The following is a 115,343-nucleotide window of genomic DNA, read 5'->3' as shown; positions in this document are numbered from 1 at the left end:
AGCTTCGAGTCAAACTGCCTGCGCAATAACAGGAGCAAGGACAATAACAGGAACAACCACAGCCAAATGCCTCAATCGTGTCGCCTACATTCGTGCTTCTTTTCACAAGCTTACGCATGTTAAACTACTCCTCCCATTCATGATATGATTTAAAAAGGTGTTCACCTATACTAATTCCGTACATGGTGTTAAATCACACTATGAAAGCGTTTGTTTTTTTCATCATTTTATGGAGACCTCTTCTTCCCCTAATACCCATCCTCTGTATTCTGCATGACAGGTCATAAAATGGGAGTGTGATCCTATTTGGGCTGGTTCGCCGTTCTCCAACAAAATAACTCTATCGACATGCGCCAATATCTCACTGCGATGTGTAACGATGATTACGGTCTTTTCACGCAACCGGGTCTTCAACAATTGCTGAACATTTAGCCTAGCTGCTGTGTCTAGATTGGAGGTCACCTCGTCGAGAATAAACAATGGTGCTTCCCTGATCAATGCCCGGGCCATAGCAATTTTCTGTCTTTGCCCACCCGACAATCTGGAGCCATTCGAGCCTATAGGGAAGTCATCTGCCGAGTTCTGAACCAATTCTTCCAGACCAACCTCCGCGATAATGGCCTCTATTGCATCATTAGTGACTTCTGTGCCTATGCGGATATTGCCAAAAATAGTAGTATCAAATAAATACACCTGCTGACTGACCAAAGCTATTTGACTTCGATACTCATCTATTTCATAGCTTTGGATGTCAATGCCGTCATAAGTGATTATCCCTTGATCAGGCTGGCTGAATCTCATAATCAGATCCAGCAACGTAGACTTCCCTACCCCATTTGCTCCAATGATAGCTACTTTTTCCCCTCGGGCAATCCTAAAGCTCACGTGGGGCAGTACGGGTTCATCCTTGGTATAGGAAAAAGAAACATTATGAAATGCAATGTGATCTTCGAATGGCGGCTCAGTTAGTATAGACGCTGGAGTGACTGAATTAGATGTTTCTTCCTCTGCCCAATCCAAGAACTGATAATATCGAATGGCGGAGGGAACGACTTCAGCCAGCATGTAGCCAATGTTTAAAATAGCGAAAACAGGAGTGGTAACATAAGCACTGTAAGAAACAAAGGCAAAAATACCCCCTACAGTGAGCTGTAAACGAAAGATAAGATTAGCACCCACAACGTACAAAAGCATCATTAGAAGCTGAATTAAAATAGATTCCGAAGCGATATTCCAGGCGTCCAGAAGTGATAATTTTCGTTCTGATTCTACAATTCGACGCTGCTTGGATGAGAACTGCTGATGCTTATGTGGAATAAGACCAAACATTCGCTGCTCCTTCATGCCCCCGACAGATTCCCCAAACCACTGAGCAAAATCACTACTGCCTTCAATTAACCCCCTCACCAGTTTTTTTCTACGCTTCACAAAATACTTCACCACAACATATTTGATGGGTAAAAAGCACAGCACGATTACAGTCATTTTCCAGTTAATGAGCAGCAAACCACATATACCACCAATCATGCTGAACGCCTGCATAATGACAAAAAATACTCCACTATCTGTGATCCTCGATACATTGCCTACATCCGTGCCAATTTGGTTCAGTAGCTCCGTTTCATTGGTTCGGTTAAAATAGCTCATTCGTACTCTTGTCAGATGTAGATACGCCTTTTCAAATAATGAAAAGGTAACCTGTGCGCTTAAGCCTGCCCGAAAGGTTTCTTTACACACATTCAACAGCTTGTCCAAGCAAACGATTAAAAACGCAGCAGATGTGTACAGGATTACAACCTGCATATTCCCTTTCAGAAGACCTTGGTCCACAATAATCTTGCTTGTTAAAGGCAATAATATATTCAAGCCCGCTGATAGGATGAGACATATCAAAATGATAGTGACCGTCTTCAGATAAGGTCTAAATGTTGCTGCCAAACGTTTATATACTATGGATTCTTTCATCCTTCTCCCCCTTTCACCTGATGCCCCTTCTCCCCTTATTAACTAATTCCGTATCAGAATCAAAATCACCTTAAAATATCTTTTAACTGTTCTAGTAATTCCACATTTACGAGATTAAATATGATTTATGTCATTCTTGAAAATTGGAATTAATGTATATGATTGGTACATACAAAAATCATTTATTTTTTTATCCGTCCAAAGGGGGCTTGAACAAATGCCGACTACGATGGTTATCGACTGTTGCAAAGAGGATCAGTGCAGAGGTAGTTCCAGATGCTTTTACAGAAAAATTTGTGAACTTTATCTGAGTGAGGTATATCGTTTCTGTATGCATTTAATCAAGAATCAGTCTTGCTTTAAATTTATGGCAGAAGAATGTACACAAGATACTTTTGTAGCGGCAAGACAGCAATTGGTCAAGCTCAAACATCACCCCAATGTAAAGGGTTGGCTATACCTTACGGCTAAAAATCTTATATATAAATCATTTAGGTGCTACTATACACAAAAAAAGCATGAAACTACGCTTGAATGTGAGAAGATCTGTAGTTTTTCAAATTCGGTAGAGGAGGAGTGGGAAAATCGTAGATTGGGAGATGTGGATACGGTTATCGTTAATATTCTAATGCAGCTTTCCAACATTGAATATACACTCTATGAAGACTACTTTTGTCGACAACTGGCTGTGCCCCTGCTCGCTATCAAATATAATATTTCGGTTACGGCTACAACGACTCGAATCTACAGACTGAAAAGAAAACTTCGCACATTGTCCCATCAATATTGTCTAACTCATATATAAATATATCTATGTAAAGTAAAAACAGCGGAGCCCCTCTCCCAAAGAGAAGCTCCGCTGTTCGTTCTTGTGACTATGATTCGTATTCACACTACACTATTACTTAATCCCCGAAATCGTATAGTTCTCGATAATATACTTTTGGAAAACAATGAAGATAATCATGATCGGAACGACCATGAAGGTTGAGCCTGCCATTTGAAGGGCAAATTGACTTTCGTTCTGCCCCTTGAGCAGTGACAGTCCAACGGACAAGGTGTATAGCTTCTCATCGTTCGCAATAATGAGCGGCCACAGGAAGCTGTTCCATCCGCCGATAAAGGTTAAGATGGCCTGTACCGCGATAATTGGTGTTGAGATAGGCAATACAATTTGTAAAAAAGTGCGGAACTCCCCTGCTCCATCAAGACGGGTCGCCTCCAGCAGTTCTTCGGGGATATCGGACATGAACTGCCGGAACAGGAAGATCGCGAACGCGCCTACCAATCCAGGCAGGACAATCCCCATCATGGAATTGGTCAATCCCATCTGGTTCAGAATCAAATAGACGGGAATCATCGTCACTTGACCTGGAATCATCATCGTTGCCAATACCAGATAGAAGAGAAACCCTTTGCCTTTAAATTGGAATTTGGCAAAACCATAACCCGCCATGGCATTCAGGAATAATCCAAAGAAGGAAGCTAAAACAATGATCAGCGTATTCGTCAGATAGGTACCAAAAGCCATGCTATCGAATAGTAATTTAAAATTATCCAGTGTAAAATGCTGCGGCCAGATGGTCGGAGGAATTTTGGTTACCTCACCCTCTGTCTTAAAGGAGGATAGAATCATCCACGCAAAAGGCAGCACCATCAACAGACCTCCCACGGTCAGGAGAATCGCCACGAACCATTGAAATGTTTTTTCACCACTGCGCGTATTGGCGCGGGCTTGCTGAACAGCTGTTTTCACGTTCATCACCTCTCTCTATCAGGACTCCGCTTTATTTTGCAAACGGAACTGAATCAGCGTCACCGCGATGATCGCGAAGAACAGAATGAACGATCCCGCCGCGGCATACCCGAATTTACTAAATTGGAAGCCGTTATTGTAAATGAACAGGGATGCCGTCAGCGTACCGTCGAGCGGTTTCCCTTTGGTCATGACAAACGGTTCCTCGAAAAATTGCAGCCAGCCGATCATCGTCGTGATGGACACGAAGAAAATAGCGTAACGAAGCTGCGGAAGCGTAATATAACGAATTTGCTGCCATGTATTGGCACCGTCAAGCTGAGCCGCTTCATAATAAGAACCCGGGATCCCTTTAATAGCCGCAATAAAAATAATCATGTTTAAGCCGATGCCCCGCCAAACTGCTAACACAATCAGTGAAATTTTTGCTACTGTTGGATCGGTCAACCATGGGACGGGGCCTAAATTCATCAGACCAAGTACATAGTTGAATAATCCAAGCGTCGGATTATACAGATAGCTCCAAACCACTGCGACCGCAACCACATTCGTTACGGACGGCAGATAGAACACGACGCGGAATACTTTGAAAGCACGTGATTTACCCATGTTAATCAGAATTGCGATGCTGAGCGAAAATATCAGCACTAGCGGAACACCAATGATGACGAAGAACAGAGTATTACCAATGGACTTCAAAAAAGAAGGGTCCAAAAGCACGTTCGTGTAATTTTCCAATCCTATAAAGCGAATACTATCATAATTAACGAGTCCGGACAGATCCATATCCGTGAAGCTGATCACGAGCGCCAGTAGTATCGGCAACAACGAAAACAGCGTTAACAGAATGATGGAGGGACCGATAAACAAGTATGGCGCAAGCTTCTGCGAGCTTCCTTTCATGCCTTCACTCCCTTTGACAATGACGGATATGGATCATTATTTTTTCATAATACTTGCAGCCTGCTGATTAAAGTCATCCATTTCCTTCTGTACATCGGCATGACCACGGTAAATACGTTCGAAGCTCTTGATGAATTGTTGAGAAACCTCTTCCCATGCGGCCAGTTGCGGCAATGCTGCGGAATGATCCAGCTGTTTGCGAATCGTCCGAAGCATCGGATCACTCTTAAGCTTGGCATCTTCCCACGATTTAGTAGTCGCAGGCAAGTTACTGGACAGATCCATCCATTTCAGCTGTGTTTCTGGTTTGCTCATGTAAGCCAGGAATTTGGCCGACTCCTCTGGGTGCTTGCTGAATTTCATAATTGAAAGGTTGGCTCCACCCAAAACGGACAGGTTGTTTACTTTGCCAGGAAGCTCCGCTATATTCCACTTACCTTCCAATTCTGGTGCCTTGCTCTTGATTTCTTTAATCATAAAAGGACCGCTGATAAACATCGGAACGATACCCTCGCCTTGCAAACCTTGAACGGAATCAATTCCAATATCCACTGCGTTAGAGCCATTTTGGAAAAAGGTATTCACATACTTCACAGCATCCACAAACGGTGGTTGATTGAACAGCGGATTGCCCTGCTCGTCAACCAGCTTGGAACCGTTCTGGAGAGCAAACATAAAGCCCATAGACTGCTCCTTTGCACTAAAGGAGATGCCATATTTGCCTTTGCCCCGAGCCGCCAGCTTTTGAGCAGCATCGGAAAGCTCTTCCCACGTTTTAGGTGCTTCATTATATCCGACTTGTTTCAGTAGGTCAGAACGATAGAACAAAACTCTCGTTTCAGTGTACCAAGGCACACCGACTGGTTTCCCTTCAAATTTTGTCGTACCTACAGCACCCTCGAAGAAATTCTTCGATTCCAGTTCAGGATACTTGCTGATATAAGGGGTAATATCCGTCAATGCACCCGCAGACGCAAGTTCGGGAACCCATGATGTACCTAACTGAACCACGTCCGGACCGGATTTTGAAGCAACTGCTGTCAGCAGCTTATCGTGAGCGTTATCCCAAGGCAACGCCTGTACATCAACGTGAATATCTGGATTTTCTTTCTCAAAATCTTTTACAATTTCAGGCAGCAGTTTTCCTTCTGCTCCCATGCCCCACATGGTGATGGTCGTCTTGCCGTTCGCATCTTTGCCAGACGAATCATCCTTGGACGAGCAGCCTGCCAGCGCGCCCCCCAGTAATAAGGTACTTGCCAAAATGATCCCCAACGTTCTTTTCATCATACGAATTCCTCCCGAGATGATCGGTTTACGATCATGCAATATGATAACGGATTCAAACAACGAGGATTTTGCGAAAATACAATTAGCGACTTCCAATGAACAATATATAGAACGAAATGGTCTCGTTCATCTATATATTGCATTTTGGAGCGACTGGAATCGAATCTTGCAAAATCCTGATGCATGTAAATACATAGCGATTAAAGCATACCGCTATAACACTTATGTTCAAAGCACAAGGACCATACCCGTCAATAGAAACGTTTCGATAGTCATTATAGAACAAATTGAAACCGTATTCAATAGAAATATTAATTTTTATTTGCTCGGAATCCTGACTTTTTTTCGTTTTTATCATCTTTATTACGCTATTCAGCCTATAAAAACCCGCTGAATTGGATTTGACTCTCCATTTGAAAGCGTATATAATCCAACTGAGTTCAACAATAGAAACGTTTCGATTAATAATACGACAGAATATTATGCTTCTATACTAGCTATTAGCCTGTTCAGCACTTTTTTGAATCATCTTTATCCAAAAAATCTCATGAATCTGAAAAAGAGAGCTGTCCACCAACAATACAGCTTATGGAGGATTATGATGGAACAACACCTGAATTCCTATTTAGAAAACATGACGCTTGAAGAAAAAGTCGATCAACTGCTACAGCTTGTGGGTGCCTTCTTTGAAGAAGCTGGAACGGATAGTCAAATTACTGGCCCCATGGCTTCTCTCGGCATCACAGAGGAAAATGTCCATAACGTCGGTTCCGTGCTTGGTATCGCAGGGGCCAAGGAAGCGATTCGTGTTCAGCAGGCTCATTTGAGTAAAAATCGTCTGGGTATTCCGCTTTTAATTATGGCAGATATTGTACACGGCTTCAAAACGATTTTCCCTATCCCGCTGGCCATTGGTTGCTCATGGGATATGCAACTTGCAGAAGAGAGCGCTACCATTGCAGCCCGCGAGGCAGCTGTATCCGGTGTTCACGTCACATTCGCTCCTATGGTCGATCTGGTGCGTGACCCGCGCTGGGGCCGTGTGATGGAATCTACAGGGGAAGACCCTTACCTCAACAGCGAATTTGCTCGTGCGTTTGTGCGCGGGTTTCAGGGTAAAGATCTGACGAACGATACCGACCGGGTGGCCGCATGCGTGAAGCATTTTGCCGCATATGGAGCTGGCGAAGGCGGACGGGATTACAACACTGTAGATGTATCCGCCTGGCAGCTGCGAGAGTATTATCTCCCCTCCTACAAAGCTGCTTTAGATGAAGGCTGCGAAATGGTGATGACGTCCTTCAATACCGTAGAAGGCGTAGCCGCAACGGGCAATAAGCGCCTGATGCGTGATTTGCTTCGTGATGAATGGGGCTTTGATGGTGTGCTCATCTCGGATTGGGCCGCCATCAAGGAGCTTATCCCTCACGGCATCGCCGAGGATGAGCGCGAGGCAGCGAAGAAAGCACTGCTGGCTGGCGTAGATATTGAAATGATGACCTCCTGCTATAACGGGCATCTGCCTGAGCTGGTTCGCAGCGGACAACTGGATGAAGCGCTCATTGATGAAGCCGTGATGCGTATATTGAAGCTCAAGCAAAAGCTGGGCTTGTTCGAAAATCCGCTACGCGGCGCAGACCCTGAGCGTGAACGTGAAGTTGTGTTCTGCGAAGCTCACCGTACGGTTGCCAAAGAATTAGCTATTAAATCTTGCGTGTTGCTCAAAAATGATTCCGTTCTTCCATTGAATCGCAATCAACATATTGCGTTGATCGGACCTTTTGCAGAGAGCGGTGATATCCTGGGCTCTTGGTCGTGGAGCGGTTCACAGGAGGAAGCTATTCGCGTTGTCGACGGGTTCCAATCGAAAATATCCTCCTCGCTGCTCACGGTTGCGGCAGGTTGCTCTATCGACGATATAACTGAGGAGCAATATGCGGAAGCTCTGCAAGCAGCCAGCCAAGCAGAGGTTATCGTGTTGGCGCTTGGTGAGCGCTCCGATATGAGTGGTGAAGCAGGCAGCCGTTCCAATATTCGCCTGCCACAAGCCCAGTTGGAACTGGTGAAGCGCCTGAAGACGCTGAACAAGCCTATGGTAGCCGTATTATTTAATGGTCGTCCGTTGGATCTGCACGGTGTTATTGAAGAAGCAGACGCCGTATTGGAAGCCTGGTTCCCTGGTGGTGAAGGCGGCGCGGCGATTGCCGATTTGTTGTACGGTGATGCCGAACCTACGGGTCGTCTGACCATGTCCTTCCCGCAATCGGTGGGACAGGTGCCCGTGTATTACAATCATTTTAATACGGGACGCCCGCAGTTAGATCCGAATACAAAAGAACGCTACGTGTCCCAATATCTAGACGTACCAAACGAACCTTTATTCCCGTTCGGCTATGGACTGAGTTACACCGATGTAGCCTATGACAGCGTACAGCTTTCCGGCGATACCCTTATACCTGGTCAGGAACTGACCATTAAAGTGCAGGTAACGAACACAGGAACACGTCCGGTCGAGGAAACCGTCCAGTTCTATGTTCGTGATATCAGCGGCGATACGGTTCGTCCAATGAAAGAACTGAAAGATTTCTGCAAAGTCCTTCTTGCCCCAGGCGAAAGCCGGGAAGTGGAATTTGCATTGACCGAGCCTCAGCTGCGCTATCATCATGCAGATTTGAGCTTCAGCAGTGATAGCGGTGAATTTGCCGTCTTTACAGGACCTAACAGCCGAGATACTAGTGAAATCCGTTTTCGGTTAGTGAAATAAACAGGAAAGTGAGGCGTTCCCTTTGATGAATACAAGTCTGGATCAAAATATTTTGCTACGGGCCGGCGACCTGTCTTTTACCTTCTTGAGCAGCGGTGATGTGTATAAGATCGCTCACGGCTCAACGATGATCAACCAGCTGTTGACCAATTCAGTCGACGGTTCCTTGAACAATCTGTACTTGAGATTGTACCGTCCGTCCGGTGTAAGTATCACTCCCCTGCTTGGAGTTCGCTCACCGGGAGTCATCCGACAAACGGATCAGCAGATTATTTGGGAAGGTTTCACCGCTGGTGTAGGCTATCAGGTGACCTTCACGCTAAGCCGCCTGGGAGTATGGTTCTGGGATGTAACCCTACAGGGCGATGACGTGGAAGCAGATGTCGTGTACGGTCAGGATATCGGCATTGCCGATACCGCTGCTGTGCGCAGTAATGAAGCTTATTTGTCTCAATATATTGACCACACCGTCTACCATGATGAACAAAGAGGCTACACCGTTTGCTCACGTCAAAACCAACCTCAAAGTCAGGCGTTCCCATACATTCAACAAGGCTCGTTAACCCGCACTGTTGGTTACTCGACTGACGGATTTCAGTTCTTTGGACTTTCGTACAAAGAAACGAATGAGCCGGAAGCACTCCGTCGTGACTCGCTCGCCAATGAAGTGTACCAATACGAATTTGCCTATACCGCGTTGCAATCTGAGCGGGTGAAACTGGCTGGGGAAGCTCGCTTTACTTTTTACGGTCTGTTCCAGCCGAATCATCCAGCCGCAGTGACAAAGCTGGAGTATCAGGAACTGGTGACAAAAGCACGTGACGAAGTAGCTGCCATTCTAGTGGACGCTTCCGAGACCATCATACCGGTACGCGCGGCAAGTGATCTTCAAGCAGGGCGTGTGGCTCCAGCTCAAACCATCGGTGAGCCGCTGCGCACGCTGGACTTAACCGATGCCGAAGTGAATCAACTTTTCCCGAAACGGCAGGAAGAAGAACGGGATGGAGATGAACTACTTTCCTTTTTCACGGACAGCTATGAGCATGTCGTACTCAAATCCAAAGAGCTTCGTGTAGAGCGTCCCCATGGGCACATTTTAATGGGCGGGCATTACTCAGGAGGTAAGGAAGAAACCATTACAACCACCTCCTATATGTACGGGGTGTTCAATTCCCAGCTTGTGATCGGCAATACAAACTTCAACAAAATGATCACCAACGCGCGTAATGCGCTCAATATTCCCAAGACATCCGGTCAGCGTATCTATGTCGGAATCCAAGGGAAATACCGCCTGCTCACGATGCCTTCCCTGTTCGAGATTGGCTTCAATTATGTGCGCTGGTATTACAAAACGGCTGACGATACATTCATGATTACAAACCATACGAATGTCGATAGCCCAGAAGTGCGGCTTCACATGCGTGCGGCGAGTGGCAAAACCTATCCGTTCCTCATCACTCAGCAAATGTCTATGCATGTGAACGAATATGAGCTTCCGTTTCATATGGAACGTGAAGGTGACGCCCTGCTCTTCCGGGCAGACTCCGCTTCCCTGAGCGCCGAAGCCTACCCAGACCTGCTGTACCGAATGCACATAGAGGGCGCTCCATTACAGCAGGTGAGCGACGCTCACGTACTGCTACAGGGGAAAGCTTCTCCTGATGCGTCACTGGTTGTGCTGGAGCTGGGTGACAGCAGCGAATGGACCTGCACCGTGCAGGGTTGGCTGAATGGGCTTTCAGCTGGTCAAGAATCAGCGCACAAAGAGCGTCACGCTTCCTTTGAAGATGAGCTCGAGCGCTATCGGGCATATTTTGCCGAGCTTATGAACGGTTTCCATCTGTCGCTGGGTCAACATGAAACGAGTGAGCTCTTCCGTGTGAACGCAGTGGCTTGGTGGTACACCCACAATATGCTCGTTCACTACTCTGTGCCTCACGGTCTGGAGCAATACGGCGGTGCAGCCTGGGGAACACGTGATGTGTGTCAGGGGCCTGTGGAATATTTCTCAGCTACGCAAAAGTTCGACGAGGTTCGTTCCATTCTGCTGACTGTTTTCAGCCATCAGTACGAGGACAGCGGAAACTGGCCGCAATGGTTTATGTTTGACAACTATACTCACGTGCAGCAAGAAGAAAGCCATGGGGATATTATCGTCTGGCCGCTCAAGGTACTGGGCGATTATTTGACCGCAACCCGTGATTACAGTATTCTGGAAGAAAATGTACCTTACACCCATCGGCATACTTTCGATTATACCAAGCAGACGGCGACTCTCATGGAACATGCCCTGAAGGAAATCGAATATATTCGGGAGAATTTCCTGCATGATACGTATTTGTCGGCCTATGGCGACGGCGATTGGGATGATACCCTCCAGCCAGCCAATGCACAGCTGAAGCAATACATGGCGAGCAGCTGGACGGTTGCACTCACCTACCAAGTTATTAGTAACTTTGCTGCTGCTTTGGAGCAGGTCCCCGTAGATGTAGTAAGCGAAGCCGACAACATCGCACAAGATCTACATCAGATGGCCAATGGCATCCGTAAAGACTTCAACCGCTACATGCTGGAGAGCGGGATTATTCCGGGCTTTGTGTATATGGAAGAGCCCGGTCAACCCAAGCTGATGCTCCATCCGTCCGACACCGAGACGGGAATTCACTACCGCTTGCTGCCGATGACACGCAGCATGATCAGCCAGCTGCTCACGCCTGAGCAAGCATTGGCTCATGAGCAACTCATCCGTGAGCAGTTCCTCTGCCCGGATGGCGTGCGTCTGATGAACCGCCCTGCACAGTATGATGGCGGTGTGAGCTCGCACTTCAAGCGTGCAGAGCAAGCGGCCAACTTCGGACGTGAGGTCGGGCTGCAATATGTGCATGCCCATATCCGCTTTGCGGAAGCGATGGCCAAATTGGGACGCAAGGATGACGCTTGGCACAGCTTGAAGCTCATCAATCCGGTCGGCATCCGTGCGTCCGTACCGAATGCCGAATGGCGCCAAAGTAACGCCTATTTCAGCAGCTCGGATGGTAAATTTAATACCCGCTATGAAGCACAGGAACGGTTTGGTGAACTGCGTGAAGGAGCCGTACCCGTCAAGGGCGGCTGGAGAATCTATTCCAGTGGTCCAGGAATCTATATGAATCAGCTCATATCGAACGTCCTTGGTATTCGTCAGTCGGGCGAAGATCTGATCCTAGACCCCGTGCTGCCGGATCATCTCGACGGATTGGAATTTGAATTTTCCTTTGCAGGAAAACCAATTACCTTCGTCTACCGCATGCTGCAAGAGCATACTGGCGGTGAGCAGGGCCGTACAGTATTGAACGGAACACCACTGGAAAGCGTGCCAGCCGATGATAATCGCTACCGCTCCGGTGCCTTGCGCATCAAACGCGAGATTTTCGAGCAAGCCTTGGCAGAACATGACGGTGTACACCGTCTGGAGATTATTTTATAAAGCGTTTTTAATGCTAAATCTGGTATAGGCAACAAAGGGATGGCGATCTTGCGGGATCGCCCTTTGCTGCTTATGTGTAGGACTAAGACATTTGGAATAGATATGTGGTTAATAATGAATATACAATAGCAATTATAAGATGGACGACAAGGAGGTGACGATGTGGTCAGCATTAAAGATATCGCCAAACAGGCGGGCGTTTCCATATCTACCGTTTCATATGCCTTGAATGGTAGCGATAAGGTAACAGAAGAAACTTGCGCACGTATTTTAGCCATTGCCAAAGAGCTTAACTATGTGCCCAATGCCGCCGCACGTAATCTCAAGAAAAGGCAGACCAAAATTATTGGCGTTTTCCTGACTGATTTCCGTGGGGACGTTTATGGAGATTTACTGTATGGCATCAAGGAAATTTTGAACCGCAAGGGATATGATCTCATCGTATGCAGCGGTAAGCAGTCTCACCGAATGCTGCCGGAACGCATGATCGACGGCGCCATTGTGCTGGATCAGACGTTTGATAGTCAGGAGCTACTGAACTACGCCGAGCGAGGACATAAAATTGTCGTGTTGGACCGTGAACTGAATCATCCTAACATTAACCAGGTGCTGCTGGATAACAAAGCGGGCGCCGCTCTCGCAATCGAACATTTATTGGAGTTGGGACACCGTAAGCTATATGTGGTTACCGGACCAGAAGGTTCTTACGATTCATGGCAACGGATGCAGGCGGTCAAGCAGACCATTGAGCGTAGCGGCGTGGCTGAAATGATCGAAATTGACGGCGATTTTGAGAAATCGGGCGGTGAACAGGCGGCTGAGATCATTTTGCAGCAACACGTTAGCCCGGGTTTGGAACCTGTAGCCGTATTTTGTCTCAATGATGAAATGGCAGTGGGCTTTTACAATCGAATGGCTCAGTCAAAGCTGACGATTGGCAAGGATATTCATATCGTCGGCTTTGATAATATCGAGCTGGCGCAATATATTCAGCCCCGTCTGACAACGATTGACTATTCCAAGCGTAAATGGGGCGCTGTAGCTGCCGAACAAGTTCTCAAAATCATTGCTGGGGAAGACGTGGAGCATGAACGTTTATACGTTACGCTTGTCCAAAGAGAATCGGCAGGCGCAGCATTCATCACCCAAGATCAACAGAATCTGTGATGAACAACGCAGAAGTAACCTGCTCGCCAGCCTCCTCCCAAAAAAAAAGAACTTCCACAGGCCCAAAACACGGGGTGGAAGTTCTTTTGGTTATACTTATTTAACTTAACAAATCCTCAATTGAATTCGACAACGACCGTAAGGGATTACCAATCGTTTGCCCCGTCTCCAGCTCCACCTGTAACGCAGCATCAACCATAGACAACTGTGCTACAGCCAGCCCTCTGCTTGGATCAACCTCCCTTAGCTCATACAGCGAACGAACCAGCAATTCCTTATACTCGTCTTCACGTCCCTGCATAATCAGTTCAAAAGCGTCCTCCACCACCTTAACCTCTATCCAAGAAGAGATATCCGGTTTGCCTAACAGAGCAGCCGTATGATAAAGACGCTTCATCGTTCCCTCTACAGTAGCCGGATTCGTGAATACCAAGGTCCGTGGCCGCAAATCATCGCATATCTCATGAAAAAAGGGCTCATCCAGCGCAATTACTGGTGTAGACAGGGTCAATTGAGCTTTTTCTGCCAAAACGATATAATTCGTGCACGTTATCAAAATAACATCTATATCGCTTTGAGCAATCCATCTCAGTTGCTCTTCTACCTTGCGACTGGCATCGTCCGCAGAAAAATGTGGGTCTGACGAGATCCGGCGCATAAGCCCAGGGTCCACAAAATGTATCAGCTCCACCTCATAAGAAGCAAAAGCTCGTTCCACATAGGCTATGTTCGAGTGATGTGCATGCAGGCAGCCCACACGTTGCTTCAAGCCTTCCATCGTCCAACCTCCTGTTATAAGTTTGCATCATTTTAACAGGAACAGGACGATTAGGAAAGCATGCCGATCACGCCATACCACAAACGCATTTTCTTAAAACTTGCCGTTTGTATTTTTCCACTCTGTTTTAGCTGGAACCTCCTGAACTACGTCCCAATGTTCCGCTACCTTGCCATTCTCTACCCGGAACAGATCATAGACAGCGGCTGAAGTTCCCTTAGACGATGTCAATTCACTCACAACCAGCACAAAGTTGCCTTCTCCAATGACCATGTGAACCTGATCATATCCAAAAGAAGCTCCTTGGCTTCCCGCTGCGGAAAATGCTTGTTTCAAATTGGATACACCGTCACCAAAAAGAGGATTATGTTGAATGTAATGGTCACCGTTATAGTAGCTTTCCAATGCAGCACGATTTTTGCCAACCAGGACATCATCCACAAACTTGCGGATCAGCGTTTTGTTCGTCTCAGTTTGGTTGAGATCCGTGATCTGTGTTGTTCCATCAATCATGGTGTGTCCGCTTGGATTGGCTGGAGCCGAGTCCTGCATGTTGTCCCAATGCTCAACAATTTTACCATTGCTATCGAAGCGGAAAATATCAAAAACAATGCTCGTTTTCCCTGCAATGGACTCTTTATAATGAACTGCTACATCATTACCATCCTGAATTACACGTTGGATTTCAACCTGTACATTGGCTCCCTTCGACTGGCTAATCCCTTGCAGCAACGCATCTCTTCCGCTAGCAAAGCTCAGATTGTGCTGAATGTACTGATCCTTGCTGATCCAAGTCTCGGCCGCTTTCGTGTCTCCGGTTTCAAAGCTTTTCACGATTTCAATGACCTTATCCTTATTACTCACCCCGATTTGTACCGTTTGGCTGGCCGGGTCCCAAATCACTTGCTTGCCCCATGCTTCTTTGACGACATCAACCGGTACATAGGTTACCCCCTGCTTGGTCAATAGAGTCGAGGTGGATAGCGGTACCTTAATCCCGTTGATTTGCGCTTCCGGACTGCCAGACACCAGTACAACCGTCGCCTGATCATATCGGATGGTCGTGCTTTGTCGCGCCGTATTGAACGTAATATGTTTGGCATCCATCGGAATTCCCAAACTGGAGGCCAATTGTCTCAAGGGAATTAAGACCTGCTTATTTCTCACGATAGGCGCAATTTTGTAAGCTTCCTTCTTGCCATCTACCCAAACCTGAATACCCGTAGTAGGTTTTACCTCGGCTGCTAAAGCCGGTACAGCAGAAGACAGAACAAGCAAACCAGCGAGTGCAGCAGTAACCGTATGTTTTTTCATGAATGTGAACCCCTCTCAACATGTAAAATAAAATGTGGAAAACAATTTCCTTTTATGTAACTAATATAGTTACACCTAATCGCAAGAAGCAACTTTTCCCCGCCTATCTAACTTTAAACCCCATTTAAATCTTTTGAAACCTCAATAACCCTCCTTTCAAAAATTTATAATTGTACTGCTACAATGCAAGCCACAAGCCTTAGAATAAAGGATATGGGGAGCAATAACAATGTGTGATAACTTGCTAATGCCAAAACTCAAAAAAAGCGGCTCCTATCGCCAAGCGAATGAACGCTTTTTGAATAGTAAGCCGTTGTGTTAACCCCATTGCTATTGTTATACGGATAACGTCCTCCGAAACTTGATAAAGCTCCCGATTCGCCAGATTGAGATATACACCAGCGCCATCGTAATCGCCAGCATGCTAATTTCGGTCGTACCCAAACTACTGAGATACTGGGTCAAAACGACGCGAATCAAGATAATAGCGATAATAATATATTTAAAATATTGGTTCGGCTTGGGATAAATAAGACCGTCATCCCGTCTTTCATACGCTGTATGCAGCAAGATAACATAGCCAAACAGAGCCCCTAATAGCCCGGCAACCAGCAGTTCCCAAAAGGCGGGGAGGGCGTACGTTTGACCGGGAATATGCATTAATTGGTACACAGACATCATCATAAGCGGGAATGCGATAAACAAGGGGAGCAGAATCCGGATTCCGTTTCCTTTTACCGGTCCCCTTCGTCTCTTGGTCCTTAGCCAGATCATCAGCCCCACCAGAACAGCCATCAATACATATATAAATATCGTCGTCATGGTGTAGTAACTCCTTCCTCATAGATCCTGTAGATACGCTAGCCTAAATCGACAGTTTTTTCTCCAGCAGATACGCGCTCAAGCGGATTAATACATACGCAACAATCCAACTCATCAACACCGCAATCGGGAAATGCCAGGTAAATGGAAACCATTGTCCTGTTTGAGCATGGTCAAACTGCTCATAAAGCCCCTGATCGCCCGACCAATAAAAGACACTCCCGCCACCCATCAAAAGAATCCACAGTATCGGGTTAAGCGGCCGCAAGGTGCTGTATTTGGTACTGGCCGTCAATAGACCCAGCGCAATAACCAACGGTGTGAAGGCGATAATCATCACAAACCAGTTCAATCCGGCTACAATAAAAGACGCTGCATCCGCAAACGTATAAGGCTGTATGGTTGATGAGATGAACAACGCGTACAGAGAACCCACCACAAACAAAAGCGATATTACGACCATGGTTTGTAAAATAGCCGCAATCCATTTGGCGCTAATCAGCCATATGCGCGGATAGGGAAGGGTCAGCCACCATCCGTAGGTGTCATTTTCCCATTCTCTTCTCAAACTTCCCACACCCATAAAAATGATCATGTACGGCAGGCCCAGGGTGACATACCACAGCCTTGTCAATTCGAGCTGGTTGTGAAGTGCGAAGTACAAGGAAATAGCGAACGCCGCAATTAGAAATAATGAGAAATACACGAGTCTCCACGATCTCGGTAGTCGATTGCGACTTTGCTTTCTCCAGCTTCCTTTATTTCGAAATTCATGGCGTATCAAATCTTTGAACAGCCCTGATGAATTCACGCCTTCCACTCCTTTTTGTACAAATTGCGGAACACCTGATTCAGCGAGCCATGCTCTGCACGCAGATCATCCGAATCACCAGACCATATGATCCGTCCGCGGTCCATCATGACCGTGTAGTCAAACAAGCCTTCCACTTCCTGAATATCATGCGTGCTAATGAGTATCGACTGCTGCCGCCCCTCCAAATAATCAATAATCCCGGCTACAATGGCCTCTCTGGAGAGGACATCAATACCCGCAAACGGCTCATCTAGGATCATGAGTGGAACCTCACGTGCCAGACATAAAATCAGTAGCACACGTGCCTCCTGTCCGCGACTCAGCCCAGTCATTTTAAGTTCCAGCTCGACGTCCATATGATCAGCAAGTTTATACGCATCTTTTATATTGAAACCAGGCAAAAAAGACTTCCCCCATTCCAGCGTCTGCTGAACTGTATGATGGGGGTACCAGCGTGCCCGGTCAGGAAGATAGGATATATCCCGGTTGGTTTCCCAACCAGGCTGTCGGCCCAACACCTGAAGCTCGCCCCCATCTGGCTGAATCAATCCGGTGATTGCTCGAAAGAAGCTGGACTTCCCACAGCCATTGGGTCCAAGCACGCCTACAATACGTCCTGCCGGAATGATGACATCTAATTGATCCAGTGCTTTTTTACTGCCGTATTGCTTCACCAGATGATTCGCAACCACAACAGACTCCGTCATGCCTTATCGCCTCCTTCCTTGCCATTTCCGTCCTGTTTGCTTCGTATATACTGCTGTACATCTTCCCACGATAACCCCAGGCTACTCATCTGTCCGAGAAACTGATCTATATATGTTATAGCCAATTGTTCCCGAAAGCTGGCAATCCGTTCACCGGACGAAGTAACATAAGTGCCTAACCCGCGCCGCTTCTCAGTCAATCCGTCCCGCTCCAGCTCCTGATATGCCCGCATCACGGTATTCGGATTCATGCGTAATTCCTGCGCTAAATCACGAACAGATGGCATTTTGCTTCCCATTTCGATCTCCCCTTTAGCAATGGAGCTTCGTACTTGATTTAATATTTGTTCATATAATGGCTGGCTAAAGTCAATTAAAAATCGGAACGAGCCAACCCGTTGTTCTTCCATGGGTGTTTCCCCCTAATCGGCTGCATCTATCGTGCCTGTAGTGTATTATATCACTTAATACACATAATACAAGTTTATTTTAGCTGAAATTTTAGTCATGCCACCCAAATTTCATTCAGTAAATGCTCAGCTTGCGCTCAGATAGCATTCAAGTTGATCCCTTATGATGTATCACGTACCAAACAAACCACAACCGAAAGGTGGAAAATGAAGATGAAGAGCACCAAGAAAGCAATTTTGGCTGGAACGATGGCCTTGGCATTTTTAGGAGGCGGGGCACTGTACTCCACAAGCGCAGCCCATGCTGCTTCAACTACACCTGAGAAGGCTCCCATCGCAGACAAAGCACAGGCACCTAAGGGGAATCCCGGCGATGCTAATGGCCCTAAAATCGCAGGAGGTAACTATGCTGAGAACAAAGCTCTCCTGAAATTATTGAAATTATCCTCCAGTCAGTTGGATACACAGTTGAAAGCAGGTAAATCCCTTGCTACGATCGCCAAAGCACAGGGCGTGAGCGTAAATTCCGTTATTGATGTAATGGTTTCAGATATGAAAGTGAAACTGGCTACGGAAAAACAAAACGGCAAGATTACGGCAACCGACTATAACCAACGTGTCTCTAATCTGAAGCAAATGATGACAGATATGGTGAATGGCGTGAAACCATCCAAACCACCAGTAGATGGCGGTAAAGCGGATGCAGGTAAAGCTCCTACTCAAGGAGATGCAGCCAAGGCTCCTGCTAAAACCAATGCAGCTAAAGCCTCTGCTAAGCAGAAATAGCCACAACTTCCGTTTTCCAAAAGCTGTAGCTTGTATAATAGATCTCCATCCGGCTTCCCTGTACGGATAGAGAAATCAATTAGGCCTGTCCCCTGCTGCGATACAACAGAAGGAGACAGGCTTATTTGTCATGTAAACAAGATAATATGTGGTAGACTAACATGATCCAGAGGTCATTTTTCACTCTAATTCATAATAAGGAGAATGTAATGAAAATAAATAAACAGGAATTTGATGTGCAAGGAATACACTATACGATCAGATCAGCCATAATTCAAGATGCGAAGAATTTGTCTGAAATCCGCTTGCTGATTGATGGAGAAACTGAAAATTTAGATAGAGAGAAGGGAGAAGCGTTTATAAGTACATCCGGTTTTGAACAGCTCATTGAATCAGATACAGAGAATAACAGAAACCTATTTTTAGTTGCGGTAGTTCATGAAAAAATCGTCGGATTTTCAAGATGTGAGGGCCATGTTCTGAGCAGATTCTCTCATAAAGTTGAATTCGGCGTATGTGTACTAAAGGATTTTTGGGGTTACGGGATCGGGACGAATCTTTTAAAAAAATCTATTTCCTGGGCTGACTCCAATGGCATCAAGAAAATAACTCTACAAGTTTTGGAAACGAATGATAAAGCCATTGAGCTTTATAAAAAACATGGATTTGAAATCGAAGGGTTATTAAAAAACGATAAGGTTCTTTCAGATGGCAAATACTACAACACCATAATCATGGGGAGATTTCATAAATAAAAAAAAGACCCTGTTCAACAGGATCTTTCATCTTTGCATCGCCACACATCCCCTAGTAGCGATAATCATCATAAGGATTGCGATTACGATACTGATCACGCGGCTGCTGGGCTGCGGTAATCATCAAAAATATGCCTGAGAGCAAATGCATCAACCAGCCCACAATCGGAATCCATCCAATAACCGAGGTCACGATCCCTAAAATAGATCCATAATAAGACTCTCTATTCGTCACCGATAGCACCAACGTAACAATGTGGAAAATCAGCATAAAGAACAATATAGTATACGCGGAATTTACGATGAGCAGCCCGCCCAAAACAGGAATAGCTAAAAATAGCTCCAATCCGCCTGTAATCCATTTTAATGTTTTTGATGGTGTCATTGTTCCACTCTCCCGATGCTGTTTCATTCCATAATTATATCCTATCCCTATACAGGATGACATACATTTTTTTACATATTATATGCTTATATCGTGACAGACTCATCCCTTTTTCGAATGAGCTAAGCCCTGGCTACATATATGTGAGAGAGAATGAAATGACGTGATTTCTAGAGGGGTGAACACGATGGGATATTATATTGAGGTGGAACGCGGCGTGAAGCTGTATGTCGAGGATATTGGAGAAGGCATCCCTGTTCTGATGGTGCACGGCTGGCCGCTGGATCACCGAATGTACGAATACCAGGTCGCCTTGTTGCCTGCTTACGGGTATCGCTGTATTCAGGTTGATCTTAGGGGGTTCGGCAAGTCTGATCGACCATGGCATGGATACAATTATGATCGATTGGCGGACGATCTGCTGGCTGTGATGCAGGCACTTCAGTTAAACCAGGTACGGCTGATCGGTTTTTCCATGGGGGGAGCTGTGGCTACACGCTACATGAGCAGGCACCGGGGATTTGGCGTCAATCAGTTGATCTTGATCGGAGCAGCTACGCCTCGATTCACCCCAACCAGCGACTTTCCTTATGGTACTCCTGTCACAGAGGTAGATAAACTCATTAAACAAGCCTATACAGATCGTCCACAACTGGTAACTTCTTTTGGCGAAATGTTGTTTGCCAATCCCGTCAGCCAGAGCTTACGCGACTGGTTACGTGATCAGGGCTTTGCGGCTTCAGTTCATAGCATGGCTTGTACTTTGTATTCACTACGTGACTCTGATTTGCGCCCTGATTTGCCATGTATACACGTGCCTACTTGGATTCTACACGGCAAGCTGGATCGGGTCTGTCCTTTCCCCCTGGCTGTCCAAACTCAAAAAGGAATTGCCGGATCAAAGCTTATTCCTTTCGAACGTAGCGGCCACGGTGTATTTTACGAAGCGCTACCTGAATTTAATTCTATCTTACTGAGCATACTAGCCCCATCCTCCACACCATAATTGAAAGCCTGTTCATTCTTATGTATAATTTATATTTATAAAAAACAAAAAGACGCCTCAGCGCCGTTAATGGCTATGGGGCATCTTTCACTACAAACATTAATCCGCTTAGGATTGTTTGGTATGATTGAAGCTCGTATTATTTAAAACAGCCAGCTTTTTCTCGCCCTTCACCATGGCAGAACCGCAAATGGGGCATGTCGGCTCGACAGAAAAAGCGAAGTTATCCCGCATCCAGCCGTTACATGTATCGCTGGCGCAATTCCAGACAGTTGTAATTTCCTCAGGAATCTCATCCATTGGCTTTTTCCGTGAATTGTACATAAACATCCCTCTTTCTTCATGATTTATAAAGCGATAAGATGTAATCAGTTCAAAAACGGTCTTGTGAACAGATAAAAACAAATGCCCCAAACGCTATGTTCGGGGCATCTGAAATAGGCTGTAATTTTAAATTACAGTTTTACAACGTTCTCAGCTTGTGGTCCACGGTTTCCTTCAACTACGTTGAATTCTACGCGTTGGCCTTCGTCCAAAGATTTGAAACCTTCGCCTTGGATTGCGGAGAAATGTACGAATACGTCGCTTCCACCTTCAACCTCGATGAAACCGAAACCTTTTTCTGCGTTAAACCATTTAACTGTACCTGTTTGCATGGAATTACCTCCAAAATGTATTTATATGACCTTTATTTTTTACAAATAAAAATTCACATATTGCACAAGGTTATTTCAACCTAAAACAATAGCCCTCTACAATATGCGAATCTCAGGTCACAATCTCAATATACTCATATTACCATAAGTGTATTGAAAACGCAAGCACTGGTGAATTTAATTTATGCAGAGTGCTTATGTTCTCTATTGCTGCTTCAAAGCTGTGTTCATTCGGCGGGAGTGAGTCATTAACGCCTACTTAAAACATTATATCCGCAGTTGCTTCCTATTATACCAGCAATCAAGAAATAAATATACAAAACATTGTGCAGGAGACGAACTTCTTACTAAAAGCTCATCTCCTGCGTTTATTTGCTCATTTTAGTTCATTTGAATTACAACCCCGCCAGCGCTTTAATTTCCTCTGCTGTCAGCGCTTTGTTATACAATTGAACTTCATCCAGGCTGCCATTGAAGTAAGCATCGGCGGCAAAACGGCTTTTGCCGAGATAAGCCTCGCTCGTCAGCAACTCATCGGGATTGAAGGTAATGCTGTCATTAACAGCTACTTCCTCACCATTTACATACAGCTTTCCTGTATTCCCTTCCAGTGTAACCGCTACATGCGTCCACTGGTTTAGAGGTAATGATGATTTGGAAAGCAAGCTTTGGTCCGTACCCTCATGGATTGTAAACTGGAGTACACCGCTTCCTTGGGAAGGGGTAAGAAACATATGCCGGGCTTGGCCGTTGCCGAAGTCAAAAATCCGTTGCCAAGCTGCACCGCCCTTCCAGTTCACCCAAGCGGAAAAGGTAAAATCCTTCGCATCTGTTACTGTATTTGGCAGTTGCACGTAACCATCCTTACCGTTGAGGACAAGCGCACCACCAAGCTTCCCGTCTTTATCCCATGCTGCCCCACCATAGGTCTTACCATCGAATTGATTGTATGTGCTGTCGACAACCGAAGTTCCTTGATCCTCACTCCACGAATAGCGTGCGAGCTGAGGACCTCGGGCCTGCCCGGGAACAATGGCTGTAAAGTTTTTCTTAGCTGTGGCTTTGTCCTTTTTGATGGTCGCCGTCAATGTAACTGTTACAGGCTGAGAACCGGCTTCTGGACGGTATACTTCACCTGTCACAGAAATATTCTCCGGGTGGGTGGACTCCCATGAAATAGTGGTATCTTGTGCTGCTTGAGTAGGTAGCGTCAGATTATAAAGAACATTGCTCGTATCGCCCAGGCTCAGATCCTTCTGCACAGCAGCTACAATCTTGCTGGCCTTCAGGTCAGGCTTTAGCGAACCCCATACCGCAACACCCTTGGAGGACAACGCGGTAAAAGCAAGCGTCTTGGCACCTGTGTCTGGATCATGGTGCCGCAGGAATACACCTTTGTACTTCGTGCCCTCTGCTGTAATTTCCAGCTGATTGCCTGCCCCCAACTTCCAAGTACCGTTCACTTCACCAGACAGTTTGCCGCCGCTATCCAGACTGACGTTAACGGCTTGCTTAATATTTGCCGAAATTTCCTTCCCGTGATTTACATACGAATATTGACCGAGGACATCCTTTTCTGACAGCTCTTTCAGTGAATCCTCATCTCCCGAATAACGATAAGGAGCAACCACAGGCCAACCGTCAGCGTTCATGAACATTTCATGTACCCGCACTTCATACTGTTCGCCTCTCCCCGGGAAACGGGAATGGAAAATGACAAAATGCTTTTTCGTCTTAGGATCATAATAAGCCGAGTTGTGTCCGGGCGACACATAACCTGCACCTAGTCCAGTACCCGGATCACCAATTTCTCTTGGAATCAGGTAATTACCTATCAGTTTGACACCGTATGGTTCAATGGAAGCGTCATCAAAAAGTGGTTTATCCGGATTTGCCTTGACCTTGATCATATCATTGCCTTCAGCATCGTAGAAAGGGCCATCCGGTGTTTTGGACCGAGCCACCCGCAAGTTGTATCCGCCATCCGCTGACAATCCACCATAGGACAGGAACAAGTAATAGTAGTCCGTTTGCGGACTGTATTGTATGTACGGCCCTTCCATACGAGCATGGTTACCGCCTGTCAGCTTTTTCCCGTAGCCTTGGCCAGGGAGCGGCTTCCCTGTTTTTTCATCCATCTGCATAATGAAGATGCCTCCTGAGTAGGAGCCATATACCATCCAAAGCTTGCCGTTCTTATCATAAAAGGTGTCCGGGTCCACGGCATTCGGATGCTTGGTTGCGTCATAGATCGTCCCATCCTCACTCGGTTGGTCCCACATACCGGATTTTAGAAAAATGCCTTTATTCTTATAAGGCCCTTCAATTTTATCAGCAACTGCTAGGCCCATTGCTGAACGCGGAGAGTCACCCTTGCAAGCGTTATAATACATATAGAACTTGCCATCTGCCAGTTGAATGACATCTGCTGCCCACAGCGTGTCTGTCTGCGCCCAATCCAGTGCTTCCTTTAATTCTTCTTTGACATTAGGAATCAATGCATTACCATTCGCCACTCCTGTAGCAATCGTATCCCAATTCATGAGGTCTTTGGACTTGGCAGCCGCCAGATGTGAGCCAAAAATGTAAAATGTGTCTTTCACTTTCAGAATGGATGGATCATGTACGGAAGTCTCCTTGAAAGAGACAGCCTTTTTACTTTGAATTGAAAAGTTTTCTAGGTCTTGAGCTTGAAGGGAAGTTTGCCCTACATTTTGAATTCCATCTGTATCTGAATTGAGTGTTTGCTCCGCGCCTACCAAAGAAGCAGGCAACAACAGCGCGCCTGCCAGTGAAGCTGCCGTTATTTTACGAACGAATGTTTGCTTCATAAATCAATCTCCTCTCATTTTGAACATCCCTGATAACATAAAACAATATTGAGAAAGCGGTCAGGATTATGTTTGTATTAACTTCTTCAGCCTCAAAATTAAAGTTGCTCATCCCTCCTGTTTTTAATTAAAGCGCTTTCAATTGATTTGAAAAACAAAATCACCTTCGGTTAAGAAGGACGATTCAGACCTGGCGGCTAACCGTACCTCTATATTATTCAAATAATATGGAAAATTCAATATGTAATTTTATGTTTTTATAAATTATTCATCGAATTATTAACATTAATAAATGTATTGCGTAAATTTCTAGTTTAAAGTTATAATTTTACAAGTAAAATTCTATATGTTTCCTGCCGATATACCTACAAGGACAACTTTACGGATACTGTAAAGCAACTTTTAGATTTTATAAGGAGGTGAAAAATATATGCAATGGTATTTAAATGCATTAAAAAACTATGTAGGATTTCAAGGTAGAGCAAGACGTACAGAGTATTGGATGTTTATCCTATTTAGTGTAATCGTTAGCTTTGTAATCAGTCTGATCGATAGTCTTGTTGGCTTATCACCGATATTGACTTACATTTATTCTTTGGCTGTCCTGCTGCCATCCTTGGCCGTCCTGGCCCGTAGACTGCATGATACAGGCAGAAGCGGATGGTGGATTCTAATCGCTCTGATTCCTCTGGTAGGGTCAATTATTTTGATTGTATTCACATGCCAAGACAGTCAGCCTAACGACAATAAATATGGGAAAAACCCTAAATTGTAATGGTTGTAGATGTCTAAAACCTCTTTCACTTTTGTGAAGGAGGTTTTTTTCATATCCGCATCTCCCCCATCGAAATTTCAGCAGTAAGTTTATCTAGAGCCCCCGGCGTCCATACTGGATTAAAAAGTATCCTCAAAGAGAGGGAGAACGTGCATGCGTTTTCGGAAAAGAACCCCCCCTAACAAAATTAAAAAGCCGCCAGTCCAGCACAGCGAAAGTAAGTCTGAGCATTCAGGAGAGCAGCTCAGTGCGAATATCGGAAGCAATCTTCAGCAAATCAGACAAGCACTCGGTAACAGCACTGACATCATCATAAGAGAAATTCGTATCGGCAAGGATGGTGACCAGCTCATTGCAATCCTCTATACGGACGGTTTGGCGGACAAAAATATAGTCTCCGACTTCATTATGGAATCGATGATGCTGGATAGTAGCTTGTCCAGAGACGTAGAGTGCAGGCTCCAGAACTCCTCTAGTGTCATGCAAGTATTGAAAGATTATGCCCTAACCATCGGAAGCATCCGGGAGATTATCGACTTTGAAACCTTATATAATGCGCTGTTGTCCGGGGATGCTGTCATTTTGATTGACGGTGAAACACAGGGAATAGTAGCCAGCGCACGTGGATGGAAGGATCGCGGGGTCACCGAGCCTGCCTCGGAAAATGTCGTCCGTGGGCCGCGGGAAGGATTTTCTGAGACGCTGCGCACGAATACGGCCTTAATTCGGCGTAAGATTAAAGATCCGAATTTGTGGCTGGAAACCCAACAAATCGGTCGTGTTACCCAGACCGAAGTCGCTGTCATGTATATCAAGGGGATCGTGAACCCAAAATTGGTCGAGGAAGTGCATGAGCGATTGAATCGCATTGATGTGGACAGTATTCTCGAAAGCGGGTATATCGAGGAATTAATCCAAGACGAAACTTTTACGCCTTTTCCGACAGTATACAACTCCGAACGCCCGGACGTGATCGCCGCCGAGCTGTTGGAAGGAAAAATCGCGATCCTGGTGGATGGAACCCCGTTTGTGCTTGTCGTGCCTGCGCTGTTTGTTTCCTTCCTGCATGCCGCGGAGGATTATTATCAGCGTGCAGACATTAGCAGCTTCATCCGGGTTCTTCGTTACACCGGAGTTTTTATCTCCCTGCTCGGTCCGTCCTTATATGTTGCCATCACTACGTTTCATCAGGAAATGCTGCCGACCTCACTGTTGATCGGTCTAGCGGCACAGCGGGAGGCTGTTCCCTTCCCTGCCTTTATTGAAGCACTCATGATGGAACTGACTTTTGAAATATTGCGGGAAGCTGGCGTTCGTATGCCGAAGTACATCGGGGCAGCCGTCTCTATCGTGGGCACACTCGTCATCGGACAAGCTGCCGTCGAGGCGGGCATCATATCTGCTGCGATGGTTATTGTCGTATCGATTACCGCGATTTCCAGCTTTGTACTTCCTGCCTATAATATGTCCATCGCTTTTCGTATGCTGCGGTTCCCCTTGATGGGACTTGCTGCCTCATTTGGGCTGTTCGGGATTATCGTTGGAGGCATTGCCCTGATCCTGCATATGTGCAGCCTTCGTTCGTTCGGCGTCCCCTATATGACTCCTTTTGCACCTCTAATACCGACGGACACCAAAGATACCATATTTCGACTCCCTCACTGGATGATGATTTCACGTCCCCGGTTAGTCGATCAGAAGAATGTCAAACGTCGAAACAGCACTCCGCCCCGAAAATCAAGGGAATAGAAGAAAAGAGAAACCGTCGGAAAGGAGTGGATAATCATGAAGCGGAAGAAAGCGATTCTGTTCCTGATTCTTGCACTCGTTTTACTTCTGACGGGCTGTTGGAATCGCAGGGAGTTGAATGAGCTCGCCATCGCCGTTGGTATGGGGATTGATAAACAAGGAGATCAGTTCCGGGTCTCTCTCCAAGTGGTGGACCCTGGAAAAGCATCGGCCAAAAAAGGAGCAGGCGGCGGTGCTCCAGCCACCTTGTATACAGAAGAAGCGGATACCATATCTGAAGCGATCCGAAAAATAACAACGATTAGCCCCCGGAGAATGTATTTTTCTCATCTGCGTATATGTGTAATCGGTGAGTCGATGGCTACCGAAGGAATGGCGAAAGCTTTAGATTTACTCTCTCGATATCATCAGTTCCGAACCGATTTTTATATTGTAGTGTCCAAGGGCACTAGTGCGGAGGATACATTAAAAATTATGACACCTTTAGATCCGATTCCCGCAAATGACCTTTTCTCCTCTCTGGAAACATCACAGAAAAATTGGTCGCCCACTACGACAGTAACTTTGGATGAATTGGTATCAGCACTCACCAGTGAAGGAATGCAGCCTGTCTTGACAGGACTCCGGATCGTTGGCAATAAAGAAATGGGAGAAACCAGCGGCAATGTGCAAGAGATCGCCCCATCCGCCCGATTACAGTATTCCGGACTTGCTGTATTTAGAAAAGACCGATTAATCGGTTGGTTAAATGAAACTGAAAGTAGAGGCTACAACTTCATCCTCGGCAAAGTGCAGAGCTCTGTCGGCTTTGTGGCTTGTCCAGGAGGCGGCAAAGTCGTCTCGGAAATCATTCGAACCCAAACTGCTATAAAAGGGAGCGTTTATAGGGGGGAGCCTCAGATCAATATTAAAATGCAGGTTGAGGCCAACGTGGGAGAAGTTGAATGTTATGACCTGGACCTGACCCAGGTGGGGACGATTTATGACCTTGAGAACAAAGAGGAAGAAAAGATAGAAGAGATTATGAACTTGGCTGTCAGAAAAGCTCAAAAATCATACAAAGCTGATATTTTCGGATTCGGTGAAGCCATTCACCGTGCTGACCCGAGAACCTGGAAATCCATTAAAAAAAATTGGGATTATGAATACTTTACAGAATTACCTGTACATATCAAGGTGGATTTCAAGATTCGGCGCTTAGGTACGATTGGCAGCTCATTTTTGAATGATATTAAGGAGTAAAATCCCTTACCCTACAAAAGAAGGTGTTTTCCAAGATGCTGTCTCATATGGTGAACGTTTTGGGTATATTACTGATCGCTGCTGCAATCAGCTTGGTCGAGGTCCCCTACATGTGGAAAAAGGGATTAAAAAAAGAACTTTGGTTATTTTCCATCCTTCTCTTTGTTGCGGTCGGAATCAGCTGCGCCAAGGCATTACACTGGCTTATTCCTACTCCCCTGGATTGGATAACAGCCGTATATAGGCCATTTAGCGATTTCCTGACCCATATCGGTCTAATCAGATAAGATGAGGTGAACATTGGTGCCCGGACAGATTAAAATTTCAGCACGCCAAATTATGATATTAACAACTTTATTTACGGTCGGGAGTGCAATCCTCATCATCCCTTCAGGCATGGCATCGGTAGCCAAACAAGATGCGTGGATTGCCGCGCTCGTTGGAGTCGGGGCAGGGCTCCTTATCTTGTATATGTACAGCAAGATTGCATCTCTGTATCCAGATATGACCCTGATTGGGATTATGGAAACCCTGCTCGGAAAATGGTTAGGCAAAGCCGCCGGTCTTCTGTTTTTCATCACACTATTCATCAATGCCCCTGCACCCGTTTTATTTTATATAGGGAATTTTATGACTACTCAAATGATACCGGAAACACCGATTCTAGCGGTAAATATTCTCTTTGCGCTTATTGTAGTATTAGCTGCTCGACTGGGTCTCGAAGTGCTGGTCCGTTCGGCTGAACTGCTATTTCCGTTATTTACTCTGCTTTATATTTCTTTTGTAGGTTTAGTGGTGTCCAATATTAAGCTGGAAAATGTTCAACCTGTATTGGAGGCGGGAGTTGGACCTATTTGGCCTGCTGCCCTGTCCTTTTGTAGCACTGTGTTTATACCTCATATTATTTTTCTCATGATCTTCCCGGATTCTATAAATCGTTCCGATCAAACTCGTAAAGCCTTTTTCCTAGGCAGCCTGATTGGCGGATTGATGTTGGTCGTGGTGGTTGCATTGGCAATTTTGGTATTAGGTCCTGAATTAACGGCAAGAAATATATATCCTAGCTATGCGTTAGCCAAAAAAATTAGCATCGGCAATTTTCTACAGCGCATCGAAGCAATTATGGCTACTATGTGGTTTATTTCGCTCTTCTTTAGAATTACGCTGTATATGCACACCACGGTGACAGCAATAGCCCAAATCTTCCGTTTGAAAGAAGACCGACAATTGGTGCTTCCTCTCGGAATGATTTTAGTCGTCATGTCCATCATCGTATATCCCAATGTCCCTTATCAACAAACCTATGATACAAAGACGTGGGTTCCTTATGCACTATCCATCGGGTTGTTGTTCCCCTTCCTGCTGCTCTGTATTCATGGGATACGAACAATGTGGTCAAAGAAAAGGGCAGAATCCAAAGGGTAAACCTATCCATTATTCGCATCCGTGAATTTTTTTTGGCTTTACCTGTTTACATCCTCCTCTTTTAGTTTATTTTAAACGAGTATTAAGCTGGCGCTAAGATTGGGTGTGTATGATGTATATTAGAATCTGGTAACTACATAAGCCGGATCGGCTAAAGGCATAAACATTACTCCCGTTGGATATCCATATAAGGCTCCACCTTGTCAGAAATTGAATGAAACACAAAGGAGATTTACACTTATGAATCGAAAACGAATGTTGGTCATCTGTACACTGTTGCTGGCGTTATCTATTGGGCAGTCTTCTACTTGGGGAAGTCGGGCTAATGCTGCTACACTGGCTCCAGAGAGAGCCCCTCAGGTACAGGATAATGAAGCTTCCAAGGATGATAAGCTTTTGGAAACACTGGGCGCATCCTCGGATGAGCAATTGTATGAAGCGTTATATAACGGTCAAACCTTGGCAGATATTGCACAAACCAATAAAAAGGACGCACAGGCTGTTGTTGATTTACAGGTAGCTCAGTTAACGGAGCAGTTGGATCAACGACTGGCCAATAAGAGCATTACGCCTGAGCAATACCAAGCCCATAAGGCAGAATTGACACAGGTCGTTGCTAAAAGTGTGTTCGGGCTGTAAGTTAGTGACATGACAGAATGTGAAAAAGGCGCTGAACCCCTGGGGGCCAGCGCCTTTTGGCTTGTCTATATTTTGTTGTAAATTACACTTGATATACTCGGATCAAGTTAGTGGTGCCCGCCTCGGCGACAGGAACACCTGCTGACAGGACTACAGTATCGCCTTTATGGATATATCCTGCATTCAGCGCGTTACGGATGGAGGATTCGAACATTTCATCCGTTGTTGCTACTTTATCCCCCTTGATCGGGAATACGCCGGACAACAGGCAGATTTTAGCGAATACCGTATTATTCGGAGTAACCGCAATAATAGGTGCCTTCGGACGATATTTGGATACCATACGTGCCGTGAATCCGCTGGCAGTCGATGTAATAATTGCTTTCGCATCCAGCTCCAGGGACGAACTCACTGCACCCTGACTAATCACTTCGGTAATGTTGGTGCTTTGACGTGCTCTGCGCTTATCGAACTGCTCCTGATAATCGAATTGCGATTCTGCTCTGGCAGCTACAGCGGCCATGGTCCGTACAGACTCGACAGGATATTTACCCGCAGCTGATTCGCCCGACAGCATAACAACATCGGCTCCTTGCATAACGGCATTAAACACGTCACTAACTTCGGCTCTCGTCGGACGCGGGTTCACCTGCATGGATTCCAGCATGTGGGTAGCTACGATAACGGGCTTGCCGACCAGATTACACTTGTCGATCATTTCTTTTTGCATCACAGGCACATCTTGAATCGGCACTTCGACACCCAGATCGCCACGGGCTACCATAATGCCATCGGAAGCTTCGATAATATCATCCAGGTTTTCCATGCCTTCAGCATTTTCAATTTTGGAATAGATTTGTACATGCTCAGCATGATGTCCCTTCAAAATCTCACGGATTTCACGGATATCGTCGCCTTTACGCACAAAAGAAGCCGCAATAAGCTCAACACGCTGCTCCACCCCAAATTGGATGTGCCTCACATCTCGCTCCGTCACGCCTGGAAGGGTCGTATGAATCCCTGGCAGGTTTACACCTTTTCTCGGCTTCAAAATACCGCCGCTTACAATATTACAAATCATTTCCGTACCTTCGATGGAGGTTACAGTCAGATCAACCAAACCGTCGTCAATGAGAATGCGGTCGCCTGGTTTGATGTCCTTCGGCATATCCGGGTAATTCACTGAAATACGATGCTCGTCCCCTAGAATCTCTTCTGTGGTCAGAATGAGCTGGCTACCTGGTTTCAGCAGACAAGATGCCTCTCTCAGCTTGCCAATCCGTATTTCCGGTCCTTTAATATCCATCATGACAGGTATAAAGGTATTCATTTCCTTCGCAGCCTGACGCACATTTTCGATACGTTTAACGTGATCTTCCAGCTCACCGTGAGCCATATTCAAGCGGGCTACAGTCATACCAGCCTGGATCATTTCTTTTAACAAATGAATGGAGTCACAGGCAGGTCCCATAGTACAAATAATTTTCGTTTTAAGCATAGTAATGTCATCCTCCTGAATGTCTTTACTGTATGGTTTTCTATTCCACTTTGCTTCTCTATCTACATTAAACTTATATAGCTCTATTCTACCTGTACCCGTGCACCAAGACTATGAACTATAGTATGATGAATGTACTACAGTATAACGAAAGTTGAAGACTTCGGGGAGTGAGTTTCGTGATTACATTGATGGATATACGGCAGGATAACGGTGTGGACTGGTATGAAAAGGCTGGTGCAAATAGCGACAACGATGACTTACTGTTCATTTTGGTCACCTTTGGCAAATGTGTATATTGGGTGAACGATTGCAAATTCATTCTCGGTAAGGGTGAAACACTGCTTTTACCCGGTCATCTGGATTACTATGGCAAGAGCATTCCTACGCTTTTTCATACCAAGTATGTGATACATTGCCGCAAAACATGTACGAACAGCACACTTCCCATCCTGAATACTGACAAGCCGTTGTTGATCAAACCTGGATGCTACGATATGCTGCATGAACGGATTAAATCGATGTACTATCAATGGACTGAACACCCAAGCTACTACACCATGATGGCTGACTGTTTGCTGACCGAGGCAATGATATATATGAATCAGGAATGGGACAAAGGCGCCATTTCTTGCGATCGAGAACGACATGTGGAACATATGAAACAGTATATCCAGAACCACTACCGGGAAAAGGTAACCAAGGAGGAGCTTGGCGACGCCATCCGTAAAACCCCCAATTATGCCGCGACGCTGCTGCGTGAGGTAACACGCCAAACGATCAGCGAGCATGTACATACGCAACGCATTAAAACCGCCATCTACATGCTGACCGAGTCCCGGCTAACGATTCGTGAAATTTCGGAGTATGTGGGATATAGTGATGTGTCCTATTTCCATCGAATTTTCAAACGGTTGACAGGCTGCTCGCCGTCCGAATTTCTGGATGAACGTTCCTCAATCGTATAGGTGTGTCTTCAAGCTATAAATAAAGACTAATTATTAGTGAAATAAAGTTGTGGGAAGACAATAAAAACACGATCTTGGTGCATCTTCAGAAAGAGAACGCTCACTTAGCCATTCACGCCTAGATACAATGTGGTTGCGACTCGTTTTCCTACAAGGAGCCGTCGGGCAAAATGCTCTTTAACAATATTGAACGTCTAATATCATGCAATTTAATCACGATCTGGTTGGCTTGAGTTTGGGAATATACTCTAAATAAAAAAGAACGCTCATTTTTATGAGCGTTCCAGGAAAAATCAGTTTTTCCCATCTTTTTTTTCGTAAACAAAATTATTCACGATAACTTGCTTTGTCTCAGCTGTTATCTGCTCTTGATTATCCCGATTTGCAACTTCATCACTTGGATACTCATTCGGAACTTCGACAGGGAGAAAATCCCCATGTTTTGAGTGTAAAATTTCCGCTGGTGAAGAAAACACTTTTTCATTTATTTCCTTCTTTTTTTCAGGCGTTAGCCAGTCAGGCTCATTGTTAGTTTTGGTTTGAAGCGTACTACTGTCTGCAAAAGTCTGACTTTTGATGACGGCAACCGCCCCTCCGACAACGACAGTTAGACTTAAGACAATAACAACCGTTCTGAATCGCTTGTTCACTCTCACTCCTCCCTTCTAAAAGTAATCTAGTTAAAAAAATTAATAGCCAATGAATCCATTTCCAGAAATAGTGTAGTCATTTAAATTATTTACTAATATTTGATATGTCCCAGGTCCTGGTGCTTTGATTTCAAACTTTGTATTTGTGCCTGTATATCTTCCGGAAACCAAGTGAACCTTGCCCAAATAATCTTTATTCACAAGTGTATAACCTACATCGGGTTGTGACCAAGAACTATCATCTCCCCACTGCACCACATTTATAGGCATAGTTATTGCATAATCAACATAAAACTTATCAGTCCAATATCCATCGTGCTTAGCAAGGTGGTCAAATGCCCAAGATGTCAGGGCCATGGGAGAAATCTTCTCGATTGATTGAGTTTTATCGCTTTCGCTTTTTACAATTACTGACTCTAGTGGTACTGCATTTGTTATAGCTTCATTATACTCTTCAAGCGTCAAACCGCTCAAGAGCGTATCAGAATTAACAATTGAAGAATACGGCGGGAATAAGGACTGGTTAGAAGAGTCTTTAGCAGATGAGGATGAATCTGCATAAGAACTTGAAGGATTCAGCCCGATTGCTACCAACATAACAACTAGCATAGTTACAAGAAATTTTTTCACAAATAACTGCCTCCCAATGCTAAATTTTAACAACTATTGTATAATAGCACAATCAACCTCCCTTGAATATATATCTTTTGAAATTTTTACATTAATGTTACATTTTTTTGAATATTCGAGATTCTGATGATACAATACATTCAATTCCACACATAAGCAAATACCCAAACTATCAGTTGTTGGCCAAGCATATAGGGGTCATCTGTTTAACTTATAAAATTATCAAACAGGAGATGAAGAATAAAAATTGGGTACAATCTTATATCAATAATTAGATGATGCAGCACTACTGCATTGCAATAAAAGGCCTAAATTGCGAATAACCATCCATGCTTAATGGAAAAATGGTCGCTCCACTTGGAACCCTGCTCTAGCAGTCCTTTTTGATTAGGGACCAAGAGCGTTCCATATAGAACGACCATCATATTTATAATTACGCGTATAAATCTGCGTGTATTCGCATTACTTGGGTGATATTAATTAGAAGAACCCGCTGTTTTGACCTCTTCCAACATTTTATCGTTGTAGCCAAACATCCAGGTCAGGACAAAAGCTACAACCATAGCAGCCAAGTTCGCCAAAATATAAAGCGGAAGCTGATGATTCATGTAGAGCAACGTGCCTGGAATGACCGTAACTGCCATACCTGTAGCCGCCAAATGGAAGACCGAAGCGATAAAACCGCCAACCGCCCCACCGATGAGGCCCATGACAAAAGGCTTCATATATCTCAGGTTGACCCCGAAAATAGCCGGCTCCGTAATCCCCAGAAAAGCAGACAACGAGGAAGGAAGTGCCAACGCTTTCAGCTTGCTATTCTTCGTTTTCAGTCCAACCGCCAGACAGGCAGCACCTTGAGCAGCCATAGCGCAGGTAATGATGGCGTTAAAGGCGTTTACGCCGTTCTTTTCAAGCAGTTGAATTTCCAAGAAATTAAATATATGATGCACACCTGTAACGACGATAATCTGATGCAAGAAACCGATGACAATCCCTGCAATACCGAAAGGCAAATCCAGCACAAACGTTGTTCCGTGCAGCACCCATTCTTCGAGTGAATGGAAAATCGGACCAATGGCAAACAATCCCAAAGTGATCATGATCAACAGTGTTAAAAACGGTGTGAGAATCAGATCTAGCGCTTCAGGCACCCGTTTGCGCAGCGCTCGCTCCAGCTTGGCTCCGATCAAGCCCACGAAGAAAGCTGGCAATACCGAGCCTTGATAGCCCACTACAGGAATGAACCCGAACATCGTCAACGGATGGGCTGAGCCGTCCGCAACACTATAAGCGTTGGGCAAGGCCGGGTTTACCAGCATCAGACCGAGAACGATACCCAGCACTGGACTACCGCCGAATACTCTAAAGGCTGACCATGCGACTAACGCTGGCAGAAAAGCAAAGGCCGTATCCGTTAATACTTGTGTGTATAATAGAAAATTGGGTGAAATGTCCTGTGGCGTCATGCCGAGTAGAGCGAGAATTTGCGGCTGAGTGAGCAAGCCACGTAGCCCCATGAACAGCCCCGTAGCAACCAGCACAGGAATAATGGGTACAAACACATCGCCAAAGGTACGAATGGAGCGTTGGAAGACGTTACCTTCCTTTTTCGCCTGACTCTTCACCTCTTCTTTAGATGAACCGGTCACGCCAAGCTTTTCGACCTCTTCAAAAATTCGATTTACCGTACCTGTACCAAAAATAATCTGATATTGCCCGGAATTGAAGAAAGCACCCTTGACCTTGTCGATCTCCTCAACTTTTTTCTGATCAATCTTCTCCTTGTCATGCACCATAATCCGCAAGCGCGTCGCACAATGAGCAAAAGATGCAATATTTTCTTGCCCACCGATTGCCTGGATCACTTCTTTAGCTATTTCTCTGTTTTCCGCCATGATGTTCATCCTCTCGTTCATCCCGTTATGTTTGATGATTAACGAACCACTTGATGTTTTAGCCTACTCATGTAAAATCCCATTTTACCGCCTGGAAGAGAGCCTCTCCCTTGTCGGCAAAAAAGCGTATTTCGTCACTCTCTGGATGCGGAAAAATACGACTGGTGAACACCTCTTCCCCATCGTTGACGAAAATCTCAACTGAAGACGCATCTACAAACAAATGTAGTTTGATATGATCTTTATCCCATGGACACTGCCGTACCTCACCATACGAAGTGGCTACAGGCTCACCCGATTGCGAACGGTCCAATACAAGTTTGCGACTGACGGCATTATATTTAATCACCGTCTTCTCAGTCTCACTCGCACGGAATTCAATACCAAACACCTTAGCGCTCAAAAGATCTACCTCACAGATCAGCTCATAGGCCGTACCTGTAAATCCTTCATAGGTTTTGCTCTCTGAAAATAACGTGTCAGCTACCCGATCCTCACGATTTCTACGCAGCGTAGTCAGCTCAGGGATCGGCCGCTGCAAGAGTTTGCCCTCATGAAGCGTAAGCTCCCTTGGTAATGTCAGACAATGAGCCCATCCGTTCGGATCTGTGGGATATTCGATATCCGGCAGGCCCATCCATGCCACCATAATACGCCGCCCCTGTGGGTCAATCATCGTCTGTGGCGCATAGAAGTCAAAGCCTCTATCGAGCTCGTGGAATGCACCGTGCTCCAGCGTTCTTGTTTCGGTATCCAACGGCTTGCCGATTACGTAGCCCGATTGATAAATATTGCGATTTTCATCCCCAGAAGGCTCCAAGCCCTGAGGAGAAAAGATCAAGACTCCCGCTTCGTTCAGTTCAAAATAATCCGGACATTCCCACATGTAGCCAAACGACTCCAGGCCTGTGCACAATTCTCCCTCAAACTCCCACGTACGAAGGTCGGTTGATCGGTAGAGGACGGCACAGCCTGTTAAATTCGTTCTCTGGGCACCAATCACACAGTAAAAGCTATCGCCGTCTTTCCATAGCTTGGGATCACGAAAATGGTCTGTATACCCTTCTGGCACATTGGAAATAACGGGGTGCTCCCATTTAGTAATGTGACCATTCTCGTCCATAACAGCCATGCATTGATAAGGATGTCTGATCCAGTCTTCATCTCGTGCATTTCCCGTATACAGCATATATAACTTGCCCTCATGCTCCAGTGCGCTGCCCGAATAAGCCCCATGTGAATCAAAATAATCCCCAGGTGCGATGCCAATACCCGCACTATTCCATGTGACCAAATCATTGGATTTCAGGTGATACCAATATTTCATCCCGTGATCCGTTCCGAGCGGAAACCACTGATAAAATAAGTGGTATTCACCTTGGTAATATGAAAAGCCATTGGGGTCATTGAGCAAACCTGTCGGTGGTTGGATATGAAATGCCTGCCGCCAGTGACATTGCTCCACTTTCTCCTCCAAGCCGGCTATTTCACCGGGCTCTGCCTGCTCGATCATTCGATACTTTTGTTCTCTTGTCATTTTCATAGTTGTACCTCATTTTTATTAAAACTTCGCTTCGGGAACCGGTTCCAAATTAATGAAAAAAATATTTGATCGGAACCGGTTCCTATACGATTAAAAAAATGCTATCTATGGATTTGCAACCGATTCCATTTGTGCCCGAATGCTATGGAACCGGTTTCGTAGAAATTATAATCCACTTGTTCAGCGTTTGTCAACGCTTTCTCTTTCGATAAGAGAATAATTCATGACCGTCACTTTTTCTACCGATTTATGTTCTACCAGCCGCATAATATTTTGCGCTGCTACACGTCCAGCCTCCATATACGGATATTGAACGGTTGTCAGGGCAGGGTGAATGACCTCCGTAATATCGTATCCCCCAAAGCCAGTTACCGACAAATCCAACGGGATAGCAATCCCTCTGGAATAAGCCGCATTGATTACGCCCAGCGCGATATTATCTGTAGCACACACCATTAACGTTGGCTTGAAATGGTCCAAAATGGCGGATGCAGCAATCCGTGCATCGGACATTTTAAATCCGGTCTCATAGTATCTGATATCATACCCTGCTGCTCGCATCGCATCGTCCGTATGAGACTCAGCAGGCAATGCATCGCGAACAGCCTGCCTAAAGCCCTCCTTGCGCTGCACACCGACGGCAACATCCTTTTCAGTAACACCAACGTAGGCAATTTCGCGGTGTCCCTGTGACAAAACGTACGTGCCGATATCATATCCTGCACGATAGTCATCATGGATAAGACTATGAAGCTGCTCGTGCTGCTGGCCCACCAGCAACACCGGAATACCAATGTCACGAATCGCGGCCAGATGGTCGTCTGTAATTTGAGCAGCCAGCAAAATGATGCCCGAAATCTTTTGTCTTCCCAGCTCATAAATGGCTTCGATTTCACGCTGTACATCCTGGCTCGTATTAGAGATCAGCATCTGATAATGCTGAGAACGCAGTTCCTCATCAATCCCCATCAGCGTATGAGATGTCGCAAAAGAATCCAGACGCGGCACAACGGTGCCGATGATGTTGGTCCGCTTCGCCTTAAGACTCTGGGCAAAGGCATTGGGCACATAGCCCGTGGCTTTAACCACTTTTTCAATTTTTCGTTTCGTATCCACGCTGACAGACCCGCCGTTCAAAAAACGGGATACCGTGCTCTTGGATACGCCAGCCATTTGGGCTATATCTGCAATCGTCTTATTCATGAAGTCCCCCGGTGATTTTTCGTATTCACAAGCTTCCAAAACATCTCTTTTCATATAACCCTATAATACCATATGGCGGGATTGGATTGCTGTAGCCCCAGACCCATCATGCACAAACAAAACGCCGTCCCTTCAGTGAAGAAGGAAACGGCGTCTTATGATGAACGTGATTTTTTAAAAATCAAAGTTATCCGGATCTGGACCTACCCGAAGATCGGCATTTAAAGCCTGGATTCGATCCATATCCTCGCCCGTCAGTTCGAAGTCAAAAATGTCGGCATTTTCGACGATCCGATGCGCCTTGGTAGACTTGGGAATGGTGACAACTCCCTGCTGCACATCCCAGCGTAAAATCACTTGCGCCACCGATTTGCCGTACTTGGTCGCTATGTCTTGCAGTACCGGATGATCGAGCAATTGGCCTTGCATTAACGGAGACCAAGCTTCCATTTGAATGTCGTTCTTTTGACAGAATTGCAACAGCTCGGCTTGCGTTAATTGTGGATGGAATTCCACCTGATTGATCATGGGCTTAATTTCGGCATCCTTCATGAGATCCTCCAAATGATGAATCTGGAAGTTGCTGACTCCAATGGCCTTAATCCGTCCTTCTTTATATAAGGATTCCAACGCTCTCCAAGCTTCTTTATACTTTCCTTGAACTGGCCAATGAATCAGATATAGATCCAGATATTCCAGACCCAGCTTGTCCAGACTGGCTTCATAAGCTGCTCGTGTCTCTTCATAGCCTAAATCTGCATTCCACACTTTGGACGTGACGAACAGTTCTTCTCTGGGCAGATTATTTTCCTGAAGGGCTTCCTGAATAGCCTGCCCTACACTGCTTTCGTTCGCATAGATTGCAGCTGTATCTATACTGCGGTAGCCATGCTTTACAGCAGCCTTTATAGCATCGACCAGCTCCGAACCTTCTTCCACTTTAAATACCCCGATGCCAAACCAAGGCATGCGAACTCCGTTGTTTAACAATGTTGTGCTTTGTAAGTTTTGTGTCATTTTGAATCTTCCTCTCTATTTTTTAAAAGCTTTAACCTGTAATGGGGGTTGTATCCCTTTTTTCGAGCATACGACTCCAGCCTGTGAGCAAAACCGCAACGAAAACCATAATGCTCCCGATCCAGGCCGTATGAATGAGACCGAGTGAATCCGTTACAATCCCGCCTACATAAGCTCCGATTGCTATCCCTGCGTTGAAAGCTGCAATATTAACAGCAGAGGCAACATCGACAGCTTTGGGTGCAAACCGTTCGGCTAACATGACGACATATACCTGTAGCCCGGGCACGTTCATAAACGCAAGCAATCCCATAAAGAAGATCGTAATCAGTCCTGCCGTTTTAAAAGGTGCCGTGAACAACAGGAGAAACAGGATCACTGCTTGAATCAGAAACATGTAAAACAAAGCTGAAAGCGGCTTGCGGTTTGCTGCTTTTCCGCCAATAACATTCCCGATGGCAATCGCAATTCCATACAGCAAAAGTATAAACGTTACCGTACTTTGCTGAAATCCGGTTATGTCGTGAAGTAATGGAGATAAATAAGTAAATACCACAAATGTGCCTCCATACCCCAAAGCTGTAATGATAAATGCGAGTAGCAAGCGACCATTGGTAACCAGTTTGACCTGCTCGCGGAAAGGAGTCTTGTTCCCTTTGCGCAGCGTAGATGGCAGCAGAATCAGATTGGCGATGAGTGCCACTACACCGACGACCACAATCGCCATAAATGCTGCCCTCCAACCCCATTGCTGCCCAATGTAGGTACCCAAAGGTACGCCTGTAACCGTGGCTACGGTCAACCCGGAGAACATAATGGAAATCGCACTCGCTCGCCGATCATCCGGCACAAGATCGGCCGCGATGGTGGAACCGATGGACATGAACACCCCATGAGCGAACGCCGAGATCACACGTGCAATCAGCAGCAAGGCAATTCCGCTAGAGACCGCAGCGAGGCTGTTGCCTGCAATAAATATAATCATGATCCACAGCAGCAACGTTTTACGGGGAACACTTGATGTTAATGAGGTCAAGACAGGTGCCCCGATGGTGACCCCTAATGCATACAGCGTTACAGTTAGTGCAGACATCGTTACAGATATGTGCAAGTCTTCAGCAATCAGGGGAAGCAGTCCCACGCTGATGAACTCAGTTGTCCCAATCGCAAAGGCGCTTACGGCTAGAGCCAGTAATGGCCAGATACTTCGTTTTGATTCTGGCGACATGTTTTTCACTCCTATCTATAGAAATCTTCGACCAGCAGATGTTATTATGAGTTATTCAAGCAAATATGAACAGTACGTACTTTTTAGTGATATAGGTACTAAAAAGTACCCTAAATAAAGTTCTTTTTAATCAAAACAGGCTGTTAAGGTATGTATAACAGAAGCGATACACATGGGGGGATCGGCATTGGGGAAGAAAAAATACAATATCTCTGTTGAGGCGACGTTAGAGGTGATCGGGGGGAAATGGAAATGCGTCATTCTGTGTCATTTGACACATGGAAAGATGCGGACAAGCGAATTAAAACGGATGATGCCTTCCATAACACAAAAAATGCTGACTCAGCAGCTTCGTGAATTAGAGGAAGACGGCATTGTCAATCGGATTAGCTATAATCAGGTTCCACCCAAGGTGGAGTACGAGCTTAGTGAATATGGATGTAGTCTGAAAGGCATTTTAGATTCTCTTTGTGCTTGGGGAGAAAGACATATTATTAAAGAATACGGGGATAAATCTGCGGTTTTGGAAGATAACATTCTGAATAATTTGTAAAGCCAAAAAGAGCGCCCGCAATACATCAGCAGGCGCTTTCTCTCTCTCCGAATTCCAAGGGTTACGAATTGGACATCATTTTAATTTGTGAAATCAATGACCATGCGTCCTTGAATTTTGCCCTGCTCCATCTCCTCGAAGATCTCATTAATGTCTTCGAGCGGACGTTTTTGTACAAGAGGGACGACTTTACCTTCTGCAGCGAACTGGAACGCTTCTTTAAGGTCTTCACGAGTGCCGACCAAGGAGCCAATAACTTGAATGCCGTCCAGAACCAGGCGTGGAATGTCCAGATCCATCTTATCGGTTGGGAGACCTACAGCTACGACACGCGCGCCGGCCTTCACAACGTCGATGGCCTGGTTGAAAGGTGTTTTGGCAACAGCAGTAACCACGGTTGCATCCAGACCAGCACCGTTTGTTAACTCCTTAGCTCGAGCGACCGGATCTTCTTTCATGCTGTTAACGATATAGTCAGCACCAATTTGTTTGGCCAGTTCTAGTTTTTCATCACTGATGTCAAAGGCTACAACTTTAGCATTGAATACATTTTTGGCGTATTGCACAGCCAGGTTACCCAAGCCACCAATGCCGAAGATACCGATCCATTGTCCTGGTTTGACTTCACTTACTTTAACTGCTTTATATGTGGTAACCCCTGCGCAAGTTACACTACTTGCAGCGGCAGGATCAAGACTATCTGGTACTTTGACCGCGTAGTCAGCTGTGACAATACATTGCTCTGCCATTGCACCGTCTACCGTATATCCGGCATTTTTAACTTCACGACACAGCGTTTCCCGCCCGGTTAGGCAATATTCGCAGTGACCGCAGCTTTGGAACATCCAGGCAATACTTACGCGATCACCAATCTTAAGACTGGTTACTCCTTCACCTAATTCAATGACTTTCCCAATACCTTCATGCCCCAGAACTCTGCCTGTGACATCACCGAAATCTGCATTTTTTACATGTAAATCTGTGTGGCAAACTCCGCAATACTCGACTTGGACTAACGCTTCCCCATGCTTCAGGGAGCGTAAAGGTTTCTCTTCTACACTGACTTTCTTGTCTTTTGTAACAATTGCTGCTTTCATGTAGATCTCTCCTTTAAACAATATGGAATTATTTTGTAATGCACACTCCATTATTATAGTAACTCTTGCCCAAAAAGGACAAACATAAATCTAACTTACTAACTTAAAACTATTTAATCGAAAAATGCTTCTTTCTAAGTCCTTGGACCCTTGTAGGAACTTTGTACAATAATTTACAATGTAAAAAGTTTCACATACTCTATTTGGAAGAAGGATAAAGAAACATGAAAAAAAACTGGAAAGGTTGCCTGTTCAGCATATTTGCCATTATCTTGGTTGTGTCAGTAACAGGATGCAATTCACAGCCCGCCATTTCTAGTACCACCAGCACTTCATCCTCATCAGCTACCAACGCTCATGCGGTTGTTCAAAAAGGCCCGCACTGGTCTTATGAAGGAGATCAGGGACCGGAGCATTGGGGAGAGCTGGAAAAAGATTTTGTTGCTTGTGGTAACGGCCACGAACAATCTCCTGTCAATATAGAGCATACCCATTTGGAAGCATCGCAAACGCAGCAACCGCTGCAAGTTCATTACACTAATACGAAAGCATCCATTTTGAATAATGGGCACACTGTGCAAATCAATGTTGCCGATGCCAGCAATAGCATCATGCTGGACGGTACTAAATTCACTTTAAAGCAGTTTCATTTTCATCACCCGAGCGAACACCAAATAGATGGTAAAAATGCTGAGATGGAGCTTCATTTTGTCCATCAAAGCGACAACGGAAGCACAGCTGTCTTAGGAGTCCTTATCCAAAGTGGCAAAGAAAACAAGGCTTTCAACCGCATTTGGTCCAAACTACCGAAGGATAATTCCCAAGAAGCGACGGCTCTAGATGAAGAAATAGATCTCGCTGCGCTGCTGCCAAAAGACCTGCACTCCGTTCGGTACAATGGATCGCTGACTACCCCGCCATGCACAGAACATGTAAATTGGACAGTGCTGGAGCAGCCTATTGAAATGTCCGCAGACCAAATCAACCAGTTTGCTGCCATTTTTCCGGATAACCATCGTCCTGTACAACAACTGGGAACCCGGGAACTGACTGCCGATAAATAATAAAATAAAGTGCCGTAAGATGTAAGGTGCATTCTATATATAAATACACCCCAAAAGCCCCCTCTATTCATCTAGTTAGAGGGGGCTTTTCGGTATTACATTTACTGCTCATTACAAGCGCACCAGTTCCTCCACCTTCACCGGTTGACCTGTACGCATAGAACGGTTGGCGGCAATGCCTGTTAAAATGGACCATGCACCGTCCATATGTGAGGCCGCACGATGAAACCGATCCTCTGCCGGCTTATCGAAAATATCACGCAGCATAACTGGATCTCCTCCGCCATGACCACCCTGGCCTTCCTCTACTTCGACTTCATAAGGCGCTGCAAAGTGGGGATAGATGGTGATGGTCTTCTCTTTTAGCGCACCCTCATCTGCCTTGCTGCCACCGGAATTAACATAGGATTGCTCGGATACCCGAACCTCCATCCGTCCCTTCGTGCCGTTAAATACGATGATAAAGCCCTCCCAAGGCATGTAAGCATTCAGCGAATAGTTCATTACCGTCTTGTTCTGATACTTCACCATGACACTCAGCGTATCTTCAATGCTGATATTGTCGCCAAATACGCTTTGATCCCGCACATAGCCATCCTCATGCTCAGCATCCAGATACATGCTTTTTAGATGCTCGTTACGGTCCAGGTGTAGCGCAAAGGGGTCATTTTCCGCTGCCTTGCTGCCGTAAGCCCGTTGATAAAACTCCGTCACGCCACGCTGCTCCGCATTTTCCCGGCCGTAAAATTTCAGATCTCCCATCGCATACACCGTCTCCGGTTTCGAGCCAAGCCAGAAGTTCATCAAATCAAAATGATGCGTCGATTTATGCACCAACAGACCGCCGCTATTGCGCTTGTCCCGGTGCCACCGACGGAAATAATCCGCGCCATGCTGTGTATTCAGCAGCCATTCGAAATTGACTGACAGCACCTCTCCGATCGTTCCGTCCATGATCAGCTCACGGATTTTCGTATTATGCGGCGCATAGCGGTAGTTAAAGGTGACGCGTAGCTTCCGTCCCGTGCGGTCTATGGCATCCAAAATGTCTTGGCATTTATCTTCATCCACCGTCATCGGCTTCTCGGAAATGACATCACAGCCCAGCTCCATCGCCCGGATAATATACCGATGATGCACCCGGTCAATGGTCGTGACAATGACGATATCCGGCTTCGTCTCCGCGATCATCCGATCAAACTCGTGAGCTTTATAGGTCGGAATCGGCTCATGCTCGTATTTCTCCTGCAGCAGCTGATTGGCATAATCCATTCTCGTCTGATTGACGTCACAGAACGCGATCAGCTCCGAGGTATCTTTGAAAACGGTAACAACTTCACCGTAAAAAAATTCGGCTCTTCCTCCAGTACCCACAAGTGCATATTTGATTTTAGCCAATTGGTTCACACCCTTTACATGAATTGCTTTTATTTTATAGTATAAGAAAGAGCAAAATCTTCGCTTTTATTATGATTTTTCCCGTAAAGTATACATATATTATCCTTATGTATTCCTTCATTAAAGGAGACTATCGATATGATCGCTACACCCCGTTTTGCCATCGAGCAAGCGTTGCGGAAAGTGCCATTCAGCATGTCCGCCGACCATGTCCACCAAGCGCACGAAATCTATTATTTGCTGGCAGGAGAGCGCTACTACTACATTAATCAGCGGGTATATGCGCTCCAGAAGGGCGATCTGATTTGGATCAGCAAACATGATTTTCACCGTACGAGTAACAAGGGTAGCGGTAGCCATGAACGGATTTTGATTAACTTTGATGAAGAATTTGCAGCCTCGTCAATAACCGTCTCTCCCTCCAGCGATCAGAACCAGCTTCTTCTGCCAGAGAAAAGCTTTCTGCTTCGCCCCTCCGCGGAAGAACAATGCGAGCTGGAGCACCTATTCCGGCAAATGCTAGATGAATACCACCAAGAACATGCCTACCGCCAGCTATATCTCCAGAGCTTGCTACTCCAGCTCCTTATCCGCATCCGGCGCATACAATCGGCCACTGCCGATACCATTGCACCGGAACGTAGCGAAAAGCAGCAGCGCGTGTACTCGGTCATCGCATACTTGCATGCTCATTATGACGAGAGCCTGTCGCTAGATCAGCTGGCTGAGCATTTTTATATTAGCAGCACGTATTTATGCCGTATTTTCAAGCAGACAACAGGTTTTACCTTAGTAGAATATCTTCAGGATGTGCGGGTCCAGCAGGCTCGGGCGTATTTAAGAGAAACAAGCTGGAAAGTGACTTCCATTGCTGAAAAAACGGGTTTTGACAGCATCGCTCACTTTGGTCGTGTATTCAAGCACCTTACCGGGCACACCCCACTACAGTACCGAAAAAAATACAAAAAGGAGTAGAGAGATGCCCCTACCCCTTAATTCCCGTCAAGGTGATGCCTTCAATAATTTGCTTTTGGGCAATGATGTAGACGATTAGCACCGGGACGACAGAAATGGTGGTACCCGCCATCATCAGTGACCAATCGGCGGTATATAACCCTTTGAAATTGTTAAGTAAAAGCGGAACCGTGAATTTCTCCGGTGTATTGAGATAGATAAGCGGATCAAGAAAGCTGTTCCAGGCACCCAAAAAGGTGAAAATCCCTATCGCCGCCAATGCCGGACGAATGAGTGGCAAAATGACGCTCCAGTAAATACGAATGTAGCCCGCCCCATCCATTACCGCCGCTTCCTCTAGATCGCGTGGGATACCCATGACGAACTGGCGGAGCAGAAACACTGCGAATGCATTAAACAAGGCTCCAGGTACGATCAGCGACCAATGCGTATCCAGCCAACCGATGCGATCCATCACCAAATATAACGGAATCATCGTCACCTGCTTGGGCACCATCATCGTAGCGAGGAACAAGATAAACAGTATATTCGAGCCCGGAAATCGGATTTTAGCAAAAGCATACGCCGCCATAGACGCGCTAATCAGTGTCGCTGTCACGATGATCACCGTAATGTAAAAGCTGTTCATATACGCCTGCACGAAGGGCATCGCCTCCAGCGATGCCGGATAGTTGCTCCATACGAACGGATCAGGAATCCATTGAGGTGGGACGACGAAAATTTGAGAAATATCCTTCAGGGAACTTAGAACAGTCCACAGGAATGGAAAAAACATGACTAAAGAGCCGACAGCGAGCAGCACATGGCGCAGGAATACCCTACCTCTGGAACTAATCTCCATAGTGCACCCACCTCTTTTGCATTTTAAATTGCAACAGTGTAAATACGAGAATGATCACGAACAAAATCATTGCTGCCGCGGCACTTTCTCCCATCGTGAAGTCAATGAACGCCTGATCATAAATGTGGTACACCAGTGTATAACTTGCTTTAGCTGGCCCTCCATTCGTCATGACAAACGCCTGATCGAACACCTGAAAAGAACTGATGACCATCATGATGGTCACAAAAAAGGTCGTTGGTGACAACAGCGGCAATGTAATATACCTTAGCTGCTGGAACTTGCTGGCCCCGTCAATTTCCGCTGCCTCGTAATAGCTTTTGGAGATACCCTGGAGTCCTGCCAGAAAAATGACCATATTATATCCCAGTCCCAGCCATATGCTCAAAAGCGCAATCGACGGAATCACCCACTGCGTATCGGTAAGCCACATCGGGCCTGTAATCCCAATCGCTCGCAGCAGATGATTTAAAATGCCAAATTCGCCGTTCAGTATCCACATCCAGATGACACCAACCGATACCGAACTGGTTACGACAGGCATGAAAAAGAACAAGCGATAAATTTCCTTGCCCTTCACTTTGTTGAGCACGATGGCTACGAGCAGGGCCAATATAATCCCCGCCGGAATGACCAGCACCATATAGTACATCGTATTGATGAGTGCCTTCCAAAAATCAGGATCAGATAATTGGCCCTTGAAATTGTCCAAGCCGACAAACAAGGGTACGCCAAATCCATCCCAGTTTACAAAGCTTAAGTAAAGCGCATATAGCAACGGCAACAGCGAAAAACATAACAGACCCAAAAACTGGGGGCCAATGAATAGATAGCCCCACAGCGCTTGATGCTTTTTCTGCATCTTGTCACCTTCCTCCCCGGTCACGGCCCATCCCGTGCCTACTTGACCGCCTTGGATATGATCTGATTCAACTTTTCAATGGTTGCCGCAGCATCCTGCTTGCCCAGGAACATCAGGTCGATGGTTTCCGTGATATCCGAGTTCAGCCCTGGCACCTGAGCATCATAGGCCAGTGCAGATCCATGAGCATGCCCTATGTTACGTCCTTCGGTCAAATAGCTTGAATGCTCAATGGTCGCCTTTTTCATAATGCTCTCATCTGCGGCAGCAAGCGTACCCATGGCATTCCCACCTTCAACCAGCCGGGCCTCCTGCCCCTTCACAGAGACGTAGAATGCTGCCAACTTCATGGCCTCTTGCACATGCAGACTATTTTTGTTTACAGCTACATAGGCAACCGGAATGGCAACGGGCTCATTCTTACCGGTATTGGATGGCCAGTAGATATAATCGAAGTCGAGGCTTTTATTTTGGCTAAACAAGGGTTCCAGCCATCTTCCCGCCGCCAGCATACCGACTTGATTGGACATGAACATCGCGTCAGCCCCTTGCCCTTTGGGAAGCGAGCCGAGATATACCGCATTTCCCTTTTTCACCATATCGTACATAAAACCGAAGGCTTCCTTGCCCTTTTCATTGTGGTCCAGCACATATTTGCCTTGTTCATCAAAGATCTGACCGCCATTCGACCACACCCATGAATACCAGTGAGCCCACCAGTTTTCCGCAATATAACCCTGCTTTCCGGCTGCCTTCAGCTTGGATGTAACCTCTTCAAAGGCGTCCCAATTCCACTTGCCTTCGTCATAGTATTCTTGCGGCGTCTTCACGCCTGCTTCCTTAAATACCTTTTTGTTGTAATACATGACCATTGGGTTTGAGTCGGGAGTGACCCCATAAATTTCCCCATCACGCTTTGCCGGTCCCCACAATCCTTCCGGAAAATCCTCAGCCTTCACATCACTCGCATCACTTTTTAAAAACTCACCCAAAGGCTGTACCTGCTTCGCCCCGATCAAACGCGCAATCGTCGATTCATACGAATAAAACACATCCGGTCCGCGACTTCCCTGAAGCTGTGTCAACAGCTTTTGCTCATATTGGTCTCCCGGTACAGGCACCAGCTTAACCTCGATATTTGGGTTTTCCTTTTCAAATGCATCCAGCGCCCGCTGATACACCTTCACCTCCGCAGGATTACCCCAAGCCTGCATTGTAAGTCGCACTTTTTGCCCTTCTGTCTCCTCTATTTTGGGAGAGGTACTGCATGCCGCTGCAAGTAAAAACAGAACGCTGAGGAAAAATCCAATCTTTATCCAGCTCATGTAATTGTCCACCTTAACCGCCTCCTGTAGCTTCGCATGGTTGTATGTCGCTCTTCTTTTGAAGCGCTTACAAAACTTTCCCTATCATCATATGTAGAAGGGGGAGGCGCGATATCCCCATTTTCATTTTTATATAATTTTTTCTTTTGGGGGCTCTGATATGACAGCGACCAAGAGAAAGTAAAGGGCTATACAGCAAAAAAAGAAGAATGCAGATCACCTGCTTCCTTCTTTCGTATTCCTTCAGTATGATTCCGTTTTCTATGACTTTATTAGCATCTTTTCAAAAATATTATAGCCGTTCGTTTCGCCTATATACGTATAACCGCATTGTCTGTAAAACTCACTAAGCTTGTCATTGCCCGCAATACAGTCTAAACGGATTCGATCCTTGCCTGTGAAGTGGATGCCTTGTTCAATCCATTGCATCAGCTCACGGCCTAGCCCCTTCCCGGTGCTATCGCGATCCACAACCAAACGATGCAAATATACTGAGGTTCCTCCTTCAGAATCCGTTTCGTCTAGTCCCCACAACTTACGGTCCCATGCACTGGGCTGCTGCTGTAAGATCACTGCGCCTGCCAAGCTATGATCCTCTGATGCTCGGAAAATAACCACTTCTCCGCGTGCAATAGCGCCGCCTAGGTTATGATCATCTTTACCTTTTAGTAAGCGTCCCCATTGCGTAGAGCCTTTACTGTGCAGCCATCTGGCCGTCTTTAAAATTAACTCCTGAACCTGCTCCTGATCTTCAGTGCTTGCCTGAAAAGCCATTAATCCTGGTTTGACGGATGATTCGACAATATTCATTGATGTCATGCTGCACCTCAACTCTCAAATTTTCCTTATGTATAAAATATAGCATAAAAAATGAGCGTCTGATGATCTGGCAGAGCGTAAAAAATATGAATACTACTATACTCTTATCGGTCATTTATGGTGAAAAATGTAACCTTTCTAATCATTTCAACCGATGATATCCGTATGAGAACAGTTGGAAAGGTTGTGAATGAGGTGCCAAGCCGTAATCCATATCTCCTCAAAAAGATATTTGGCATAAACAAAGAACGTATACTCATCTTCGCGCTGCTGCTGATCCCCGCTATCGCTGCCTTTATTGGAACAAGGCCTATGCCTGCGCAGTATATTTTGCAGGGAGAAATGCATCCGGTCAAAGATCTTGGCGTTCAGGGAAGCGTGTTTTTTGCGTCTGTGCAAACGGGTATTGCTAACAATCTCCTGGAGCGTTGGAATGTATATTCCAGTGAAAATGTATCTGGGGGAGCGATTAAATTTGAACCTCTTGCCCCTGATGAAGTGGACTCTTATTTGAAGGACCTTACAGAGACGGACACGCTAAAATATTCTGCCATGCAAGCCGTACATGCAGCGACGGAATTAAGCGTAGACAGCGACACAGCTGGGGCTACGGCGACTTTCTCGAATCTTAACAAATTGGAGGATGCTCGCTATGCGGAGCTATTGACTCATTTGCAGGATCTTTCGGGAAATTCCTTGGGTCTGATGACAGGTATCGGACTGTATGAGGAAGCCAATAATATCGACTTTTCAGATGGCGGACGTCACAAAATCGCAGGCTCTGGCACGATGGAAGAATACGGAGATGTCGGATCGGTCGGTGGGCTGGAGCAAAAGCTGCTGGGAGCCGAGGCGGCAAAGGTTGATCTATTCTTCGTACCGGCAGATTATGAATGGTACGGTGAGGAAGGCAACGAAGCAGAGGCTGCCCGAGTTCAAAAGGAGCATGGACTCAAGTTACGCATTATCCCCGTAGAAACACTGGAGGATGCTATCGTGTATTTGAAGCAACTAGACTGGGAGGAAGTACATCTTGAATGATCCAGATTCCAAAGCATTCCCATCTAAGACAGCTGGCAGCGTACATCAAGCCTTACTAGCAGTGGGCACTATAGGCGAATTTCTCATCCTTATTTTTACATTAGTGTATATCTACGCAAATGATTTTTATTATGATCATCTATACGAGCTGGAGCAAAAATTTACAGTTTTTAGCTTTGTGCTGTACTACTTGTGTTTTGTAACCTATCTGATCTGGCTAGTTCAAGTACATAAAGCCATCCGGCAAAAGCATTCCGATTATCCGATTCGTACCGTGGGAGCCATTGCTCGCATGATTCCTTTTATTAACTTGTGGGGATTCTCTAATACATTCACCCATATTTACAGGTACTTTGCGCTCCACCCCGAATTGGAGCGCAAAGCCCGTTATATTCAAAAGATGATTGTTCCGCTATATTTTGTCTGGTTTGGTGAAGGAATTATTAATCGGATTCTTATCCGACACTTTTCCGATATGGAATCGATGTCCATGTTGTTGGGAGCTATAATGCAAACCGCCAGAATGGCCTGCTTTTACTGCATGACACGGGTTATTCACAATAGTCTGGTTATGCTGAATAAAAAAGATGAAGAAGGATTGCATTAAAAAAAACGAGCTGGCCTTCACGGTCAGCTCGTTTCCATTTCTGGTGAATGGTGTTACTCCATCCCCATGATTTAATTCGTCTGTGCAGCAGGCACGATTCGGTATAATCCTGAAGTCTCGCCCGCCGCGGGATGTACTTCCTGGATGAACCATCCTAACGAAAGCACTCTCTCCAGCCGATCATACTCAGCCTTCGTCAGTTCGGATGTAACGGCTTCGCTTCCTTCCTCTAGTGACAGCTCAGGCTCCCGCCCGAACGCAACGGCAATCCACGAACGAATGCCCCGGATCGTATTGTACTTGATCTGATATCCGTCCGTTACCGTGCTGACAAACACCTCCGGCTCTTGGGACGCCAGCCCGGTGACAAGCTCTGTATAATCAAAATCGGATGGTCCGTCCGTTGGCAGCTCATTTTGCTGCACGCGACGGATTAATTCCTCTTGGGACCAGCCTAAAGAGCGTAATGATTCCAGCAAGAGCGCGTCCCATTGGGAAATACGTACTCTTTTCGTCGATTCAGTCATCGTTTTTTACCTCCTTTGGGTCATGCACATCATACAACCGATCTTAACCCTAAAGGTTAACCGGGTATGCTACATAATGGCCGGGACTGATTTCTCTCAGCTCGGTTGCACTGTTGTTATCCTTGTCCCATACTAATGAACCGTCTGGTTGGGCCAAGCCTCCTCCCAGTCCCCCTTGCTCTCCGACCGCTCTCGGATCAGGCACAGGGATGGAGGATAGCAGCGCCTGCGTGTAGGGGTGAGCGGGCTGCTCATACAGTTCATCTGCATCGGCTACTTCTACCAGTCGCCCATGGTACATCACACCGATTCGGTCTGAAATATGCCGCACCATCGACAAGTCATGGGCGATGAACAGGTACGTCAGCCCGAACTCCTGCTGGAGATCCTCCAGCGTGTTAATGACCTGCGCTTGGATGGACACATCCAGTGCCGAAATCGGCTCGTCACAGACGATGAACTCGGGGTTCACGGACAGAGCACGAGCGATGGAAATCCGCTGGCGCTGCCCGCCGCTGAACTCGTGCGAGTAGCGATACAGATGCTCCCGCTTCAGCCCTACCTTCTCAAGCAAAGCCACTACAGCATCCTTACGCTCACTGCCCTGATGCAGTCTGTGAATATCCATCGGCTCACCGATCAGGTCAAGCACGTTCATACCCGGATTAAGAGAGGAATATGGGTCCTGAAAAATGCTCTGAATGCGCCGACGCAGCGGCTTGAGCTGTTTATCGTTCAGCTTGGAAATATCCTGACCATCAAAGCGCACCGTACCTTCTGTATAATCGTATAATCGCGTCAGACAGCGTCCAACCGTTGATTTCCCACTACCTGACTCACCGACCAGTCCAAACGTCTCGCCACGCCTGATTTGAAAGCTCACGCCATCTACCGCTTTGAGCACTTCAGAGCTACGCCCTAACAAATCCTTTGCGGTCACAAAATGCTTCTTAAGCTGGTGTACCTCTACCAAGGGCTGATGCTCACCCAATCCATTATGTGCTTCACTCACCGTTATTCCCCCCTTCCGCATGGTCCGCTTCGGGCGTCTCGTAGACTCCAGCAGGCACGGCGTCCGGCTCGTTCAACCAGCAGGCTGCTCGCTGATCCGGGCGCAGCTCCACCATCGGCGGCCGCTCTACACAGCGGGCAAACGCATGCGGGCACCGTTCCATGAACGGACAGCCCGATGGCGGGTTCAGCAGGTCCGGCGGCGTGCCCTCAATCGGCACCAGCCGCTCGCGGAAGCCGTTCGTACGCTGGGGCACAGAACGCAGCAGGCCCTGCGTATACGGGTGGCCCGGACGATAGAAGATATCGTCCACACGCCCCTCTTCCATTACCATACCGCCGTACATCACGATGACACGGCTACACACCTGAGCGACGACGCCCAGATCATGGGTAATCAGAGCAATGGACATGTCGGATTGCTGCTTCAGTGTCTTGAGCAGCTCCAAGATTTGCGCCTGAATCGTCACATCCAGCGCTGTAGTCGGCTCATCTGCAATCAGCAGCTCCGGGCTACACGAGAGCGCCATGGCAATCATCACCCGCTGACGCATCCCGCCGCTGAATTGATGCGGGTATTGGTTCATTCGGCGCTCCGGCTCGGTAATGCCTACTTGTCTCAGCAGTTCTACAGCTGCTTGCGTAGCCGCTTCCTTGCTCAGTCCTCGATGTCTGCGAATCACCTCGACCAGGTGATAGCCCACCTTTTTGACCGGATTTAGTGAGGTCATCGGGTCCTGAAAGACCATTGCAATCTGGTTTCCGCGTATTTTGCGCCATTGCTTTTCCATCAGAGCGGTCAGACTTTGTCCCCGGTAACGGATATCGCCATTCAGCCGCTTACCGGGTGGTGCAATCATCGACATGATCGCTTTCGCTGTAACACTTTTGCCGCTCCCGGATTCTCCTACGATTCCTACCGTTTCTCCAGCATCAATATGAAAGCTAACCCCTCGAACTGCCTGATTTTCCCCTTCACGAGTGAAAAAGGAGACCTCCAGCTGTTCGACGGACAGTAGATGTTCTGTCATTGTGTTTTCGCTCCTTCCTGTCGCTCCTGGAGCCATTTGTAATGGACCTGTACTATGAATCTATGAATCATCGTTTTACTAATTTGGGTTCAAAGCCTACACGCAGCACATCTCCCAAAACATTAAAGCTCAACACAGTCAGTAAAATAAGTAGACCCGGAAATAATGCCATATATGGGGCCTGTGCAATATATCCTTGGGCATTATTCAGCATACTGCCCCATGTAGCGTTCGGCAGCTGAACACCAAAGCCGAGGAAGCTCAGTGACGATTCCATCATAATCGCTGAAGCGATATTGTTCGTCGCCCCTACGATAATTACCGGAATCAGATTCGGTACGATATGCTTCATAATAATACCCAACGTACTTTGTCCCGAAGCTTTGGCGTATAGTACATACTCCCGTTCGCGCAACGTCATTGTCTCTGCACGAACCACACGGGCAATGTTCATCCACATGAGCAGGGCTATAATGACAATGATATTGCCGACGCCCGGCTTCAAAAACACACTCAGCAGCAAAATAACCAAGAAAGACGGAATTGACATGATCAGCTCCAAAACCCGCATAAGCAGATTGTCGATCCATCCTCCAAAATACCCGCTCACAATCCCTACCACTGCACCAATACTGGTCGCAATAATCATGGACGCGAAGCCTACCAGCAATGATACACGTCCGCCGTACAGTGCTCTTGTAAAATAGTCCCGCCCATAATCATCCGTCCCAAACCAGTGTGCCGCTCCCGGTGGTTGGAGACGCTCCAGCACGTTCAACTTATTCGGGTCCTGCGGCGATAAAAATGCGAAAATCGCCCCCAGCGAGAATACGATCAATAGTATGAGAGCGACGGCGCCCATTTTGCTCGTCATCAGCTCGATCCCGATGTTGCGCCATTTGCTCCGATTCATGAATTCACCTCGTTGATTTAATTCTCGGGTCCGCAATGCTGTACAAGATATCCGCAAGCAGATTACCCAGGATCAGCAGCAGAGCGGAAAATAAAGTAATCCCCATGATGACGGGATAATCCATCCCTTTTACCGCCGTCATGCCCAGCGAGCCAATGCCCGGCCAGGAAAATACCGTCTCCGTCACAATGGCTCCAGCCACCAGGTCCGCAACCGACATTCCGAGCAGCGTAATGATGGGCAACAGCACATGCTTAAGCACATGTCGAAACAAAACCAGTCTTTTTCCAGATCCGAACGCGTATTGAATCTGCACATACTCTTCCTTGAGCTGCGTAATCGTGCTGGAACGGATGTACCTCACATACACAGACAGAAAGCCGAAGGCCAGTACAAAACATGGTAAAATCCCATGCTTGATTACATCTAGCACCGAGTCCGTACCGATGGTACGCATTCCTGTACTCGGAAGCCAATGCAGATAAATCGCAAACAAATAAATAAGTAAAATACCGAGCCAAAATAGCGGAACAGAAATTCCGATGTACGACATCAGATTAATGAGCTTGTCGATCCAGCGATTCCGATTAGCCGCAGCCGTCAAACCGAGTGGAATCGCAATTAGCACAGCCAGTATGATGGAGGCGCCCATTAACCCGGCTGTAGCCGGCAGACGATCGAGAATCTGATCCAGCACAGGCTGGTGATTAATTAGCGAGTAGCCGAGATCACCCGTCAGGCTCTTTTTAAGCCATAATATGTACTGCACATAAGCAGGCTGGTCCAGCCCCAAGCTATGCCTCATTCGTTCAATGTCTTCCAGATGCATATTCGGTGTAACAAAAGAGAGAACCGGATCACCTGGAGCCAGCTTGATCAAGCCGAAGCAGACGATGGACACGAAAAATAGCATCGGTATAACTTGCAGCAACCTTCTGGCGATGAGTTGTCTCATACGTTTCCCTTCCCCTTGCTGTTTTCGAAAAAAATAAGCTGGTGAATCCCAGCTTATTTTTGAAAACCCTGTCTTATTTGTGATAAATTTTGGACAAATCCTCGAAAATCACGACCGGCTTTAACACAGCCTGATCAATACCGCCATACTGCTTGTCGAAGGCTACAATAGTCTTGGTGTAAGCAATCGGGTAGATGACAGCATCCTCAGCCAGCAGCTCTTGTACCTTTTTATAAATTGCTCCACGTTTAGTCGTATCCGACTCACCCGCGCCCTCTTCCAGCAGCTTATCCACTTCTTTATTTGAATAATGCGAATAGTTGGAGGATGATCCGGTGCTATACAAAATACGATATGCGTCAGGGTCATATCCCATGATATAGCCGCTGATCGCCAGATCGAAGTCCTTGGCATTCGTATCGACGAATTTTTGCGACCATGCCGAGGAATCCATGCTGTTCACGTCCAGCTGAACGCCTATGTCCTTTAACTTCTGCTGGATATAGAGCGCCTGTGCTTCTTGTACCTTGTTGCCGCCCGGAATGATAATGCGCAGCTTCAGTCCTTCAGCGCCAGCCGATTTCAGCAGCTCTTTTGCCTTGTTCACATCATTATTAAAAAATGCAACGTCGTTCGTGTGATACAGTACATCCTGTGTCAGAGCAGATTTTGCAGTATCTGCATAATCCTTGGAGCCATAGGATACCTGGATCAATTCATCCTGATTCAATGCATAAGAAAGCGCCTGACGTACTTCTTTTTTGTTCAACTGCTTCGTATCACTGTTTTCATTAAACATCAGATAAGCCAAGCGACCTTCGCTGTAAGGGAAAATGTCAAACTTATCTGTTGCTTTAATGGTCTCCACATTTTGCGGATCGAGATAGTTTACATTGATCTCACCATTTTGAAGGGCCAAATTCGCAGCATTTGAATCTTTAACAATCCGGTATGTTACTGAATCCAGATGCGGCTTTCCGCCAACATAGTTATCGAACCGTTCGAGTGTAACGTACTCACCGGTTTTGTACTCTTTAAATTTGAAAGGACCAGATCCAATCGGAGAGTTGTTTTTTGTGCTCTTCTCAATATCCGCTTCATTCTCGAAAATGTGCTTCGGAATCGGGGATACCTGTACCAGTGCTGCCTCAAAAGCAGGAGCTGGCTGAGGAAGCTTGAAATCCACCGTTGTATCATCAACCTTGCTCGCCTGAACCGGTTTGCCATTAACCATAAAATTACTTCTCAAAAAGCTGTGCTGCTTCTCGTCCAAAATTTTGTTAATGGTGAAAACAACATCGTCAGCTGTCAGCTTCTCGCCATCATGCCAAGTCAGATTTTTTTTTAGTTTTAGTGTATAAGTCAGCTTGTCTGCTGAAGGAGTCAGACTGTCTGCCAAATAAAATGTCTTTTTGCCATTGTTCACTTGAAACAATGGTGCGAATATCGCCTGATCTATCGTCAGACTTACCCGATCACCCGCATAGTTCGGATTCAGCACCACCGGATCAGCTTGTACGCCAATGATCAGGCTGCCGCCATCTTTAGGCTGTCCGTTATCAGCTGTTGTGGTAGCTGTACCGGGTGTATTCCCATTCGTCTCAGACGTAGATCCAGAATTCCCGCCGGAGCATGCACTTACAACCAACATCAATACAATAAATACCAATACACCAGTCAAATTACGACGCATCGCTCTAGCCCCCGTGTCCACTTAGTATGTAATAAATTTATTATAAATCGGAATAGTCGGATATACAATCGGTCAAAAACTGTTTATTCCCCTTGTCATTAGCATTCCAGACATTATGTGATCGAATATAGAAAAAAGACACCCGTTAAGGGTGTCTTCAGGCTGTCGAGAAACCCCCTGTTTTTTTGCAGGGGGTTTAAAACTGTCTTAGTGGTCTAAAAACTAGGGTCCTCAGATCGTTTTAAATCGATTTTTGTTTTAAAAGATGCGTCTCCCCATATAAAAATAGAAGTGTCGAAAAGTCCTCTGGACTTTCTCGACACTCTGAAGACACCCGTTAAGGGTGTCTTCAGAGTATCCACAAACTGATTAGTGCCAGGATGGCAGGCAGGCCTTGCTTTAATAAAATAGACTTATTGGCAGTTAATGCACCATACAACGCAGCCACTACCACACAAATGACAAAGAATAATTGGATTTGTCGCCCGAACACAGTATCCGGATAGAACAAGCCCCACACCAATCCGGCTGCCAAAAAGCCGTTGTACAGCCCCTGATTTGCAGCCAAGGATTTGCTTGCTTCCGCCAGCTCCTTCGAGGTGCCGAACGTACGCATCGCCCGCGGAGTCGTCCACAGAAACATTTCCAATATTAGAATGTACACATGCTCCAGAGCTACAATTCCGACCAATATTGAACTAAGTAAGCTCAAGTATATTCCTCTTTTCCACATAAAGTTACTATGAGGTGATTTTTAGATCTATCCTCGAAAAGTATAGTTCATCTTCCAAAAACAGTAAAGAGACCGAGCCTAAGGCCCGGCCTCATTTCTACATGAAGCCTTACATCGTTCTTGCAAAATCCAACAAAGCTTTGGACATGCTGTTGATCTCGTCTGTAGATGCATTCACTTGTTGCGTTAGCGCGGCTTGTGTTTGTGTCAGCGTAGACATATTACCGATATTGTGCAAAATCCGCTCAATGAGTGTCTTCATTTCGTCCAGACTGGTCTCGATATTTCCGGTCGCATCAGCACTGTGTATGGCGAGTTTTCTCACTTCATCTGCAACTACCGCAAACCCCCGTCCCTGCTCGCCCGCACGCGATGCCTCAATGGCGGCATTCAGACCCAGCAGATTCGTTTGATTCGCAATCTCTTTAATGAAGTTGGAAATGTTTTGGGTCTCTTCTGCACTGACTTTGGCTTGATTCGCTGCCTCTGTCGATTGCTCCTGAGCCGTTGCCAGCTCCTGCGCCTGGTTACTAACCGAGTTAACGCCGTTCACCATTTCCGTAATGGAATCGGAGAGATGCTGAATTTTGAGCGTCAGCTCATCCGCGACAGCCTGCTTTTCCTTTTCGACAGTAATATCACGAATGGTACCCGCAATACGAATAGGCACTCCCTTGCTATCGCGTATGCTTCTTCCACTGTTTTGATACCAGCGATATTCGCCATTTTTACTTTGCAAGCGACATACCATGTCATATGGCGTACGATCTGAATAGTCATTTAAATGGTCAACTACAGCCTTAAACGCATGCTCGGCATCGTCAGGATGTATACGCGAGCTCCAACTGCTTAGTACACTCGGGAAGTCCTGCTCATCCTTAAAGCCCAAGGTGTGGCGGAATTGCTGGGACCACCAAAATATATTATCCGGGTTCTCGATATCTCCATCAGCCAGAATGACGTCATATGGAGCCTCCACCAAAACACGATTGATGAGATCATATCTTGTAACTAGAGCCTGAAGCTCCTCGGACTTAATCTTCTGGTCGTGCACATCCAATAGAGCGCCCGCAATCCGAAGCGGCACTCCCTGCTGATCGCGGATCGTCGTTCCGGTAGCCCGGAACCAGCGGTATTCTCCATGCTTCAGCTTCAAACGATACTGTACGTCATAAGGCGTCTTTCCCGTAAAATCCAGCAAATGATCCGACAATTCGGTCAATGCTCTGTCATGATCTTCGGGGTGCAGCCGGGATGCCCAGCTGTTTAATACATTGGGGAAGTCCTTTTCGCTCTGATACCCCAGCATAGCACGAAATTCTTCTGACCATGTGAACGTATTACTTGGATTGACGGGATCACCCGCAACCACCTCCATGTCCCATAAGCCAATCTCTATAGCCTTGGTAACAAGCTTCAGACGGATGTCAACATGTTGAGCATCATTTTTCATGGACTCAAGCGCTTGATTTACATTGTTTGCGATTTCTTGAACCTCGGAAGATTGGGATGAAACTTGTATTGCGGCAGAATAATCCCTCTGCTGTATTCTTTGTGAAAGTTTGCGGCTTTCTTCTACTAAAGGAGCAAGTGAGTGGGTCTCATTTTTTTTAAGAAACATATATGCTCTTCCCTTCTAAGCCAATATATAAAACGATATAGTTTTAATATCGGAATTTTATTAAGAATCATTATAAATAAATCTAAAATTGCATAGGTAATAAGAATCATTTTTATGTCCATATACCTATATATTCATACAAAAAACATCGAAAAATGTCGAAAAGGAAGGGGCTTAATAAGTCTGGAAATGAAAAGAACACCTTCGCATTACTTCGCAAAAGTGCTCTTTCTGGCAACTATTCAGTTTGTTGCATCTTATTTAATTGAAGCGACGTATTCTTCGCCCTTTTCTTTATCATATTGGCCTTCCCATTTGGACATGACCACAGCGGCAAGCGAGTTACCTAATACATTGACTACCGTACGCGCCATATCCAGAATGCGATCAATACCAGCGATAAAAGCCAAACCCTCCAGCGGGAGGTTCACTGCTCCAAGTGTAGCGAGCAAAACGACAAAGGAAGCACCCGGCACCCCTGCAATACCTTTGGATGAAATAATCAAAACTAGTACCAGCGTGATTTGTGTCGTGATTGGCAGGTCAATACCATACATTTGGGCAATAAAAATCGCAGCCAGTGCCTGATACAGGGTGGAACCGTCCAGATTAAAAGAATACCCAATCGGAATGACAAAGGACGTAATTCCTTTAGGACATCCGAACTTCTCCATCTTCTCCATGATCTTAGGCAGTACACTTTCCGAACTGGCCGTCGAATATGCAAGCAACAGCTCACTTTTCAATATTTTAACCATGGTCCAGAGTCGGGTACCGCAAAGCTTGGCAATAATTCCAAAAACAATCACAATGAACAGTATCATGGAGCCGTACACCGACAAAACAAGCTTCAATAATGGCCATAACGAGGCCAATCCAAACTTGGCTACTGTCGTTCCAATCAGTGCAAATACACCGAACGGAGCCAGGCGCATGACCTGATTGGTTACCCAGAACATGGCGTCGGCTACGCCTTCAAAGAAATTCAGCACAGGCTTGCCTTTGTCACCAATCGCCGCTACCCCTAATCCAAACAGTACGGAGAAGAATATAATAGCCAGCATATCTCCCTCGCCCAGGGCGTGAATAACATTGGTAGGAACAATATGCACAATCGTATCTATAAAGCTATGGCCTGACTTCTCTGCAGTCTCTACATAGGAATGGATATCACTCTTGGCCAGGTGGGACATGTCCACGCCGTCACCCGGTCGAACCAGATTGGCAACAAGCAGTCCGAAAAGGATGGCGATTGTCGTTACAATCTCAAAGTACAGAATAGACTTTCCGCCGAGTTTACCCAGTTTTTTCATGTCGCCCACGCCGGCAACGCCGATAATGAGTGTTGAGATCACAATAGGCACGACAATCATCTTGATCAAGCGGATGAAAATATCGCCGATTGGCTTTAAGTAGACTTCCACCCCTGAATTGCCGTAAAATAAGGCACCAATAATAATACCTAAAGCCAGACCGATAAAGATTTGCATCGTCAAATTAATCTTTTTCACTTCGTGTCCCCCCTGGCTGATTTGTATATTTTTGCAGTATGCTGTTCTTAATATTCAAATGATGTTATTTATACTACAATCTGATCTATAAAAAACGACAATTATCTACAGCTGCATTTATTTTTTTCTATAAATTCACAAACTTTAACGGCGAGCCTGTGAATTTAGCTCACATTGCCTTTCTGACTGAATACCCAGGAGGTGAATATGGATGAAGTTGAATACGCTCCTTTTCCTGCTCATGCTTGTATTTGTACCGCTCGCAGGTGAGCTGAATATTCACCCGTTCGCTAATACATTCCGTCTCAGCTTTGGTACGCCTGTATTTTTTTTCTTTCTGTTATCTATTCGTCATATTCCGCCTGCATTATCGGGAGTGCTTACAGGGATAGCGGTAGTCGCCTTTCGCATCTTACTCAATCATTACACTCAGCCCGGCCTTCCCTTCGAAGAGTTGCTGACACTGCACGGCCCTACCTTTTTTTATTACATGGTCTACGGCCTGCTCTTCCAGGTCCTTAACATTAATGCTGAGCCTTACCGCGCACTCCGCGTGGGCATCCTCTCTGTAGGGATTGAGGTTGCCGCAAGTGTGTCTGAACTTAGCGTCCGGTGGAGCATGGACGGCGATTTCTGGGACATCATTAAGATCAGCAAAGTAGCTTTCATGGCTATGATCCGCAGCTTCTTCGTGCTTGGATTTTATAATATGATTCGGTTAAATCAATCGGTCCAGCATGAAGAGGCACAAAGGCAGCAGACGGAGCGAATTTTACTCCTTGTATCGGACTTGTATGAGGAGTCGGTCCAGTTAGGCAAAACGCTGTCACATGCAGAACAAATCACTCGTGAAAGCTACGAGCTGTACCGTGAGCTGCAGCAGGATGAGTCTCTGAAGGACAGAGAACATTACGCCAGACAGGCACTTCGTATTTCTGGACAGGTTCACGAGATCAAAAAAGACAGCCAGCGGATTTTTGCTGGTTTGTCCAAGCTGATTGATGCCGAAAGCGGAGTGCATTACATGGCCTCTCAAGAGCTTGGGGAGCTAATCATCCGAACGAACAGCAAATACGCCCAATCGCTAGACAAGTCTATTCGTTTTACCCTAGATGTCGATCCATTGTTACCCAAGCTGCATGTTTATACCGTTTTGACACTTATTAATAATCTGACAGCCAATGCGGTTGAAGCAATGAAGAACAACGGAAGGATTGACGTTTCCATTCGCTGTCTACCGGGAAAAGAGGATATAGCTTCCTTTAGTGTTACCGACAACGGTCCGGGGATTCCTCAACGGAAACGGGAAATGGTCTTCACACCAGGGTATACGACCAAGTATGATGAGGAAGGACAGCCGTCGACCGGTATGGGATTGTTTTATGTACGTGAGGTCGCGGAGAGCCTTGGAGGAACGATTGAACTGCAACAGGATGAAAAAGAGAATACAGATAGATTACAGACCACTTTTAGAATTACATTGCCTTTACGGAAACTGACGGAGAAAGGAAGGTAGCCCGGATGCGTTTTTATATTGTGGATGACGATCAGGGAATTCGTTCTATGCTGGCAGACATTATTGAAGACGAAGGTCTAGGAGAAGTCATCGGGGAAGCAGAGGATGGTACCTACGTGAATAGCGGCCTCCTGGAGCTGAACCGGATTGATGTATTGCTGATCGACTTGCTGATGCCGCTTCGTGACGGCATTCAGACCGTGCGTGCACTCGGCGATCAATTCAGCGGCAAAATCATTATGATTTCTCGCATCGAATCCAAAAACATGATCGGCGAGGCATACTCGCTCGGTATTGAATATTATGTGGCCAAGCCTTTGAATCGACTGGAGATTATTGCAGTTATTCATAAGGTGGCTGAGCGTCTGCGCATGCAGCAGTCGATTACGGATATTCAGCGCACGCTTCAAGGGTTGTCGATGTTCACAACGAATAACCCAACGGCAACAATTGAACCGACCCGAAACATCGTAACTTCCGGGCAGTTTCTGCTCTCCGAAATGGGGATGATCGGCGAAGCCGGGAGTATGGATTTACTGGACATGCTGGAATTTCTGGACCAGTATGAGGAGGAAACAGGCAATCTATCTCCCTATCTGTTCCCGTCGTTGAAGGATATATTTGCTAATGTAGCGTCCAAACGGTTAGGGGCTTCAGCCTCAGCAGTAGAGCTGAGTAAGGAAATCAAAGCATCGGAGCAGCGTGTCCGCCGCGCTATTTTCCAGACACTAAGCCATATAGTATCGCTCGGATTGACCGACTATACCCATCCTAAATTTGAAAATTATGCATCCAAATTTTTTGATTTTACAGAAATCCGCAAAAAAATGTTGGAGCTGCAAAACAATGTGGAGCCTTCACTGTCCCAAGCCCGCATTAATACGAAAAAGTTCGTACAGGTGCTCTATATGGAAGCAAAACGGCTATTACACTAAGCATTTTGCATAAATCCCAAGAGTATTCACAAATCAGCAATATATAGATCGGAACGGGTTAGTCCGTCTATATATTGTGCCCTCGAGCGTTGGGAATCGAATTATGCAAAATGCTGACATTAAAAGAAAAGCACCTGCATCTCCCCATGTATCTATTACTTGGAGATTAACAGGTGCCCATCGTTGATGATTCGATATCCCTTTAGTCCAGACTCTTGCCCTGCCACTCCATAGCTTCCAAGAGATCTACACCATCGGACAGCAGACGTTTCAAGACATTCAGATCTTCCGAGCTATAACGATTTAAAAATTGAAATAACTGCTGCTGTACCTTAACATGCAGTCGTTCATGCACAAGAAAGAGTCTTTTCCCCAACGGGGTTAACCGAAAATAAATTTCTTTCTTGTTGTCGTTAAGCTGGGTTCTGCGAATCCAGCCTTCCTTGAGCAGCTTGGTGCTGACTTTCGAAACTGTACCCTTGCTCAGCTCAATTCGATCCGCTAATGTCGTAACATTAATCGGCTCATGCCTCCCAATACAGTCAATGACGTGCACATCCGTCAGATTGAGTGAAGCAATTCCATCAAAATGCTCGTGGATTTCTTCGAGAATAGTCATGCTCTCTCTCTGCTGATGCTGCTCCAGCTGGTGATTCATCTTAATGAGCAAATCATAAACATGCTGAACTGATGTCGCTTTCTCCATACGAAAAAATGGTCACTCCTTTGGCATACTCCTCCTTTCATTATAGCTCATTTTTGTTTCATAGAAAACAATATATGCATACGGAAAGCTCCCCTTTAACATTTCCGTATATATACAAAATATATCTATTGTAGATACTTTGTTTCCTTTGAAACAATATTATTTTATTATAATCGAGAATGATTATCAACTGCTTTTAAAAATTATTTTTGTTTCTCTTCATACTACGTGGGTATTTTTATTTTGAAAAATATAATTGTATAATCGTAAAATGAGAATAAGCTAGAAACAAGTTCTCCATAGAAGGGATGATGATACATGTCGGATGCAAACCAATTATTCGGTCAAGCACTGGTTAAATCACTGGTTGGGGAACGTGGACATATTCGAGTAGCTCGGGCTTTACCAGACATCGACGTCGAGCTGGCAGGGAAGAAAAATGCAGAAATGCCTTACAGCATTTATCAACTGCTGAAGCATATGATTTACTGGCAGCAATTCATGCTGGAGCATTTGGAAGGACGGAAGCCCCAGCTTCCGGGCAATGTCATGGAGAGCTGGCCCGAAGAGACTGGACCGCAGAGCGAAGAGGCATGGCAGGCTGTCATTAACGAATTTTTACAGGGCGTAGATCAGGCTGTGCAGATTGCCGAAACCGCACAACTGGATGATTCACTAGCTCATTTTCCAGGTGAAACGAAAGCAGGACTGCTGCGGAATATCGCTTCCCACAATTCATATCATTTGGGTGAAATCGTGCTGCTACGCCGGATTTATGGAGCTTGGCCACCACCAGGAGGCGGCTTTCCAGCCTAAAGGCAACACCACGTTCTAATCAAGCTTTCCTCCATCCGCTGCTCCATACCTCCATCATTGCATTGGGATTTAGGCACCGCGAGGAACTCGCTTGCGTACCCTATATGGGAACCCGCTAACTCGACCTGAAGCCGTTTATCCGTAATCAGGTGCAATCCGAATAACGGTTCCTATGATGCAAGATCAAAGAGAGGTTTCGAGGTTATGGTGAGACACTTATATTTAAATCGTAATATCGCCTGTATGATCGTGATCAGCCTTATTGCTAACATGAGTGGAAGTATGATCCTTCCACTCTTTGCTATTTATGTAGAGCAATTCGGGATATCCATACTCGGCATGAGCATTTTATTTTCTCTATTTTATGTAGGTAGATTTCTTGGTGGAGGCTTGGCAGGACGAATTTATAAAAAGATTGGCGCAAAACGCTTGGGGTTGAGCTTACTTATTGCTGAAATCGCTTGTATGCTCCTGTTTCCGATTGCAACAAGCTTCATCATTCTATCCCTACTGAGGCTCCTCCAAGGCTTGGTAGCCATAGGGCTAACCGTCTTTGTAAGAGTCACGATCAACCATATGAGCACCGCAGAGAATCGAGGTACGCTCAATGGATATATCAGCAGCAGTGAAGGTGCCGGTATGATTTTAGGGCCTCTTATGAGTGGAGCTATTGTTTCTTATTTTTCTTTATCCATTCCGTTTTATTTCGTTGCTATTTTCTCATGTATATCCTTCGTTGCCGTTTCAAGAATGACTTTCCTCAGTTCTCCCTTAAAGCCAAAAGAACAGCATTCGCTCCCTCTGAAACCCAAAGGAAAAACCATGTTAACGAAACAGTTACTTGTCTATTCTACCGTTCATTTTCTTGAAATGAGTGCATTCGCTATATTTTTAACGTACTTCTCTGTATATGCAACCTACAAGCTCCATTGGAGCCCCGCAGAAATCAGCTTAGCTTTTACAATTATCGGCATATCGACCTTCATATTAGCCCCCTTTATTGGCAAACTATCTGATCTACTTAAGGATCGCTTGATGCTTTGTATCATCGGTCTATTGTTGATCATGGTGGAAATCATCTTATTTCTTTGGTTCACAGAACCGTGGATCGTATACTTAGGGATGTTCATCGGAGGTATAGGAGGAGCCAGCTATCTGGATTCCTTTTACTCGCAACTAGGGGATGTTATTCCTGAGGAGAATAGAAGCTCATTTATCGGCAACGTCGTATCTTTGTCCGAATTGGGGGCCATTGTGTCTCCGATCATCGCAGGTGCACTCATGGAACGGTTTAGCATCAACACTCCCTTTTACTACAATTTGATTTTGGTGTTGATCGCTATAGTTATCCAATATGTTATTCGTTTTAAGTCGAAATCTATAAGAAAAAGGCCAATTGCATAAGCAACTGGCCTCCTTTCTTTTCATCACAGCTCCAACTCAACTGCAACCCCAAAATGATCCGATACAACTGGTCCTGTTTTCCCGTTCAGTACAACGGTTGAGGATTGAACCTGTGCAGCCTTATTGGAAAAGATAAAGTCAATACGGAGCGGCTCCGCATTACTTTCCCAGCCAGCAATAGCTTTAATCACCGTGTGGCCTTCATCACGTACTGCTGCATTCGGATAGGTGTCCGACCAGCCGGATTGCAGTACATAGTCATATCCTTCTCCGCGCACTTCAGCCGCGTTGTTGAAATCACCCATCATGAACACAGGAGTCGGAGCAAAAGAATTTAGCACTTTTGTTGTACGATCCCATAGTCCACGGAAGGATTCTTCATCATTCCACCAGTTAAAATGTCCACTTACAAACCAGGCCTGCACTCCGTCCACCACAGTTTGAATGCCGACAATTTTACGCGAGCGGTAGTTGTCATAATCCTGTAGCGAGGAAACATATTCGTTCACCGTAGCTGTAATCGGTGTTTTGGACAGAATCGCCAACCCCTCGTCATATTTGGCAAAACCAACATGCGCGGGAGCCCACGTCCAATGATAGCTATCAGACAATAGCCCGTTCAGCACATAAGCATAGTTATCACGCTTAATGACAACTTCAGGATCTGCGCTATGGTAAGTGCCCAAATCGTCCGCTGACAAAGGAGCCTCTTCCATGGACTGGTTCACTTCCTGTAAAGCAATAACATCAAACTGCTGTTCATCAATAAAAGCAGCCAGTTGCTTTAGCTTATCATGCTGGTTTTCTTCCATCCAAGCATGTGCATTTAAGGTTAACAACTTCAAAATAATCACCTGTTGAGTATGTCTTGTATATCTGATTTAAGCACATCGGCCTTCGGTCCGTAAACCGCCTGCACCCCATTATCTACTTTTATCAAGCCCAAGGCACCCAGCGCTTTCCACGTCTTTTCGTCCCCAACGGCATCCGTATCCTTCACCGTCACACGCAGACGGGTCATGCAAGCGTCCACCTCGACAATGTTCTGCTCACCCCCAAGTGTCTTAATGATATCCGTAGCCAGTTGATTTTGCGTGGAAACAGCTGCCACACCCTCTGTCTTCGTATTCCCAGCCACGGAAGTCCCTTGAGGCTCCTCATCCGTATAGTTCCCCAGTCTTCCCGGCGTAGCCATTTTGAATTTACCGATCATAAAATACGCGATAAAGTAGGTTGCTACCGCAAACACCACACAAGTCAGCACGAAGTTAATAATATCCTGCACCAAACCCGCATTTATAGACAACGGCATTCGGGTCAGCAGTTCAATCATACCAAACGAATGTAAACGCAAATGTATGATGTCGGCCATTCCGAACGCAATACCGGTAAGAATAGCATAAACCACATACAGCACAGGCGCCACGAACATAAACATGAATTCCAGTGGCTCCGTTACCCCTGTTAAAAAGACAGCTGCGGCTGCCGAAAAGATCATCGACTTGTACTTGCTGCGTTTATCTTTGTCTACACGGCGATACATAGCCACCGCTAGTCCCATAAGGATACCTGCTCCACCAATCATTTGTCCTACCTTGAAGCGAGCAGGCGTCACGCCTTCCAACAAGCTATTGTAGGCTGTCGGATCAGTACCACGAAGCGCACTCAGGTCACTTGCCCAAGCCAGCCACAGCGGGTCTTGCCCGGCAACGACGCTTCCTGCCCCGGAACCCGTAAGTGTCGTGTAAACGCCACCAAGTTGAGTATAGTTAATAGGAACGGTCAGCATATGGTGAAGTCCAAAAGGAATTAGTAGTCTTTCCAGTGTACCATAGACAAATGGCGCTACAAAAGGAGCCGACTCCCCTGAGGTCGCTAACCAAATACCGAACTGATTAATCCCCCCCTGAACAAATGGCCAGATGGCAGACATGATCAAACTTACGATGACAGACCATAAAATCACGACAAAAGGAACAAAACGTTTACCGTTAAAAAAAGCTAAAGCGTCTGGCAGCTTGCGGTAATTGTAGTACTTGTTAAATACCACGGCTCCGACAAAGCCGGAGATGATACCGACAAACACACCCATATTAAGTGCAGGCGCCCCTAAGACAGAGGTAAAATAGCCACTAACCGGAATGGATGCACCAAAAAGAGTGTGGGTGGTGGCACCCTCCTGGGTTAGCATTTTCGAGGACACACCCAAAATCGTTCCTGTTGAAATATTAATGAGAATAAAGGCAATTAAGGCCGCAAAAGCTCCGCCCGCCCGTTCCTTAGCCCAAGAACCACCAATCGCTACCGCAAACAGTATGTGTAAATTATTGATAATACCCCAACCCAAATTCTCCATAACCCCGCCGACGGTCAACCAGAAATGGATATCACCAGCCAACATCGCCACTACTTTACCAAGCGAAATCATAATCCCGGCTGCCGGCATAACAGCAACAACCACTAGCAGTGCTTTCCCGAGCTTTTGCCAAAAATCAAATGATAGAAGTTTTTTCATGCTCCTTCAATCCCCATCCCTTATAGTATGTACAGCGTTGTTTGTACCCTATAAACATTATGCAATCGGTTGCACAATTATTATAATGATATCGCTTTCTATTGGCAATACCCTAATTGTAAATATCTTGGCTAATGATCATAGAAATACTCGAAAAAGCCGCGAATTTGTTGATTTTCGAGCAATATCGTATGATAGAACATAATATTTCCTGCTTGAGATAGCAAAAGGAGACGAAGACGATGGCAGTAACCATCAAAGATGTCGCAAAACGTGCTAATGTTGCTACTTCCACCGTATCCCGTGTCATTCAAGACAGCCCCAAAATCAGCGAAGCGACCAAGGCACGTGTCCGTAAAGAAATGAAGGCGCTTGGCTATGAACCCAACTATTCAGCTCAGAGTCTGGCTAACCGTGTCACACAGTCCATTGGCATCATTATGCCTGAATCGGATGTGGCAATCTTTCAAAATCCGTTCTTTCCGGAAAGCCTTCGCGGGATCAGCGAATGGGTAAATGAGCACAACTATACACTGTCCATTGTCACAGGAAAAACGAGCGATGAATTGCTATCCCGCGTGAAGCTGATGACCCGGACCGGGCGTGTTGACGGCTATATTGTTCTGTACTCCAAGCAAAAAGATAGCATTGTGGAGTACCTTCATAAAGAAAAAATACCTTACACCGTAATCGGTAAGCCTCAGCAATTTGTCAGTGAAACTACCCATGTAGATAATGATAACTACCAGGCTGCCAAGGATGTGGTCACTTATTTGACTGGGCTGAATCATCAGCACATTGCTTATGTTGGCGGTGATCATGAACACATCGTGAATATTGAAAGACTCCGAGGCTACCAGGATGCGTTGCGAGAGGCAGGCTTGCCTTTACCCAAGGAATACGTGGTCAGGGAGCCATTTAATCTGGAGGGCATGCGCACATTATTGCAGGCCACCCCGCCGCCTACCGCGATGATCGTTAGCGACGACCTTGTAGCCATGGCAGTACAGAAAATGCTTTCTCAGCTAGGCGTGTCCATGCCAGAGCAGTTATCCATGGTGAGCTTCAATAATCTAATGCTGGCTGAGCTGATGAATCCCCCTCTTACCTCCGTGGATATTGATATCTTCACTCTAGGTTATCAGGCAGCCAAAAGCCTGATTGAAAAAATCGAGGACCCCAAGGAATTGACCAAGCACATCATTGTTCCCCACCGAATCGTGGAGCGCAAATCCAGCCAATTACTATGATTCTTAGCGGAATGAACAAGAACTGATTTTGTGGAAACCCATAAAATCAGTTTTTTTTGCGTTGACAGGGCAAACGGTTGCACTATATACTGAACTCGCTCATATACTGGTTTCGTTAAAACAACGATCTCATTTTCCGAGAGGGGTACGCAATCATGGTTTACAACCGATTATTTGACGTAGATAGCTGGAAGCTGACAACACACACTCTACATAGCACACACATGCGATTACAGGAAAGCATAACGTCCATAGGCAACGGTTATATGGGCATGCGCGGCAATTTTGAAGAAGCTTATTCAGGTGATCATCATCAGGGAACGTATATCTCCGGTGTATGGTTCCCCGACAAAACAAAGGTCGGCTGGTGGAAAAACGGCTATCCTGAATATTTTGGTAAGGTCATCAATGCCATGAACTTCATCGGCATCCGTCTGATCGTAAACCAAGAGGAAGTAGACTTATTTACGGCACACATCAGCGATTTTGTGCAGGAGTTGGACATGAAACAGGGGATCCTGCGACGCACCTGCACCGTGAACGATCAGGTTCGTATCACTACGGAGCGTTTTCTGAGCATCACCACTCGTGAGCTATGCCTGATTGATTACCAAGCAACGAATATAAGCGAGCAGCCTCTAACCATAGAGCTTGTCCCTTATTTGGACGGCAATACGAAGAATGAAGACACGAACTATGACGAGGTTTTTTGGTTGGAGGAGGCCCGAGAGGTTCAAGAACAATTCATCAGCCTGTCCACAACAACTATAGATAATCCCTTCGGTATTCCGCGCTTTACCGTAAACGCTACCATGGGTATTGTGACCGAGGGACAGGATCTGCAGACGACGGAAGAGAGCTTTTTGTATGCTGCACGCCACTATCAATACAGCGTCGCTCCGGGCGACAGTATCCAGCTGCAAAAAATTGTAGCGGTTACCACCTCACGGGATATGGAAAAGGATTCACTGATTCCACAAGCTGAACGCATCGCTGTGGAGGCTGTGAACAAAGGCTACACCTCCCTCAAGCAGGAGCATGTCGCAGCTTGGGCTCGACGTTGGGACAAAGCAGATGTAGAAATCGAGGGAGATACAGAGGCCCAGCAGGGAATACGCTTTAACATTTTTCAACTGTTCTCTACGTACTACGGCGAAGATGCCCGTCTGAACATTGGTCCCAAGGGCTTTACAGGTGAAAAATATGGCGGTGCCACCTATTGGGACACAGAAGCATATGCCGTACCTATGTACCTGGCGCTCGCAGACCCGGATGTAACCCGAAATCTGCTGCTGTACCGTCACCAACAACTAGAGGGTGCCAAGCATAACGCAGCCCAGCAAGGGCTACGGGGTGCACTATACCCTATGGTCACTTTTACAGGTGTGGAGTGCCATAACGAATGGGAGATTACCTTTGAGGAAATCCACCGTAACGGGGCCATTGCGTATGCCATTTACAATTACACCAACTATACGGGGGACTCCTCCTACCTTCATCAGTACGGCATAGATGTACTGGTCGAAATTAGCCGCTTCTGGGCCGACCGGGTTCACTTTTCCAAAAGCCAGCAGCAGTATATGATCCACGGGGTTACCGGGCCGAACGAATACGAAAATAACGTCAATAACAACTGGTATACCAATACGCTGGCTGCATGGGTTTTGAAATATACCTTATCGGTCTTACCTCAAATTTCAGCAGAAAAATCGGAGCATCTAGCGGTTACGGCTGATGAGCTTGCACATTGGCAGGATATCATCACTCACATGTATTATCCCTATGATGAGGAGCGAGAAGTCTTCGTACAGCACGATACCTTTATGGATAAGGATTTGCAGCCTGTATCCTCCCTTGATCCCAGCAACCTTCCACTAAATCAGAAATGGTCATGGGATAAAATCCTTCGTTCCTGCTTCATTAAGCAGGCAGATGTGCTACAAGGGCTGTATTTCTTTGGAGACCAGTTCACGCTGGAAGAAAAAGCGCGCAATTTTGCATTTTACGAGCCAATGACTGTTCATGAATCCAGTCTGTCCCCGTCCATTCACGCCGTCCTGGCTGCCGAACTCAAAATGGAGGAAAAGGCAGTCGAGATGTATAAGCGGACGGCCCGTCTGGATCTGGATAACTACAATAACGATACCGAAGACGGACTTCATATCACTTCCATGACGGGAAGCTGGCTGGCGATTGTACAGGGATTTGCCGGGATGAGAACGTATCGTGAAACATTAAGCTTCTCCCCCTTCCTGCCTCAAGGCTGGAACAAATATACGTTTAAAATCAACTATCGCGGTCGCTTGTTAAGTATTCTCGTACAGGAAAATGAAGTAATCATTACCCTGTTGGACGGAGAACCGCTGACGCTGGAGCTGTATGGAGAGCCAACGCACATTACCAGCGGGCAGTCGTTAATGACGAACAGCGTTTCATAAATCGGGCAGACAGGGGGAAACCAAATGAAAGCAGTCATTTTTGATCTGGACGGAGTCATTACAGATACCGCAGAATATCATTTTCAAGCATGGGGCAGCTTGGCGGCAGCGCTGAGCATCCCTTTTGATCGGGAATTTAATGAACAGTTAAAAGGAATCAGCCGTACGGAATCGCTCGACAAAATACTGGCGCGCGGCAACCTGTCAGATAAATTTTCAGAAGAAGGCAAGCAAGAACTGGCCACACGGAAAAATACGGAGTATCAGCGGCTCATTTCAGCTGTAACTCCCTCGGACATTCTTCCAGGCATTAAAGCGCTTCTGACAGAACTTCGTGAAGCCCGAATTGGCATCGCGTTGGCCTCTGCAAGCAAAAATGCAGCGTTTATCCTGGAGCGACTGGAGCTAGCCTACTATTTTGACAGTGTGGTGGATGTTACCGCCATTCAGAATGGCAAGCCTGACCCGGAAATTTTCCTCACCGGAGCCGCAAACCTGGGCGTTCAGCCTGCCGACTGTATCGGTATAGAGGACGCACTGGCTGGCATACAGGCGATCAAGGGTGCCGGGATGTTCGCGGTCGGTGTAGGAACACCTTCGCAAATGCAAGGTGCGGATATCGTGGTAGCCACTACTGCCGAGCTTTCTCTGAGCATGTTGGAGGCACATTTCTACGAATTCAAAAAGTGACTCCACTCGGAGAAATTTATGGCGTTATCTCGGGGATAAAGTACCCTCGCCTCATATGTATGACCAAAGACGGACACCACTGGTGTTCGTTTTTGTTTACATATACTCAAAAAAATTCCCTCTGTCTCTCGCGTCTTCAGCTCCTCCATCGTCGAACACGTTAGGCTACCATTCCATGAATATTTATCGCTATTTTACACATATTACATGCATATCGTGATTTAAGCTTTCGAAGGAGGACGAGTCATGGCAAGATCACTCGAGGTGAAATTGGACCATCTAAAAAAGACCCTGGGTCATCTTCCTGATGTCGTCTTCAAAAAAATGGACGTGGGACAAACGGGAATTCATGTAGTGATGGTATATCTCTCCGGTATTGCGAATACGGGCATAATTAACGAACAAATCGTTAAGCCACTCATTTTGACTGGAATCCGTGAAAACCACTCCCAAGTTAATCTGGAGAAAATAAAGGAGGAACTGATACAGCAGACGGCATTTACGATCGGTATGAAAGAAGGGGCAGACCTTGAAGCATGTGTAATTGAAGTGTTATCGGGAAATACTTGTCTGCTGATCGAAGGAACTGATGAAGTTTTTTTTGCTTCTACGGGCCAGTTTCCTTCGCGAAGTGTCGATGAACCAAGCACCGAGACTTTGGTTAGAGGACCGAGAGAAGGTTTTATTGAAGATTTGGAAAGCAACCTGGCAATGGTAAGGCGGCATATCAAAGATCTAAGTTTCAAAATAGATAAAATGACCATAGGAAGGAGATCTTCACGGAAATTAGCGATCTTGTACATATCAGATATCGCAAATCCAGAGCTAGTTCAGGAAGTTAAACGAAGAGTCGAAACGATTGATGTGGACGATGCTTCCGATACCGGGATTATTGAGCAATGGATTGAGGAACATTCATGGTCTCCGTTCCCACAGATTCAAGCCTCTGAACGTTCGGATAAAGCTATAAATGCTTTAATGTCCGGAAGAGTTGTCATTATGCTTGATGGCACTCCTTTTGTTCTGATTGCTCCCATGACCTTCTGGATGCTGGCTCAATCCCCAGAGGATTATTACGAGCGTTTTCCTTTAGGAACATTTTTTCGTATGCTTCGTTTAATGGCTCTGTTCATTGCAACATTCCTGCCTTCGCTATACGTTGCACTTATTTCTTTCCATCCTGGATTAATCCCGCCTGAGCTGGTGATGTCTATCGTTGCCTCAAGGGAAGGAATTCCTTTTCCCGTTTTTGTGGAAGCTCTAATTATGGAGTTATCATTGGAAATATTACGCGAGGCAAGTCTGCGGCTACCTAAAGGCATAGGACAAGTCATCGGTATTGTAGGCGGTCTTGTTATTGGACAAGCAGCGGTCGAGGCGGCGGTCGTAAGTGCTTTTCTGATTATTGTCGTTGGTCTTACTGCTATTGCGTCCTTTGCAAGTCCGCAGTACAGCGGCAGTATTGGAATACGGCTTCTTCGTTTCCCCATTATGATGATTGCAGGGATTTATGGGCTGTATGGCGTGATTTTAGCCTTTATTTGTTTAGGCATACACATGGTCCAGATCAAAAGCTTTGGAGTTCCTTACATGTCACCCCTAGCCCCAATTCGGCTAAGAGATCAACAAGATACTTTTATTCGGGCTCCTTTTAAATACCTCAAAAAGCGTCCTATGATGCTAAAGACACAGGATGAAACACAATCTAACAGGAAAAGGAAGTAAGCCAATGATCTCTTACATCTTTCTGTTTCGTCGAACCCTATGGGTGCAAAAATGCGCCGCCGTATGGATCGCATGTGCTCTCCTCACCGGTTGTTGGGACAGCAGAGAGATCGATAACTTGAGTATTATTCAAGGCGTCGCCATTGATACAGATCAGCAGGATATGCTGGAGCTTACCTACCAGCATTTAATAGCGCAGAAATCCAGAAAAAATATGTATAGCAACGTAACAACCTTTAACAAAAATTCCATTCAGTCTGCTTCAAGGGAACAGGCCAAACTGGTATCCCGTGCTCCTTTATATAGTTTTATTCGCTTGATTTTGATTAGTGACCAAGCTATACAAAAAACAAGAATCGATCAATTGTTAGATACGTTTACTCGCTCCTATAAACCGAGTCGAAAATCACTTGTTATGATCGTAAAGGGCAGTGCGAAAGAAGCGCTCAATAAGATCGGCAAACATAAAGAGATACCTTCCATTGACCTTGAAGCATTGGCTAAAAATAGCGATTTCAACTCCAAAATACCCTATAGAATAACATTAGGGGAAATTTCTACACATATTTCACAAGGATCTGACTTCGTCGTTCAATGCCTAGAAACCAATGAAGGCAACCACTTCTCAGGCGCAGCTTTGGTCAGCGGCAAAACGAAGAAATTTGCTTATTGGCTAGACGAAGAGGATGTTATCGGGATCAACTGGATGCTGGGAAAAACGAAGGGTTCCATTATTAAAGCTGAGGACCCAAAGACGAAACAACACATGGTCTTTGAAGTTGAGGATGCCCATAGTAAACTTATTCCCCACCTCAATGGACAGGATCTCTCATTCACGGTTCGTATTAAAGCAGATATCAAACTAAACGAAAACTCGGTTAATTCTGAAGACTTCCTGAAGGAATCATTCATCCGAACCGCCAAAGAAGCGGCGCAAGATGAAATCAAACAGACCCTATCCCAATCGCTAAACACACTTCAGAAAGAAATGAGAGCAGATGTAGTCGGTTTTGGAACAAAAGTAAAAGTGAACTATCCCGCTTACTGGGATCGGGTAAAGGAAAATTGGCAAGATACATTCAGTCAAATACCAATCGACGTTCAGGCTGAAGTACAGATTGAACGAACAGGTGCTTATACAAAAGGAGAGGGAGAGTAATGTCCAACATACCTTCCATAAAACAGGAAAAAATCTCCACAATTCAAGCCTTACTTACAGTCACTTCGACCGTGTACGCTGTGGGAATTGTCAGTTTGCCAAGAACCATCGCGGAAAAGACGCAAACGCCCGACGTGTGGCAGGGACTTTTGCTGGCAAGTCTGCTTGGGGTAGGGGTCGTTTTTATCCATGTTAAACTGTGCCGGAGATTTCCAGGGAAGACGTTCTATGAGCTCAATCCTGTGATTGCGGGTAAATTCATCGGCCTGCTCATCAATATTGCATTTATTGCACATTGCACGATGGTCTGCTCTTTTGTATGTAGAATGATGGCGGAATTCCTCAAAGGTCTTGCACTGGAGAAAACCCCAATAAGTATGATCCTCTTACCGTTTCTTCTGCTTATTGGGTATTTGACCTGGGGCGGTCTCCATGCAATGGTTCGATTAATCGAGCTTTTTTTTCCTTTAACCTTTATTGTTTTTTTATTGTTGGTCGTTCTTAATGTCAACCATTTTAATCTTGATAATTTGCGCCCTGTTTTCCATAAAGGATGGCGTCCGATCTTTGAATCACTTAAAGTTATACCATTCTCTACAATGGGTTTTGAATCCATCCTTATACTAACTAATGTGATGACCCACCCACAAAAAGCATGGAAGGCTGGGTCGATCGGCTACTCGATTGCAATGGGTTTGTATATTTTAATGGTAACGATGGTCGTCGGCTGTATGTCAGTTGAGGAAGTTTCCCGACTGCAATGGCCAGTCGTTTCTTTTGCACAGCAAATTGAATTCCCCGGCGCGTTCCTGGAACGATTTGAAATATTATTTATCATTTTGTGGACGATCAAAATCTTCATGACCGCCTCAAACTATTATTTCTATATTGTTGCCGGGATCAGCCAGCTCACCCAAAAGTGGAATAGGTACATCTGTTATCTCCCGTTAATTTTATTATTTTCCCTGAGCATGTATCCCCAAAATTTTATTGAAATAGGCAACTTCGATAAAATAATAGGTTATTTTGGCATTATTATATGCGCGGCAGTCCCCGTGGTGCTTCTTGTTATCTCTATGGTCTTCCATCGAACAGAGAATCCGGATGGGAAACAGTAGAGGATAGCCCCCTATTCTTGCCCGATGACTCAAGTCCCCTTACGCTACAGAGTAAGGGGACTATTTGCTTTATCCGGTGGATATCCTTCGGAATTTTCCATCTGCTCCCTCCACTCAATTTATATTCGTGAACTGATATAATGGAAGAGTTAAGCTACTACCTGATCAACTATTCTCTCTTAGGAGACTAATGCATATGAAACCAACCTATCTTATGGATGATATACAGTGGCAACAGCTTATTCAAAACGTGGCTGACCATTTTAATGACGTGACGATCAAACGAGGTTTCCAGTATTTTAAGCAAGGAAAGGTAAAAGAATTCGCAATGCCTGATGCCGACCATATTGCGGCTGTCGTGGATGGAAGCGAGCTATACGAGGTGGATCTTCACTTGAGTGCTTTTGCTGCCAGCAGATGCACATGCCCTGTCCACACCAACTGCAAGCATATGATCGCCGTACTACTGAATTACGCGAATGAACAGGAACGTTCTGTACATGCTTTAGTGAACGCTCATTCGGCGGGATTCACCCGATTGGCGGCAAAAGCTGACACGCGTACTGTACCTCCTTCCCGGTCAAACCTTTCATCGGATCACAAGGAAACAACAAGAAACGCTCTCAGCAAAACTGCAAGCCAAATACCGGATATGCCCATTTCAGAGTGGCATGATCTGTTCGACCAGTGTATCGCACTCAACCATGTGAACACACAAAATTCCCAATATGTCCAAAGCGCTCTAGCCTCAATCTATGCTGTGAAGCCGCCGCTTTCACCCGGCATGCAACAGCTATACGGACTGCATGCTCATCTGCGTGTGCTGGAAAAGCTGGTACCTCAGTCTCCCATGCCGGGCTATCCCTCTCATACCTATATGGGGTATTACACGCAAATTGCTGCCGATGAGCTTAAAGAAGCTATCGAACGTGATTTTGAGAGTCCACTGGAGCTGACCGATGAACCAATGCAAGAAGCCCGTATGGCAGAAACCTTAGCCTATTTACGCCGAAAAATGCTGACAGAATCGCGTAACGGTACTTATTTTTCAGACACGTATTATCAGTTTTGGCTGTACTGGGTGCATCCCGAAAGACAGGACTTCAGCATATATACGGAGGAATTACAGCATTTACAGGCGGCTGAGGGGGATCTCGGCACAACTTTAGCACGGCTTCCATGGATGTTGGCTCGCAGCTGGATGTATATTTACCAATCGCACGATAACGAAGCCTGGGCAATGCTTCAGGAGGCGGAACGAGCTTTCCCACTAAAAATCTCTTCCAACCAATTGCTTTTGTTCTTAGAGGCGTTGCGCAAAGCCGAGGATTGGGCACGTCTCAAGGACGGACTGCAGCATATCGGTCCCCTGCTTCACAGTCATCGGGATGACCATTTACAGGATTATATGCATGATTGGGATGTGGTTTTGCAGCACCTTCCAGAAGCGGAGCAGGACATGTGGGACACGCTGGTGGGTATGCTTCCATTTGCCGGAGGAATGTATGAAGAGGCGCTGCTTGCCCACGAAAAATGGCGGTCATGGATCGACTATCAGCTAAGCATACGCAGTGAACCATTGAGTTTTCGAGTGAGCGTGTTACAGCCCATTGAAAAGAACGCGCCTGAGTTACTACTCCCCTTTTACCATCAAGCGGTAGAACGTTATGTGCTAGAAAAAAACAGAGCCAGCTATAAAGCAGCAGTCAAGCTGTTAAAGCGACTGTTCAAGCTGTACAAGAAAATGAAGCAAGAATCACGCTGGGAGCTGTTCTTCACGACCTTCACCAGCCGTCATAGCCGCCTGCGGGCGCTACAGGAGGAATTGCGGAAAGGGAAATTGTTATCATGAGTCAATATACCGAAACGATTACCGTGCATATCCAATTAACTACCTATGGAGACGCGCTGATCTATGGCGATTCCTCCATGAACTATAGCATTTCCGGCCAAATTCTGAAGCAGCGTTTGTTTGCTTGGCATGAGGCTTCGTTTTATGGCACCGAGCTGGAGATTCAACATGTTCAAGACACGGATATTATCCTGCTGCCTTCGGAGCAGGTGATTCCTTTTCTGGCAGAGCGCGAGCTTCTAAAGCATATCGAATGGATCTGGGACGAGGCCCATGCCCCGTGGCTTCGGCTGATCCCTTTACTTGCTCACTGTATTGAAGCGAAAGCATATGTGCCCAGCTTCACGGCATTCCAGGCAGGGAAGCTGCAATGGATGTGGGATGCGGAAGCACTGGAAAACATCCAACCGGCAGAGCTTGCTTTGCTAGGCAGCTTGGAGAAGGACGAGCAGGATGGGCTGATAGCGGCGTTCTCGGCTGCCGTATTTCAGCGCTGGTACGGCACTGAAGCGGAAGCCGCCGATTTGCGAAGAGAATATCCAATTCTCTTCGCTCCCAATCGCCCGGCGGCGGGTCTGGACGCGCGGGCCTGGCTCATCGCCATCGGCTGGAAAGCCGATACCGCGCCCTTTCGGCCGCTTCTGCAACTGCTGGAGCCAGAGCTGGAGGACGACGAGCCGTCCTGGCAGCTCAAGCTTGTGTTGCAGGACAAGCAAGACCCAGCGTTGCTGGTGTCTGTACAGCTCGCCGATGATGGGTACGCATCCGGCTCATGGCCCGATGTCTGGACAGCGCATGTCCGTGAGCGCTCAGCCGGGTGGCTAGAAGGCTTGACCTCGATTTTGCCTGCCGGGCAGCGTGCCGGAAGCCGCGATGACGTGCTGAATCGCCCGCTCTCCGACGAAGCAGCGTGGCAATTCCTGACGACCGACAGCCAGCGTCTGCTGGAAAGCGGTTGGCAGGTGTTGCTCCCGGCTTGGTGGGAGGCAGCTACCCGCAAGAAGCCGAAGCTGCGGGCCAAGGTACGCCCGGGCGAAGGGGCGGGAGAGCGCACGAAGGGCAGCTCGCTGTTCGGACTGGACTCGATTGTCCAGTTCGATTGGCGTGTTGCCATTGGCGACGCCGATCTGAGCGAGTCGGAATTCGCCGAGCTGGTCGCTCGCAACGAGCGCTTGGTGCGCTTCCGCGGGCAATGGATCGCGCTCGACCCCGCGTTGCTGGCGCAGATCCGCCGGGCCATGGCCGGGATCGACAGTGCTCAGGGATTGTCCTTCCAGGACATCCTACAGCTACATCTGCTCGGCAACGCCGACGAGCCTGAAGGCGACGCCTCGGGCGAGCAGCCGGAAGATGCGGCACGCTTCCGACTGGAAGTCGAGCTGAATGCCCATCTGCTGAAGCTGATCAGCCAGCTCGGACGGCAGTCGGAATGGCCTGCATTGGACGTGCCGGACGGGCTGCAAGCCGAGCTGCGGACGTATCAGCGGGACGGGTATGCTTGGCTTGCCTTTTTACGACGCTTTGGATTGGGTGCGTGCCTGGCCGATGACATGGGACTCGGTAAAACGGTGCAGTTTATTACTTATTTACTGCACCTACAGGAAATTGCCGCTGAGACGGGTGTCCGCTCCAGTTCGCTGCTGATTTGCCCGACGTCGGTGCTGGGCAACTGGCAGAAGGAGCTCAGCCGCTTCGCTCCTTCATTAAGGGTCATGCTGCACTATGGAAGCAAGCGGGAGCAGGGAGACCTGTTCCGCGAAGAAGTCGAGCAGGCCGATGTCATCCTGACCTCCTTCGCTACGGCAACCCTGGATCAAGAGCTGCTGCAAAGCATGACCTGGGATTCGGTCTGTCTGGATGAAGCGCAGAACATTAAAAATGCGCAAACCAAGCAATCCACAGCCGTGCGCAGCTTTCCTGCACGTCATCGGATTGCGTTGACTGGGACACCTATTGAAAATCGGTTGTCCGAGCTATGGTCCATTTATGATTTTATCAATCCAGGTTATCTGGGCAGCTCACGCGCCTTTAGCAATCGCTTCATTAATGCTATTGAGAAGGAACATAACGAGCAGCGCACGTTAGATTTGCAAAAGCTGGTTCAGCCTTTCATGCTGCGGCGCAAGAAGAAGGACCCTGCTATACAGCTTGATTTGCCTGACAAGAATGAGATGAAAACGTACATTCATCTGACCTCTGAGCAGGGCGCGCTCTATGACCAGATTGTCAAAGAGTTGATGGAACGGATGCAGAAGCTGGAAGGGATTGAACGGAAAGGAGCCATTTTATCCGCCCTTACCCAGTTGAAGCAGCTTTGTGACCATCCTGCCCTCTTAACCAAGGAGGCACTCCCGAATGCCGCGGATTCCGGTTATAGTCAGGCCGATCTTGAAGCGGTCATTAGCCGTTCATCCAAGCTGGAGCGCATTCTGGCTATGGTCAAGGAACTGCGGGAGGAGGGCGAGCGCTGCCTTATTTTCACACAGTATATTGGTATGGGGCAAATGCTCCAGCGGGTACTCGCTCAGGAGCTGCAAGAGCCTGTGCTCTATCTGAACGGCAGCACATCCAAAACGGCCCGTGACCGAATGATTGATCAATTCCAATCTCACACGCTCCCCCCTGCCGAGCAGCCATCCGTGTTTATTTTGTCGCTCAAAGCCGGAGGGGTAGGTCTGAATCTAACGGCCGCCAACCACGTATTTCACTTTGATCGCTGGTGGAACCCAGCTGTTGAAAATCAGGCCACAGACCGAGCCTATCGGATGGGACAAACGAAGGATGTACAGGTGCACAAATTTATCTCGCTGGGCACGCTGGAGGAACGCATTGATGAAATGCTGGAAAGCAAGCAGCAGCTTAGCGACCAAATCATAACCAGTACCGAGGGCTGGATTACTGAGCTGTCTACAGACGCGTTAAAAGACCTCTTTACGCTACGACGCGATTGGGCATGATGAGGTCCCGAATCGAACGATAATGTACATGGAGTGTCATTTTGAGTTCGATATATACCTATTTATAAGAGGTCATAGTTTATAACACAGTCCAAAACTCCTTTGTGTGCATTTACTATCTCATCACAACAAAGGAGTTGATTTGAAGTGGCCATTCGTCCTCCACAAACATTGAAATCTACGGGCAGAAAGGTTCCTGTTACGAGATATCGCAATGTGAGCCCTACACAAACTCTACGCCGATTTACAGTTATCTGGGCTAACACAAACGGTGTTCCTTTTAACACAACCGGATTCTTTGCTATACTCCGGCGTCTAGATGGAAGCTTTGTCCAAGCTGCAGGCTTCGATGGTTTTGGTACTGCGCGATTTAACAATGTTCGCACACCTACGAACCAGCCTTATATTCTGCGTACTTTTAGAGATGATGGAGTATTATTCCGCGTTAGATCCGTACCTGCTGGCGTATCCTCGTTTGTCGTTATTGGTTAAGTTCATACCGAACGCAGCCTAGACGTAGTTAACAAAAAAAGCAGCCAGCAACAGAGCTTATCTGTACTGGCTGCTTTTTTATATGGCCTACCTATTCGGAATCTTCTTCCACCATTGCATTTTTCGTAACGGACGTATTGTACACCGTTTTGAGCCAGTTTTCACTCGACCAGTTCAGCTTACCTGCACCCGCTCCATCCTTGGCCTGCAATTGAGCAACCAGGTTAGCAGGGTCTTCGGCTGTATAGCTGTATGGCAACGTTGTGAACCCATTCCAAGAGAAGTCCTTGGTCTTGGCAGGGTAAGGGGCTAACGGGCTATTCGCATCGTCACTGCCTCCTCTGAATACGGTACCGTTGTTCGAAAAGATAACGTCCTCGGCTTTGATTTTACCTGTGTAATCCGCTTTGTTAGGATCTTTTTGATTATTACGCACTGGAGAAAATACATCAATTAAATAAGACTTTTCTAGCAACACCGCGCCGTTTTCTGTTGAAATTGCACCATTACCCACGACATCAAAATGGTATCCTTTTGCGGCAATTGCTTTAGCCATGTCAGAAGTAATTCTTTTTTTGGCTCTGGCCAATCCGGCATCGTCCATAACGATGTTATATGCATGAGCATTACCACCACGCAGACGAGGCATGCGATCCTGAATATCCAGATAGTAATTATGATGCAGCGTCACCTCCAGGTCTGCATTGTCGGAGGCCATTTCCGTAGCACCAATCAGATGCGCCTTCTTTTGCCCTGCTGCAATATCAATGATATCTTCTTTACTCATGCCTACTGCACTGCTTCTCAGATAAGCGTACATAGGATAGGAAGACTTGTCTGCTTCCATGGCGTTGACTTGTTGGGTTACCCAGCTGTTCGAGCTGCGGTCATCTCCTTTGAACAAAGACCAGGAAATCGTAACTCCGTTACTACCTTTTTTCACATCTACCAAACCATCATAGGCTTTGTTAAATGTACAGTGGTCGATCCATACCTTGGAACTTGTACCTTCGATGGTAACATAATCCCAGTCATTCTTATCATAGTTCCCTTTGGTTGCTTCATCCCACTCCCAAAGCTCATCAAATTCGAGGTTACGGAAAATCAAATTAGAGCTTCTTTTGATGACAAAGCCAGCATGTTTGATTTTCGCACCATTGGCAGAGAAAATCGTAACCCCATTCATATTTTCGATATAGACTTTGCTCACACCTGTCTTTTTCAGAACAGGATGCGTCTGTACAGGATTGTTGGCACTAAAAGGCATTACCTTGGCAGCACTAGGAATTTCATTCCAACCGAGATCAAGATCGTTCATAATCTCAATCACTTTGACTTTGCTGCCTTTCTTCAGTGCTTCGTTGAGATCTACAGCGTTGTAAACCTTTTTGTAGTTGGCATCTGTATCCGCAATGTTGCCACCACCTGTATTACCATACGAAAAGCCAGTCAAATTATAGTTATTTTTAGAGTTAACATCAGGGTCCACCCCAGGAGTCGGTTGTGCTGTACCTGGTGTTTGGTTCACAGGCGGTGTTCCTGGATCTACCTCGGAAGAAGCACCGGATACCATCACATTATCGAATTGGGCAGCTGCTTTGGAGGTTACCAAACCAATGGCTCCAGCAGTGAGGCTGGTGTCTGTTGCGGACAGCTCCAGTTGATCATTGACATACATTTTGATTTCCGAACCGGATAGTTCCAGCTTAACTCTGTACCATGTATTCGTGTCTAGTTTGTATTTTTTATGGGTAGCCAATGTCTTCATAGAACCTCTGACTTTTTTTCGAATCTCAAGAGCTCCGTCTTTTTTGTTGTACAACGAAGCTGCATAGAAGTTGTTGGAATCTGTGTATCTACCTGCAACGTAGACTCGATTGGAGCCATTAAAATCATTTACATATACATCTGCTTGCACGCTATAGTTCGTCCATGAGGCATTACCTTTGACGGAATGGCTTTCGCTTCGACTAGATTGTTGGTATGTAGATCCATTCCCATCCTTGACCACAGACCAGTTCCCCGATCCTGCGGTCCAGCCTTGAGCTTCCCCTTGTTCAAAATCATCACTTATCTGTAAATTCCCATCCGCATGTGCATGACCTAGCAACGGTAATGATAAAGACAGTACCAACGTACTGCTTAACATTACACTTGCACATTTTTTTAACAAACTCGACTTCATATAACAGTCTCCTTCTCGATTAGATTCATGAATACTAAAGCAAAGGTTGCACCGTTTATCGGACATGACATGCCCAACGGTATATAACGTACTGATGAAGGGAATAATATTCCAACACCAATGAGGGCCCTAAGCGCTATACTCCAATAATTATAGACACTTAAATAAATATTAAAATATGTCTAATTACTTATCTTTTGTCTTAATTTCTCTATTAATTTTGCATCCTTTTTCGTGAACACACCAAATGCTGTTTCATAAAATCACAAAAAACGATATTTTTTTATTTTTGAATAAGACATACGGTTGTCATATTGGGAATGGTACATATAAAGGGTGAGTATCATCCATATCATTTAAAGGAGCGATGAGATGTCCAGTTACGAATACGCCTCCAAATCAGAGTTAAAGGAAGCCATTCATGCCTCCTACTTACGATTTGACGGTGAGTTCCAGGAAATCGACGAGAGCCAAAAGGATATTCGTATCCCTGAAGTAGATAAAACACCCGCAGAAATGATTGCCTACCAGCTCGGATGGCTTCATCTTGTCATGACATGGGACAAGGACGAACGGGAAGGAAAAACCGTGATCATGCCCGCCCCCAATTATAAATGGAATAGACTAGGCGAACTATATCAATCATTTTACAAGACCTACTCCCACCAATCTTTACATGAATTACGCGATATGTTCAAGTTGGCTGAGCAAAAGTGGCTGGATTGGATCGACACACTTAGTCATGAAGAGCTCTTCACTCAGGGCGTTCACGACTGGACAGGGACTAATCCGAACTGGCCCATGGCAAGATGGATTCATATCAACTCGGTGGCACCGTTTAAAACATTCAGAGCCAAGATACGGAAATGGAAGAAATACAAAGTTCAACAGTGATGAAAAAAAGTGTGCATTGTGCTACAATACTTGAGTTGTATCGGGATACATTTAGGGAAGGGTAAGTGAAACGCCATGCTTATTATTGGTATTGCCGGCGGTACAGGTTCCGGTAAATCGACGGTAGCACGCGCCGTCGTTGAGCGTCTGGGATCTAATAAAGTGACTTTCATATCTCAGGATAACTATTATAAAGACCATTCACATCTGAGTTATGGTGAACGTGCTTTGGTCAATTATGATCATCCGTTTGCCTTTGACAACGAATTGCTTATTGAGCATCTCCAATGTCTGAAAAAAGGACAAGCGACACAAGCGCCCGTGTATGACTTTACGGTTCATGCCCGCTCCACGGACGAGACGGTAGAGCTTCTGCCGAATCATATCGTTATGTTGGAGGGTCTGCACGTACTGTCAGACGAAAAGCTCCGCAGTCTGCTTGACATCAAAGTATTTGTGGATACGGACCCTGATGTGCGTATTCTCCGTCGGGTTCTTCGCGATATTGAGGAACGCGGCCGCACCATCCATTCGATCCACGATCACTATTTGACTACCGTTAAGCCGATGCATGAGGCATTTATTGAGCCTTCCAAGAAATACGCTGACCTGATCCTTCCTGAGGGAGGACACAATGAGGTTGGTATTCAACTGCTGTCTATTTTGACTGAGAAATATTTAGCAGGAGATCGGACATGGGGTACTGTATAAGGTAATCCCGGTTATTTAGGCTGTCGAGATTTTCTCGACTGCCTTTTTTGTTGTTTTATATGCCATTTGGACTAAATTTTTTTGGAATCCCCGCGTGGTTTATGTTAGCATGTAAAGATTAAATGCTTTAGATTTAAGCCAAGTTGGAAGCGTTATCAAATATGTGCCTCAGATGATACGACGTCCACGTGATGGAGGTCTTTTTTGAATCAGGATTTTTGCAAAATCCTCGAATAGGTATAATTACGGAGAGTGCTGCCATGAATGAGCTATGCAACATTTTGATTGTGGATGATGAGATATTGGTACGGCAAGGGATCAAACACCACCTGTCGTGGGAACAGTATGGATTTCGAATTGTAGGTGAAGCTTCTAACGGTAAAGAAGCATTGGAGCTAATTGAAACCTTGCGCCCTCATATAGTCATTACAGATATCGTAATGCCGATCATGGATGGCGAGGAGCTGACGCGCATAGTCAGACAGAACTATCCAGATATCGAAGTCATTGTACTTAGCAGTTACGGCGAGTTTAATTACGTGCGATCCACCTTTCAGCAAGGGGTTGCTGACTATATTTTAAAGCCCAAGCTAGACACGGATGAGCTGCTCCAGGTGCTCCAGAGAACCGCTCGCAAAATTCCATCCATTCAATATCAAGCAGATGCCGGGAATAGTCAAATTACGATAGATCATGTGATCGAAAAGCTGATCTCCGGGTATAGCATGGACTATGACGCCGAGCTGCTCAAGCAAGCATTTCCTTATGCCCGTTTTGCGCTCATAGGTATAGAACAGCTGGCACAGCAGGATAAAGGGCGCTCCATCTCTGCCTCGGACCTATTTTCCAAGCTTACGGATCGAGTATCCTCTGCCTGTGAGTACATCGTACTGCGACAACTGCCATCTGATGTCTATGCGGCTGTGTTTTTAGCCAATCTTGATCCACGGGAAGTGAACGCCTGGATGGCTGCGGTTAGGGAAGTTGCTCAGGAGACAAAGCGAGTCGATCCACAGACAGGCTGGGCAGTTAGCCATTTATTTGATGACTTCAATCAGATTAGTGACGTCTATCAGGATGAACTGCCAAAACTGCTGAGTTACCGCTTTTACTTTCCAGGAACAGCGCTGCTAATAGAAGACGAACTCCCTCCGCCTGTACAGGTGAACAGCTCGTTCAACTTAAAACAATTTACAGAAGAGATGAAGCGTGAGCATTTTGATACAGCTTTTCAGGATTTGAGATCCTATGTAGCTGCCATGTCCGGTAACTATACCTCTACCGCTTTTGAATTCAAATCGCTTCTCGGAAATATCGTGTTCAACATTACGATTTTGCTAGGGAATCAGGGGTATGATATGAAGGAGCTGGATGCGGCGAAATATTCCTATTTCAAAACAATTAATGATGCCCCTCATGTACATGAAGCCGTGCGCCTTCTGGAGACTTTTTTGGAGGAAGCGAACAGACAGATCATGGCTAAAACACAGCAAGGAAGTAGTGCAAGCATGAAAAAACTGCTGGAGTATATTGAGGAGCATCATGCTGAAACACTCAATTTGACGACACTTGGGCAATATTTTCACTTTAACCCTTCCTACTTGTCCAGTTATTTTACGGCACACCATACAGAAGGCTTTAGCGAGTATCTCAACAAAATTCGGGTTGAAAAAGCCGCGGAGTTACTACGGTCGGGGACGATGTCCATTTCGGATATTAGCAGCACGGTAGGCTATTCGGACCCCAGCTATTTTACCAAAGTGTTCAAAAAAGTGAAGGGTTACTCGCCCAGTCAGTACCGCCGGGAGCATCTCTATTAGGGAGTAAGCCACATCTGCCAGTAGAAAAGAGATTGAATATGAAAAGATATATCCATAAGATCAAATATCAAAGTCTGTTCTTCAAAATCTTTATTGTTATGGTGGTCAGCATCACTGCAGTGTCCTTGCTGACCTCTTTGGTGACGATTCGGATGTCTGAACGACTTTTTGCTGAGACATTCAGTATTACAAATGCCAAGGTACTCAGCCAGATTCAATCCAGCTTTGAATCCTTCAATGATTCTATCGTGAATGCCGTAACCCATGCTTCGGAAAATGGAACGGTCAAGAACTATCTGACTGGCGGTCAATCTGACTCGATTAACTCGGCGAGGATTTACTTCGGAATGGCACAGCAAATGAAGCAAATTAAATCGAACGTCGATGCCTATGATGTCGGTGTCGCTGTAACAGGTCTGAATGGCCGGAGCTTTTACTCCGACTCGTCCTATTGGCCTGTAACTGCGGAAGAGCTTAAGAGCAGTACTATTACAGCCCGAAGTGTAGCACGACCGGCACAGCTTATGTATCAAATGGATACTGAATTGTTGCAGCAACAAATGAATAGTACCCCGCAAAAGCCAACACCCTATATCATCGCCTCCAAACCATTTATGGAGCGGACCAGCGGCACCCTGTACGGCATGATCTACATCGCTATCCGAGAGCCTGAATTTCGCCGTTTCTATAACAATTTCACGAGCAACGGCAATGATGTGCTTATTTTGGACAAGTCGGGACTGATTGTATCGAGCAACCGCCAGGATCTGATCGGACAACGCTCCAGTGAGCTGCTAGGCTATGCCACAAAAATCAATGAACAGGGACTTAACTACATTAATGCGAATGTGATGAATAAGGAGAGTATCCTCCTTTCCAACTATATCCCTTCATTTGATTTTTATCTGGTGAACATGATTGACAGACAAGCCGCCATTGGGCAAATTATAGACGTTAAATCCGTTGTATGGATCTGCATTGCCATCGTACTGATTGCTTTGGTGATCGTTTTTCTGATATCCCGTCGACTGATTCGTTCGCTGACTCGACTGGTAAAGCAAATGTCGACCATACGCGAGAAAAATTTTGATAATTATATCCCGGTAACGGGCAGCTATGAGGTTAGACAATTAAGTCATGCTTACAACTACATGCTGGATGAACTAAATGACTATATCCGTAAGCTTTTAGAGACGCAAAAGGGTCAACGGAACGCAGAGCTTGCTGCACTACAACGGCAGATCAATCCGCATTTTCTGTACAATACTCTGGCTTCGATCAAAATGCTGGTGCTCAAAGGAAACAAGGAAACAGCCGCCGAGACGATCAATGCACTCATTTCCTTACTGCAAAATACAATCAGCAATGTGAGTGAAACGATCACCATCGAGCAGGAAATGGCCAACATGCAAAATTATGTGTTCATTAACCATGTACGCTACGGGCAGCGGGTACAAGTGAATTATTTTGTATCACCCGATTGTCTGGAGTACCATGTGCCCAAGCTCATCATTCAGCCTTTTATCGAAAACTCTTTTTTCCATGCGTTTAATGAAAAAAATGTAGGCCACATCTATATATTGGTGTCCAAAACGGAGGATACATTGATCTGTGAGGTGGTCGATGATGGAGACGGTATGGAATTGGACGGGCATACGGCGCAGGACGGACTGCCGAATCCCAAGAGCAAGCGTCAACTGTTCACAGGCATCGGCATCCAGAATGTGCACAACCGCATTACCCTTTTATATGGAGAAGAATACGGCGTGACCATCTCCAGTAAAAAAGGCGAGGGCACCAAAGTCAGAATGACCCTGCCATTGATCGTAAAACCCGCCCCTCCTACCCCATAAAAAATATAGACTGAACTAAACAAAGAAGGTGGAACAAGAACGGAGTGGGCGGAATGGTGCTGTACAAGCGTAGCGGTCGCCTTTGTATCCGGATTTCAACCTTATATAATTTGAATAAAGAAATCTGGATACAACAGCGATGGGAAGCACCATCCGGCCGCGCAGTGGCGCTTCGTGAACAACTTTAATTCAACCTAAAAAAAGTACCTAAACCAAAACAAAATACAAATGTAAGCGGTACCTTTTTTGATAAATCATAATAATAAGACCAATCCGTATAAAGATATTCCTAACGCCAACAAAGTATGGATGGTACACTAGATTTATAAATAAGGTAACCGCTTTCATTCAAGAGGTTTAGAACTAGCAAGCAACATATAAAAAAGAGTAGGGGTTGAACAAAATGAAAAAAATGACTTTCCTTTTGCTGATTGCAAGCTTGATCTTGCTATCCGCATGCTCCAGCAATTCCGAGAAAGCAGCTACTACCACAGATTCAGGCAAAAAAGAAATCACCGTCTGGGCTTGGGACCCGAACTTTAATATCGCAGCCCTGAAGCTGGCAAAAGATCGCTACGTTGCCAAACATCCAGATGTAACCGTAAACATTGTTGAATATGCTCAAAACGATATCGTACAAAAAATGAATGCTGGTCTTAACTCTGGTTCTACCAAAGGACTGCCGAACGTGGTTCTGATCGAGGATTATCGGGCACAGAACTTCTTACAAGCCTATCCCGATTCTTTCCATGATATGAGCAGCACGATCAAAGCATCCGACTTTGCTGATTATAAAATCGGACCGACTAGCTACAATGGCAAGCAATACGGTGTTCCATTCGACTCCGGTGTTATGGGACTGTATGTAAGAACGGATTATTTGGAACAAGCCGGCTACAAAGTAGCAGACCTGACCAATATTGATTGGGACAAATTTATTGAAATTGGTAAAGCCGTAAAACAAAAAACAGGCAAAGAAATGCTGACTCAAGATCCGAATGACCTCGGTCTGATCCGTGGTATGATCCAAACTGCAGGTTCATGGTACCTGAAAGAAGACGGTAAAACACCAAATCTGGCTGGTAATCCAGCTCTGAAAGAAGCGCTCTTAACGTACAAATCCTTGTTCGACGCCAACATTGTTAAAATGAATGCCGACTGGAGTCAGTTCCTGGCCGCATTCAACAGCGGTGCAGTTGCTTCCGTACCTACAGGTAACTGGATTACACCTTCGATCAAAGCAGAAGCTTCGCAATCGGGTAAATGGGCCGTTGTTCCTTTCCCTAAGCTGAAAAATATACCTGAATCCGTGAATGCTTCCAGCCTCGGCGGCAGCTCCTGGTATGTCCTTAACTCGGACGGTCAAGATACCGCTGCTGATTTCCTGAAAGAGACATTCGGAACAGATCCAGAGCTGTATCAAGATATGCTGAGCAAAATTGGAATTGTTGGTTCATTGAACGCAGCTTCCAGTGGTAAAGCTTATGACGTGGAAGATCCGTACTTCGGTGGGGACAAAGTATACAAGAAATTTGCAGAATGGACTAAACAAGTTCCAAAAGTCAATTATGGCTTGCACACGTATGCCATTGAGGATATCATGACCGTTGAAATTCAAAACTATCTGAACGGAAAAGATGTAGACGCAGTTCTGAAAGATGCTCAAGGACAGGCGGAAGCACAGCTTAAATAAGACAGTCCATCTAGCCAAGGCTAAACAATAAAACGATAAGCACTTAAAACCTTGGGCTTGCGAGTTCAAGGTTTTATTGCTGCACAGGGAGTTGACATGGTATGAAGACAGCCGCGCCCAAAATAACTACAACACGTCTCAAAGCAGGTATGACAGGATGGTTGTTCATATCCATCGCAGTGATCATGATTGCCGCTTTTTATTTCTATCCGATGATTCAGGCGCTTATCTTGTCCTTTAAGACAGGTACAGGGTCTAATCTGAGCTTTAACGGCATTGATAACTACAAGCGATTGTTCACCGATAAAATGTTTATAACCGCCGTGAAGAATACGTTTATCTATTTGATTTTCCAAGTACCTTTGATGGTCATTCTGGCTCTGTTCATTTCGGTATTGTTGAATGATAAAAACCTGAAATTCAAGGGCTTTTTCCGCACAGCCATCTTCTTGCCGTGTATCACATCCCTTGTAGCATACTCGGTTGTCTTCAAGTACCTGTTCTCGTCCGACGGTTTGGTAAACTCCTTATTGCTAAATCTGCACGTGATTGGCACGCCCATCCAATGGATTACAGATCCTTTCTGGGCCAAGGTTACGATTATTATCGCGATCACATGGCGCTGGACTGGTTACAATATGATCTTTTACCTGTCCGGTCTTCAGAACATTGACAGTTCCATCTACGAAGCGGCCCGTATTGACGGAGCTTCCCCGATCCGACAGTTTTTTAGCATTACGGTTCCACTGCTTAAGCCGATTATCCTGTTCACTTCGATTACATCAACGATTGGTACACTCCAACTCTTCGATGAAATTATGAATATTACCAAGGGTGGGCCAGGGAACGCGACATCTTCAATTTCGCAATATATTTACAATTTGTCCTTCAAATATTCATCCGACTTTGGTTATGCGGCGACCGTATCTTATTCCATCGTCATTATGATCATTATCTTGTCGATTATCCAGTTCAAAGTGGCAGGTGAGAAAAAATGATGAAAACAAAAAGAGCATTTACGTACGCCTTTCTGATCATTGTGTCGTTCGTTTCGATTTTCCCGTTCCTCTGGATGCTATCCAGCTCCACGAACCTGTCAGTCGATGTGACCAAAGGCAAGCTTCTGCCTGGCTCCCATCTGATGGATAACATGCACAATCTGCTCGAAAAAGTAGACATCGTTACCGCACTAAGTAACTCTGCAAAAGTCTCTATCTCAACTACGCTGCTGGCTATGCTAATCGCATCACTGGCCGGTTATGGCTTTGAAATTTACAGAAGTAAAGCGAAAGACGTTGTCTTCAATATCCTGCTGATGTCTATGATGATTCCGTTTGCGGCGATCATGATTCCGCTCTACCGGATGTTCGGCAGTATTTCTAATGTCATACCATGGATCGGTATTGATACACTCTCTTCTGTCGTCATTCCGACCGTAACTACGGCGTTTCTGATCTTCTTTTTCCGTCAAAGCACCAAGATGTTTCCAAAGGATCTACTGGAAGCAGGTCGTATGGATGGATTATCCGAGCTGGGTCTGTTCTTCCGGGTGTATATGCCTACGATGAAAACAACCTATGCCGCTGCCGCGATCATCACATTCATGTCCAGCTGGAACAACTACCTCTGGCCTCTGATTGTGCTGCAAACGCCGGAGAATCAAACGATTCCGCTGTTGATCTCGAACCTTGGCTCCAGCTATGCACCGGATTACGGTGTCATCATGATCGCCATTGTTCTGTCCACACTGCCGACCGCACTGGTATTCTTCCTGATGCAGAAGCACTTTGTAGCGGGCATGGTAGGTTCGGTAAAATAACAGATTTCTGTGTACGTGCTTCATTTCATTTTAAAAATAAGGAGTGTTCGCCTTGACCATCCATACCCCTAGTCTGGACTGGCTGACCGACGTAACCAAATTTGCTGTACATCGGCTGCCCGCCTATTCCGATCACAAATATTACGCTACGCTTCAGGAAGCGGAGCAGCAAGCTGATATGGCTTGGCGTCATAGCCTGAATGGGAGCTGGAAGTTTAACTATGCAACAAATCCAGCCAGCCGTCCGGTAGAGTTCTATACCCTAGGCTTTGAGTACGGCGGCTGGAGCGATATTCAGGTACCGGGTCACATTCAGACGCAAGGCTTTGGCCAAATGCAGTACGTGAATACGATGTATCCGTGGGACGGACATTCGGACGTTCGCCCACCCCATATTCCGGAGGATCACAACCCGGTCGGAAGCTATATCAAAAGCTTTGTTTTGCCGGAAAATATGGCTTCCGACGCGCAACCTGTGTTCATTTCTTTCCAAGGCGTTGAGTCGGCTTTCTATGTATGGTTGAACGGACAATTTGTCGGTTACAGCGAGGACAGCTTTACCCCGTCTGATTTTGAACTGACACCATTCCTGCAAGCAGGCGAAAACAAGCTGGCAGTAGAGGTATATCAAAGAAGTACGGGAGCGTGGCTAGAGGATCAGGACTTTTGGCGTTTTTCTGGTATTTTCAGAGACGTATATCTCTATACCATCCCTACGGTTCACGTACGTGACCTGCATGCCAAGGCGGATCTGGATGCTTCCTACACGCAGGGCCTTCTGGGGCTGAAATTGACCTTGGAAAAGCCGGCAACGGCCTATGCAACTGTCGATGTGAAAGATGCTGCCGACCATGTAGTTGCTTCTTTGAAAGCTGACTTTACTGATGGCACAGCTTCGCTGTCAGCAACCTTGGAGCAAGTACAGCGCTGGAGCGCAGAAAAACCTTATTTATACACGTTGTTCATACAAATTTATGATGCCAGTGGATCGCTCGTGGAAGTCATTCCACAAAAAATTGGCTTCCGTAAATTTGAGCTGATCAACAAGGTCATGCATTTGAACGGCAAACGCATCGTCTTTAAAGGTGTGAACCGCCATGAATTTAACGCTCGCACCGGACGTGCGATTTCTCGTGAAGATATGCTGTGGGATATCCGGACGCTCAAGCAGAACAATATGAACGCTGTTCGCACCTCTCATTATCCAAATCAGACTCTTTGGTATGAGCTATGCGATGAGTACGGAGTCTATGTAATTGATGAAATGAACTTGGAAACACACGGTTCCTGGCAAAAACTCGGCGCCGTCGAGCCATCGTGGAATATTCCCGCCAATCTGCCTGAGTGGCAGGATATCGTCATGGATCGCGCCATTTCCATGCTGGAACGGGACAAAAACCATGCATCCATTCTAATCTGGTCCTGCGGCAATGAGTCGTATGCAGGTGAAGTGCTGCGCAATGTCGCCAACTATTTCCGAGCCACCGACCCGAGCCGTTTGGTGCACTACGAAGGCGCGTTTCACAACCGTACGTACGATGATACCAGCGATATGGAGAGCCGGATGTACGCCAAACCCGCAGATATCGAGCAATATCTGAACGACAATCCGCAAAAGCCGTATATCAGTTGCGAATACATGCATGCAATGGGTAATTCCGTAGGCGGCATGCACAAGTATACAGAGCTGGAGAACAAATATGAGCAGTATCAGGGCGGTTTTATTTGGGATTATATTGATCAGGCTGTTATGAAAAAAGATCGCTACGGACGCGAGTACCTCGCGATCGGCGGCGACTTTGACGACCGTGCTACAGACTATGGCTTCTGTACGGACGGAATTGTCTATGCAGACCGGAAGGTTTCGCCGAAGATGCAGGAGGTCAAATTCCTGTATCAAAATCTGAAGCTCACCCCGGATCGCAGCGGTGTAACCCTTCGCAATGAAAACCTATTCGAGGGAACAGGCGACTATGAGTTAGTATATAGCCTGCTGCATGAAGGCCAAGAAATCGCACGTAATGCCATTCATGTAGATGTAGCGGCTCAGACCGAAGCCTATATTCCACTAACGTTCCCTAATACGGATGGAAAGCCTGGTGAGTACGTTATTCACACCGCTCTGGTTTTGAAGGAAGCGACGCTCTGGGCTGAGGCTGGACACGAAGTGGCCTTCGGACAACATATTTTCATCGTGGAAGATCCAAATCCACTGAAGATCCCTACGGTCAGTGCCTTACGAGTGGTGCATGGCGATGTTAACATTGGTGTTCACGGTGCAGATTTCAGTATGATGTTCTCCAAAGGAGCAGGCAGCCTGACTTCACTTCGCTACGCCGGACGTGAGATGATCGCCATGCCTCCTGCTCCATTGTTCTGGCGGGCGACCACAGACAATGATCGGGGAACCGCACTAGGCTTTGAAGCCGGTGGCTGGTTCGCTGCAAGTCTGACACGTAAATGCGTGGGCATCGAGGTTACGGAAGAACAAACAGACCGTGTAACCGTTACATTCCGCTACACGCTGAGCATTCATGCAGACGCACAGGTAACGGTAGCCTACACCGTCTTGGCGGATGGCAGTCTGAACGTAAAATCGACTTATGAAGGCGTCTCAGGATTGCCTAACCTGCCGATCTTTGCTCTTTCGTTCAAGGTTCCGGCGGACTACCGCCATCTGGACTGGTACGCGATGGGACCGGAGGAGAATTACATCGACCGGGCCTTCGGCGCAAGACTAGGCGTATTCCACAACGAAGCTGCGGATAACGTGTCCGGGTATGTTGTACCACAGGAATCCGGCAATCGTACAGGCGTGCGCCGTGTCGATATTACCGACGATTCTCAGCGAGGTATACGCATTACTGCACCTGCTACCGCACCGGTGGAATGCAATATTTCACCGTATACAGCGTTTGAGCTGGAAAGTGCCTACCATCTGTATGAGCTGCCCAACGTGTATTACACCGTTGTCACCGTAGCTGGAAAGCAAATGGGTGTAGGCGGCGATGACAGCTGGGGAGCTCCCGTACATGAAGAATACCAAATTGCAGCCGATCAAAAGCTGGAATTCGAATTTACCATGCAACGAGTATAAATAAGCACGCTCACTGTTAGACAAGTAGATATAGCAAAAGCCCTTCCGCTGCTTCCCTCATGGAAAGCCGGAAGGGCTTTTGCATTATATCATTTCAATCATACTGTCAGCAGAAAATAAAGTCCTAGATTGTCGTTGTTCTATTGAACTAACATCTCCCGATAGCGCAATTACAGCTAGTTTATTCATTTCACCAACTTTCCTCTGGTTTCGTTTAAACGCCCCTTTGCATTCGTGGTGTCAGAGGGTTCCACCCAAGCAAAACTATCAGAATCATAGCGTGGAAGGAAATGCATATGATAATGTGACAAATCATTAAATTTACCACCATTTTGAATGATGGTTATCCCATCAGGATGGAATTGTGTTACTATCAACCTTTTTTAGCATTATAGATGCCTTCATAATCTCGTTGGCAGTAATTTCGTCCAAGTCATCGACTCCGTGGTAATGTTTTTTAGGAAGTATGAGAACATGCCCTCATTTAATGGTGCGATATCCAGAATGCAAGTAACGTAATCGTTCTCATAAACAGTGTTCGTTTCAATTATTTTATTTGCAAGTCGACACCCTAAACACATACTATTTGGCATTTTTACTCCCCTACGTTTCATAATAACCACTCCTATATCGGTCATTAATTCTAACCCTCCTACCCGTTGGTTTAATGAAAAAGGAGCAGCTGCCAAATGGCATACTACTCCTTAATGTTTAGTTAACGTGTCCCGTTACTTTAACGATGTAATCGAACTGAAGCTAAATGCATTAGATCCAAATATCATTGACTGCTGTTAATTCTGACTCAGTCTCGCCAGTGTTTACTACGCCCCTGGGCTCTACCAACATGATATGACACTCCTGGTTAGCGAAAGTTTTGTGTTCGACACCCCTTGGTACAATAAACATCTCTCCTTGGGAAATCTTTACTTGGCCATCTCGGAAATCGATGAACATCTCCCCTTCGAGCACGATAAACACCTCGTCGGTATCTTGATGATCGTGCCATACAAAATCCCCATCTATCTTGACCAATTTAAATTGATAGTCATTCATTTCACCAATGACTTTCGGAGACCAATGTTCATTAAACTTAGATAATTTCTCATTCATATTAATAGATTGGTAATTAATACTAATTCCTCCTTTTTATTGTTCAATATACCATATTACCAACTTGGTTCGTTGTTAACTATCCTGCCCTTTAGTTGAATGCGGCGGATCTCTAAAGGAGGATCAGCCGCTAACATACTAAAAAAATCGACGATACAGTTCGACCTCTCCAATTCGGCAGCCTGTGCTGTAGAGAAACTCAAGTAAAGCTCTTTCTCTTAGTATCTGACAAGAGATCATCAGATGAATTACATCTTCCTCCATCAAGAACTTAGGAATTTCGCTTATCCGCTTCATAATGACGCCAAAGTTCGCTTAAAATCATAATAAAGCCTCCTACTTGGGCAATTAATTCTAGTTTTGCTTCTATTAGGAGGTTTAGACTATTTGTTCAACTAGCGTTTCATCAAATTCGTTGAGGAATCGAAACGGTTCGTTCATTTACCACATTTCCCGTGTTTAGAGTAGTTTTTGGTTCGATTAATAGTAAATGGACCTCTTCTTCAGCAATTGGCTGATGTTCAACCCCTTTAGGTATAATAACAAACTCCCCTTCGTTAACAGCTATTTCACCGTCTCTCAAACGGATTAGTAGTCTCCCTTTCCATACGAAGAACATTTCGTCCTCGTGATCATGGTGATGCCAAATGAATTCACCCTTGATCTTTGCCATTTTTACGTATGAATCGTTCAACTCTCCACCTATTCTGGGATTCCAATAATCAATTATTTGCAAAAATTTATCTTGTACATTGACCTTCGAAATCATGAGATTCCCTCCTCATTATTGGTAACGTGTACTGCATTTTGCCCCGGCTAGAATCTCCTTTTCCCCATTCTCCTCCTCATTATCAGATAACGAGGTACTCAATCACTTGGTTTTGGTGTAAATCCCTCTTATTCACTAAGTTTACATACTGCGATGCATCACGTAAAATTAAAAAATAGTGTATAGATAATCAAATTTTGTGATGCAAAAAGGAGAGAGTTGTTTTGGACATTAGATCTTTGGAGGTGTTTAAGGCAGTAGCAATTGAACAAAGCATTACAAAAGCTGCTGAGAAATTGAATTATGTACAGTCCAATGTTACTGCACGAATACAACGTCTTGAGCAAGAGTTGGGCGTTCCTCTGTTATATCGATATCATAAGAAGGTATCCTTAACGCCTGCAGGACGTGAACTGTTGCCGCATGTAAACAAGTTGCTTTACGATTTCGAGGAAGCGATTGAGGCAGTTAAGCTTTCTTCTGCCCCGCGGGGAACTTTGCGCATTGGAGCTATGGAGTCAACTGCTTCTACACGATTGCCATTGATTTTTACACAATATCACAAGAAATTTCCACAAGTAGAATTAAGCTTATATATGGCACCTACTGTAGATCAGGTTAGTACCATTCTCAAATATAAGGTAGACGGCGCATTTGTGGATGGGCCAATTCTTCATCCGGAAATTGTTGAATACCCTGTCTTCGAAGAATCTCTAGTTTTGATTACAAGCTACTCTCCGGAACCATTCCAATTAGAATTGATTTTACATGAACCACTGCTTTCGTCATTCGCGCATTGCATCTATTTGGGACGTTGGCAGCGATGGCTAGAGGACAATGGCTATGCTCCTATGAAGGTGATGGAATATGGCACTCTAGAGGGTGTCCTTAAATGCGTTGAAAACGGGTTAGGAGTCACCGTCTTACCAATATCTATGGTTGAATCACGGATGCAGGGAAGACTTAACTGTCATCCATTACCGGAACCGTACAGAACAGTGCCCACTGTGTTTATAAGGCGTCGTGACTCATACATGACCAGTGCTCTCTCACGATTTATGGAGCTGGTGGGCATAACTAATCTGTGATTTGTTGCTATTTGCCAACTTAATGAAGCAACGTCAGTTTAATACTTTATTTTCCCAGTCTAGAACTTTAGCTAGCTCGTAGCAAGATTGACATATGTCTTCGAGAAATCAAGGTTCTTCAAGTCTCTTTGATCTATCAAAAATTCCAAATACCCTGCGTCCCACCAGCACATGCCAACCTCATCCAAAGAAGATACCGAGAGCAGAACATGCCAATTTTCCGAAGCCTGATCGTGCTTTTCCCGATTCGTCTGATATTCTTGCAGCTGAGGCAGCACTTCGGACCGTAAATGCTCCGCATAATCGGTATTTCCCCTATGCATAGCTTGCTCGACTTCCTTATGGATCTGACTCTCACTCTTATGCCAGTTAAACAGAAGACCCTCCAGCCCGTTTCGGCGTAGATAAGCATCCCGCCGGGTATTCCCGGCAAAAGATTGATGCTGCCCCCACACCGTGTCGCTATGTTCATATAGAAGCTCATAAAGCTCTTCGTACTGATCTACAAGAATATCTCCTAGCTCACCCTCCGATGGTAGCGTCAGGATCGGATGAAAAGAAATTGCATACGCGGTGAAATCCCGTTGCTCCGCCAACACCTCTACGCGCCCAGCAGGCGGTAATGTTTTCTGCAAAACGCTGCTGTCACCGTTATAGTAAAAGATTTTATGATCAATATCATAGGCGGGCTCATCCAGCCCAAGAAAAAAGTAAAGTATGCCCTGATGAGGCAATCCCTCAAATGGTGAAAAAGGTAGCTCGCCCAAATTAATTTGAGCAATAAATGTATAATATTCCCCGTCTGAATTACATGGCCAGTCTATCGTGGGTGGCAGATCTGGATAGCCGGCGATCCGACTATTCCCAACCTGTTCATAATTTTCCTCATGCTCCACATGAAATTGTATAGCAACTTCAGCTTCCTGATGAATCTCTTCTTTTAAATCTTCATCCAGTGAATGCCCTTCCAGTATTCGAGTCAGTTCATCCTTTAATGGTGGTTGTAGCATCTCACTCGCCCCTTTACATTGAAGTATTATGTATTGCTTGCTCTCATTTGATCTCTTATATCAGATTACCAAATTACAGTCTGACAAGCTATTTCTCTGGTGACAGGTTGGTCAGTCCTCGGTCAAATCATCGATCTTCGCTGCAAGTGAATGGTGGATACATCCAGATCTGCATTTACGATCCAAGCGGAAATGCACTAGACATTGTTCATAAATGTTTTGTGATAGGCATTCCGGTATTGGGAAGGAGTCATATGGGCTCTCTTTTTGAACAAACGCATAAAATACTTCTCATCGCTATATCCTGCCTCTTCGGCAACCTGTTTAATGCTCATATCTGTACGGGAAATCAACTCTTTGGCTTTGTTAATACGAATACTATGAATGAACTCCAAGGGACGCATGCCTGTATTTTGCTTGAACAAACGAGAGATATAATCCTTGTTGTAATTGAATTTTCGAGCTAAATCCGTCACGGTCAGCGGTTCTTCAGCATGAATACGGGTCCACTCAATAATTTTGTTAAAACTCACATTCCCCTGTGAACTGACAGGATTGGAAAGCAAGCGGCTGAGCGCCAGTTCAGATATCTCGATCAGCAGCGAGGTGAACAAATAATTTGCGCTGTGATATGTAAGATAATGTGAGTTGGCTACATGCAAAATCTGATTGACGATAATATGAATCCGATCTCCGTTGTCTGCCTGTACACATTGCGGTAAATAGATATCACGCATCACACCATGTCGCTGCAAAAGCCCATCCATAGCACTTGTTTCCTGCTTCATTTCCTCATTAGATAATACATTCGGGGTTGTGGGAACATCGAAATGAAACCAATAAAATTTCACGCCTGGCAATGACTCCCTATATCCTTTATGCGTACGACCGGGGTAAAGCAATAGAATATCTCCCTCGCCTACTTCAAAATCTTCCCGTTCCTCCCGTATATATACCGTCTCTTGGACACCCAGGATCAGCTCAAAATTCTCAATGGAACGACTCATATGTTTCCAAGGCACCTCGTTAACAAACTCGCCTGCCGAGATCAGTTGGATCGGAGCATCTACATTTACTTTTAGATAGGTCATGTTATCGCCTCTTTAAATTCATGTTCGGATTTGTCCACCCATTGTATGGTTAAGCTACTGACATACCGCGATTGCAATGCTAATGTAGTGGAGAAATATACACTTTCATCTTAGCTAAGGAGCGATGATTTTGAAAGCTAAAGCTTTTGACTTGCATAAAGTAAGAATTGATTCCGGCCCACTTTTACATGCGATGGAACTGAATACGGCCTACCTGCTGAGTTTGGAACCCGACCGTTTACTATCACGCTTTCGTGAATATGCGGGACTGGAGCCCAAAGCGGCTCACTATGAAGGCTGGGAAGCGCGTGGCATCAGCGGACATACACTCGGTCACTACCTGTCCGGCTGTGCACTGATGTTTGCCTCCACAGGCGACGAAAGACTGTTGGAACGCGTGAACTATGTAGTCGACGAACTGGAAATATGCCAAAACAGTCATGAAAACGGATACACTTCCGGCATTCCACGTGGGAAAGAGATTTTTGAAGAAGTAAAAGCCGGAGATATCCGCTCCCAGGGCTTTGATCTGAACGGCGGTTGGGTGCCACTATATACCATGCACAAACTTTTTGCGGGCTTGCGTGATGCACATCTGCTGGCGCATCATCCCAAGGCCCTGTCTATAGAAATCAAACTCGGCAACTGGCTGGAGGATGTACTTCAAGGGCTGGACGATGATCAGGTGCAGCAGGTGCTGCATTGCGAGTTTGGCGGTATGAATGAAGTTCTAACGGATTTGGCGGAACATTCGGGAGAAGAACGCTTTCTGAGCCTGGCGGAACGCTTTTATCACGGAGAGGTGCTAAATGATCTCGCGGATAGCCAAGATACCTTGGCAGGGCGACATGCCAATACGCAAATCCCCAAAATCATTGGCGCTGCACGGCAATATGAAATGACGGGCAAACCGCAATATGCGGACCTGTCTCGCTTTTTCTGGGATCGGGTTGTTCACAAGCATTCCTACGTGATCGGCGGCAATAGTTATAATGAACATTTTGGTGAACCCGGGAAGCTGAATGACCGCTTGGGCGAAGGTACCTGTGAAACTTGTAACACCTACAATATGCTGAAATTAACAAGACATATGTTCGAGTGGGATGCCTATGCAGCCTATGCCGACTACTATGAACGAGCGATGTTCAATCATATCCTGGCTTCACAGCAGCCTGTAGATGGACGTGTGTGCTATTTTGTATCGCTGGAAATGGGAGGACACAAGTCCTTTAATTCTCAATATGAGGATTTCACATGCTGTGTCGGGTCCGGTATGGAAAGTCACTCCATGTACGGCACTGCGATTTATTTTCACACGCCAGAAACGATCTATGTCAATCAATATGTCCCTTCTACCGTGACATGGGACGAGATGGACGTACAGCTCAAACAAGACACTCTCTTTCCGCAAAATGGACGGGGAACGCTACGCGTCATCAGCGAGAAGCCCAAATCCTTCGCGATCAAGCTAAGATGCCCGCATTGGGCGGAGCAAGGGATGATGATTAAAATCAATGGGGAAGAGTACGTCACAGAGGCTTGTCCTACCAGCTACGTTGTAATTGAACGGGAATGGAACAATGGGGATACGATCGAGTATGACATTCCTATGACCGTGAGAGTCGAGGAAATGCCGGATAATCCACGCCGAATTGCTTTTATGTATGGCCCGCTAGTGCTGGCTGGGGACCTTGGCCCTGTCATACAGGAGTCCAATGAGGAGCGCCTGCTGGCGTCTGTACTGATCGGATCGGCCGATTCTTTGACAACGAAGCTGATTGCTGACGAGAACGAGCCTAATACGTTCCATATGACCGACTTAGGCTATATCGGAGACTTGAAGCTTCGTCCGTTTTATCAAATGTATGATCGCTCATATACCGTCTATTGGGATCTCTTTTCCCAGGAGGAATGGTCAGCAACAGAGGCAGAATATCGTACCGCGTTAGCGTATCAGCTAGAGCTGGAACGACTTACAGTGGACGTTGTGCAGCCTGCCGAAATGCAGCCTGAACGGGATCATGCCTTTAATGGCGAGCATGTAGGTCTGGGGTCCATCTATAACCGCAAATATCGCGATACCTGGCCAGGGGGCTGGTTCTCTTTTGTCATGAAGGTGCTCCCGGATGCGCCTGTCCAATTGGCGGTCACTTATTTGAAGGACTTGAGCCGTCCCCATAGTGACTTTGACATCACTGCGGATGGTCAGATTTTAGGGGAAGGCAAGCTGGAGTCCGAGGAAATGAATAAATTCGAAACGTTCGTCTATGAGCTCCCTCTATCTGTGACAAACCACAAGAATGAAGTGACGATTCAATTCAAAGCCCATCCACAAGGTAAGGTGGCGAAAGTGGCCGGATTACGAGTGATCAAAAGTTACCTATAGCACCATTTCGCCTACTGCGTTTTATGTTCATTTTTTAAAGTAAGCTTATATAACAACAAGCAGACGCTCCTATAAGCTGTCTGCTTGTTCCGCTTACCGCCTTATAACTTCGAATCATCGTTATTGCTTCATGTTCACTTCACAGCATGTTCATTTCACGGAAACTGTCTCTAATCTTGCGTAGCTCTTGCTGTGCCCTGCTGTATCGCGAAGCGTAGGTCCAGGCAAGCACCTGATGATAATGCGAAGGTGTTTCAATCGTGGTCACGTTATACATAATTGGAGTACCTTCCACTTCCCCTTTCAGGGTAAATTCGATGGCAGGGTATCCATTTACCTCGATGTCGGAAGGGTTCCCCAATTCAGGGGCCATAATTCCTGATACCAAATGATCCTCAATGATTCCTTTATAATCTTGAAGAGTCATACTGCTGTCAAAATCGCTTTTCGGTTCTGACAATACAATTAAATATCTTTCGGTAAATTCATTTTTAATGGAGATGTCCGCGTCCTCATTAATCCTATCATCTCGTGACCAATTCCACGGAGCCGTAACCGCAAACTGACTATCCTTACTGGTAAATACCTCAGGCTTCACGATTTGAGTAATGAGCGTAGTAATTAAAGATACAGCAAAGACAATCGAAATGATCGTCATCAGGATGATTACCCCGGACAAAATTCCGGTTTTTTTTCTGCTCACTGTCCCCAAATCCCGTACCTTAACCACATATGTATTCGCAGCCATATCTCCAATCCGTTGTTTCCGAGGTGTCACCAGCACACATATACCAGCGGGCAGCCCGAAGAAAAGCAGCGGATTCATATCCACCAAATGTATAAGGGTACGGATCAAGGATTTAACCATGCCCGGCGGTTTCCCTTCTCCATTTACGACCTGAATGCGAAGTACAAACTTGCCCAGCGTATAGCCTGTAAGTCCTTCCAGTAACAGATAATAGCAGAAGGAGCCCATCAGGAAGAGCATCACTACCAAGCCCATATTTGGGGTTCCTACTTCAGATACTTTTTTCGCTGTAAAATAAACCAGCCCTCCATACCCGAAGACGATAAGAATGAAGTCAATCATCCAGGCCGCCCATCTTCTGAAGAAGATAGAGGCTCCGTATGTTTCTGATAATACCGCCATCTTATCCGGTTCTCGTCGATGGTAGTTGCCATTCGTCGCATATGGTCCCGGAGCTACTGTAGATGGATTGTTCGTTACATCTTGTTCTTCCAAATGATACACCCCTGATGTCAATTTAATCCCGGTTAAGTATAACATCCTTTTTCATCCAGCGGAGCAAGCCTGACAGTGCACTGGAGTAAACCGAATCCCGCCGATAAACAAACCACACCTCTAATTTGCGATATTTTTCAGGTAAACGATGAGAAGCAATACTTCCCGCCTCCTCTGCCTTTGCAATCGACGATTGTGGCAACATGGACACCCCCAGACCAGAGGCTACACCACCCAAAATGACTTCCAACGTTCCGAACTCCATAACCTGATATGCATCCACACCCGCTTCGCTCAGAAAGCTTTCCGCTCTTGTACGATGCGTGCACCCTACGTCGAAAAACAGCATAGGCTTGGCAAGCAGCTCGTTCATGTCCTTTTTCCCTGGTTCCGAGATGAGCACCAATTCCTCTTCAAAAGCTGCAACATACTCTATATGCGGATCATCGACGGGGCCATAGACGAACGCTCCATCTAATTCGTAATTTAATACCTTTTGTACGAGATCATGTGTGCTGCCTGTCATAAGCGATAGATGGACATCAGAATATTGGGCGTGATATTCCGTCAATAAAGAAGTCAGATGCGTAACCGCCGCCGTCTCAATCGAGCCCAGTCGCAAAGGTCCCGCAGGCTGGTCCGAATATTGAGTGGACTTTACAGCCTCGTCGAGCAAGGTCAGTATGGTATCCGCATATTCCAGCAGATTCTCTCCTGCCGACGTTAGTGTCATTCCCCGATTAGACCGGCGAAATAGCGGTACGTTCAGTTGTGCCTCAAGCTGCTGAATCCGCGAGGTCACATTGGACTGTACATAATTCAAGGCTTGCGCAGCCTTCGTGATACTGCCCTCGCGAGCGACAGCCTGAAAAATTTTCAAATCACTGCTTTCCATGTATACGTCACCTGCTTGGTATGATCATTTGTGATACTCACGTTCGATTTTGTTCATTTTACCGGATGCTTGCCGCTCTGTACAATTCAATGTACATGCAAATACATCTAAACTCGTACCACGGGAGGTTTTAAAATGAAAGCCGTAATCCATGCCAGCAAAAGCGGCCCTGAGGGCCTGATGTATACAGACATCACGGACAGACAGCCGTGGCACAACGAAGTGAAGGTAAGACTTAAAGCTGCAGGCTTAAACCATCGGGATCTGTTCCTCATGGCGGATCGAACAGCCCACGATGCTCCACTCATTCTGGGTTCGGATGGAGCAGGCGTGATTGAGGCTGTGGGTGTTGGTGGCCCAACCTCGCTGGTAGGCACCGATGTAATTATCAATCCATGTATCGGATGGGAGAATACGCATCATGTTCCCTTGGTTCCAGCCATTCTGGGCGGACCTTCAGACGGGACATTCGCTGAATCGGTTATCATCCCCGTCCAAAATGCGGTCAGCAAGCCAGCATACCTTTCATGGGAAGAAGCAGGGGTGCTGCCTTTGTCTGCTTTGACCGCTTATCGCGCGCTCTTCACAAGAGGCCAATTGCAGGAGGGTGAGCACGTCCTCATTCCCGGTATTGGCGGTGGTGTAGCCACGTATGCCATGCGTATGGCTTTAGCGGCAGGCGCGCGGGTCACCGTCACGTCACGCAGCGAAGCAAAAAGGCAGGCTGCCCTCGCTCATGGCGCTAATCATGCATTCGACAGCCATAGCGAATGGAAAGAAAGTATGAACGGAGACACCGTGGATCTGGTCCTTGACAGTATCGGTCCTGCTACGTTCGATAAATATTTGGATATCCTCAAGCCGAACGGTCGGATCGTTACATTTGGTGCAAGCTCAGGAGATCGAGTAGAGATTCCGTTGCGGTCTATATTTTTCCCTCAAATCAGCATCATCGGCACCTCTATGGGCAGTGGAGAGGAATTCGCAGCTATGCTTCAGTTCATGGAGCGCCATGCACTCCATCCGATTATAGATAGCGTATTTCCTCTACAAGACACAACGCAAGCCTTCCACCGTATGCAGCAGAGAGCGCAGCTAGGCAATATAGGGATCAGGATAGAGTAAGGAGTCTGAACGAAGTATAGGAATAGAAAAAAAATCCACTACCGTAAAATGCCTTCATCCAGAAGTCAATTTTATAGTAGTGGACCTATTCAGTCGATCAAACGATGCTGGACCCATTTGTTGCCGCGGAAGCGCCAAAGGAAAACGAGTCCCCGCACGCCCCATTCAATATCCATGGCCAGCCAGACACCAACAATCCCCAGGTTGAACACAATGCCCAAAATATACCCGAGCACCACCCGGCACAACCACATGGACAGCATTGAGGTGAGGGACGTAAATTTCGAATCACCTGCTGCCCTTAGTGCAGAGGGTGTAATAAAGGCGATGGACCAGAGCGGAATCTGGGCCAACGTATTAATCAGTATGACAACAAATATGTCATCTACGATTTCAGCAGGCGGATGAAACAGCCCCACCATCGGCTCAAACAAAGGCATCAGTATGAGCCCCATTACAATAAACGAACAAGACGACAGCCAAATAAACGATTTGGTAAACTTCCGAGCATCCTCGACATTTCGACGTCCCATACATTGACCGACCACGGTTACAATCGTAAGAGCCAAAGCATTCGCAGGGATTTGGAACACGTTAGCTAGGGAGGAGCAAATGGCATTCGTCGCCAATGCATTGGTCCCCAGACTCACAATGAAAATTTGGGTTAAAATTTTGCCCCCATTGAAAAACATCTGTTCCGCTGCAAAGGGAAGCCCGATAAACAGAATCTTTTTAAGCATAGCCAGGTTAAAATAAAGCATATCTCTAAGCTGAACACGCAAGTCGTCATCTACTCTGACCAAATAAATCAATGCGCACACTGCCCCTGCATATCTGGACACATTGACGGCAATCGTCATGCCCAGCACACCCATATCTAATACATTAATGAATACCACATTGAGGAGCACGTACGAGAGGTTCATGATGAGCGAAAGAGCCAGCGATGCCCTCGTCTTCCCGATCCCTCTCAGCGCTCCACACACCGCCTCAACGATTGCAATCCCCACAAAAGACATACAGCTTCCCAGCAGATATACCTTACCGTTGGCTAATACATCAGGCGAGGCGGAACCAAACAGAACACTTAAAATCGGATTGTACAACACGATCATAAACAAACTGATACATAAGGCCAACAAGGAAACGGAGGAAATGGTGCCGGATGCGGCTTTAGAGACCATGAGGTCGTTACCGCTCCCCTTATACTGTGCCACGACAACCGTTCCCCCGGTAGACACTGCAACAAACACATTAATCAGAAAAATATTCAAAGAATCGATCATATTTACAGCACTGACTGCCGCCATCCCCGACGAGCTAATCATTGCTGTGTTCACCAAATTAAGACCCACGATAAAAGCCTGATCAATCAGAAGCGGGATAAACAGCGCAATAATCTGTCGATAATCAATAGACTCTCCTGAAAAATGCTTATTCAGAAAGCCATGTGTTCTCATCCTTACACTCAGTTGACTCATATCATCACATTCTTTTTCTCAAATTGAAAAAAACCCTTCAACAGAAGAGCCTTCATGGCGAAAAAATGTATAAAGTTGCAAGGCTAGATGTGTCTAGTTCTTGATTCTGTACACTTTTCTCTACATAGAAGTATTACTCCAAAAGAAAATCCTGTCAATGGTCTTGCTCACATTTGAATAGAAAATAACAGAAAAACCTGCTCAGCTCAGTGAACAGGTTTTGGAGCAGCATTATAATATTTTAATATGTCATTAATACATTGTTAAAAGAATGTCTATGATCTTCTCGCAATTAAATCTTGTTGAATAGAAGCTTCATTCTTTTCGAATTTTTTATAAAAAAACATAGGAATGATTCCGATCAAGAAGATGATAAATGGCAGCCAGATAAAGCTAAACTGAATGCCAGACAACGCCGTAGGAGTTTGAACTTGCCCAGCGATATAACCGGTGCTGCCCATGATCCATGCTGGCAATAATCCGCCGATTCCGCTACCCGCTTTAATACAGAATGCGCTTCCAATTGAGGTCAGGAAACCACTTGCCCGAATACCATTTTTCCATTCCCCATAATCGACTGTATCTGACAACATCGCAAACGGCATAGAACATGCAAAGCCTGATCCTAACGCACCAATAATCCAGCCGATAATAATGAGGGTTAAGTCTGTACTGCCCATTAAAATCACGACTTGACCCAGCGCAGCTAATATCAATCCGATAATCATAATCGCATTTTTACTTAATTTTCTGGCGAAAAACGGAATCAGAATCATCGAGATCAACTGCAAGGAGGTAAGTCCATTGATTAAAGGCACTAAGTCCTTACTGTCCAGATTGTATTGCAGATAAAAGATTAGCGTTGCTGAACGAATATTCAAGCCGATCCAGTAACACAAGTTGGCAGCTACAACGAGCATCCAGGGCCAGTTTCGTTTGATGGCTGTAAAGCTTTTAGCAATGGGAACAGATTTCGTTTTTACTGCTGCATTTTCTCGCAAATCGGCAAACGCTATGAAAAACATAATAATCGCCATGATACCAAATAAAACGAGCGTTAAGGAAAATCCTTTTTGATCATTCCCCTGTCCAAAGAAAGCGACCAAAGGTAATGTAAACGTCGTGGCAATGAAGAAACCTACGTTCCCCCCGACCATGCGGAAGGAGTTCAAGACTACGCGTTCATTAGAGTTGGTGCTCAGATTAGGCAAAATAGATGTAATCGGCGTACTGATCCCTGTGTACAGGATGCCGGCTATAATATACGTAATGGCGGCATATGCAATTTTGCCCGACTCACTCCAATTGGGTGTCGTAAACGTAAGGACCATAAACACTGCGAACGGGATCGCTAACCATAGAAAATAGGGTCTGCTCTGGCCGTATTTTGACTTGGTTCGGTCAATCAGGATACCCCAAATCGGGGCATCAATGGCATCGATAAAACGGGTGATAAATAGTAATGTCCCGGCAATCCCGATAGAAAGTCCGAATACATCTGTATAAAAATATAATAGATAACTGGAAATAACACAGTATAGTAGATTGCCTGCTGTATCCGTTAATGAATAGCTGATTTTACGATGAAAAGGAACGGTACTGGCTGCCTTTTCCGGTGGTTCCGTACTCACAATTCTCGTACTCATGATCTTTCCTCTCCCCATGCGAATGAATTATGATTCATAAACCCATACACGCATTTCCCCTTTAGCCCGATTGCACCAGGCGTAGTAAGGAATGGCGGTAATTTGTTGAGGAACAAATTCAGGAGGCTCCGAGCTATATAATGCATTCGAATTTTTTACCCGGTATCCCTCTATGGTCAGCTTTACAATGCCACCCAGCAGGTTTTCGCTGAACTCTTCCGTAATGAGGCTATCCTTCGTCAATCTTAATCCTGCCAAATTCGCTCCATTATCCACTTCTTCCAGGCAAAACACGACTGGTCCGCGTTGGAGAGCAATTTGCTGCTGGTTCATGGAGACCAGTGGATTACTCCGAATGCGCTCAACCGGCATAGCCAAATGCAGAGTTACCACATCTCCGTCCTTCCAAGTACGCTGAATCTCGATATAGCCCTTTTCCAGACGGTCTAATGATATGGTTTCCCCATTCACCTTTACCTCTGCCTGCTTGCACCACCCAGGAATCCGTAGTGCCCATTTGAAGGAAGTCGGCTCTGCTACGTGGATCGAAAATGTTAGATCCGCGTCCCATGGATAATGATGAGTTTGTGTAATTTCAACCTTATGACCAGATAAAGTCATGTTCACCTTGCTGGCAATGTACAGATGCGTATACAACGTATCGTCCGTTTGGGTATACATATTGTCCTCAACTGATGCAATCATTCGTGCCAAATTGGGCGGACAGCAGGCGCAGAAAAACCATTTTTGCCGTTCTGTTTTTACATGCTCCTGATCTTTTCTGGATTTTTGAAAAGGATTAACCTCCAACGGATTCACGTAGAAAAATCGTTTCCCATCCAGATCCATCCCACTAATCGTTCCGTTGTATAGCGCACGCTCCAGAACATCAGCGTATTTCCGGTCTGGCGCTAAACGCAGCATACGATTGGCCCAAAAGGCCAGCCCTACAGAGGCGCAAGTCTCACAGTACATGCTGTCATTGGGAAGATCGTGATGGCAAGTGAATGCTTCCGCGTTTACAGTAGAACCGATGCCTGCAGTGATGTACATTTTGTGATTCGTTACATCATCCCACAGCGTTTCACAGGCTTGTAACAGGGAAGCATCCCCTGTTTTCGCGGCTAAGTCCGCCATCGCAATATACAGATACATCGCTCTTACCGCATGGCCGACTGCCTCTTTTTGTTCCCGCACAGGTTGGTGTGCTTGCTGGTATTCGAAGCCTAAGCCAAAATTAATATTGTTATCATCATTCCAGGTGGGCTCTGTTTGAATATGTTTTCTCTGTTCTTGTTCCTCTGCAAAGTAAATGGGATGCTGTCCCCGCTGTTCAATAAAATATTGCGCTAATTTGAGATATTGATCCTTTGCAGTTACGTCGTATAATTTGATCAAGGCTAACTCAATTTCTTCATGTCCCGGGTAGCCTTTCCGTTTCCCTTCTTCCGTACCAAAAATCTGCTGAATCAGGTCTACGTATTTCTCCATAATGTGAAGAAACTTCGTTTTGCCCGTCGTTTCATAATAAGCAACAGCCGCTTCTATAAAATGCCCTGCACAATACAGCTCATGATTGTCTCTTAAATTGGTCCAGCGATTATTGGGTTCCTTCAGCAGATAGTACGTATTTAGATATCCATCCTCAGCTTGAGCTCTTCCCAACAATTCAATCACTTCATCAGCCCGCTCTTCAAGCGCAGGATTCGGATGATCCCTTAAGCTAAAGGCAACCGTCTCCAGCCATTTGGCAAGGTCACTGTCCTGGAAAACGGTTCCATAATACTCCCCACTGGATTCCCCGGCTGCAATCCTAAAGTTTTCAATCGCATGACTGGGTTCTGTATCTGGTAATTCATCATTTAATGCTTTCCACTGATAAGGAATAACCTCTTCCGCCACAACTTGCTTATACTTTTTCCAAAATAAATCGTCAACGATGACATGCTTAACTGGCTTTGCCGTTTTCATTGGATAAACATCCCTTCCTGGAAATAGAACGCTTTCATTTTTGAAAAAATAAGGATAAAGTAATAATAATATCGTACAAGCTAACCTGAGCTCCCCTTGCTACAGTCCTTATTTTATCAACCTGAATTTATAAAAAAAATCGCGATCTTTAACTAAAACTTATACGATTTCACACACAAAGGAGCTGGCTTCCATGAGCAAAACAGACTTTCTATCATTCCTTGTTCCTCCGCTGCCTTATTTCATTGAGGGGAATTTTACTACATATCAAAAAGGGGATTGGCATCCGAATAGGTATAATCTGGGTTATTTTGACGTAATAATCATTAAAGAAGGATTGCTGCACATTGGCGAAGAGGACGAAGTGTGGAAGGTAACTAAAAATTACGCTCTCATTCTTGAACCGGATAAACATCATTTTCCCATTGAGGCATGTACAGAACAAACCTCCTTTTACTGGTTCCATTTTCAAACCAATAGCATGTGGTGCGCACAATCCTCGCCCAATCCTATTATACCCAGCACCCCCATTCCCGAGCTGCACTTTCATTCAGAACATACGACCATTCATTTGCCCAAAATTCAAAAAGTGGTGAATCCACATGAGCTATTTTCGAAATTAGACTATTTACTAGCCTCTACTTTAAAACCTAGAAAACTGGCACTATGGGAGGCCCAACAGACGTTTGCGAATGTTTTCCAGAGTTTGGAGTATGATCAGAATAATAAAGACAGCTCCTCTAAGTTGGCGGAACAAATCGAAATATACCTAAAACAGAATTACAAAAATACAATCACCAATAAAGATTTGGAGACCCATTTTCACGTACATCAGAACTATCTCGCCAGATGCATGAAGGTCGCTTTCCAGCGCACACCACTTGAGTATTTAATGGATTATCGCCTGGATCAAGGACGCAGTCTTTTGCTGCAAACTGACTGGTCTGTCCAACAAATTACGGAGGAAACGGGATTCTCCCAAGCAAGCTATTTCTCCAAATGCTTTAAAGAAAAATTCGGAATGTCTCCAAAGAATTACAGACAACAATACTGGAAACCAGTCCATTGAATGCTTACACCTCCTTTACATTCTCTTTACATTTTCATTGTATCCTTTTGATATTCTCGCTTTATACTGAGTCGGTTATATCATTTTTACTTCGGAAAAGGGGCATACATATGAAGTCAACTAAACTCGTATTATTAGCCATTTTAACAGGGATTCTGGTATCACCAGAACTGACCCATGCGGCAGACATTCAGCCATCCGGGTATGCATCACTACGAACACAGGCAGATAAAATGGGGGCGACAATTACATGGGACAGTGATGACCAGTCTGTTTTGGTCAAGCTGAAAAATGGCATTGTCGGGACCTTTACAGTGGGGGAGAAGCAATATCGTCTAGCTGGACTAAGCGGAAAAGCGGACCGGGAAATTAAGATGATGAATGGAAATGTATATCTTCCTACAAAACTTCTTACAGCGCTTGAAGCAGAGAACAGCAAATATGCAGATCCTAAGGACGCAATCCCCACCTATAAAGTGATCCCTTCTGCTGAAACAGAAGCTGTGGAGGATGGAGAAGACGCAGCCGACGACCCTGCAATCTGGCTCAACCCGGCCGATCCAGAGAAAAGTAGAATTTTAGCAACCAATAAAGGCGGCGGGATTTTAGTCTATGATCTGGAAGGCAAGCAACTGCAAAACATGAAGGTCGGAAAAATGAATAACGTGGATCTTCGTTACGGTTTCACATTGGGCGGCAAAAAAATTGATATCGCAGGGGCAACCAATCGAACCAACAACACGATCGATATCTTTTCCATTGACGGTGCATCAGGAAAGCTGACCAACGTGGTTGGCAAACCCATTAAAGCATCTATGAAAGAAGTGTACGGATTCAGCTTGTACCATAGCCTCAAGACAGATAAATTTTACGCGCTCGTGTTGGGCAAAGAGGGTGAATTTGAGCAATATGAGCTGACTGACGACGGAAGCGGCAAAATTGCAGGTAAGCTTGTCCGCCAGTTCAAGCTGAATACGCAATCCGAAGGCATGGTTGCTGATGATGAATATGGTACGATCTACATCGCTGAAGAGGATTACGCTATTTGGAAGTATAGTGCGGAGCCAGACGGTTCAACCGAGCCGGTGCGACGTGTGGATATTGCAGATGGGCGCAGACTTCACGATGACATAGAAGGACTTACATTGTATTACGGTAAAGATGGCAAGGGGTATCTTATGGCCTCCAGTCAAGGAAACA

General features: G+C 45.9%; 97 protein-coding genes (2 of these 97 cut by a window edge). 46 read left to right on the top strand and 51 right to left on the bottom strand.

Features of this window, described 5'->3' with window-relative positions:
* Together G9G54_RS22070 and G9G54_RS22065 are read right to left on the bottom strand one after the other, a co-directional pair.
* Positions 1-118, bottom strand: the 5' portion of a protein-coding gene (locus G9G54_RS22070) for a CLI_3235 family bacteriocin precursor (RefSeq protein WP_071559456.1). Its footprint begins 68 nt before the window's first position; 118 of the gene's 186 nt are visible here — the first part of the coding sequence; it begins with the start codon at positions 116-118; the stop codon falls past the left edge of the window.
* 104 nt (positions 119-222) lie between these two features.
* On the bottom strand, positions 223-1,965 hold the full coding sequence (locus tag G9G54_RS22065) for an ABC transporter ATP-binding protein (RefSeq protein WP_165179620.1): 1,743 nt from the start codon (positions 1,963-1,965) through the stop codon (positions 223-225).
* 127 nt (positions 1,966-2,092) lie between these two features.
* Here G9G54_RS22065 and G9G54_RS22060 point away from each other — a divergent pair, with 127 nt between their 5' ends.
* Entirely contained in the window at positions 2,093-2,770 is a 678-nt protein-coding gene (locus G9G54_RS22060; RefSeq protein ID WP_342355993.1) for an RNA polymerase sigma factor, read from the top strand.
* 96 nt (positions 2,771-2,866) lie between these two features.
* Here the strand turns inward: G9G54_RS22060 and G9G54_RS22055 are convergent, their stop codons facing one another.
* From G9G54_RS22055 to G9G54_RS22045, 3 genes are read right to left on the bottom strand one after another with little or no spacing between them, the layout of a single operon-like run.
* Positions 2,867-3,721 (bottom strand): carbohydrate ABC transporter permease, encoded by an 855-nt coding sequence (locus G9G54_RS22055; protein WP_165179618.1) that lies wholly within the window; start codon positions 3,719-3,721, stop codon positions 2,867-2,869.
* Between the two features lie 18 nt (positions 3,722-3,739).
* Entirely contained in the window at positions 3,740-4,624 is an 885-nt protein-coding gene (locus G9G54_RS22050; protein ID WP_165179617.1) for a carbohydrate ABC transporter permease, read from the bottom strand.
* A 36-nt stretch (positions 4,625-4,660) separates the two neighbouring features.
* Positions 4,661-5,914 carry an extracellular solute-binding protein gene (locus G9G54_RS22045; protein WP_061830775.1) on the bottom strand — a complete coding sequence of 418 codons (1,254 nt, stop codon included), beginning with the start codon at positions 5,912-5,914 and terminating at the stop codon, positions 4,661-4,663.
* Between the two features lie 601 nt (positions 5,915-6,515).
* Between G9G54_RS22045 and G9G54_RS22040 the strand changes: the two genes are divergently transcribed.
* The 3 genes from G9G54_RS22040 (at position 6,516) to G9G54_RS22030 (ending at position 13,311) form a co-directional block, all read left to right on the top strand.
* Positions 6,516-8,678 (top strand): glycoside hydrolase family 3 N-terminal domain-containing protein, encoded by a 2,163-nt coding sequence (locus G9G54_RS22040; protein ID WP_185156323.1) that lies wholly within the window; start codon positions 6,516-6,518, stop codon positions 8,676-8,678.
* Between the two features lie 25 nt (positions 8,679-8,703).
* Complete coding sequence (locus G9G54_RS22035; RefSeq protein WP_165179615.1) at positions 8,704-12,144, top strand: GH36-type glycosyl hydrolase domain-containing protein; 3,441 nt, start codon at positions 8,704-8,706, stop codon at positions 12,142-12,144.
* A gap of 162 nt (positions 12,145-12,306) precedes the next feature.
* Entirely contained in the window at positions 12,307-13,311 is a 1,005-nt protein-coding gene (locus G9G54_RS22030) for a LacI family DNA-binding transcriptional regulator (RefSeq protein WP_165179614.1), read from the top strand.
* A 100-nt stretch (positions 13,312-13,411) separates the two neighbouring features.
* Here G9G54_RS22030 and G9G54_RS22025 read toward each other — a convergent pair whose 3' ends face one another.
* From G9G54_RS22025 to G9G54_RS22000, 6 genes are all read right to left on the bottom strand, one after another.
* Positions 13,412-14,089 carry a hypothetical protein gene (locus G9G54_RS22025; RefSeq protein ID WP_165179613.1) on the bottom strand — a complete coding sequence of 226 codons (678 nt, stop codon included), beginning with the start codon at positions 14,087-14,089 and terminating at the stop codon, positions 13,412-13,414.
* 93 nt (positions 14,090-14,182) lie between these two features.
* The gene (locus tag G9G54_RS22020) at positions 14,183-15,403 is read right to left on the bottom strand and encodes a stalk domain-containing protein (protein ID WP_165179612.1); all 1,221 of its coding nucleotides are present in this window, start codon (positions 15,401-15,403) and stop codon (positions 14,183-14,185) included.
* 336 nt (positions 15,404-15,739) lie between these two features.
* On the bottom strand, positions 15,740-16,225 hold the full coding sequence (locus G9G54_RS22015) for a CcdC protein domain-containing protein (protein WP_061830717.1): 486 nt from the start codon (positions 16,223-16,225) through the stop codon (positions 15,740-15,742).
* A 43-nt stretch (positions 16,226-16,268) separates the two neighbouring features.
* Positions 16,269-17,036, bottom strand: coding sequence for an ABC-2 transporter permease (locus G9G54_RS22010; protein ID WP_061830719.1), 768 nt, complete (start codon positions 17,034-17,036; stop codon positions 16,269-16,271).
* A complete protein-coding gene (locus G9G54_RS22005) occupies positions 17,033-17,746 on the bottom strand; it encodes an ABC transporter ATP-binding protein (protein ID WP_165179611.1) in 714 nt (237 codons plus the stop codon). Before G9G54_RS22005 ends, G9G54_RS22010 begins: the two co-directional genes overlap by 4 nt.
* Complete coding sequence (locus G9G54_RS22000; RefSeq protein ID WP_061830723.1) at positions 17,743-18,156, bottom strand: GntR family transcriptional regulator; 414 nt, start codon at positions 18,154-18,156, stop codon at positions 17,743-17,745. The genes G9G54_RS22005 and G9G54_RS22000 overlap by 4 nt, the downstream gene beginning before the upstream one ends.
* 213 nt (positions 18,157-18,369) lie before the next feature.
* Between G9G54_RS22000 and G9G54_RS21995 the strand changes: the two genes are divergently transcribed.
* Both G9G54_RS21995 and G9G54_RS21990 read left to right on the top strand, forming a co-directional pair.
* Positions 18,370-18,942: a hypothetical protein gene (locus G9G54_RS21995; protein ID WP_165179610.1), complete on the top strand. Its 573-nt coding sequence runs from the start codon at positions 18,370-18,372 to the stop codon at positions 18,940-18,942.
* 209 nt (positions 18,943-19,151) lie between these two features.
* Positions 19,152-19,697 carry a GNAT family N-acetyltransferase gene (locus G9G54_RS21990; RefSeq protein ID WP_165179609.1) on the top strand — a complete coding sequence of 182 codons (546 nt, stop codon included), beginning with the start codon at positions 19,152-19,154 and terminating at the stop codon, positions 19,695-19,697.
* 52 nt (positions 19,698-19,749) lie between these two features.
* Here G9G54_RS21990 and G9G54_RS21985 read toward each other — a convergent pair whose 3' ends face one another.
* The gene (locus tag G9G54_RS21985; RefSeq protein ID WP_061830729.1) at positions 19,750-20,082 is read right to left on the bottom strand and encodes a hypothetical protein; all 333 of its coding nucleotides are present in this window, start codon (positions 20,080-20,082) and stop codon (positions 19,750-19,752) included.
* Between the two features lie 187 nt (positions 20,083-20,269).
* Between G9G54_RS21985 and G9G54_RS21980 the strand changes: the two genes are divergently transcribed.
* Positions 20,270-21,088, top strand: coding sequence for an alpha/beta fold hydrolase (locus tag G9G54_RS21980; RefSeq protein WP_165179608.1), 819 nt, complete (start codon positions 20,270-20,272; stop codon positions 21,086-21,088).
* A gap of 108 nt (positions 21,089-21,196) precedes the next feature.
* Here G9G54_RS21980 and G9G54_RS21975 read toward each other — a convergent pair whose 3' ends face one another.
* The 3 genes from G9G54_RS21975 to G9G54_RS21965 all read right to left on the bottom strand — a co-directional run bounded on the left by G9G54_RS21975 (position 21,197) and on the right by G9G54_RS21965 (position 24,575).
* Positions 21,197-21,412 carry a cold-shock protein gene (locus tag G9G54_RS21975; RefSeq protein ID WP_013308357.1) on the bottom strand — a complete coding sequence of 72 codons (216 nt, stop codon included), beginning with the start codon at positions 21,410-21,412 and terminating at the stop codon, positions 21,197-21,199.
* A gap of 131 nt (positions 21,413-21,543) precedes the next feature.
* Positions 21,544-21,744 carry a cold-shock protein gene (locus G9G54_RS21970; RefSeq protein ID WP_007428290.1) on the bottom strand — a complete coding sequence of 67 codons (201 nt, stop codon included), beginning with the start codon at positions 21,742-21,744 and terminating at the stop codon, positions 21,544-21,546.
* Between the two features lie 395 nt (positions 21,745-22,139).
* Positions 22,140-24,575, bottom strand: coding sequence for a LamG-like jellyroll fold domain-containing protein (locus G9G54_RS21965; RefSeq protein WP_165179607.1), 2,436 nt, complete (start codon positions 24,573-24,575; stop codon positions 22,140-22,142).
* Positions 24,576-25,005: 430 nt separating this feature from the next.
* Between G9G54_RS21965 and G9G54_RS21960 the strand changes: the two genes are divergently transcribed.
* From G9G54_RS21960 to G9G54_RS21940, 6 genes are all read left to right on the top strand, one after another.
* Entirely contained in the window at positions 25,006-25,350 is a 345-nt protein-coding gene (locus G9G54_RS21960; RefSeq protein WP_165179606.1) for a DUF805 domain-containing protein, read from the top strand.
* A 153-nt stretch (positions 25,351-25,503) separates the two neighbouring features.
* Positions 25,504-27,099, top strand: coding sequence for a spore germination protein (locus G9G54_RS21955; RefSeq protein ID WP_165179605.1), 1,596 nt, complete (start codon positions 25,504-25,506; stop codon positions 27,097-27,099).
* A gap of 36 nt (positions 27,100-27,135) precedes the next feature.
* Positions 27,136-28,341, top strand: a complete 1,206-nt coding sequence (locus G9G54_RS21950) for a Ger(x)C family spore germination protein (RefSeq protein WP_165179604.1) — start codon at positions 27,136-27,138, stop codon at positions 28,339-28,341.
* A gap of 35 nt (positions 28,342-28,376) precedes the next feature.
* Positions 28,377-28,628 (top strand): hypothetical protein, encoded by a 252-nt coding sequence (locus G9G54_RS25860; RefSeq protein ID WP_080683024.1) that lies wholly within the window; start codon positions 28,377-28,379, stop codon positions 28,626-28,628.
* A gap of 16 nt (positions 28,629-28,644) precedes the next feature.
* Complete coding sequence (locus G9G54_RS21945) at positions 28,645-29,766, top strand: GerAB/ArcD/ProY family transporter (protein ID WP_165179603.1); 1,122 nt, start codon at positions 28,645-28,647, stop codon at positions 29,764-29,766.
* A gap of 240 nt (positions 29,767-30,006) precedes the next feature.
* A complete protein-coding gene (locus tag G9G54_RS21940) occupies positions 30,007-30,405 on the top strand; it encodes a hypothetical protein (protein ID WP_165179602.1) in 399 nt (132 codons plus the stop codon).
* A gap of 82 nt (positions 30,406-30,487) precedes the next feature.
* Here G9G54_RS21940 and pyk read toward each other — a convergent pair whose 3' ends face one another.
* Entirely contained in the window at positions 30,488-31,903 is a 1,416-nt protein-coding gene (gene pyk / locus G9G54_RS21935) for a pyruvate kinase (RefSeq protein ID WP_023986598.1), read from the bottom strand.
* Positions 31,904-32,082: 179 nt separating this feature from the next.
* On the opposite strand from pyk, the gene G9G54_RS21930 reads away from it, so the two are divergent.
* Positions 32,083-32,871 carry a helix-turn-helix domain-containing protein gene (locus G9G54_RS21930; RefSeq protein WP_025722577.1) on the top strand — a complete coding sequence of 263 codons (789 nt, stop codon included), beginning with the start codon at positions 32,083-32,085 and terminating at the stop codon, positions 32,869-32,871.
* 293 nt (positions 32,872-33,164) lie between these two features.
* Here G9G54_RS21930 and G9G54_RS21925 read toward each other — a convergent pair whose 3' ends face one another.
* From G9G54_RS21925 to G9G54_RS21895, 7 genes are all read right to left on the bottom strand, one after another.
* Positions 33,165-33,521: a hypothetical protein gene (locus G9G54_RS21925; RefSeq protein WP_051718046.1), complete on the bottom strand. Its 357-nt coding sequence runs from the start codon at positions 33,519-33,521 to the stop codon at positions 33,165-33,167.
* Positions 33,522-33,560: 39 nt separating this feature from the next.
* Positions 33,561-34,151, bottom strand: coding sequence for a hypothetical protein (locus tag G9G54_RS25855; RefSeq protein WP_238808316.1), 591 nt, complete (start codon positions 34,149-34,151; stop codon positions 33,561-33,563).
* Between the two features lie 476 nt (positions 34,152-34,627).
* The gene (locus G9G54_RS21915) at positions 34,628-36,046 is read right to left on the bottom strand and encodes a sucrose-specific PTS transporter subunit IIBC (RefSeq protein WP_013308350.1); all 1,419 of its coding nucleotides are present in this window, start codon (positions 36,044-36,046) and stop codon (positions 34,628-34,630) included.
* A gap of 67 nt (positions 36,047-36,113) precedes the next feature.
* Positions 36,114-37,589 carry a glycoside hydrolase family 32 protein gene (locus G9G54_RS21910; RefSeq protein ID WP_165179601.1) on the bottom strand — a complete coding sequence of 492 codons (1,476 nt, stop codon included), beginning with the start codon at positions 37,587-37,589 and terminating at the stop codon, positions 36,114-36,116.
* 180 nt (positions 37,590-37,769) lie between these two features.
* On the bottom strand, positions 37,770-38,792 hold the full coding sequence (locus G9G54_RS21905) for a LacI family DNA-binding transcriptional regulator (RefSeq protein WP_165179600.1): 1,023 nt from the start codon (positions 38,790-38,792) through the stop codon (positions 37,770-37,772).
* A gap of 174 nt (positions 38,793-38,966) precedes the next feature.
* Positions 38,967-39,809 carry an aldo/keto reductase gene (locus G9G54_RS21900; protein WP_165179599.1) on the bottom strand — a complete coding sequence of 281 codons (843 nt, stop codon included), beginning with the start codon at positions 39,807-39,809 and terminating at the stop codon, positions 38,967-38,969.
* Positions 39,810-39,840: 31 nt separating this feature from the next.
* Complete coding sequence (locus G9G54_RS21895) at positions 39,841-41,037, bottom strand: MFS transporter (protein WP_061830747.1); 1,197 nt, start codon at positions 41,035-41,037, stop codon at positions 39,841-39,843.
* A gap of 187 nt (positions 41,038-41,224) precedes the next feature.
* On the opposite strand from G9G54_RS21895, the gene G9G54_RS21890 reads away from it, so the two are divergent.
* On the top strand, positions 41,225-41,590 hold the full coding sequence (locus tag G9G54_RS21890; RefSeq protein ID WP_069292048.1) for a winged helix-turn-helix transcriptional regulator: 366 nt from the start codon (positions 41,225-41,227) through the stop codon (positions 41,588-41,590).
* 80 nt (positions 41,591-41,670) lie between these two features.
* Here G9G54_RS21890 and adhP read toward each other — a convergent pair whose 3' ends face one another.
* Positions 41,671-42,687: an alcohol dehydrogenase AdhP gene (adhP, locus tag G9G54_RS21885; RefSeq protein ID WP_061830749.1), complete on the bottom strand. Its 1,017-nt coding sequence runs from the start codon at positions 42,685-42,687 to the stop codon at positions 41,671-41,673.
* Positions 42,688-42,911: 224 nt separating this feature from the next.
* Here adhP and G9G54_RS21880 point away from each other — a divergent pair, with 224 nt between their 5' ends.
* Complete coding sequence (locus G9G54_RS21880) at positions 42,912-43,751, top strand: carbonic anhydrase (RefSeq protein ID WP_165179598.1); 840 nt, start codon at positions 42,912-42,914, stop codon at positions 43,749-43,751.
* A 111-nt stretch (positions 43,752-43,862) separates the two neighbouring features.
* Here G9G54_RS21880 and G9G54_RS21875 read toward each other — a convergent pair whose 3' ends face one another.
* Complete coding sequence (locus G9G54_RS21875; protein ID WP_165179597.1) at positions 43,863-45,149, bottom strand: Gfo/Idh/MocA family protein; 1,287 nt, start codon at positions 45,147-45,149, stop codon at positions 43,863-43,865.
* A gap of 138 nt (positions 45,150-45,287) precedes the next feature.
* On the opposite strand from G9G54_RS21875, the gene G9G54_RS21870 reads away from it, so the two are divergent.
* Positions 45,288-46,124, top strand: a complete 837-nt coding sequence (locus tag G9G54_RS21870) for a helix-turn-helix transcriptional regulator (protein ID WP_165179596.1) — start codon at positions 45,288-45,290, stop codon at positions 46,122-46,124.
* A 10-nt stretch (positions 46,125-46,134) separates the two neighbouring features.
* Here the strand turns inward: G9G54_RS21870 and G9G54_RS21865 are convergent, their stop codons facing one another.
* The 4 genes from G9G54_RS21865 to G9G54_RS21850 all read right to left on the bottom strand — a co-directional run bounded on the left by G9G54_RS21865 (position 46,135) and on the right by G9G54_RS21850 (position 49,971).
* Positions 46,135-46,965, bottom strand: coding sequence for a carbohydrate ABC transporter permease (locus G9G54_RS21865; RefSeq protein WP_013308340.1), 831 nt, complete (start codon positions 46,963-46,965; stop codon positions 46,135-46,137).
* Positions 46,955-47,827, bottom strand: a complete 873-nt coding sequence (locus tag G9G54_RS21860; RefSeq protein ID WP_061830759.1) for a carbohydrate ABC transporter permease — start codon at positions 47,825-47,827, stop codon at positions 46,955-46,957. The genes G9G54_RS21865 and G9G54_RS21860 overlap by 11 nt, the downstream gene beginning before the upstream one ends.
* Positions 47,828-47,865: 38 nt before the next feature.
* Positions 47,866-49,164 carry an ABC transporter substrate-binding protein gene (locus G9G54_RS21855; RefSeq protein ID WP_165179595.1) on the bottom strand — a complete coding sequence of 433 codons (1,299 nt, stop codon included), beginning with the start codon at positions 49,162-49,164 and terminating at the stop codon, positions 47,866-47,868.
* Between the two features lie 249 nt (positions 49,165-49,413).
* On the bottom strand, positions 49,414-49,971 hold the full coding sequence (locus G9G54_RS21850; RefSeq protein ID WP_165179594.1) for a GNAT family N-acetyltransferase: 558 nt from the start codon (positions 49,969-49,971) through the stop codon (positions 49,414-49,416).
* 117 nt (positions 49,972-50,088) lie between these two features.
* Here G9G54_RS21850 and G9G54_RS21845 point away from each other — a divergent pair, with 117 nt between their 5' ends.
* Complete coding sequence (locus tag G9G54_RS21845) at positions 50,089-51,012, top strand: hypothetical protein (protein WP_165179593.1); 924 nt, start codon at positions 50,089-50,091, stop codon at positions 51,010-51,012.
* Positions 51,005-51,619, top strand: coding sequence for a hypothetical protein (locus G9G54_RS21840; RefSeq protein WP_165179592.1), 615 nt, complete (start codon positions 51,005-51,007; stop codon positions 51,617-51,619). Before G9G54_RS21845 ends, G9G54_RS21840 begins: the two co-directional genes overlap by 8 nt.
* Before the next feature lie 71 nt (positions 51,620-51,690).
* Here the strand turns inward: G9G54_RS21840 and G9G54_RS21835 are convergent, their stop codons facing one another.
* From G9G54_RS21835 to G9G54_RS21795, 9 genes are all read right to left on the bottom strand, one after another.
* Positions 51,691-52,146, bottom strand: a complete 456-nt coding sequence (locus G9G54_RS21835) for a hypothetical protein (protein WP_165179591.1) — start codon at positions 52,144-52,146, stop codon at positions 51,691-51,693.
* 49 nt (positions 52,147-52,195) lie between these two features.
* Positions 52,196-53,179, bottom strand: a complete 984-nt coding sequence (locus G9G54_RS21830) for an ABC transporter ATP-binding protein (RefSeq protein WP_165179590.1) — start codon at positions 53,177-53,179, stop codon at positions 52,196-52,198.
* Positions 53,151-54,188 carry an ABC transporter ATP-binding protein gene (locus G9G54_RS21825; protein WP_165179589.1) on the bottom strand — a complete coding sequence of 346 codons (1,038 nt, stop codon included), beginning with the start codon at positions 54,186-54,188 and terminating at the stop codon, positions 53,151-53,153. Before G9G54_RS21825 ends, G9G54_RS21830 begins: the two co-directional genes overlap by 29 nt.
* Positions 54,189-54,255: 67 nt before the next feature.
* On the bottom strand, positions 54,256-55,101 hold the full coding sequence (locus G9G54_RS21820; RefSeq protein WP_069290853.1) for an ABC transporter permease: 846 nt from the start codon (positions 55,099-55,101) through the stop codon (positions 54,256-54,258).
* 4 nt (positions 55,102-55,105) lie between these two features.
* Positions 55,106-56,056: an ABC transporter permease gene (locus G9G54_RS21815; RefSeq protein WP_023986565.1), complete on the bottom strand. Its 951-nt coding sequence runs from the start codon at positions 56,054-56,056 to the stop codon at positions 55,106-55,108.
* 73 nt (positions 56,057-56,129) lie between these two features.
* The gene (locus G9G54_RS21810; protein WP_165179588.1) at positions 56,130-57,749 is read right to left on the bottom strand and encodes an ABC transporter substrate-binding protein; all 1,620 of its coding nucleotides are present in this window, start codon (positions 57,747-57,749) and stop codon (positions 56,130-56,132) included.
* 349 nt (positions 57,750-58,098) lie between these two features.
* Positions 58,099-58,461, bottom strand: coding sequence for a DUF1304 domain-containing protein (locus tag G9G54_RS21805; RefSeq protein ID WP_061831915.1), 363 nt, complete (start codon positions 58,459-58,461; stop codon positions 58,099-58,101).
* Positions 58,462-58,591: 130 nt separating this feature from the next.
* Positions 58,592-60,103 (bottom strand): methyl-accepting chemotaxis protein, encoded by a 1,512-nt coding sequence (locus G9G54_RS26085; protein WP_165179587.1) that lies wholly within the window; start codon positions 60,101-60,103, stop codon positions 58,592-58,594.
* A gap of 257 nt (positions 60,104-60,360) precedes the next feature.
* Entirely contained in the window at positions 60,361-61,614 is a 1,254-nt protein-coding gene (locus G9G54_RS21795) for a cation:dicarboxylate symporter family transporter (protein WP_061831913.1), read from the bottom strand.
* Between the two features lie 211 nt (positions 61,615-61,825).
* Here G9G54_RS21795 and G9G54_RS21790 point away from each other — a divergent pair, with 211 nt between their 5' ends.
* Complete coding sequence (locus tag G9G54_RS21790; protein WP_165179586.1) at positions 61,826-63,130, top strand: sensor histidine kinase; 1,305 nt, start codon at positions 61,826-61,828, stop codon at positions 63,128-63,130.
* Between the two features lie 5 nt (positions 63,131-63,135).
* On the top strand, positions 63,136-64,065 hold the full coding sequence (locus G9G54_RS21785; RefSeq protein WP_165179585.1) for a response regulator: 930 nt from the start codon (positions 63,136-63,138) through the stop codon (positions 64,063-64,065).
* 202 nt (positions 64,066-64,267) lie between these two features.
* Here the strand turns inward: G9G54_RS21785 and G9G54_RS21780 are convergent, their stop codons facing one another.
* The gene (locus tag G9G54_RS21780; protein ID WP_165179584.1) at positions 64,268-64,771 is read right to left on the bottom strand and encodes a MarR family transcriptional regulator; all 504 of its coding nucleotides are present in this window, start codon (positions 64,769-64,771) and stop codon (positions 64,268-64,270) included.
* Positions 64,772-65,089: 318 nt separating this feature from the next.
* On the opposite strand from G9G54_RS21780, the gene G9G54_RS21775 reads away from it, so the two are divergent.
* Both G9G54_RS21775 and G9G54_RS21770 read left to right on the top strand, forming a co-directional pair.
* A complete protein-coding gene (locus tag G9G54_RS21775; protein WP_023986557.1) occupies positions 65,090-65,587 on the top strand; it encodes a DinB family protein in 498 nt (165 codons plus the stop codon).
* A gap of 204 nt (positions 65,588-65,791) precedes the next feature.
* Positions 65,792-66,991, top strand: coding sequence for an MFS transporter (locus G9G54_RS21770; RefSeq protein WP_165179583.1), 1,200 nt, complete (start codon positions 65,792-65,794; stop codon positions 66,989-66,991).
* Between the two features lie 23 nt (positions 66,992-67,014).
* Here G9G54_RS21770 and G9G54_RS21765 read toward each other — a convergent pair whose 3' ends face one another.
* Together G9G54_RS21765 and G9G54_RS21760 are read right to left on the bottom strand one after the other, a co-directional pair.
* Entirely contained in the window at positions 67,015-67,836 is an 822-nt protein-coding gene (locus G9G54_RS21765; RefSeq protein ID WP_165179582.1) for an endonuclease/exonuclease/phosphatase family protein, read from the bottom strand.
* A gap of 5 nt (positions 67,837-67,841) precedes the next feature.
* A complete protein-coding gene (locus tag G9G54_RS21760; RefSeq protein ID WP_061831906.1) occupies positions 67,842-69,506 on the bottom strand; it encodes a PTS transporter subunit IIBC in 1,665 nt (554 codons plus the stop codon).
* Positions 69,507-69,748: 242 nt separating this feature from the next.
* Here G9G54_RS21760 and G9G54_RS21755 point away from each other — a divergent pair, with 242 nt between their 5' ends.
* The 9 genes from G9G54_RS21755 (at position 69,749) to G9G54_RS21715 (ending at position 83,187) form a co-directional block, all read left to right on the top strand.
* A complete protein-coding gene (locus G9G54_RS21755; protein ID WP_165179581.1) occupies positions 69,749-70,756 on the top strand; it encodes a LacI family DNA-binding transcriptional regulator in 1,008 nt (335 codons plus the stop codon).
* A 155-nt stretch (positions 70,757-70,911) separates the two neighbouring features.
* Positions 70,912-73,194: a glycoside hydrolase family 65 protein gene (locus tag G9G54_RS21750; RefSeq protein WP_165179580.1), complete on the top strand. Its 2,283-nt coding sequence runs from the start codon at positions 70,912-70,914 to the stop codon at positions 73,192-73,194.
* Between the two features lie 24 nt (positions 73,195-73,218).
* Entirely contained in the window at positions 73,219-73,884 is a 666-nt protein-coding gene (pgmB, locus tag G9G54_RS21745; protein ID WP_165179579.1) for a beta-phosphoglucomutase, read from the top strand.
* A 246-nt stretch (positions 73,885-74,130) separates the two neighbouring features.
* Positions 74,131-75,609, top strand: coding sequence for a spore germination protein (locus G9G54_RS21740; RefSeq protein WP_165179578.1), 1,479 nt, complete (start codon positions 74,131-74,133; stop codon positions 75,607-75,609).
* Complete coding sequence (locus G9G54_RS21735; protein WP_342355992.1) at positions 75,578-76,768, top strand: Ger(x)C family spore germination protein; 1,191 nt, start codon at positions 75,578-75,580, stop codon at positions 76,766-76,768. Before G9G54_RS21740 ends, G9G54_RS21735 begins: the two co-directional genes overlap by 32 nt.
* Entirely contained in the window at positions 76,768-77,886 is a 1,119-nt protein-coding gene (locus G9G54_RS21730; RefSeq protein ID WP_165179576.1) for a GerAB/ArcD/ProY family transporter, read from the top strand. Before G9G54_RS21735 ends, G9G54_RS21730 begins: the two co-directional genes overlap by 1 nt.
* Before the next feature lie 196 nt (positions 77,887-78,082).
* Positions 78,083-79,738: an SWIM zinc finger family protein gene (locus G9G54_RS21725; RefSeq protein ID WP_165179575.1), complete on the top strand. Its 1,656-nt coding sequence runs from the start codon at positions 78,083-78,085 to the stop codon at positions 79,736-79,738.
* On the top strand, positions 79,735-82,695 hold the full coding sequence (locus tag G9G54_RS21720; protein WP_165179574.1) for a DEAD/DEAH box helicase: 2,961 nt from the start codon (positions 79,735-79,737) through the stop codon (positions 82,693-82,695). Before G9G54_RS21725 ends, G9G54_RS21720 begins: the two co-directional genes overlap by 4 nt.
* 147 nt (positions 82,696-82,842) lie before the next feature.
* Positions 82,843-83,187 carry a hypothetical protein gene (locus G9G54_RS21715; protein ID WP_061830247.1) on the top strand — a complete coding sequence of 115 codons (345 nt, stop codon included), beginning with the start codon at positions 82,843-82,845 and terminating at the stop codon, positions 83,185-83,187.
* 91 nt (positions 83,188-83,278) lie between these two features.
* Here G9G54_RS21715 and G9G54_RS21710 read toward each other — a convergent pair whose 3' ends face one another.
* On the bottom strand, positions 83,279-85,372 hold the full coding sequence (locus G9G54_RS21710; RefSeq protein WP_165179573.1) for a pectate lyase family protein: 2,094 nt from the start codon (positions 85,370-85,372) through the stop codon (positions 83,279-83,281).
* A gap of 372 nt (positions 85,373-85,744) precedes the next feature.
* On the opposite strand from G9G54_RS21710, the gene G9G54_RS21705 reads away from it, so the two are divergent.
* The 9 genes from G9G54_RS21705 (at position 85,745) to G9G54_RS21665 (ending at position 97,259) form a co-directional block, all read left to right on the top strand.
* Complete coding sequence (locus G9G54_RS21705; protein WP_165179572.1) at positions 85,745-86,266, top strand: ClbS/DfsB family four-helix bundle protein; 522 nt, start codon at positions 85,745-85,747, stop codon at positions 86,264-86,266.
* A 75-nt stretch (positions 86,267-86,341) separates the two neighbouring features.
* Complete coding sequence (udk, locus tag G9G54_RS21700) at positions 86,342-86,977, top strand: uridine kinase (protein ID WP_165179571.1); 636 nt, start codon at positions 86,342-86,344, stop codon at positions 86,975-86,977.
* 260 nt (positions 86,978-87,237) lie between these two features.
* Entirely contained in the window at positions 87,238-88,797 is a 1,560-nt protein-coding gene (locus G9G54_RS21695; protein ID WP_165179570.1) for a response regulator transcription factor, read from the top strand.
* 38 nt (positions 88,798-88,835) lie between these two features.
* A complete protein-coding gene (locus tag G9G54_RS21690) occupies positions 88,836-90,650 on the top strand; it encodes a cache domain-containing sensor histidine kinase (RefSeq protein WP_165179569.1) in 1,815 nt (604 codons plus the stop codon).
* A gap of 44 nt (positions 90,651-90,694) precedes the next feature.
* Entirely contained in the window at positions 90,695-90,838 is a 144-nt protein-coding gene (locus G9G54_RS21685; RefSeq protein WP_165179568.1) for a hypothetical protein, read from the top strand.
* 215 nt (positions 90,839-91,053) lie between these two features.
* Positions 91,054-92,343, top strand: a complete 1,290-nt coding sequence (locus G9G54_RS21680; RefSeq protein ID WP_039274127.1) for an ABC transporter substrate-binding protein — start codon at positions 91,054-91,056, stop codon at positions 92,341-92,343.
* 101 nt (positions 92,344-92,444) lie between these two features.
* The gene (locus G9G54_RS21675) at positions 92,445-93,341 is read left to right on the top strand and encodes a carbohydrate ABC transporter permease (protein WP_013308301.1); all 897 of its coding nucleotides are present in this window, start codon (positions 92,445-92,447) and stop codon (positions 93,339-93,341) included.
* A complete protein-coding gene (locus tag G9G54_RS21670; protein ID WP_025722097.1) occupies positions 93,338-94,162 on the top strand; it encodes a carbohydrate ABC transporter permease in 825 nt (274 codons plus the stop codon). The genes G9G54_RS21675 and G9G54_RS21670 overlap by 4 nt, the downstream gene beginning before the upstream one ends.
* Positions 94,163-94,214: 52 nt before the next feature.
* Positions 94,215-97,259 carry a glycoside hydrolase family 2 TIM barrel-domain containing protein gene (locus G9G54_RS21665; RefSeq protein ID WP_165179567.1) on the top strand — a complete coding sequence of 1,015 codons (3,045 nt, stop codon included), beginning with the start codon at positions 94,215-94,217 and terminating at the stop codon, positions 97,257-97,259.
* A gap of 765 nt (positions 97,260-98,024) precedes the next feature.
* Here the strand turns inward: G9G54_RS21665 and G9G54_RS21660 are convergent.
* Positions 98,025-98,390 carry a cupin domain-containing protein gene (locus G9G54_RS21660; protein ID WP_165179642.1) on the bottom strand — a complete coding sequence of 122 codons (366 nt, stop codon included), beginning with the start codon at positions 98,388-98,390 and terminating at the stop codon, positions 98,025-98,027.
* A 385-nt stretch (positions 98,391-98,775) separates the two neighbouring features.
* Positions 98,776-99,138, bottom strand: a complete 363-nt coding sequence (locus G9G54_RS21655; RefSeq protein WP_013308297.1) for a cupin domain-containing protein — start codon at positions 99,136-99,138, stop codon at positions 98,776-98,778.
* A gap of 224 nt (positions 99,139-99,362) precedes the next feature.
* Between G9G54_RS21655 and G9G54_RS21650 the strand changes: the two genes are divergently transcribed.
* Complete coding sequence (locus G9G54_RS21650; protein WP_069290826.1) at positions 99,363-100,226, top strand: LysR family transcriptional regulator; 864 nt, start codon at positions 99,363-99,365, stop codon at positions 100,224-100,226.
* Positions 100,227-100,297: 71 nt separating this feature from the next.
* On the opposite strand, the gene G9G54_RS21645 is transcribed toward G9G54_RS21650, so the two are convergent.
* Both G9G54_RS21645 and G9G54_RS21640 read right to left on the bottom strand, forming a co-directional pair.
* A complete protein-coding gene (locus tag G9G54_RS21645) occupies positions 100,298-101,236 on the bottom strand; it encodes a YwqG family protein (RefSeq protein ID WP_165179566.1) in 939 nt (312 codons plus the stop codon).
* Between the two features lie 197 nt (positions 101,237-101,433).
* Entirely contained in the window at positions 101,434-102,327 is an 894-nt protein-coding gene (locus tag G9G54_RS21640; RefSeq protein WP_165179565.1) for an AraC family transcriptional regulator, read from the bottom strand.
* Between the two features lie 130 nt (positions 102,328-102,457).
* On the opposite strand from G9G54_RS21640, the gene G9G54_RS21635 reads away from it, so the two are divergent.
* Positions 102,458-104,713: a glycoside hydrolase family 127 protein gene (locus G9G54_RS21635; protein WP_165179564.1), complete on the top strand. Its 2,256-nt coding sequence runs from the start codon at positions 102,458-102,460 to the stop codon at positions 104,711-104,713.
* Between the two features lie 139 nt (positions 104,714-104,852).
* On the opposite strand, the gene G9G54_RS21630 is transcribed toward G9G54_RS21635, so the two are convergent.
* Complete coding sequence (locus G9G54_RS21630) at positions 104,853-106,001, bottom strand: RDD family protein (RefSeq protein WP_165179563.1); 1,149 nt, start codon at positions 105,999-106,001, stop codon at positions 104,853-104,855.
* The gene (locus G9G54_RS21625) at positions 105,979-106,851 is read right to left on the bottom strand and encodes a LysR family transcriptional regulator (RefSeq protein ID WP_165179562.1); all 873 of its coding nucleotides are present in this window, start codon (positions 106,849-106,851) and stop codon (positions 105,979-105,981) included. Before G9G54_RS21625 ends, G9G54_RS21630 begins: the two co-directional genes overlap by 23 nt.
* A 135-nt stretch (positions 106,852-106,986) precedes the next feature.
* Between G9G54_RS21625 and G9G54_RS21620 the strand changes: the two genes are divergently transcribed.
* Positions 106,987-107,976, top strand: coding sequence for a zinc-binding dehydrogenase (locus G9G54_RS21620; protein ID WP_165179561.1), 990 nt, complete (start codon positions 106,987-106,989; stop codon positions 107,974-107,976).
* An 89-nt stretch (positions 107,977-108,065) separates the two neighbouring features.
* Here G9G54_RS21620 and G9G54_RS21615 read toward each other — a convergent pair whose 3' ends face one another.
* From G9G54_RS21615 to G9G54_RS21605, 3 genes are all read right to left on the bottom strand, one after another.
* Complete coding sequence (locus G9G54_RS21615; RefSeq protein WP_103048395.1) at positions 108,066-109,457, bottom strand: MATE family efflux transporter; 1,392 nt, start codon at positions 109,455-109,457, stop codon at positions 108,066-108,068.
* A 275-nt stretch (positions 109,458-109,732) separates the two neighbouring features.
* On the bottom strand, positions 109,733-111,103 hold the full coding sequence (locus G9G54_RS21610) for an MFS transporter (protein ID WP_165179560.1): 1,371 nt from the start codon (positions 111,101-111,103) through the stop codon (positions 109,733-109,735).
* A 27-nt stretch (positions 111,104-111,130) separates the two neighbouring features.
* Positions 111,131-113,074 (bottom strand): glycoside hydrolase family 127 protein, encoded by a 1,944-nt coding sequence (locus G9G54_RS21605; RefSeq protein WP_165179559.1) that lies wholly within the window; start codon positions 113,072-113,074, stop codon positions 111,131-111,133.
* Between the two features lie 193 nt (positions 113,075-113,267).
* Here G9G54_RS21605 and G9G54_RS21600 point away from each other — a divergent pair, with 193 nt between their 5' ends.
* Both G9G54_RS21600 and G9G54_RS21595 read left to right on the top strand, forming a co-directional pair.
* Positions 113,268-114,143, top strand: coding sequence for a helix-turn-helix transcriptional regulator (locus tag G9G54_RS21600; protein ID WP_165179558.1), 876 nt, complete (start codon positions 113,268-113,270; stop codon positions 114,141-114,143).
* Positions 114,144-114,253: 110 nt separating this feature from the next.
* A protein-coding gene (locus G9G54_RS21595; RefSeq protein WP_165179557.1) for a phytase crosses the window boundary here: on the top strand, positions 114,254-115,343 show its 5' portion. 308 nt of this gene lie beyond the right edge of the window; only the first 1,090 of its 1,398 coding nucleotides appear in the window; it begins with the start codon at positions 114,254-114,256; the stop codon falls past the right edge of the window.

This window comes from Paenibacillus sp. EKM212P, from assembly GCF_011066115.1.
In the GTDB taxonomy this organism is placed as follows: Bacteria; Bacillota; Bacilli; order Paenibacillales; family Paenibacillaceae; genus Paenibacillus; species Paenibacillus polymyxa_B.
This window is presented reverse-complemented; position numbering and strand designations above follow the sequence as displayed.

Excerpts from the sequence above, each read along its gene's own strand:
- G9G54_RS21850 (WP_165179594.1), bottom strand. The coding sequence starts at position 49,971 with ATGACATCAATGAATATTGTCGAATCATCCGTCAAACCAGGATTAATG.
- G9G54_RS21965 (WP_165179607.1), bottom strand. The coding sequence starts at position 24,575 with ATGAAGCAAACATTCGTTCGTAAAATAACGGCAGCTTCACTGGCAGGC.
- G9G54_RS21735 (WP_342355992.1), top strand. The coding sequence starts at position 75,578 with ATGAAACACAATCTAACAGGAAAAGGAAGTAAGCCAATGATCTCTTAC.
- G9G54_RS22035 (WP_165179615.1), top strand. The coding sequence starts at position 8,704 with ATGAATACAAGTCTGGATCAAAATATTTTGCTACGGGCCGGCGACCTG.
- G9G54_RS21955 (WP_165179605.1), top strand. The coding sequence starts at position 25,504 with ATGCGTTTTCGGAAAAGAACCCCCCCTAACAAAATTAAAAAGCCGCCA.
- G9G54_RS21655 (WP_013308297.1), bottom strand. The coding sequence starts at position 99,138 with ATGATTTCGAAGGTCAATGTACAAGATAAATTTTTGCAAATAATTGAT.
- G9G54_RS21645 (WP_165179566.1), bottom strand. The coding sequence starts at position 101,236 with ATGCTACAACCACCATTAAAGGATGAACTGACTCGAATACTGGAAGGG.
- G9G54_RS21625 (WP_165179562.1), bottom strand. The coding sequence starts at position 106,851 with ATGGAAAGCAGTGATTTGAAAATTTTTCAGGCTGTCGCTCGCGAGGGC.
- G9G54_RS21620 (WP_165179561.1), top strand. The coding sequence starts at position 106,987 with ATGAAAGCCGTAATCCATGCCAGCAAAAGCGGCCCTGAGGGCCTGATG.
- G9G54_RS22015 (WP_061830717.1), bottom strand. The coding sequence starts at position 16,225 with ATGACGACGATATTTATATATGTATTGATGGCTGTTCTGGTGGGGCTG.
- G9G54_RS21640 (WP_165179565.1), bottom strand. The coding sequence starts at position 102,327 with ATGACCTATCTAAAAGTAAATGTAGATGCTCCGATCCAACTGATCTCG.
- G9G54_RS21870 (WP_165179596.1), top strand. The coding sequence starts at position 45,288 with ATGATCGCTACACCCCGTTTTGCCATCGAGCAAGCGTTGCGGAAAGTG.
- pyk (WP_023986598.1), bottom strand. The coding sequence starts at position 31,903 with ATGCTTAAAACGAAAATTATTTGTACTATGGGACCTGCCTGTGACTCC.
- G9G54_RS21710 (WP_165179573.1), bottom strand. The coding sequence starts at position 85,372 with ATGAAGTCGAGTTTGTTAAAAAAATGTGCAAGTGTAATGTTAAGCAGT.
- G9G54_RS21690 (WP_165179569.1), top strand. The coding sequence starts at position 88,836 with ATGAAAAGATATATCCATAAGATCAAATATCAAAGTCTGTTCTTCAAA.
- G9G54_RS22005 (WP_165179611.1), bottom strand. The coding sequence starts at position 17,746 with ATGACGGAGTCTGTTGTGGTTGCGAATCATCTGGTGAAGCAATACGGC.
- G9G54_RS21695 (WP_165179570.1), top strand. The coding sequence starts at position 87,238 with ATGAATGAGCTATGCAACATTTTGATTGTGGATGATGAGATATTGGTA.
- G9G54_RS22000 (WP_061830723.1), bottom strand. The coding sequence starts at position 18,156 with ATGGAAGAACAACGGGTTGGCTCGTTCCGATTTTTAATTGACTTTAGC.
- G9G54_RS21980 (WP_165179608.1), top strand. The coding sequence starts at position 20,270 with ATGGGATATTATATTGAGGTGGAACGCGGCGTGAAGCTGTATGTCGAG.
- G9G54_RS21815 (WP_023986565.1), bottom strand. The coding sequence starts at position 56,056 with ATGAGACAACTCATCGCCAGAAGGTTGCTGCAAGTTATACCGATGCTA.
- G9G54_RS21895 (WP_061830747.1), bottom strand. The coding sequence starts at position 41,037 with ATGTCGCCAGAATCAAAACGAAGTATCTGGCCATTACTGGCTCTAGCC.
- G9G54_RS21600 (WP_165179558.1), top strand. The coding sequence starts at position 113,268 with ATGAGCAAAACAGACTTTCTATCATTCCTTGTTCCTCCGCTGCCTTAT.
- G9G54_RS22060 (WP_342355993.1), top strand. The coding sequence starts at position 2,093 with ATGTCATTCTTGAAAATTGGAATTAATGTATATGATTGGTACATACAA.
- G9G54_RS21760 (WP_061831906.1), bottom strand. The coding sequence starts at position 69,506 with ATGAAAAAACTTCTATCATTTGATTTTTGGCAAAAGCTCGGGAAAGCA.
- G9G54_RS21990 (WP_165179609.1), top strand. The coding sequence starts at position 19,152 with ATGAAAATAAATAAACAGGAATTTGATGTGCAAGGAATACACTATACG.
- G9G54_RS21740 (WP_165179578.1), top strand. The coding sequence starts at position 74,131 with ATGGCAAGATCACTCGAGGTGAAATTGGACCATCTAAAAAAGACCCTG.
- G9G54_RS21790 (WP_165179586.1), top strand. The coding sequence starts at position 61,826 with ATGAAGTTGAATACGCTCCTTTTCCTGCTCATGCTTGTATTTGTACCG.
- G9G54_RS22020 (WP_165179612.1), bottom strand. The coding sequence starts at position 15,403 with ATGAAAAAACATACGGTTACTGCTGCACTCGCTGGTTTGCTTGTTCTG.
- G9G54_RS21750 (WP_165179580.1), top strand. The coding sequence starts at position 70,912 with ATGGTTTACAACCGATTATTTGACGTAGATAGCTGGAAGCTGACAACA.
- G9G54_RS21820 (WP_069290853.1), bottom strand. The coding sequence starts at position 55,101 with ATGAATCGGAGCAAATGGCGCAACATCGGGATCGAGCTGATGACGAGC.
- G9G54_RS21775 (WP_023986557.1), top strand. The coding sequence starts at position 65,090 with ATGTCGGATGCAAACCAATTATTCGGTCAAGCACTGGTTAAATCACTG.
- G9G54_RS21865 (WP_013308340.1), bottom strand. The coding sequence starts at position 46,965 with ATGGAGATTAGTTCCAGAGGTAGGGTATTCCTGCGCCATGTGCTGCTC.
- G9G54_RS21830 (WP_165179590.1), bottom strand. The coding sequence starts at position 53,179 with ATGCGGAAGGGGGGAATAACGGTGAGTGAAGCACATAATGGATTGGGT.
- G9G54_RS21670 (WP_025722097.1), top strand. The coding sequence starts at position 93,338 with ATGATGAAAACAAAAAGAGCATTTACGTACGCCTTTCTGATCATTGTG.
- G9G54_RS21910 (WP_165179601.1), bottom strand. The coding sequence starts at position 37,589 with ATGAAAATGACAAGAGAACAAAAGTATCGAATGATCGAGCAGGCAGAG.
- pgmB (WP_165179579.1), top strand. The coding sequence starts at position 73,219 with ATGAAAGCAGTCATTTTTGATCTGGACGGAGTCATTACAGATACCGCA.
- G9G54_RS21915 (WP_013308350.1), bottom strand. The coding sequence starts at position 36,046 with ATGGCGGAAAACAGAGAAATAGCTAAAGAAGTGATCCAGGCAATCGGT.
- G9G54_RS21605 (WP_165179559.1), bottom strand. The coding sequence starts at position 113,074 with ATGAAAACGGCAAAGCCAGTTAAGCATGTCATCGTTGACGATTTATTT.
- G9G54_RS21610 (WP_165179560.1), bottom strand. The coding sequence starts at position 111,103 with ATGAGTACGAGAATTGTGAGTACGGAACCACCGGAAAAGGCAGCCAGT.
- G9G54_RS21975 (WP_013308357.1), bottom strand. The coding sequence starts at position 21,412 with ATGTACAATTCACGGAAAAAGCCAATGGATGAGATTCCTGAGGAAATT.
- G9G54_RS21675 (WP_013308301.1), top strand. The coding sequence starts at position 92,445 with ATGAAGACAGCCGCGCCCAAAATAACTACAACACGTCTCAAAGCAGGT.
- G9G54_RS21725 (WP_165179575.1), top strand. The coding sequence starts at position 78,083 with ATGAAACCAACCTATCTTATGGATGATATACAGTGGCAACAGCTTATT.
- G9G54_RS21880 (WP_165179598.1), top strand. The coding sequence starts at position 42,912 with ATGAAAAAAAACTGGAAAGGTTGCCTGTTCAGCATATTTGCCATTATC.
- G9G54_RS21630 (WP_165179563.1), bottom strand. The coding sequence starts at position 106,001 with ATGTTATACTTAACCGGGATTAAATTGACATCAGGGGTGTATCATTTG.
- G9G54_RS21705 (WP_165179572.1), top strand. The coding sequence starts at position 85,745 with ATGTCCAGTTACGAATACGCCTCCAAATCAGAGTTAAAGGAAGCCATT.
- G9G54_RS22040 (WP_185156323.1), top strand. The coding sequence starts at position 6,516 with ATGGAACAACACCTGAATTCCTATTTAGAAAACATGACGCTTGAAGAA.
- G9G54_RS21770 (WP_165179583.1), top strand. The coding sequence starts at position 65,792 with ATGGTGAGACACTTATATTTAAATCGTAATATCGCCTGTATGATCGTG.
- G9G54_RS21720 (WP_165179574.1), top strand. The coding sequence starts at position 79,735 with ATGAGTCAATATACCGAAACGATTACCGTGCATATCCAATTAACTACC.
- G9G54_RS21900 (WP_165179599.1), bottom strand. The coding sequence starts at position 39,809 with ATGACACAAAACTTACAAAGCACAACATTGTTAAACAACGGAGTTCGC.
- G9G54_RS22065 (WP_165179620.1), bottom strand. The coding sequence starts at position 1,965 with ATGAAAGAATCCATAGTATATAAACGTTTGGCAGCAACATTTAGACCT.
- G9G54_RS21995 (WP_165179610.1), top strand. The coding sequence starts at position 18,370 with ATGAAGAGCACCAAGAAAGCAATTTTGGCTGGAACGATGGCCTTGGCA.
- G9G54_RS21845 (WP_165179593.1), top strand. The coding sequence starts at position 50,089 with ATGGTGAAAAATGTAACCTTTCTAATCATTTCAACCGATGATATCCGT.
- G9G54_RS21810 (WP_165179588.1), bottom strand. The coding sequence starts at position 57,749 with ATGCGTCGTAATTTGACTGGTGTATTGGTATTTATTGTATTGATGTTG.
- G9G54_RS21970 (WP_007428290.1), bottom strand. The coding sequence starts at position 21,744 with ATGCAAACAGGTACAGTTAAATGGTTTAACGCAGAAAAAGGTTTCGGT.
- G9G54_RS21780 (WP_165179584.1), bottom strand. The coding sequence starts at position 64,771 with ATGGAGAAAGCGACATCAGTTCAGCATGTTTATGATTTGCTCATTAAG.
- G9G54_RS21960 (WP_165179606.1), top strand. The coding sequence starts at position 25,006 with ATGCAATGGTATTTAAATGCATTAAAAAACTATGTAGGATTTCAAGGT.
- G9G54_RS21825 (WP_165179589.1), bottom strand. The coding sequence starts at position 54,188 with ATGACAGAACATCTACTGTCCGTCGAACAGCTGGAGGTCTCCTTTTTC.
- adhP (WP_061830749.1), bottom strand. The coding sequence starts at position 42,687 with ATGAAAGCAGCAATTGTTACAAAAGACAAGAAAGTCAGTGTAGAAGAG.
- G9G54_RS21755 (WP_165179581.1), top strand. The coding sequence starts at position 69,749 with ATGGCAGTAACCATCAAAGATGTCGCAAAACGTGCTAATGTTGCTACT.
- G9G54_RS21680 (WP_039274127.1), top strand. The coding sequence starts at position 91,054 with ATGAAAAAAATGACTTTCCTTTTGCTGATTGCAAGCTTGATCTTGCTA.
- G9G54_RS21950 (WP_165179604.1), top strand. The coding sequence starts at position 27,136 with ATGAAGCGGAAGAAAGCGATTCTGTTCCTGATTCTTGCACTCGTTTTA.
- G9G54_RS25860 (WP_080683024.1), top strand. The coding sequence starts at position 28,377 with ATGCTGTCTCATATGGTGAACGTTTTGGGTATATTACTGATCGCTGCT.
- G9G54_RS21860 (WP_061830759.1), bottom strand. The coding sequence starts at position 47,827 with ATGCAGAAAAAGCATCAAGCGCTGTGGGGCTATCTATTCATTGGCCCC.
- G9G54_RS22025 (WP_165179613.1), bottom strand. The coding sequence starts at position 14,089 with ATGGAAGGCTTGAAGCAACGTGTGGGCTGCCTGCATGCACATCACTCG.
- G9G54_RS21905 (WP_165179600.1), bottom strand. The coding sequence starts at position 38,792 with ATGAATAAGACGATTGCAGATATAGCCCAAATGGCTGGCGTATCCAAG.
- G9G54_RS21835 (WP_165179591.1), bottom strand. The coding sequence starts at position 52,146 with ATGACTGAATCGACGAAAAGAGTACGTATTTCCCAATGGGACGCGCTC.
- G9G54_RS22045 (WP_061830775.1), bottom strand. The coding sequence starts at position 5,914 with ATGATGAAAAGAACGTTGGGGATCATTTTGGCAAGTACCTTATTACTG.
- G9G54_RS21940 (WP_165179602.1), top strand. The coding sequence starts at position 30,007 with ATGAATCGAAAACGAATGTTGGTCATCTGTACACTGTTGCTGGCGTTA.
- G9G54_RS21730 (WP_165179576.1), top strand. The coding sequence starts at position 76,768 with ATGTCCAACATACCTTCCATAAAACAGGAAAAAATCTCCACAATTCAA.
- G9G54_RS26085 (WP_165179587.1), bottom strand. The coding sequence starts at position 60,103 with ATGTTTCTTAAAAAAAATGAGACCCACTCACTTGCTCCTTTAGTAGAA.
- udk (WP_165179571.1), top strand. The coding sequence starts at position 86,342 with ATGCTTATTATTGGTATTGCCGGCGGTACAGGTTCCGGTAAATCGACG.
- G9G54_RS21985 (WP_061830729.1), bottom strand. The coding sequence starts at position 20,082 with ATGACACCATCAAAAACATTAAAATGGATTACAGGCGGATTGGAGCTA.
- G9G54_RS21615 (WP_103048395.1), bottom strand. The coding sequence starts at position 109,457 with ATGAGTCAACTGAGTGTAAGGATGAGAACACATGGCTTTCTGAATAAG.
- G9G54_RS22050 (WP_165179617.1), bottom strand. The coding sequence starts at position 4,624 with ATGAAAGGAAGCTCGCAGAAGCTTGCGCCATACTTGTTTATCGGTCCC.
- G9G54_RS21785 (WP_165179585.1), top strand. The coding sequence starts at position 63,136 with ATGCGTTTTTATATTGTGGATGACGATCAGGGAATTCGTTCTATGCTG.